Source organism: Paenibacillus lycopersici (genome assembly GCF_010119935.1).
GTDB classification, from domain to species: domain Bacteria; phylum Bacillota; class Bacilli; order Paenibacillales; family Paenibacillaceae; genus Paenibacillus_Z; species Paenibacillus_Z lycopersici.
The window spans coordinates 1,174,386-1,289,728 of record NZ_CP048209.1 but is presented as its reverse complement, the minus strand read 5'-3'; the positions used below and the strand labels follow the sequence as shown (position 1 = coordinate 1,289,728).

General features: G+C 60.7%; 88 protein-coding genes, 1 pseudogene and 1 riboswitch (1 of these 90 only partly in view). Of the genes and pseudogenes, 17 read left to right on the top strand and 72 right to left on the bottom strand.

The features are described 5' to 3' along the window. The 13 genes and pseudogenes from GXP70_RS05475 to GXP70_RS05415 form a co-directional block, all read right to left on the bottom strand. Positions 1 to 54, bottom strand: the 5' end (the start) of a protein-coding gene (locus GXP70_RS05475; RefSeq protein WP_162355537.1) for a cysteine hydrolase family protein. The gene continues 507 nt to the left of window position 1, outside the view; only the first 54 of its 561 coding nucleotides appear in the window; the start codon lies at positions 52 to 54; its stop codon lies beyond the left edge, outside the window. A 40-nt stretch (positions 55 to 94) separates the two neighbouring features. Continuing rightward, complete coding sequence (locus GXP70_RS05470) at positions 95 to 868, bottom strand: NUDIX hydrolase (protein ID WP_162355536.1); 774 nt, start codon at positions 866 to 868, stop codon at positions 95 to 97. A 362-nt stretch (positions 869 to 1,230) separates the two neighbouring features. Next, a pseudogene (locus GXP70_RS05465) lies at positions 1,231 to 1,371 on the bottom strand (DUF3934 family protein); the annotation flags it as partial. A 6-nt stretch (positions 1,372 to 1,377) separates the two neighbouring features. Beyond that, a complete protein-coding gene (locus tag GXP70_RS05460) occupies positions 1,378 to 1,821 on the bottom strand; it encodes a HEAT repeat domain-containing protein (RefSeq protein WP_404822314.1) in 444 nt (147 codons plus the stop codon). A gap of 144 nt (positions 1,822 to 1,965) precedes the next feature. Further along, positions 1,966 to 2,316, bottom strand: coding sequence for a hypothetical protein (locus GXP70_RS05455; protein ID WP_162355534.1), 351 nt, complete (start codon positions 2,314 to 2,316; stop codon positions 1,966 to 1,968). 431 nt (positions 2,317 to 2,747) lie between these two features. Next, a complete protein-coding gene (locus GXP70_RS05450; protein ID WP_162355533.1) occupies positions 2,748 to 3,455 on the bottom strand; it encodes a response regulator in 708 nt (235 codons plus the stop codon). Position 3,456: 1 nt separating this feature from the next. Then, positions 3,457 to 5,016, bottom strand: a complete 1,560-nt coding sequence (locus tag GXP70_RS05445; protein ID WP_225442672.1) for an ATP-binding protein — start codon at positions 5,014 to 5,016, stop codon at positions 3,457 to 3,459. Next, positions 4,991 to 7,336, bottom strand: a complete 2,346-nt coding sequence (locus GXP70_RS05440) for a histidine kinase (RefSeq protein WP_162355532.1) — start codon at positions 7,334 to 7,336, stop codon at positions 4,991 to 4,993. The genes GXP70_RS05445 and GXP70_RS05440 overlap by 26 nt, the downstream gene beginning before the upstream one ends. Positions 7,337 to 7,423: 87 nt before the next feature. Then, on the bottom strand, positions 7,424 to 7,990 hold the full coding sequence (gene kdpC / locus GXP70_RS05435) for a potassium-transporting ATPase subunit KdpC (protein ID WP_162355531.1): 567 nt from the start codon (positions 7,988 to 7,990) through the stop codon (positions 7,424 to 7,426). A 28-nt stretch (positions 7,991 to 8,018) separates the two neighbouring features. Continuing rightward, entirely contained in the window at positions 8,019 to 10,061 is a 2,043-nt protein-coding gene (kdpB, locus tag GXP70_RS05430) for a potassium-transporting ATPase subunit KdpB (RefSeq protein WP_162355530.1), read from the bottom strand. Positions 10,062 to 11,438: 1,377 nt separating this feature from the next. Next, positions 11,439 to 13,112 carry a potassium-transporting ATPase subunit KdpA gene (gene kdpA / locus GXP70_RS05425; RefSeq protein ID WP_162360307.1) on the bottom strand — a complete coding sequence of 558 codons (1,674 nt, stop codon included), beginning with the start codon at positions 13,110 to 13,112 and terminating at the stop codon, positions 11,439 to 11,441. 153 nt (positions 13,113 to 13,265) lie between these two features. After that, positions 13,266 to 13,343: a potassium-transporting ATPase subunit F gene (locus GXP70_RS30245; RefSeq protein ID WP_162360306.1), complete on the bottom strand. Its 78-nt coding sequence runs from the start codon at positions 13,341 to 13,343 to the stop codon at positions 13,266 to 13,268. Between the two features lie 213 nt (positions 13,344 to 13,556). After that, positions 13,557 to 13,985, bottom strand: coding sequence for a hypothetical protein (locus tag GXP70_RS05415; protein ID WP_225442671.1), 429 nt, complete (start codon positions 13,983 to 13,985; stop codon positions 13,557 to 13,559). A 729-nt stretch (positions 13,986 to 14,714) separates the two neighbouring features. Continuing rightward, positions 14,715 to 14,877: riboswitch (cyclic di-AMP (ydaO/yuaA leader) on the bottom strand. A 222-nt stretch (positions 14,878 to 15,099) separates the two neighbouring features. Here GXP70_RS05415 and GXP70_RS05410 point away from each other — a divergent pair. Continuing rightward, positions 15,100 to 16,212, top strand: coding sequence for an NADH:flavin oxidoreductase (locus GXP70_RS05410; RefSeq protein ID WP_162355529.1), 1,113 nt, complete (start codon positions 15,100 to 15,102; stop codon positions 16,210 to 16,212). 287 nt (positions 16,213 to 16,499) lie between these two features. Then, on the top strand, positions 16,500 to 17,324 hold the full coding sequence (locus tag GXP70_RS05405) for a sugar phosphate isomerase/epimerase family protein (RefSeq protein ID WP_162355528.1): 825 nt from the start codon (positions 16,500 to 16,502) through the stop codon (positions 17,322 to 17,324). Between the two features lie 128 nt (positions 17,325 to 17,452). Here GXP70_RS05405 and GXP70_RS05400 read toward each other — a convergent pair whose 3' ends face one another. Beyond that, on the bottom strand, positions 17,453 to 18,313 hold the full coding sequence (locus tag GXP70_RS05400) for a phytanoyl-CoA dioxygenase family protein (protein ID WP_162355527.1): 861 nt from the start codon (positions 18,311 to 18,313) through the stop codon (positions 17,453 to 17,455). Positions 18,314 to 18,434: 121 nt separating this feature from the next. On the opposite strand from GXP70_RS05400, the gene GXP70_RS05395 reads away from it, so the two are divergent. Together GXP70_RS05395 and GXP70_RS05390 are read left to right on the top strand one after the other, a co-directional pair. Beyond that, on the top strand, positions 18,435 to 19,187 hold the full coding sequence (locus tag GXP70_RS05395) for an AraC family transcriptional regulator (protein WP_162355526.1): 753 nt from the start codon (positions 18,435 to 18,437) through the stop codon (positions 19,185 to 19,187). 146 nt (positions 19,188 to 19,333) lie between these two features. Continuing rightward, positions 19,334 to 20,137: an SDR family oxidoreductase gene (locus GXP70_RS05390; RefSeq protein WP_162355525.1), complete on the top strand. Its 804-nt coding sequence runs from the start codon at positions 19,334 to 19,336 to the stop codon at positions 20,135 to 20,137. Positions 20,138 to 20,552: 415 nt separating this feature from the next. Here the strand turns inward: GXP70_RS05390 and GXP70_RS05385 are convergent, their stop codons facing one another. Then, on the bottom strand, positions 20,553 to 20,888 hold the full coding sequence (locus GXP70_RS05385; RefSeq protein ID WP_318652412.1) for a YflT domain-containing protein: 336 nt from the start codon (positions 20,886 to 20,888) through the stop codon (positions 20,553 to 20,555). A gap of 221 nt (positions 20,889 to 21,109) precedes the next feature. On the opposite strand from GXP70_RS05385, the gene GXP70_RS05380 reads away from it, so the two are divergent. Together GXP70_RS05380 and GXP70_RS05375 are read left to right on the top strand one after the other, a co-directional pair. Continuing rightward, the gene (locus GXP70_RS05380; RefSeq protein ID WP_162355524.1) at positions 21,110 to 22,855 is read left to right on the top strand and encodes an alpha-glycosidase; all 1,746 of its coding nucleotides are present in this window, start codon (positions 21,110 to 21,112) and stop codon (positions 22,853 to 22,855) included. 631 nt (positions 22,856 to 23,486) lie between these two features. Further along, entirely contained in the window at positions 23,487 to 24,716 is a 1,230-nt protein-coding gene (locus GXP70_RS05375; RefSeq protein ID WP_162355523.1) for a sugar phosphate nucleotidyltransferase, read from the top strand. Positions 24,717 to 24,801: 85 nt separating this feature from the next. Here the strand turns inward: GXP70_RS05375 and GXP70_RS05370 are convergent, their stop codons facing one another. From GXP70_RS05370 to GXP70_RS05350, 5 genes are all read right to left on the bottom strand, one after another. Next, positions 24,802 to 25,104 (bottom strand): hypothetical protein, encoded by a 303-nt coding sequence (locus tag GXP70_RS05370; RefSeq protein ID WP_162355522.1) that lies wholly within the window; start codon positions 25,102 to 25,104, stop codon positions 24,802 to 24,804. A gap of 752 nt (positions 25,105 to 25,856) precedes the next feature. Then, positions 25,857 to 26,909 carry a Gfo/Idh/MocA family protein gene (locus tag GXP70_RS05365; protein ID WP_162355521.1) on the bottom strand — a complete coding sequence of 351 codons (1,053 nt, stop codon included), beginning with the start codon at positions 26,907 to 26,909 and terminating at the stop codon, positions 25,857 to 25,859. A 625-nt stretch (positions 26,910 to 27,534) separates the two neighbouring features. Further along, positions 27,535 to 29,199: an ABC transporter substrate-binding protein gene (locus GXP70_RS05360; RefSeq protein ID WP_162355520.1), complete on the bottom strand. Its 1,665-nt coding sequence runs from the start codon at positions 29,197 to 29,199 to the stop codon at positions 27,535 to 27,537. A gap of 137 nt (positions 29,200 to 29,336) precedes the next feature. After that, the gene (locus tag GXP70_RS05355; protein WP_162355519.1) at positions 29,337 to 30,221 is read right to left on the bottom strand and encodes a carbohydrate ABC transporter permease; all 885 of its coding nucleotides are present in this window, start codon (positions 30,219 to 30,221) and stop codon (positions 29,337 to 29,339) included. 12 nt (positions 30,222 to 30,233) lie between these two features. Beyond that, entirely contained in the window at positions 30,234 to 31,184 is a 951-nt protein-coding gene (locus GXP70_RS05350) for an ABC transporter permease (protein ID WP_162360303.1), read from the bottom strand. Between the two features lie 235 nt (positions 31,185 to 31,419). On the opposite strand from GXP70_RS05350, the gene GXP70_RS05345 reads away from it, so the two are divergent. Further along, positions 31,420 to 31,968 (top strand): hypothetical protein, encoded by a 549-nt coding sequence (locus GXP70_RS05345; RefSeq protein ID WP_162355518.1) that lies wholly within the window; start codon positions 31,420 to 31,422, stop codon positions 31,966 to 31,968. A 52-nt stretch (positions 31,969 to 32,020) separates the two neighbouring features. Here the strand turns inward: GXP70_RS05345 and GXP70_RS05340 are convergent, their stop codons facing one another. The 4 genes from GXP70_RS05340 to GXP70_RS05325 all read right to left on the bottom strand — a co-directional run bounded on the left by GXP70_RS05340 (position 32,021) and on the right by GXP70_RS05325 (position 38,263). After that, positions 32,021 to 33,655, bottom strand: coding sequence for a helix-turn-helix domain-containing protein (locus tag GXP70_RS05340; RefSeq protein WP_162355517.1), 1,635 nt, complete (start codon positions 33,653 to 33,655; stop codon positions 32,021 to 32,023). Then, entirely contained in the window at positions 33,627 to 35,408 is a 1,782-nt protein-coding gene (locus tag GXP70_RS05335) for a sensor histidine kinase (protein ID WP_162355516.1), read from the bottom strand. The genes GXP70_RS05340 and GXP70_RS05335 overlap by 29 nt, the downstream gene beginning before the upstream one ends. Before the next feature lie 348 nt (positions 35,409 to 35,756). Beyond that, entirely contained in the window at positions 35,757 to 36,581 is an 825-nt protein-coding gene (locus tag GXP70_RS05330; RefSeq protein ID WP_162355515.1) for an AAC(3) family N-acetyltransferase, read from the bottom strand. A 71-nt stretch (positions 36,582 to 36,652) separates the two neighbouring features. Next, the gene (locus tag GXP70_RS05325; protein ID WP_162355514.1) at positions 36,653 to 38,263 is read right to left on the bottom strand and encodes a gamma-glutamyltransferase family protein; all 1,611 of its coding nucleotides are present in this window, start codon (positions 38,261 to 38,263) and stop codon (positions 36,653 to 36,655) included. 229 nt (positions 38,264 to 38,492) lie between these two features. On the opposite strand from GXP70_RS05325, the gene GXP70_RS05320 reads away from it, so the two are divergent. After that, positions 38,493 to 38,975, top strand: a complete 483-nt coding sequence (locus GXP70_RS05320) for a hypothetical protein (RefSeq protein ID WP_162355513.1) — start codon at positions 38,493 to 38,495, stop codon at positions 38,973 to 38,975. 193 nt (positions 38,976 to 39,168) lie between these two features. Here the strand turns inward: GXP70_RS05320 and GXP70_RS05315 are convergent, their stop codons facing one another. The 4 genes from GXP70_RS05315 to GXP70_RS05300 are packed head-to-tail and all read right to left on the bottom strand — an operon-like array spanning position 39,169 to position 42,595. Continuing rightward, the gene (locus GXP70_RS05315; RefSeq protein ID WP_225442670.1) at positions 39,169 to 39,483 is read right to left on the bottom strand and encodes a lipid-A-disaccharide synthase N-terminal domain-containing protein; all 315 of its coding nucleotides are present in this window, start codon (positions 39,481 to 39,483) and stop codon (positions 39,169 to 39,171) included. 16 nt (positions 39,484 to 39,499) lie between these two features. Then, positions 39,500 to 40,207, bottom strand: a complete 708-nt coding sequence (locus tag GXP70_RS05310) for a glycosyltransferase family 2 protein (protein ID WP_162355511.1) — start codon at positions 40,205 to 40,207, stop codon at positions 39,500 to 39,502. Further along, positions 40,173 to 41,234, bottom strand: a complete 1,062-nt coding sequence (locus tag GXP70_RS05305; protein ID WP_162355510.1) for a GDP-mannose 4,6-dehydratase — start codon at positions 41,232 to 41,234, stop codon at positions 40,173 to 40,175. The genes GXP70_RS05310 and GXP70_RS05305 overlap by 35 nt, the downstream gene beginning before the upstream one ends. After that, positions 41,231 to 42,595 carry a UDP-glucose dehydrogenase family protein gene (locus GXP70_RS05300; RefSeq protein WP_192043418.1) on the bottom strand — a complete coding sequence of 455 codons (1,365 nt, stop codon included), beginning with the start codon at positions 42,593 to 42,595 and terminating at the stop codon, positions 41,231 to 41,233. Before GXP70_RS05300 ends, GXP70_RS05305 begins: the two co-directional genes overlap by 4 nt. Before the next feature lie 232 nt (positions 42,596 to 42,827). On the opposite strand from GXP70_RS05300, the gene GXP70_RS05295 reads away from it, so the two are divergent. Both GXP70_RS05295 and GXP70_RS05290 read left to right on the top strand, forming a co-directional pair. Next, a complete protein-coding gene (locus GXP70_RS05295; protein ID WP_162355509.1) occupies positions 42,828 to 43,283 on the top strand; it encodes a MarR family winged helix-turn-helix transcriptional regulator in 456 nt (151 codons plus the stop codon). Positions 43,284 to 43,537: 254 nt separating this feature from the next. Continuing rightward, positions 43,538 to 44,518, top strand: a complete 981-nt coding sequence (locus GXP70_RS05290) for an aldo/keto reductase (protein ID WP_162355508.1) — start codon at positions 43,538 to 43,540, stop codon at positions 44,516 to 44,518. 498 nt (positions 44,519 to 45,016) lie between these two features. Here the strand turns inward: GXP70_RS05290 and ilvB are convergent, their stop codons facing one another. Further along, a complete protein-coding gene (gene ilvB / locus GXP70_RS05285; protein WP_162360301.1) occupies positions 45,017 to 46,747 on the bottom strand; it encodes a biosynthetic-type acetolactate synthase large subunit in 1,731 nt (576 codons plus the stop codon). A gap of 851 nt (positions 46,748 to 47,598) precedes the next feature. Continuing rightward, complete coding sequence (locus GXP70_RS05280) at positions 47,599 to 48,168, bottom strand: 5' nucleotidase, NT5C type (RefSeq protein WP_162355507.1); 570 nt, start codon at positions 48,166 to 48,168, stop codon at positions 47,599 to 47,601. Positions 48,169 to 48,259: 91 nt separating this feature from the next. Between GXP70_RS05280 and GXP70_RS05275 the strand changes: the two genes are divergently transcribed. Further along, on the top strand, positions 48,260 to 49,423 hold the full coding sequence (locus tag GXP70_RS05275; RefSeq protein WP_192043417.1) for an acyl-CoA dehydrogenase family protein: 1,164 nt from the start codon (positions 48,260 to 48,262) through the stop codon (positions 49,421 to 49,423). 705 nt (positions 49,424 to 50,128) lie between these two features. Here GXP70_RS05275 and GXP70_RS05270 read toward each other — a convergent pair. The 15 genes from GXP70_RS05270 to GXP70_RS05200 all read right to left on the bottom strand — a co-directional run bounded on the left by GXP70_RS05270 (position 50,129) and on the right by GXP70_RS05200 (position 67,905). Next, positions 50,129 to 50,872: a PIG-L family deacetylase gene (locus GXP70_RS05270; RefSeq protein WP_162355505.1), complete on the bottom strand. Its 744-nt coding sequence runs from the start codon at positions 50,870 to 50,872 to the stop codon at positions 50,129 to 50,131. Continuing rightward, a complete protein-coding gene (locus GXP70_RS05265; RefSeq protein WP_162355504.1) occupies positions 50,869 to 51,180 on the bottom strand; it encodes a DUF1806 family protein in 312 nt (103 codons plus the stop codon). Before GXP70_RS05265 ends, GXP70_RS05270 begins: the two co-directional genes overlap by 4 nt. Positions 51,181 to 51,328: 148 nt before the next feature. Next, positions 51,329 to 51,736, bottom strand: coding sequence for an iron chaperone (locus GXP70_RS05260; protein ID WP_162355503.1), 408 nt, complete (start codon positions 51,734 to 51,736; stop codon positions 51,329 to 51,331). A gap of 156 nt (positions 51,737 to 51,892) precedes the next feature. Then, entirely contained in the window at positions 51,893 to 52,786 is an 894-nt protein-coding gene (locus GXP70_RS05255; protein ID WP_162355502.1) for a diguanylate cyclase domain-containing protein, read from the bottom strand. Between the two features lie 157 nt (positions 52,787 to 52,943). Next, positions 52,944 to 54,290, bottom strand: a complete 1,347-nt coding sequence (melA, locus tag GXP70_RS05250; RefSeq protein WP_162355501.1) for an alpha-galactosidase — start codon at positions 54,288 to 54,290, stop codon at positions 52,944 to 52,946. Positions 54,291 to 54,418: 128 nt separating this feature from the next. Continuing rightward, entirely contained in the window at positions 54,419 to 56,638 is a 2,220-nt protein-coding gene (locus tag GXP70_RS05245) for a carbohydrate binding domain-containing protein (RefSeq protein WP_162355500.1), read from the bottom strand. A 201-nt stretch (positions 56,639 to 56,839) separates the two neighbouring features. Beyond that, positions 56,840 to 57,967 (bottom strand): cellulase family glycosylhydrolase, encoded by a 1,128-nt coding sequence (locus tag GXP70_RS05240; RefSeq protein WP_162355499.1) that lies wholly within the window; start codon positions 57,965 to 57,967, stop codon positions 56,840 to 56,842. A gap of 4 nt (positions 57,968 to 57,971) precedes the next feature. Beyond that, a complete protein-coding gene (locus GXP70_RS05235; protein ID WP_162355498.1) occupies positions 57,972 to 58,922 on the bottom strand; it encodes a nucleoside hydrolase in 951 nt (316 codons plus the stop codon). A 26-nt stretch (positions 58,923 to 58,948) separates the two neighbouring features. After that, positions 58,949 to 59,788: a carbohydrate ABC transporter permease gene (locus GXP70_RS05230; RefSeq protein WP_162355497.1), complete on the bottom strand. Its 840-nt coding sequence runs from the start codon at positions 59,786 to 59,788 to the stop codon at positions 58,949 to 58,951. 8 nt (positions 59,789 to 59,796) lie between these two features. Then, on the bottom strand, positions 59,797 to 60,723 hold the full coding sequence (locus tag GXP70_RS05225) for a carbohydrate ABC transporter permease (protein ID WP_162355496.1): 927 nt from the start codon (positions 60,721 to 60,723) through the stop codon (positions 59,797 to 59,799). Positions 60,724 to 60,790: 67 nt separating this feature from the next. Then, entirely contained in the window at positions 60,791 to 62,242 is a 1,452-nt protein-coding gene (locus GXP70_RS05220; protein ID WP_162355495.1) for an ABC transporter substrate-binding protein, read from the bottom strand. Positions 62,243 to 62,364: 122 nt separating this feature from the next. Next, positions 62,365 to 65,175: a sensor histidine kinase gene (locus tag GXP70_RS05215; protein ID WP_162355494.1), complete on the bottom strand. Its 2,811-nt coding sequence runs from the start codon at positions 65,173 to 65,175 to the stop codon at positions 62,365 to 62,367. Beyond that, positions 65,172 to 66,617 (bottom strand): response regulator transcription factor, encoded by a 1,446-nt coding sequence (locus tag GXP70_RS05210; RefSeq protein WP_162355493.1) that lies wholly within the window; start codon positions 66,615 to 66,617, stop codon positions 65,172 to 65,174. The genes GXP70_RS05215 and GXP70_RS05210 overlap by 4 nt, the downstream gene beginning before the upstream one ends. A gap of 263 nt (positions 66,618 to 66,880) precedes the next feature. After that, positions 66,881 to 67,537 carry a bacillithiol biosynthesis deacetylase BshB2 gene (gene bshB2, locus GXP70_RS05205; protein WP_162355492.1) on the bottom strand — a complete coding sequence of 219 codons (657 nt, stop codon included), beginning with the start codon at positions 67,535 to 67,537 and terminating at the stop codon, positions 66,881 to 66,883. Between the two features lie 23 nt (positions 67,538 to 67,560). Next, positions 67,561 to 67,905 carry a YojF family protein gene (locus GXP70_RS05200; RefSeq protein ID WP_162355491.1) on the bottom strand — a complete coding sequence of 115 codons (345 nt, stop codon included), beginning with the start codon at positions 67,903 to 67,905 and terminating at the stop codon, positions 67,561 to 67,563. Between the two features lie 680 nt (positions 67,906 to 68,585). Between GXP70_RS05200 and GXP70_RS05195 the strand changes: the two genes are divergently transcribed. Further along, on the top strand, positions 68,586 to 68,984 hold the full coding sequence (locus GXP70_RS05195; RefSeq protein ID WP_162355490.1) for a hypothetical protein: 399 nt from the start codon (positions 68,586 to 68,588) through the stop codon (positions 68,982 to 68,984). A 698-nt stretch (positions 68,985 to 69,682) separates the two neighbouring features. Here the strand turns inward: GXP70_RS05195 and GXP70_RS05190 are convergent. Further along, positions 69,683 to 70,168, bottom strand: coding sequence for a hypothetical protein (locus GXP70_RS05190; protein ID WP_162355489.1), 486 nt, complete (start codon positions 70,166 to 70,168; stop codon positions 69,683 to 69,685). A gap of 136 nt (positions 70,169 to 70,304) precedes the next feature. Further along, positions 70,305 to 71,534 carry a LysM peptidoglycan-binding domain-containing protein gene (locus tag GXP70_RS05185; protein WP_162355488.1) on the bottom strand — a complete coding sequence of 410 codons (1,230 nt, stop codon included), beginning with the start codon at positions 71,532 to 71,534 and terminating at the stop codon, positions 70,305 to 70,307. 617 nt (positions 71,535 to 72,151) lie between these two features. On the opposite strand from GXP70_RS05185, the gene GXP70_RS05180 reads away from it, so the two are divergent. Continuing rightward, positions 72,152 to 73,927, top strand: a complete 1,776-nt coding sequence (locus tag GXP70_RS05180) for an ABC transporter ATP-binding protein (protein ID WP_162355487.1) — start codon at positions 72,152 to 72,154, stop codon at positions 73,925 to 73,927. Continuing rightward, complete coding sequence (locus tag GXP70_RS05175; RefSeq protein ID WP_162355486.1) at positions 73,914 to 75,689, top strand: ABC transporter ATP-binding protein; 1,776 nt, start codon at positions 73,914 to 73,916, stop codon at positions 75,687 to 75,689. Before GXP70_RS05180 ends, GXP70_RS05175 begins: the two co-directional genes overlap by 14 nt. 118 nt (positions 75,690 to 75,807) lie before the next feature. Here GXP70_RS05175 and GXP70_RS29525 read toward each other — a convergent pair whose 3' ends face one another. The 15 genes from GXP70_RS29525 to GXP70_RS05100 form a co-directional block, all read right to left on the bottom strand. Beyond that, positions 75,808 to 76,515 (bottom strand): CD3324 family protein, encoded by a 708-nt coding sequence (locus GXP70_RS29525; RefSeq protein ID WP_192043416.1) that lies wholly within the window; start codon positions 76,513 to 76,515, stop codon positions 75,808 to 75,810. Between the two features lie 13 nt (positions 76,516 to 76,528). Next, on the bottom strand, positions 76,529 to 77,233 hold the full coding sequence (locus GXP70_RS05165; protein WP_162355485.1) for a phosphotransferase family protein: 705 nt from the start codon (positions 77,231 to 77,233) through the stop codon (positions 76,529 to 76,531). Positions 77,234 to 78,127: 894 nt separating this feature from the next. Next, on the bottom strand, positions 78,128 to 79,531 hold the full coding sequence (locus GXP70_RS05160) for an MDR family MFS transporter (protein ID WP_162355484.1): 1,404 nt from the start codon (positions 79,529 to 79,531) through the stop codon (positions 78,128 to 78,130). 228 nt (positions 79,532 to 79,759) lie between these two features. Further along, positions 79,760 to 80,449, bottom strand: a complete 690-nt coding sequence (locus tag GXP70_RS05155) for an ABC transporter ATP-binding protein (protein WP_162355483.1) — start codon at positions 80,447 to 80,449, stop codon at positions 79,760 to 79,762. After that, positions 80,446 to 81,558 (bottom strand): ABC transporter permease, encoded by a 1,113-nt coding sequence (locus GXP70_RS05150; protein WP_162355482.1) that lies wholly within the window; start codon positions 81,556 to 81,558, stop codon positions 80,446 to 80,448. The genes GXP70_RS05155 and GXP70_RS05150 overlap by 4 nt, the downstream gene beginning before the upstream one ends. A 65-nt stretch (positions 81,559 to 81,623) precedes the next feature. Then, positions 81,624 to 83,003, bottom strand: a complete 1,380-nt coding sequence (locus GXP70_RS05145) for a sensor histidine kinase (RefSeq protein ID WP_162355481.1) — start codon at positions 83,001 to 83,003, stop codon at positions 81,624 to 81,626. Then, positions 83,000 to 83,677 carry a response regulator transcription factor gene (locus GXP70_RS05140; RefSeq protein WP_318652410.1) on the bottom strand — a complete coding sequence of 226 codons (678 nt, stop codon included), beginning with the start codon at positions 83,675 to 83,677 and terminating at the stop codon, positions 83,000 to 83,002. The genes GXP70_RS05145 and GXP70_RS05140 overlap by 4 nt, the downstream gene beginning before the upstream one ends. Positions 83,678 to 84,007: 330 nt before the next feature. Continuing rightward, complete coding sequence (locus GXP70_RS05135; protein WP_162355479.1) at positions 84,008 to 85,108, bottom strand: Gfo/Idh/MocA family protein; 1,101 nt, start codon at positions 85,106 to 85,108, stop codon at positions 84,008 to 84,010. Between the two features lie 19 nt (positions 85,109 to 85,127). Beyond that, positions 85,128 to 86,165 carry a Gfo/Idh/MocA family protein gene (locus GXP70_RS05130; protein ID WP_162355478.1) on the bottom strand — a complete coding sequence of 346 codons (1,038 nt, stop codon included), beginning with the start codon at positions 86,163 to 86,165 and terminating at the stop codon, positions 85,128 to 85,130. 4 nt (positions 86,166 to 86,169) lie between these two features. After that, positions 86,170 to 87,048: a sugar phosphate isomerase/epimerase family protein gene (locus GXP70_RS05125; RefSeq protein ID WP_225442669.1), complete on the bottom strand. Its 879-nt coding sequence runs from the start codon at positions 87,046 to 87,048 to the stop codon at positions 86,170 to 86,172. A 636-nt stretch (positions 87,049 to 87,684) separates the two neighbouring features. Next, entirely contained in the window at positions 87,685 to 88,110 is a 426-nt protein-coding gene (locus tag GXP70_RS05120) for a hypothetical protein (protein WP_162355477.1), read from the bottom strand. Between the two features lie 28 nt (positions 88,111 to 88,138). After that, the gene (locus GXP70_RS05115; protein ID WP_162355476.1) at positions 88,139 to 89,446 is read right to left on the bottom strand and encodes an N-acetylglucosamine-6-phosphate deacetylase; all 1,308 of its coding nucleotides are present in this window, start codon (positions 89,444 to 89,446) and stop codon (positions 88,139 to 88,141) included. A 197-nt stretch (positions 89,447 to 89,643) separates the two neighbouring features. Beyond that, positions 89,644 to 90,387, bottom strand: a complete 744-nt coding sequence (locus GXP70_RS05110) for a glucosamine-6-phosphate deaminase (protein ID WP_162355475.1) — start codon at positions 90,385 to 90,387, stop codon at positions 89,644 to 89,646. Positions 90,388 to 90,404: 17 nt separating this feature from the next. After that, on the bottom strand, positions 90,405 to 91,625 hold the full coding sequence (locus GXP70_RS05105) for a Gfo/Idh/MocA family protein (protein ID WP_162355474.1): 1,221 nt from the start codon (positions 91,623 to 91,625) through the stop codon (positions 90,405 to 90,407). Positions 91,626 to 92,202: 577 nt separating this feature from the next. Continuing rightward, positions 92,203 to 93,498 (bottom strand): GNAT family N-acetyltransferase, encoded by a 1,296-nt coding sequence (locus tag GXP70_RS05100; RefSeq protein ID WP_162355473.1) that lies wholly within the window; start codon positions 93,496 to 93,498, stop codon positions 92,203 to 92,205. A gap of 224 nt (positions 93,499 to 93,722) precedes the next feature. Between GXP70_RS05100 and GXP70_RS05095 the strand changes: the two genes are divergently transcribed. Next, positions 93,723 to 95,978, top strand: coding sequence for a helix-turn-helix domain-containing protein (locus GXP70_RS05095; protein ID WP_162355472.1), 2,256 nt, complete (start codon positions 93,723 to 93,725; stop codon positions 95,976 to 95,978). Between the two features lie 404 nt (positions 95,979 to 96,382). Here the strand turns inward: GXP70_RS05095 and GXP70_RS05085 are convergent, their stop codons facing one another. The 6 genes from GXP70_RS05085 to GXP70_RS05060 form a co-directional block, all read right to left on the bottom strand. Beyond that, positions 96,383 to 97,345 (bottom strand): PLP-dependent cysteine synthase family protein, encoded by a 963-nt coding sequence (locus tag GXP70_RS05085; protein WP_162355471.1) that lies wholly within the window; start codon positions 97,343 to 97,345, stop codon positions 96,383 to 96,385. A 3-nt stretch (positions 97,346 to 97,348) separates the two neighbouring features. Further along, complete coding sequence (locus GXP70_RS05080; RefSeq protein WP_162355470.1) at positions 97,349 to 99,550, bottom strand: alpha/beta hydrolase family protein; 2,202 nt, start codon at positions 99,548 to 99,550, stop codon at positions 97,349 to 97,351. A gap of 145 nt (positions 99,551 to 99,695) precedes the next feature. Then, positions 99,696 to 101,423, bottom strand: a complete 1,728-nt coding sequence (locus GXP70_RS05075; protein WP_162355469.1) for an extracellular solute-binding protein — start codon at positions 101,421 to 101,423, stop codon at positions 99,696 to 99,698. 63 nt (positions 101,424 to 101,486) lie between these two features. Further along, on the bottom strand, positions 101,487 to 102,374 hold the full coding sequence (locus GXP70_RS05070; protein WP_162355468.1) for a carbohydrate ABC transporter permease: 888 nt from the start codon (positions 102,372 to 102,374) through the stop codon (positions 101,487 to 101,489). A 20-nt stretch (positions 102,375 to 102,394) separates the two neighbouring features. After that, on the bottom strand, positions 102,395 to 103,363 hold the full coding sequence (locus tag GXP70_RS05065; RefSeq protein WP_318652409.1) for an ABC transporter permease: 969 nt from the start codon (positions 103,361 to 103,363) through the stop codon (positions 102,395 to 102,397). Positions 103,364 to 103,579: 216 nt separating this feature from the next. Continuing rightward, the gene (locus GXP70_RS05060) at positions 103,580 to 104,383 is read right to left on the bottom strand and encodes a sugar phosphate isomerase/epimerase family protein (RefSeq protein WP_162355467.1); all 804 of its coding nucleotides are present in this window, start codon (positions 104,381 to 104,383) and stop codon (positions 103,580 to 103,582) included. A 258-nt stretch (positions 104,384 to 104,641) separates the two neighbouring features. On the opposite strand from GXP70_RS05060, the gene GXP70_RS05055 reads away from it, so the two are divergent. Continuing rightward, a complete protein-coding gene (locus tag GXP70_RS05055; protein WP_162355466.1) occupies positions 104,642 to 106,423 on the top strand; it encodes a DUF4091 domain-containing protein in 1,782 nt (593 codons plus the stop codon). 1,318 nt (positions 106,424 to 107,741) lie between these two features. Beyond that, positions 107,742 to 107,933, top strand: a complete 192-nt coding sequence (locus GXP70_RS05050; RefSeq protein ID WP_162355465.1) for a hypothetical protein — start codon at positions 107,742 to 107,744, stop codon at positions 107,931 to 107,933. Between the two features lie 1,528 nt (positions 107,934 to 109,461). Here GXP70_RS05050 and GXP70_RS05045 read toward each other — a convergent pair. The 4 genes from GXP70_RS05045 to GXP70_RS05030 all read right to left on the bottom strand — a co-directional run bounded on the left by GXP70_RS05045 (position 109,462) and on the right by GXP70_RS05030 (position 115,224). Further along, the gene (locus GXP70_RS05045) at positions 109,462 to 110,901 is read right to left on the bottom strand and encodes a sugar porter family MFS transporter (RefSeq protein ID WP_162355464.1); all 1,440 of its coding nucleotides are present in this window, start codon (positions 110,899 to 110,901) and stop codon (positions 109,462 to 109,464) included. A 282-nt stretch (positions 110,902 to 111,183) separates the two neighbouring features. Further along, positions 111,184 to 112,503, bottom strand: coding sequence for an AraC family transcriptional regulator (locus GXP70_RS05040; RefSeq protein WP_162355463.1), 1,320 nt, complete (start codon positions 112,501 to 112,503; stop codon positions 111,184 to 111,186). Next, positions 112,478 to 113,980, bottom strand: coding sequence for a sensor histidine kinase (locus tag GXP70_RS05035; protein WP_162355462.1), 1,503 nt, complete (start codon positions 113,978 to 113,980; stop codon positions 112,478 to 112,480). Before GXP70_RS05035 ends, GXP70_RS05040 begins: the two co-directional genes overlap by 26 nt. Further along, positions 113,977 to 115,224, bottom strand: a complete 1,248-nt coding sequence (locus GXP70_RS05030; RefSeq protein ID WP_162355461.1) for a substrate-binding domain-containing protein — start codon at positions 115,222 to 115,224, stop codon at positions 113,977 to 113,979. The genes GXP70_RS05035 and GXP70_RS05030 overlap by 4 nt, the downstream gene beginning before the upstream one ends. Between the last annotated feature and the right edge of the window lie 119 nt (positions 115,225 to 115,343).

Genomic DNA, 115,343 nt, shown 5'->3' with positions numbered 1-115,343 from the left:
CAGCTTGCCGACGACGAAGTCCACCGTGTAGTCGATGACGATCAGTGCTTTCATTGCGATTTCCCCCTTAGGTATCGGCTTATCGGTCGGTCAGCTAGCTATAAATGGAAAGCCGTGGCACATAGTCGGTAAACCTGTACAGCTGCGCCGCCCGTTGGGAATGGCGGTTGGACTGCTTGAGCTCGCCCTTGCGGTCGCGCGCTTCTTCGATAATGCCTTTGCGGCTCCGGGTGGACGTGATTTTGCGGATGAAATTCTTCTCCTCGAAATCCGGCACGACCGCTTCGATCACTTGGTACAGCTCGCCGATCGTGAATTCCTCCGGCAGGAACGACTTGGCGATCGTCGTCGTCAGCATCTTGATGCGGATATGCCGCAGCGCATCCTCCAGAATTTCGCGATGGTCGAACGCAAGCTCCATCGCCAGCGCTTCCTGCACCGGGAACAGCCGGACATCGGAGGCATCATCCGCCGCGCTCCGGTTCGCCAGCGCATGCTCGTGAACGAGCGCGAGGAACGCGTGCGAGATCATCCAGCCCCGCGGGTCGCGGCCGGGCTTGCTGTAGGCGCCGAAATATTCGATATGCACGTCGGCGACGCCCGTTTCTTCCTGCAGCTCGCGCAGCGCGCTGTCCAACAGCGTTTCGGTTTCCTTGGAGAAGCCGCCCGGGAGTGCCCAATGGCCCTGGAACGGCCAGCCTTTGCGCTGGATAAGCAGCACCTCCAGCTGCCGCAGCGGCAGCGACTTCTTCGCCGTGTTCCGCTCCGTCGAGGTGATAGTGAAGATGACGATATCCGCCGGCGCGCCGTCTGGCGTCCGGTACCGGCTTGCGGAATAGTTCGCGGCCTCGTCGATCGGATCGTTCATATGCGGGATCACCTGCTCTGCTTTCGATTTGTTATAATGTCATTTTGACATAATTAAAACGAAAGTCAATAGGCAAACAACGAAAACAAAAAAATCCCCTTTCGCTTAAACGCTTCTGTCTATCAGCGTTCGCGGAAAGAGGAAATTTATGCAGCCTGCTATTCTGCGGATGGGAATTCCGCTGCCGAGCTCTCCCGGCGCTCAGCAGCCCCGGAGGCTGCCGTTACGCTTACAGCGGCTGGCGCTTTCAATGTCGTACCGCCGCGTGCGCCCGCAGGTGCCGGAGCTTTCGCGGCCGGCCGCGGAGCGGTTCCCGAGCCGCTCCTGCCGCCCGAAGCGGATGGCGCATTCGCCGCCGCCGGACCGCCCTCGCCCTGCGTCTTCTTGGCGCCTTTGCTCTTATACGGCTTCGGCGCGTTCTTCAGCCGCTTCTCGGCCGCCTGCCAGCGGTTCCAGCCCTTCTTGTCCGTGCCGCGGCCCGTGCCGCCCTTGCCCTTGGCCATGCGGGGCTACCTGCCGGACAAGGAAGACCAGGTGCTCTCGAGCCATTCGTCGAAGCCTTCTCCCTTGTCGCCCTCGTAAATATCGTACACGTCCGACCGCATGTTTCTCAGCTTCTCTTTGAACGCTTCGTACGAATGTCCGGCAGGGAGGCTCTTCTTGATGCGAAGCAGGATTTTGTTCGTGCCTTTGATCAGCTCGGCCGTCTTCTTCACCGGGCGCTCGGCTTCGACGCCAAGCTCGGTCAACGCGCCGTGCGCGGCCAGCTGCACTTGATGGACGGCATCGTTCTGCGCGAGGCGCGTCAACAAATCGACGGCGGTCTCGCCGCCCAGCTCGCGCAGCGCTTCCACGGCCTTCAGCCGTTCTCTCCAATTCGCCGTCCGGCTAGCGGCTCTCTTCAGCGCTTCCAAGCTCGGTTCGGCCGTGATCTGTTCCTCTGTATGTTCCACTTGACTCATTCTCCCTCTATGTTAAATCTGCTCTTGATTCGTATGCCAGCCACTACCACGCTACCTTTTCGCGGCCGCAAAGTCAATGCCGCCCCGTCAACGGCGGCAGGCAAGCGATGCCGGCGCAATGATCAACATTGCGTTCTACAGCGGAATCCGGTACGAAGAATGCTCCTCGATAATATGCTCGCCTTGGTTGTATACCCATTTGAACGCAAACGCATGGCCCTCGTAACCCGTGCGGCTGCGCAGGTCGGGAAGGATGACCGTCTCGAAATTGTCCACCAGCTTCTGCTGGATATCATGAAGCCGCTCCTCGTTCTCCGCGCGTTGGCGGAGCGCTTCTTCCTGCGATGCCGCCGTCTGCAGGAAGTACGCGAGCGCCGCTTGATCCGGCGTCAGGTGGTCCGGCAGCGGATGGCCCGAGCCCCGGAAAATAACCTTGACCGTGTCCACCCAGTCGTCGTAAAGATGAATCGAAATCTCATAGTTCATTGCATGAAAGCTCCTTCGTCTGCTTGTTCGTTACCGTCCATTGTAGGTGGAAGCGGCGCGAGGCGCAAGTGAAGCCAACCAAGGAATACGAGGCTGCTGAGCTAGGGCGGCTATCGGGGAAGGCGCGGTATTGGCTTGGTCCACCGGATGAGAGGGCGCTAAACGGGTACGGGCATTTGCGAAGATGCGAAACTGGATAAGGCCAGGGATGCGAAGGCGCTAAAATTAAAAGGGCATCTGCAAGGTGCGAAACCGGCTTAGGCCCGAGGATGCGAGCGTGCAGACTCTTACCTGGCGCACATGCGGGTGCGGAGTGCCGGAGAAAGCTTCGGCATACGACTGGATGCCGAGGCGGAGTACGACTAAATGCCGAGACGGAGTACGACCGGATACGGCGTACGGGGAGAGCGAGGTATGAATCTGCGCCGCCCTTATTCCGCCGGTTCCTGCAGCAGGAACCGGTAGCCGATCCCCGGCTCCGTCTCGATGAACGTCGGCCGCGTCGGATCTTCCTCCAGCTTCTTGCGCAGATGGCCGATGTAGATGCGCAGGTAATGGCTGTCCGTCTCGTGATGGTGCCCGCCCCACACCTGCTGCAGCAGCTGCCGCTGGGTGAGGACCTTCCCTGCGTTGGACGCCAGCGCCTTCAGCAGCTCGTATTCCGTCGGCGTCAGCTTCACCCGGCTGCCGCCGAGCTCCACGAGCCGCTGCGCGAGATCGATGACGAGCCGGCCGAACCGGAGCACCGGCTCCTGCTGCGCGTTGCCCGCATGGCGAAGCGCGACGCGGATCCGGGCCACGAGCTCGCCCATGCCGAACGGCTTCGTCACGTAGTCGTCCGCCCCGCCGTCGAGCGCCTCGATCTTGTCCGCTTCCCGGTCCTTCGCCGTCAGCACGATAACGGGAATCCGCGACCATTCCCGAATCCGCCGGAGCACCGTCATGCCCGGCACGTCCGGCAAGCCGAGATCGAGCACGATCAGATCGGGATAGTTGACGCTCGCCTGATAGATGCCGTCCTCGCCCGTCTCCGCCTCCAGCACGTCGAATTGATGCGCCTTCAGCGTTACTTTCAGCAGCTTGCGAATTTGCGGCTCGTCGTCCACGACGAGAATGCGCGCGCCGTTGCCTGTCGTCATGTTATACCTCCTCCTCCTGCCGCTGCCAGCCCTCCGGCATCTCCGGATCGCCCGCCGGAAGCGCGACGGTCACGAGCGTGCCCCGCTCCGCGCGGGGAGCCGCCGTGATCGTGCCGCCGTGCGCTTCCACGATGCCTTTGCAAATCGCGAGCCCGAGCCCCGTGCCGGTCGTGCCGCTCGTACGGGACCCGCGGTAAAATTTATCGAATATCCGTTCCCGGTCGGCATCCGCGATGCCGGTGCCGTTGTCCGCCACCGAGATGCGCACCCAGGACCCGGACTGCCGGACGGCGATAACGATGTCGCTCCCGTCCGGCGAATACTTGATCGCATTGCTGACGATGTTGACGAGCACCTGCTCCAGCAGCACCTCGTCGCCCGGAAAATACGGCGCCGGCTCCTGAATCCGCACGTCGATGCGGCGGCGTCCCACGAAGCCCTTCACCTGCGCCAGCACGACGCCGATCATGTCCTCGGCGTCGACCCAGTCCCGGCGCAGCGCAAGCATGCCGCTCTCCAGCTTGACCATGCCGAGCAGGTTCGTGACGAGCCGGTTCATGCGCAGCGCGCCGTCGCGAATCGTGCCGAGCAGCTCAAGCCGATCCGCGGGCGAGAACACCTCGTCGCCTTCGATCAGCCCCGTCGCCGAGCCGATGATCGTCGCAAGCGGCGTGCGCAGCTCGTGCGAGACGGAATCGAGCAGCGCCGTCCGGATGCGCTCGGACTCCGCCGTGAGCTGAGCCAGCTTCGCCTCCTCGCTCAGCTTGACGCGGGCGATCGCCGTCGCCGCGAGCCCGCCGAACGCCTCGAGCAGGCGGCGGGTATCGGCGGACAACGTCTCGCCGTCCGCGCGGACGGCGATGACGCCGTAGGTCCGTTCCTCCGTCCGCAACGGCACGAACAGCCCCGGGAATTCGCCCAGCGTCCCCGTGCCTCTGCCGGCCATCCGGCCATGCTCGAGCACCCACTTGGCGATGACCATCGCGGATTCGCCCTGGCCGAAGGCGTGATCGCCCGGCGACCATGCCGTCCGCGCCAGCTCCGACCGGCCGCCCGGCAAATAAATCGCGATTTGCGCCCCCACGGTTTCGGACACCTGCCGCGCGATATTGTCCAGCAGCGCCTTGATTTCGCCGACCGCCGTCATCTGGCGGCTCAGCGCGTACAGGGCGGCCGTATGCGCCTCCCGCTCCTTGGACAGCTTCACCTGCTGCTTCAGCCGGGCCGCGAGCGTAGCGGTCAGCGCCGCCACCGCCAAATACACGGCGAACGAAAGCAAATACCGCAAATCCGCCACGCTGAAGCTGTGCAGCGGAGGCACGAAGAAATAGTCGAATGCCAGCATGCCCGCAGCCGCGGCATAGAAAGACGGGACAAGCCCCCAATAGACGGCGCTGAAGAGCACCGGGAACAAATAGACCAGCGCGATGTTCACCGTATCGAACGGCTGGCCCCATTCATGAAGAACGGCAGACAGCGCTGCGACACCCGCCGTTGTGCCTGCGTACTGCAGCAGCTTGCGTCCTCTTCTCTGTTCAACGGCCGTTTCGACGCTCCTCACCTTCCTTCGCGGCATAATCCGCGACAATCAGAATATCCCTGTGCCTGGACAGGCCGATCAAGTTCTTCACGACCGAGCCGTGCAGGAACAGCTCCCGCCAGGATACGCTGGATTGGCCGAGAACAAGCTGCGTCGCTTCCGCCTGGTCCGCTTTCGCGGACAGCACGTTCGCGATCTCCCGGTGCGATTCCGCGCGGTGGACGTCGAACTTGCCGCCCAGCCGGACGGTCAGCCGCTCCAGCGCCTCCAGGTTCCGGTCCGGCTCCCCGCCGCCTCTCGCCTGGCCGATGCGCACGTAATTGACGCTCCAAGGCGCCTTGAGCCGGTACGCCGTACGGAAACCTCGCCGGATCAGCCGCTGCGCGCGAGGCGTATCGTTGACGCAGACGAAGATCGATTCCCGCTTCCGGTAAGGGCCGCGCAGCGAGCTGTTCCGTTCCAGCGATTCCAGCCGCTCGTCGACGTCGTCGGCGATTTCGCGCAGCGCCAGCTCGCGCAAGGCGATCAGGTTGCCCGTCTTGAAGAAGTTCGACAGCGCCTGCTCTACTTTGCCCATCGCGTATATCTTGCCCTCGCGCATCCGATTGCGCAGCGCTTCGGGGGCAACGTCTATTAATTGTACTTCATCCGCCAGCCGCAGGATACTGTCCGGCACCGTTTCGCGGACGCGGATGCCCGTAATCTGCTCCACGGCGTCGTTCAAGCTCTCCAGATGCTGCACGTTGACCGTGGAAATGACCGAGATGCCGGCATCCAGAATGGCCAGCACGTCCTCGTACCGCTTCTTGTTCCGGCTTCCCGGCACGTTCGTATGCGCCAGCTCGTCGACGAGCACGACCTCGGGGCAGGCTTGGATGACCGCGTCCGTGTCCAGCTCCTCGAGCGAAACGCCCTGGTAGACGATGCGCTGTCTCGGAATGAGCGCCAGCCCGCCGATCTGGGCAATCGTCTCCGGCCTCTCGTGCGTCTCCAGCAGACCGATACGCACGTCGATTCCTTTGCGCAGCAGATCGTTGCCGTCGCGCAGCATCATATAGGTTTTGCCGACGCCGGGAGCGGAACCGATGTATACCTTGAACGTGCCTCGCCTGATTTCGCCGATCCGCTTGTCGACCTCCTTCTCGCTGAGCCGGCGATAGCGCTGCCGCTCCTCCGCAGAGGCGAATTTGGCCGGCAGCAGGCGTTCGCCCTCATGCTCCGCCCGGTCCGCGACGAGAAACACGTCCATGTTCCGCGCCAGCTTCAGCAGACGGTCGACGATGGAGCCCTGCCGCAGCTCCTGCCAGCGCGTATGTTTCGTGTGGCCCATGACGATGCGGGTGATGCCATGCTTCAGCGCATACTCCACGATCGTCCTCGGGATGAGCCGGCGGTTCCGGAACGGCAGCTCCTCGAAGCTTCCGCCCACCTTCTCCGCCAGCTTGACGATGCTCCGGCGGTACGCGGCCGCTTCCTTCGACAACGCCTGCTTCTTATTGCGGAACGTCACGACGATCAGCTCGCCGTTCAGCCGCTTGGCGATTTGCTGGCCGCGGCGGACATAAATCGATCCGTTCCAATGGTATTGCGCGGATACGAGAATCCGCTCTCCCGTGCCGGCCGGGCCGCTCAAGCCCAGCTCCTCCCGGTAGCTCCGCAGCGATTCGCCCACGTCCTCGGCCACGAGCCGCAGCGCAAGCTCCCGCAGCACGCCCAAATTGCCCCGCTTGAACGCCGGCAGGTCTGCGCTGCCCTGCAGATGTCCCTCCGCCAGCCGGTTCAGAATCGTCTCCGGCGTCACGTCGATCAGCCGTACCTCGTCGGCCAGTTCCAGCGTATCGGCAGGAACCGTGCATTTCGCTTCGATGCCCGTCAACTTGTGGGCAAGCTCCGTATAGCCGTCCAGCTCGTACACGTTCACCGTCGTAATGACGCTGATGCCCTTGTCCAGCAGAAACCGGATGTCCTCGAGCCGCGTCGGAAACCTGGCCCCCTCGCGGTTACGGTGCGCCAGCCCGTCCGCCAGCACGACCTCGGGATTGCGCTCCGCCAGCGCGTCCAGGTTGAGGTCCTTGTATTCCGTGCCGTCCCGGAACCAATGGATGCTCGGTACCCGCTCCAATTCCCCGACCTGCTCCACGGTCTCCGGCCGCCGCAGCGTCGAAACGGCGCATAGGACGACGTCCACGCCCTGCTGCCGAAGCGCCTGGCCCTCCCGCAGCATATGGTACGTTTTCCCCGAACCGCTGACCGGACCGATATAGATCTTGAGCGTTCCCCGGTGAAGCTTCGAGATCGACTGCAGCATTTCTTCCGGCGTCTTGCGTTTGAAGCCTTCCACCTTCGTCCCCCCTCTGCACGTAACCGGTGCGACAGACGGACAAAGCCACCCCCCGGCTGATGCGGGAGCGGCTGCGTCATTCGACCGTTAAGGCTTGATGTGCTTCAATAGCTCCTCGTTGAGCTCGTTCACGTTCACGCGCGGCTCGCCGAAAATGCCCAGTTGGCGGCTCTTCGTCGAATCGTCGATCAGTTTGTCCAACGCGGCCTCGCTCATCCCGGTCGCCCTGCTGATCCGCGCCGCCTGCGCTTTCGCCGCTTCCGGCGACAAATCCGGGTCGAAGCCGGAGCCCGAGGCTGTCACGAGGTCGGCGGGGATATCCGTCAGGTTCGGATTGTCCGCTTTCACCGCGGCGACCTTACCGCCGATCTCCTTCGCGTAGTCCGCCGTCGCCACCGCGCGATTGGAGCCGGCGGAAGCGGTCGGGTCGTAGTTGGCCATCGACGCCCGGGGATGGAACAGCTGCGGCGATTGCACATTCTGCGCGAGCAGCTCCGAGCCCGTTACCGCGCCGTCCTCGCCCGTCATCAGGCTGCCGTCCGCCTGCTTCGGAAAGAGCACTTGCGCGAAGCCGGTCGTCGCAAGCGGATAAATCAAGCCGCAGACCAACATCCATACAAGGGAGAAACGAACCGCAATCCATAATGATTTCATCTCTATTCAACGCTCCTCTGCTTCTAGTCTAGGCCAGCCGCAAACCGTGCAGGACAAGATCGATTATCTTGATCCCGGCGAACGGCACGATGACGCCGCCGATGCCGAACATCAGCACGTTGCGCATCAGCAGCCGATCCGCGCTCATCGCCCGGTATTTGACGCCTTTCATCGCGACCGGAATGAGCAGCGGAATGATGATCGCGTTGAAGATCAGCGCCGACAGGATCGCCGATTTCGGCGAAGCCAGGTTCATGATGTTCAGCGACTGCAGCTGCGGCATCGCCAGAATGAACAGGGCCGGGATGATCGCAAAATACTTCGCGATGTCGTTGGCGATCGAGAACGTCGTCAGCGCGCCGCGCGTAATGAGCAGCTGCTTGCCGATCGCGACGACGGACAGCAGCTTCGTCGGATCGGAATCGAGATCGATCATGTTAGCCGCTTCCTTCGCCGCCATCGTGCCGGAGTTCATCGCGAGCCCGACGTCGGCTTGCGCCAGCGCCGGCGCGTCGTTCGTGCCGTCGCCCGTCATCGCGACGAGCTTGCCTTCCTGCTGCTCTTTGCGGATGGCGGCGATTTTGTCTTCCGGCTTCGCTTCCGCGATGAAGTCGTCGACGCCGGCTTCGAGCGCGATCGTCGCCGCCGTCAGCGGATTGTCGCCCGTGCACATGATCGTCTTGATGCCCATGCCGCGCAGCTCCGCGAACCGCTCCTTGAGGCCGGGCTTCACCGTATCCTTCAAGTAAATGACGCCGAAAATCCTATCGCCGATCGCAACCGCGAGCGGCGTGCCGCCCGCCTTGGCGATCCGGTTCGCCGTCTCGTCCAGATTGCCCGGGATGACGCCTCCTTGCGCGGCGACATAGCGCTTCATGGCGTCGACCGCGCCTTTGCGAATCTTCGTGCCGTCCGCGAGATCGAGTCCGGACATGCGCGTCTCCGCCGTGAACGCGACCGGCTCCGCCGCCTCGTCGGCGGGATTGCCCGGCATGGCGCCCAGCTTGAGCGCCAGCTCCACGATCGAGCGTCCTTCCGGCGTTTCGTCCTTCATGGACGCCCGCAGCGACGCCTGCGTCACTTCCTGCAAGGATACGCCGGAGACCGGCATGAACTCGGACGCCATCCGGTTGCCGTACGTGATCGTGCCGGTCTTGTCGAGAATGAGCGTGTCGATATCGCCGGCGGCTTCGACCGCCTTCCCCGACATCGCAAGCACGTTATACTGCGTGACCCGATCCATGCCCGCGATGCCGATCGCGGAGAGCAAGCCGCCGATCGTCGTCGGAATCAAGCAGACGAGCAGCGCAATCAGCGTCGCGATGTCCAGCTTCACGTCCAGGTAGTCCGCCATCGGCACCAGCGTCATGATCACGACCAGGAAGATCATCGTCAACACGGCGAGCAGCGTCGTCAGCGCGATTTCGTTCGGCGTCTTCTGCCGCTTGGCGCCCTCGACGAGCGCGATCATCCGGTCCAGGAACGATTCGCCGGGATCCGTCATGACTTGCACGACGATGAAGTCCGACGCGACCCGCGTGCCGCCGGTAACGGACGAGAAGTCGCCGCCGGCTTCCTTGATGACCGGCGCGGATTCCCCGGTAATCGCCGACTCGTCGATGGACGCGAGGCCTTCGACGATTTCGCCGTCGGTCGGGATGATTTCGCCGGTATCGACGCGGATGATATCCCCTTTGCGCAGCTGCGTGGACGAGACTTGCTTCAACGAGCCGTCCTTATGGACCAGCTTCGCCGTCGTCTCCGACTTGGTCTTGCGCAGCGTGTCCGCCTGGGCCTTGCCCCGGCCCTCCGCCAGCGCCTCGGCGAAATTCGCGAACAGCACCGTGAAGAGCAGGATGACGAACACGGCGATATTATAGCCCCGTCCGGTGCCCGATCCGACGAAGAGATCCGGCTTGATCGCGAGCAAGAGGGTGATCAGCGTACCGACTTCGACGATGAACATGACCGGATTTCCGATCATGACCGCGGGGTTCAGCTTCTTGAACGCGTCAGCCGCGGCCTGGACGACGATACGCTTGGCATACGTTTTTTTGCTGGCAGCAGCCATAGTGATCCTCCTTAATGAAAACCTTGGGGAATGCGTGACCTGCGGTCGGAACGGGTCTCCAATCGCTGTTGTAGTTCTGATTTCTTTGATTGTAAAGTGAGTATGGCAGTAGCCTTGCAAAGAACCTTACACACCTGCCTCAGAATGACGAAAAGTCGAAAAGTTGCAATACGAACAACTTTTTTCGCGTCAGACCGGCAATAATGCCGGTAAAGTTGCTGTTCGGGCAACTTTCCCCGCCTCTGGCCGGTAAAAATGCCGGTAAAGTTGCTGTTCGAGCAACTTTTCTCGCCTCTGACCGGTAAAAATGCCGGTAAAGTTGCTATTCGAGCAACCTTTCCCGCCTCTGACCGGTAAAAATGTCGGTAAAGTTGCTATTCGAGCAACTTTCCCCGCCTCTGGCCGGTAAAAATGTCGGTAAAGTTGCTGTTCGAGCAACTTTTCCCGCCTCTGGCCGGTAAAATTGCCGGTAAAGTTGCTGTTCGAGCAACTTTTCTCGCCTCTGACCGGTAAAAATGCTGGTAAAGTTGCTATTCGAGCAACTTTTCCCGCCTCTGACCGGTAAAAATGTCGGTAAAGTTGCTATTCGAGCAACTTTTCCCGCCTCTGGCCGGTAAAAATGCCGGTAAAGTTGCTGTTCGAGCAACTTTTCCCGCCTCTGGCCAGTAAAAATGCCGGTAAAGTTGCTATTCGAGCAACTTTTCCCGCCTCTGGCCGGTAAAAATGCCGGTAAAGTTGCTGTTCGAGCAACTTTTCCCGCCTCTGGCCGGCAATAATGCCGGTAAAGTTGCTATACGGGCAACTTTACCCGCCTCTGGCCGGTAAAAATGCCGGTAAAGTTGCTATTCGAGCAACTTTTCCCGCCTCTGACCGGTAAAAATGCCGGTAAAGTTGCTGTTCGAGCAACTTTTCCCGTCTCTGGCCGGTAAAAATGCCGGTAAAGTTGCTATTCGAGCAACTTTTCCCGCCTCTGGCCGGCAATAATGCCGGTAAAGTTGCTGTTCGAGCAACTTTTCCCGCCTCTGGTCGGCAATAATGCCGGTAAAGTTGCTATACGGGCAACTTTACCCTCCTCGTACTACAGTAGCTTTGCAAAGAGCCTGTCATAGGGAATGGAAAACTTTACAATAAACGAGAGTTTTCTTAAGATGTGGTTGTGCGAACGCCGACGAAAGGATAGCTCCCCTCTTGGAAATCCAGTGTGTGAGGTGCAAGTCTGCCGTGAGTATGGGTTGAAATCAGACTACAAAGGCGAACGCTGACGCTTTTCCGACTCCATTCTGCCCTCCGGTCACTTTTTAACCCCGCTGTTTTATTACTTCGTTAACAGCAGAACAGGACTCGCAGCTATGGCATGCTCGTTAACCTGCACTTCCATCACTTCGCCATCGCCAGCTGCTCCGCGATCGGCCCGAGCGCAAGCGCCGGGAAGAACGTCAGCGCCCCGACGACGAGGATGACGACGAGCAGGATGCCCGAGAACAGCGCCGTATTCGTCCGCAGCGTTCCCGTCGTAGCGGGTACGATGCGCTTGACCGCGAACGAGCCGGCGATCGCGATCATCGCGATGATGGACACGTACCGGCCGAGCAGCATGACGATGCCGATGCCGATATTATAGAAATCCGTGTTCGCGCTCAGGCCGCCGAAGGCCGAGCCGTTATTGGCCGCGCCCGAGCTGAATGCGTAGAGCACCTCCGATATGCCGTGCATGCCGCCGTTCGCGATGGAAGACCGCGCGTTCGGACTGAGGAACGCGATAGCCGTCGGCGCCAGAATGATGAACGGGTGAATCAGCAGCGCGATACAGGCAAGCTTCACTTCCTTGCCTTCGATTTTCTTCCCGAGAAACTCCGGCGTCCGTCCGACCATCAGGCCGCAGATGAAGATTGCCAAGATCAAGTACAGCAAGCCGTTCAACAGGCCGACGCCTTTGCCGCCGAACACGTTGTTGAGCATCATCTCGGCCATGGGCACGAGTCCGCCGAGCGGCGTCAGCGATTCGTGCATGTTGTTGACGCTGCCTGTCGTGGCCGCCGTCGTCACCGCCGTGAACAAGGCGGATTCCGAGATGCCGAGCCGCACTTCCTTGCCTTCCATGTTGCCGTGAACGCCCATGGCATCCAGTGCGCCGACCCCTCTGTATTCCGACACGAACACCGTCGTCAGCATGATCAGGAAAATGGCGCTCATCGCTGCGAACACCGCCCAGCCCTGCTTCTTGTTGCGAATCATCAGGCCGAAGGCATAGATCAGCGCCGTGGGCAGCAGCATCATGCACAGGATGTGAACGAGGTTCGCAAGCGCCGTCGGGTTCTCGAACGGATGCGATGCGTTCGTGCCCATCCAGCCGCCTCCGTTCGTGCCCAAGTGCTTGATCGACTCCAGCGAGGCGACGAGGCCGCGCGTGATCGTCTGTTCGCCGCCGGCCGGCGTGGAGGCGTGAATGGCGCCGGCCAGCGTCTGCGGTACGCCTTGGAAGACGAGGAACAGCGCCGCGATGAAGCTCAGCGGCAGAAATACGCGCAGGATGGAACGCGTGATATCGACGTAGAAATTGCCCAAGTTGTCTTCCTTGCCAATCAAGCCGCGAATGAAGGCGATCGCAACCGCGAAGCCCGTCGCCGCCGACGTGAACATCGGGAACGTAATCGCGATCAGCTGCGAGAGGTACGACAACCCGTTCTCGCCGCTATACGACTGCCAGTTCGTGTTGGTCATGAACGATACCGCCGTATTGAATGCCTGGCCGGCCGGCATATTGCCGATCCCGTCCGGATTCAGCGGCAGATAGCTTTGCAGCCGCAGTACGAGATAACACAGGAGCAGCATGATAAAGTTGGACAAGAGCACGGCGCCCAGATAGGCGCGCCAGCCCATGGACGAATCCTCGCGCACGCCTATGATGCGGTAGAGCAGCCGCTCGATCGGGCCGAACACGCGGTCAAGCCCGGTTCTCTCTCTTGAAAACACGTTGGCCAGGTAGGTGCCTGCCGGTTTAACCAGAAGCATGATGATAATAAGCGTAATGGCGACTTGAACGAATCCCATTGCCATATCCGAATTTCCTCCCCATATATAGAAGCAGCCGTGCAAGGCATTGAACCGGCCGCCGCCATCCATCCGGCGGCGCGGCGCGCTTCATGCCGGAGAATGACAAGCACAAGGCAATCGGGAGCTTATGCTTGCATGTCATTCAAAGGCTTAAAATTTCTCCGGCTTCACCAAGACGAACCCGAGATAAATCAGCAGCGCGATGGCGATAATCCCTATTGCGATCATGGCGTTTCCTCCTCACGTGCGGCGCGGGCGGCGCCGCGGCCGTCTCCCCGTCAACCTGCGCCGGCTTTCGCGGCCTCCTTCAAGCACGCCCGCATAATTTCATGAATCCCCAGAACAGTCCGAACATCAGTGCCGCCAAGACGATCATCGTCCAATCGTTGACCAACCGCGCCCACTCCTCGCCGAATCGGATACGTTTGCTTCCTTCGAAAACTAAATAAGGTTATGCTCGTCTAACGGGAAGCCCTTGCGTCCCGTCGGAGCATGCAGGATTCGATCGGCGCCGAGGCTCCGGTAGATGAGCCGGCCGTTCGTCCTGCCCGTAATGACGTGCAGCGGCTGATCGGTCCATCGACGGATCATGGTGACGTATCTGCAGCACAGCGACAAGCTGCTTTCGAACAGGAACGCCTTGCCGACCGGGAAACCGGGCGCCTGCCAATCATTCGGTTCGATCGTATTGACCAAGAGAATGGACTCGACGCCGAGCTTCATTAACCATTTCCGCTCGACCGTGCTGTTCGTCACGGCCGCGAACGGCACGTCCCTTGCCAGCAGCTGCTTGATGAACTGCCCGCCCGCTTTCGTGAAAGCCGCAACGACGATCGTCGCCGGCCTATGATTCCCCTGTTGCTTGTTCACGCTATCTCTCCTCCCCGACCTCAAACTCGTTAACGCTAAAGCCATCTTAAACCCGATCCCCATAAAGGCGCGGTAAAGAGATTCCCCGCCAGCCGTAAAAAAAGTATAAAAATCGCCGTCTATCCACGCTTTCTGTCAGAGACAAGCCCATTCGAGCCGCATGGGGTCGGCCGTTCGCGCCTAATGAAGTTAACAAAGACAGCCTGTTGAGCATATCTCAACAGGCTGGGGGTACATGTAGATGATTCGAGCATAGCTGACTCAAGCAGGCACGCGACAACTCGAGCCCTGGATCACGAACAGCTTCAGCAGCTTCTTCGCCCGCCTAACCACTGCGACCCAGACGTGTTCATGGCGGCTAGGCAGAGGTACAGAGGTACGTCCGTCGAAGCGACAAAGCGGACAGGAGATTCGTTATCCGCTTCGTTATCGCGTATTTTCACGTGCCGGCGGACAGGAGATCCGTTATGGCGGCCGTTAACCCTATTTTCGATGTCATTCGGGGACAATAACGAATCCTGTGTCCGATCGCTCGCTCCAAAAGTTTGATTGCGCCCAAATAACGGAACCACTGTCCGCCAGACCCCGGAGGAGGGCGATCCTTTCAACCTTCGGCACCCACGGCGTCGAACTTGCTCCGCAGCCTGAACAACCGGGAAGAAGAGACGTTCTCCTTCTTGGCTTCATAGACGGCACCAGGAAACAAAGCGCGTGCATGCAAGGGGCCAATGGTTCGCTCTTCGCCCGCTTACGGGGTTGGCTGCCGGATGCTGACGAGCGCCACGCGCAGCAGGGCGAGCCTGCCGCGATTCCCCCGTGAAGGCGCCGGCGCCGCATTCGGCGCCTTCCGTCGGCTCCCCCGTTGCCGCGTGCGATTCAGCGATATATGGAATGGATACCCTTCGTTTGTTTGATACTAATCGTAGTCCCGTCCTCCCGATCGCTATCGATGGGCAAGCAGATTGCGTCGTCGCCTTCCGCCGCTATTGATAACTGTATCCAGAAAGAGTACAGTATAAGCAGCAGTCGGCAGTCCAAACTCCCATTCTCTCATCCCGTCGCCCGTCAAGCCATCGCGTCACCTCATTTCACGCAAGCCAGGAGGAATTCATTCATGCCATCCAATCCTGCCAAAAGCTTATTCGAGCCGTTCCGTTCGGCTACACTGTCGCTCGACAACCGCATCGTCATGGCGCCCATGACGCGGGGCTTCTCTCCCGGCGGCGTGCCCGGCGAGAACGTGGCCGCCTACTACAAGCGCCGTGCCGAGAACGGCGTCGGCCTGATCGTCACGGAAGGCACGCTGATCAACCATCCCGCGGCCGGCGCAAGCACGAAATGGCCGCATTTCTACGGCGCGAACGCGCTTGAAGGCTGGTCCGGCGTCGTTCGGGCGGTCCACGAGGCGGGCGGCAAAATCATGCCGCAGCTGTGGCACATCGGCTTGACGCGCAAGGCCGGCACCGGCACAAACCCGGATGCGCCGTCGGTCGGCCCTTCGGGGCTCAACCTGGCCGGCGAGCAGATGGGCGAGCCGCTGAGCGAAGCGGAAATCGCCGACCTGATCGCGGCTTACGCGCAGGCGGCCGCCGACGCCAAACGGCTCGGCTTCGACGGCATCGAGCTGCATGGCGCGCACGGCTACTTGATCGACCAGTTCTTCTGGGGCGTTACGAATGTCCGCACGGACAAATACGGCGGCGATCTCGTGAAGCGTACCCGGTTCGCGGTCGAAGTCGTCGAAGCGTGCAGACGCGCCGTCGGCCCCGGCTTCCCGATCATGATGCGTTTCTCGCAATGGAAGGACAATGCTTACGACGCGAAGCTTGCGGCAACGCCGGATGAGCTGAGCCTGTTCCTGCAGCCGCTCGTCGACGCCGGCGTCGACGTGTTCCACTGCTCGACGCGCCGCTTCTGGGAGCCGGCGTTCGCGGACGGCGCTGACTTGAACCTGGCGGGCTGGACGAAGAAGCTGACGGGCCTGCCGACGATCACGGTCGGCTCGGTCGGTCTCGACCTTGAGTTCACGCGCCTGTTCAAAGAGAAGAAAGGCGCCGGAACGACAGGCATCGACGGGCTGCTGGAACGGCTCGACCGGGGCGAATTCGACCTCGTCGCGATCGGCCGGGCGCTGCTGAACGATCCCGAATGGGCGAAGAAGATCAAGGAAGGCCGCCAGGACGAGCTGCTTCCGTTCTCGCCCGAGTCGACGCAGACGTTGTACTGACGCCAACAATGGCATAAGACACGGCATAACGGCCGTTCCCGCTTCGGTGCGGGAACGGCCGTTTGCCGCGTTCGGGCGTATTGCGCGTTCGGGGGCGTATTGCCGCGTTCGGGGGCGTATTGCCGCGTTCGGGCGTATTACGCGTTCGGGCGCATCGCTGCGTTCAGGCGTTTTGCAGCGTTCGGATGCATCGCGGGGCGTACAAACTTCACCCTGTACGAAGCTTCGTTTTTCTGGTTCAATCAAAGGGATAGGGATGATTGGACAATGAAACGGAGGATGAGGACATGAGGCTTGGCGGACCGATTATGGCGAAGACGGCCGACCCGCAGGAATGGGTCGCCGCCCATCGCAGCGAAGGCTATGCCGCGGCTTACTGCCCGGATTTGAAATTGGAGCAGGCCGTTGAAATCGCCGCTTACCGCAAGGCGGCCGAGGAAGCCGACCTGATCATTGCGGAAGTCGGCGCATGGAGCAACCCGATCAGCACGGACGACGAGACGCGCCGAAGCGCCATCCGCTATTGCCAGCAGCGGCTCGCGCTGGCCGACGAGATCGGCGCGCTCTGCTGCGTTAACATCGCGGGCTCGCGCGGCGAGAAATGGGACGGGCCGCATCCGTCCAACCTGTCGGAGGACACCTTCGCGCTCATCGTCGATACGGTGCGCGAAATCATCGACGCCGTACGGCCGAAGACCGCCTGCTATACGCTCGAGACGATGCCTTGGGTATTCCCGGACACCGCGGACAGCTATCTCCGGCTCGTCCGGGCCATCGGGCGGCCGGGCTTCGCGGTTCATCTCGACCCCGTCAATATGATCGCCAGCCCGCGGGACTATTACTACAACGGCGACCTCATCCGCGATTGCTTCGCGAAGCTCGGCCCGTACATCAAAGGCGTTCACGCCAAGGACATCGCATTGGCCGACGAGCTGACCGTTCACTTAAGCGAACGCCGTCCGGGCCTTGGCGGCCTGGACTACCGGACCTTGCTGACGGAGATGGGCAAGCTGGACAAGAACGTTCCGTTCATGCTGGAGCATCTGCATACGGCCGAAGATTATAAGCTTGCCGCGGCCTACGTGCGGTCGGTGCAAGCGGAGTTGAACTAGTCCCGATCCCGTTATGCCGCGAATGCGCAGCGCCCCGGTTCATCCTGCCTGATCAGGCGATGAACCGGGGCGTTTGCCGTTCATATGTGCAGGACCCGCATACGCATCCGCATCCGGACCCGCCTACGCTATTCCTGCGCCGCGTTCCGCTCCGCCGCGAAGCTCCCGACCTGGTTCCAAGCCGATCCGTACGGCATGCCGCCTCCGCGGTAGGGGAGCGTCACGGTGCCGACGTTGCAGCGGACAACGCCCTTGCGGCTGCCGCTGATGATTAAGCCCGTGTCGTCGAACAGCGTATCGGCCAGCTGGTGCGCATCGCCCGCCCGGTACGAGAAGACGATGCCTCGGCGCGGCTTGCCAGACGCGTTCGCGTCCGAACCGTGCAGCGTCAGCGTATGGTGGATGCTGATGCCGCCGGTCTTCGGCGTGATGTAGACGATATCGTCCGGATTCGCCGGCTGCTCCCAATACCGGCTCTCCTGGCATTCCGCCACGAACCGTCCGCCGACCTGATGATTCAGCGTACCCAGCTTGTGGCTGCCCTTCACCATCTGCATGCAGCCGTTCTCCGGCGTCGCATCGTCCAGCATGACCATGACCGACAGCATGTCGGTGTTCGTATGCGGGTAGAAGGCATAATCCTGATGCCAGGCGAAGATGCCTACGCCCTTCGTCGGCGGCTTCGTGGCCAGCTTGGAATGCTGCAGCTCGATATCCTCGCCGAGCAGCGGCTTCAGCTTGGCTACGATCGCCGGATGCTTCGCGAGCTTCAGAAACGCCGGATGAAGCGCCGTTATGCCAAGCGAATGCACCGTCTTCGTCTCGTAATCCTTCTGCGAGCGAAGCCCCGTAATCTGCGGCTGCTCGCAGGCGGCGCGAAGCTCCTCTACTTCCTCGGCGGTCAAAATATCGTCGAATACGAGGAAGCCGTCTTCCCAATATCGGTTCACTTCCTTCTCGGTCAAGCCTTGCTCAACACCGTTCGTCAACGTCGATCACTCCCGTGCGCAATGATTTATCCTACCCTTTCATCATAGAGGTGACAAGATCGCGCCGCTATAATAGACTGGTGATAAAATATCAGCATTCGGCGAAAGGGTGATAGCTGCCGTGAACGGAAAACTGGAATTCTTCTTATATAGATCCCATCAACCGGGCACCTACGTGGATTTTCACAAGCATACCTGTTACGAGCTCGTATACTACGTATCGGGGAGCGGCACGATGACTCTCGGCGGGCATACGCTCCGGTACGGACCCGGCACGATGACGATGACCCGGCCCAACTATATGCACGACGAGCGGCATGACGAAGAGACGGAGGTCGTGTTCTTCGGCTTCCGCTACGATGATTTTCCGGTGGCGCTGCAAAACGGCCTCGTCGCCGACACGGACGAGCGGACGATTCTGTCGCTAATCCTGACGATGAAGGAGGAGCTGCTCGCCCAGAAAGCCCATTACGCGGCACGGGCGAATTTGCTGCTGAACGAGATCGTCCTGCTGCTGGGACGACGGTCCGAGGCTGACGGCTCTGCGGACGACCATCGGCCGGAGCGGCTTTTCTACGCCAGGCGGTACCTGGACGAGAACTTCACGCAGCCCGTCGAGCTGCGCACGCTTGCGGAGCTGTCGGGGTACAGCGAGGATCATTTTCGCCATCTGTTCAAGGAGCAGACCGGCCTTCCTCCCGGCCAATACCTGCTGCGCAAACGGCTGGAGGCGGCCAAGGATCAACTGCTTCATACGGCACAGCCGGTCAGCGCGGTAGGCGTCGACTGCGGCTTCTCGACGACGTCGCAGTTCATCGAGCTGTTCAAGCGGGCTTTCGGAGTCACGCCGCTGCAATACCGCAAAACGCGCTGAAGCGCTTATTCGCGCAGCCGGCGGAACATCTCCCTCGCCAGGTATATTTGGTTATTTTCGGGAAAGAACGGGTAGAAGAGGATGAGCAACAGATCCCTGCCCGCATGGAACGAATAACCGGACATGCAATCGAAGGAGGCTTATACATGCGCGAAACGAATGGGAAAGGCATTGTCGGCGGCAAGGTCGCCGTCATCACCGGCGCAGGCTCCGGCATCGGCCGGGCCGCGGCGCTGCGGCTGGCGGAAGAAGGCGCGCGCGTCGCGCTCGTGGACTTGAAGGCCGACCGGGTCGAGGACCTCCGCAAGCGGATCGCCGATGCCGGCGGCGAAGCGATCGCCGTCGAAGCGGACATCGCGAAGCCGGCGGATATCGAAAGCGCGGTCAAGGAAGCCGCCGGCAAATGGGAACGGCTCGATATCGTCTTCGCCAATGCCGGCATCAACGGCGTGCTGGCGCCGATCGAAACGATGGCGCCCGAAGAATGGAGCACGACGCTCGATATTAACTTGAAGGGAACGTTCCTGACCGTGAAATACGCCGTCCCGTTCCTGAAGAAGAACGGCGGCAGCATCGTCATCACCAGCTCCATCAACGGCAACCGGGTGTTCTCGAATTTCGGGATGAGCGCTTACAGCACCTCGAAGGCGGGCCAGGTCGCGTTCATGCAGATGGCCGCCCTGGAGCTGGCCCAGTACGGCATTCGCGTGAACGCCGTCTGCCCCGGCGCCATCAAGACGCATATCGGGCAAAATACGCATCCGGCGCCGGAGCTGGAGGAGATCCAAATTCCGGTCGAGTACCCGGAAGGCGATCAGCCGCTGGAGAACGGCCCCGGCCGCGCCTCGCAAGTCGGCGATCTCGTCCTGTTTCTCGCCTCAGACGCGTCCAGCCATATTACCGGCACCCCGATCTTCATCGACGGGGCGGAATCGCTGCTGCACGGATAGCGGAAGAACAGCGGACAAGCCTGTATCATAGCCTTGCCTAAGAAAGTGCCGAGCAGCGGGGAGCCCCGGTGCCCGGCACTTTTTGGCTTGCGCGGGAATTATGCGGTTTGCGTGGGAACTTTTTGGCTTGCCCGGCACTTTTCGGCTTGCGCGGGAACTTTGCGGCTTGCGCGGCAGCGCTTCGCTCGGACTGCGTCTTCACGCGCGAACAGGCCGCCCGTCCCGGAGGACGGCGGCCTGTTCGCGGTAATTATTCTTGCCTGTGAAGGAACGCCGTTCTGCGCTTGCCTTCATTCGCTTCCATTCCAATACTTCTCGCTCAAATACATCCGTTCCATGCATTGCTTTCCGTTTCATTCCATTGCGTTCCATATGCATTGCTTTCCGTTCCATCCGCTCGTCCCGTTCGCTTCGCTTAATGGACGTTCGTGATTACGAGCACGCGGCCGCGATCCAGCTCTTCTTCGTAACGTTCCGCCTCCATATCGGACAAGCCGATGGAGGTCAGTTTGGAGCGGATTTCGTCGCCCCGCGATTTGAACACATTCGCCATGGCATTGAACATGCCCTCTTCCTTCATGCCGATTTCATTGGCGGCCGCCGATTCGGACAACGACTTCGTCTGCTTGCTGTCATGCGCCAGCACATAAATGTTCTCCTGCCTATAGCCGCGCCTGTTCAGCTCCTGAACGGCGTGCAGCGCATCCATTGCCGTCGGTACGATTTGAACGCTCGGTTTCATGCTTTGCATTGTAAATCCCTCCGTTTGTGTCAAATGGATTAGCCCCGGGCCAGGCGAGGCTAGTCTGGTTTTACCCGAGCGGCCGGGGGTTGAAACAAGCCCCGGCCGCGATTCACGGCGCCGAACGCGGGTGTATAGGGGAAATAGGCGACAGCCAGGCATGCGGAACAAGCCATGCCTTCCAAGCGTTATTCGCCAAATACGATCGACTCGCCAAGGAGATGAAGCCTATGTTTCAGGAATGCTTCCGCCATTCCACGCGCAGCGTCTGGGCGTATGCATACGACATGCAGACGATCCACCTGCGCGTGCGGACAAAAAGGGACGACGTGGAAGAGGTTACGGTCATCGCCGGCGACAAGTACGATTGGGACCGCTTCAACGAAGAGCGCCCCCTGACCAAAATCGCGGCGGACCGCTTCTTCGATTACTGGGAAGCCGCCGTGAAGCCCAAGTTCAGCCGGTATGCGTATATATTCCGCCTTCGGCAAGGAGAGGAAACGGTTTATTTGACAGAAGACGGCGTCAGCGTCGACCGGCCGCAGCCGGCGGCAGGGTATTTCGATTTCCCCTACATCCACGAAATCGATCTGTTCGCCGCGCCGGAATGGGCGAAATCGGCCGTTTTCTATCAAATCATGCCCGACCGCTTCGCGAGCGGCGACGCGGCTTTGAACCCGGAAGGCGCCTTGGAATGGGGCGAAGCGCCGACGGCGGACAGCTGCTTCGGCGGCGACTTGAAAGGCATTCTCGATCATTTGGATCATATCGCCGAACTCGGCGCGACGGCGATTTATTTGACCCCCGTCTTCCAGGCGCCGTCGAGCCATAAATACGACACGATCGACTATAGGCGCGTCGACGAGCATTTCGGCGACAAGAATGCGCTGAAGCAGCTCGTGGATGCCTGCCATGCCCGCGGCATCCGCGTCGTGCTGGACGCCGTGTTCAACCACACCAGCGAACGGTTCCTGCCTTTCCAGGACGTGCTGAAGCACGGCGAGCAGTCCAAGTACGCGAACTGGTTTCACGTGCGGTCGTTCCCGGCCGAGGTGAAGGACGGGATCGCCACCTACGATACGTTCGGCTTCAACGGCCAGATGCCGAAGCTGAACACCGCGAACCCCGAGACGAAGCAGTACCTGCTGGACGTCGCCGAATACTGGATTCGCGAGACGGATATCGACGGCTGGCGGCTCGACGTCGCGGACGAGATCGACCACCATTTCTGGCGCTCCTTCCGCCAAACCGTCAAGGCCGTCAAGCCGGACGCGTACATCGTCGGCGAAGTATGGAACGACGCGGGTCCCTGGCTGCTCGGCGACCAGTTCGATTCCGTCATGAACTACCCGTTCGCCGGCAAGACGCTCGCCTTCTTCACCGGCGAGGGCCAAGACGGGCGTGCTTTCGCCGAAGCGGTCAACGGCCTGCTGATGCGGTATGCGCAGCCGACGAACGAGGTCGTCTTCAATCTGCTGTCGAGCCACGATACGCCGAGGGTACTGACGATGGCCGGCGGCGACAAGCGGAAGCTGAAGCTGGCCGTCGTCTTCCTGCTGACGTATATCGGAACCCCGTGCATATTCTACGGCGACGAAATCGGGATGCAGGGCGGGAACGACCCCGAGTGCCGGGGCTGCATGGTTTGGGACGAGGAGCGGCAGGACCGCGAGCTGTTCGACTTCTACAAGCTGCTGATCGGCTTGCGCAAAGCGAGTCCTGCGCTGCGCAGCGGCCGCTTCCGCTTCCTCCGCGCGGAATCCGGCGATGCGCGCATCGTCTACGAGCGCCTGGGCGAGGCGGAGCATTTCACGGTCTGGATGAACCCGACCGGGGAACAGACGGTGCTGGAGCATCCGATGGAGACGAACGATTGGCGGGATGCCCTCACGGGCGAACCTGCGCCGGTCTCGGACGGGGTTCAGCGGGTGGAGCTGGAGCCGTACGGATACCGGATTTTGCGGCGGGAGCTGTAAGGCAAGCACCGGGCGGGAGCTGTAAGGCAAGCACCGGGCGGGAGGCTCAACGGCCGACTAGCGGAAGGCGGCGTGCGGCCGGGAAGAGGGCGGCGACGGCCGGGAGACATGCGCGGATCGGCATGGCGAACGTTCCTGACCGCGAGTTCAAAATAATGATACACCTCCTTCGGCTGTATCGGTATCCAAGTCCTCGCGGACGCCTTCCCGGCGGCTAGTCCCTCCGAATGCCGGGCATTGTCGAAAGCTTTTCGCCGATCGCGCCGTACAAATGATTAATAATACAGGGCCTTGCTCATATAATGACACTGGGCGCATTACTTATGCCGTTACCGCAGCAGGCGTGCTCCCGAGCTGTATCGGGTACGGAACGGCTTGGGCGCCGCGAGCAATGTAAGCGCATCCTTTTTCGCGCGGAAGGATCGCTTCGCTTTGCGTTTGCAGCTTCCCCGGACGGCCTTCCCGGTCATGCATCAACCGCGGCGAATGCGGGTATTTACCCGTCCGATTGACGCTTGAAGCATCGTTTGTCCCGCCGTTTGTTTCAGGGTGACGGCATTTTTTTTAGCCGTTTCATCCTATTTTGCCGCGTGTATATTCCTCATACAGACGGATTCGGGGAGGAAACGAAATGAATTCGAATACTTGTGTCGCAATGCTGCTGGCAGGCGGGGAAGGACGCCGGCTGGCGCCGCTGACGGCGTCCATGGCGAAACCGGCCGTGCCCTTCGGCGGCAGCTGCCGGATTATCGACTACACGCTCAGCAACTGCATCAACTCCGGGATCGAGAGGATCGGGGTGTTGACGCAATACATGGCGGATTCGCTTCACACACACATCGGGGACGGCTCTTCTTGGCAAATGAACGGGCAGTCGGCAGGCATTACGCTGCTGCCTTCACGCGGCAACGGACAACGCGGCTACCTGGGAACGGCCGATGCGATCATGCAAAATATCGGCTATATCGACCGGCTGGCGCCGAAGCATGTGCTCATTCTGTCGGGCGACCATATTTACCGCATGGATTACCGCCGATTGCTGCAGGATCATATCGCCGGGGGCGCGGCCGCAACGATCGCGGTCAAGCGCGTGCCGTGGCGCGATGCCAGCCGGTTCGGCATCATGCTAGCGGATGAGCGGCGGATGATTGTCGATTTCGAGGAAAAACCGGCGATGCCGAAGAGCAACCTGGCTTCCATGGGGATCTACATGTTCGATTGGTCCGCGCTGCGTGAGGCGTTGATCGAGGACTGCCGGAATCCGGCGTCCAGCCATGATTTCGGCAAGGACATCATTCCGGGCATGCTGAGGAACGGCGCATCCCTGTCCGCGCATCCTTTCGAGGGATATTGGCGGGATGTCGGCACGGTCGAGAGCTTGTGGGAGGCCCATATGGACTTGATCGACGGCGAGCTGGACGAAACGGCCGGCGGGAGCGGCGAAATATGGCCGATCCTTACTCGCGAGCGGGATGCTTCGGCACAAGCCGGCTCGCCTGCGGGGAAGGCCCTGTACAGCTCCCATGTGCATCCGAGCAGCTCCGTTCAAGGCGGCCTGGACCGAAGCGTCGTGTTCGCCGACGTTATCGTCGAGAAGGGCGCCGACATACGGGAGAGCATTCTTATGCCGGGGGTCCGCGTCGGCCGGAATGCCAGGCTGTCCCGCGTCATTGTCGGCGAAGGCGCCGTCATCGCCAAAGGCGCGGTCGTTGGCAGCTTGAACGGCGAGATCACCGTTATCGCGCCTGGCGAACGCGTCGCGGCGCATCCGCGCTTCAAAGTCAAGCCGGACCGGATGCCGCTGTCCATGCTCCATCGGGACGCGTCCGCCTCGGCAGGCATTGCGCTCGGGAAAGCTTGATCGCAGCCCGGCATCGCATAAGAATCGATCGAAGCTGCGGCCGCGGTGCATCTGCATCGCTTGGCCGCAGCTCTTTCCATTGCCCCTACAGCAGCTTAAAGCGCTCCAATTGTTCCCATAGCCCTTCGCGCATCAAGACCTCCTTCTGCTTCCCGCCGATCAGATCATAGTGCGGGAACGGCTGCCTGCGGTGGATGTGCTTCGGATCCAGTCCGTTCGCCGCGCACCAGCCGGCCAGCTTGTCCAGATCGTCGCAGCCCACCTTGGTCACGGTCTTCACGCCCTTGAACCTCGGCTCGTGCCAATAATGCGTCAGAAAGGCGATTTCGCCCCGCGCCGCGCGCGCCTTCCAGCGTTCCAATTCCTCGCGTTTCACTCCGAATGCCATAAGCGTTCCTCCTGCGAGCATACGATGATTCGACGTCATGCGATCATTCGGCGGCATTCCGCCTCATGCGCGATCGCGCGATTGATCGTATCCGCGATCGATCGTATCTATGATTATAACGCGGATTATAACGCGAAAGCTCTATGTTCTTGTATTTCCAGATCGGGTCCCGCTATCCCTTCCTGCCATGCATAAGAGCCCTTGCGGCCTAAGCTTGCAAGGGCTCTTGGCTGTCGAGAAATTACGGCGCCGAATAGGCCGCATCTCCGCATCTATTGAAAGGAAAGATCCCCCTCTCCAAGACTGCCGGACAGAGGTTCCGCTATTTTGACGAAATCAGGCTACTCGGGGTAGCAAATGGACACAGGATCCGTTAACGTCCCCGAATGACATCGAAAACAGGCTAATCAGCGGATATAGCGGATCTCTTGTCCGCCAGCACACGAAAAAACGCGATAAAGCAGCGACTAACGGATCTCCTGTCCGCTTCCTTGCATCAATGGACGCATCGTGAGCCAGCCGTCATGGAACCGCCTGGTTCGAAACGGTAACAGTCATCCCTGCCATGCCGGCGAAGCGCCAACAGGATCCGTTCGTGCTCCAGGACGCGGTTTGCCGCGAGCCTGCTCGAAGCCGCGTATAGTTCTGAACAATCTAAGCCCTTGCGGCCTAAGCTGCAAGGGCTCTTGGATCCTAATGACGCTGCGCGAGACGGCCGTTCCGGACGCTGGCCGCTTGCTCCGTTTCGTTCGTTACAGTTCTACCACGCTGCGCGTCTCGCTCGCCCGAATGACCGCTTCCATCACCGCTTGATTCCGATAACCGTCGATGATGCCGGGCAGTCCGTCCGTCGGCGCGCCGTCCAGCATAGCCAGGAAATCCTCGTACTGCGTCGCTTTGCAGCGATCCGGCACCTCGAGCAGCGAACGCGATATCCGGCCTTCCTCATCCTCGCGAACGAGCACCAGATGATCGGCGTCCAGCGTCGAGGCATGGATCGTGCCGATGTCGCCGTACACGGACATTTCGTGCTGGTTGCCCGAGCCTACCGCGTTGCGCGACGATTGGAACACGCCCATGACGCCGCCGGTCATGCGCGCCTGGAAGCTGACGAAATCGTCGACCTCTACGCGGACCGGCTCGCCGGTCCGCGGATCCGGACGCGCCGGAACGATCGTCCGCATCTGCGCGGACAGCTCCTCGAACTCCCCGAAGAGGAAGCGCGCCAAGTCGATCATATGGGAGCCCAGGTCGCCGAGCGCGCCGGTGCCCGTTACGGTCTTATCGAACCGCCAGACGAACGGCCCGTTGTAGAGGGCAGCCCCCCAGCCTTGCAAATATTGGCTGGCGAAGCTGCGCACCGCGCCGATCCGCCCGCTGCGCACCAGCTCGCGCGCGTAGCGGAACGCCGGCGTGTACCGGTAGGTGAAGCCGATCATCGCCGGGACAGGCCGCCGCTCGTAAAGCGCAAGCAGCGGCACCGCCTCCGCGAAGTCGCGGGTGAACGGCTTCTCCGCCATGAACGGCTTGCCCGCCTCCAGGCAGGCGCGCACGATCGCCGCGTGCACGTCGTTCGGCGTCGCCGAGACGACGGCATCGACGTCGGGGTCCGCGATCAGCTGCGCGAAGTCCGCGTACCGCTTCCCTTCCGCGATGCCGTGCTTCGCCCCGATGGCGGCCAGCGCCTGCGGATTGACGTCGCTGACGGCGACGAGCCGGAACCGCCCGCCGGCCTCCGCAAGCCACCTGATATGCGCCTGGGCCATGCCGCCCAGGCCGATCAATCCGATTCGGTATGTTGTCATGCTCCTATTCTCCTTTGAAATGAATTTCTACCTGCGGCAGCTTTTTCCGGCCAGAGGGCCGCTTTCGGTATGAATTCCTGCCTTTGGGAAGGAATTCGCCGCTTTGCTCCACATGAGGCTGCGAATTTCTGCCTCTGGGAAGGATTTCACGGCTTTTACGACCGTCTTCGGCGGGCAAAGTTGTCCGAATGACAACTTTATCGACACTTTTGCAGATCTTCGGCGGGCAAAGCTGTCCGAATAGCAACTTTATCGACACTTTTGCAGGTCTTCGGCGGGTAAAGTTGTCCGAATGACAACTTTATCGACACTTTTGCAGGTCTTCGGCGGGCAAAGTTGTCCGAATGACAACTTTATCGACACTTTGCCGGTCTGCGGCGAGTTAAGTTGCCCGAATGGCAGCTTTTCGACTTTTTTGCTATTCTGCAGCAGGTGTGTAAGGTTCTTTGCAAGTCTACTGCGCTTTCGGGCCGAATTCCTTCCCTGCGGCAGCTTTTCCGCCAACCCGGACCGCAGCCACTTGCAAAGAGCCTTCCAATCCTGCACAGCTTGGGATTGGAAGGCTCGTTGCGATTCTCCCTGTGCGCCGCTACCGTCTCACAGCGACGTCAGCGGCGCCTGCCGCTTATTTGCCGTTCGCGGCACGCCAAGCGTCAATCTGCTTCTGCGCTTCGGCGAGCACCTTGTCGAGTCCGGCCGCCTTCAGCTTGCCGATCATCTTCGGCAGATCGGTTTCCGGATCCAGCTGCCCGGATTGCAGCCCCGGATCGAACGTGCTCTGTACTTTCGAAACGGCGATCAGCTCGTTCTTCACCGGCTCGGAGTCGAAGACGAAGCCGATGAGCGGAGACGGCTGGCTCTTGACCATCTCGTTGAACTGTTCGTAATTCTGGTATTTGTTCGGATCCTCGCCGACGCGGGTGAAGTCCAGCATTTGATTGCCGAGCATCCACTGGTTGTCATGGTAGAAGCCGACGTTGTCCTTCGTCTTGCCCTGCGGCAGGTCGATCTGGCCGTTGTTCAGCGCGTAATGCGTGCCCTCGACCCCGTAGTTGAACAGCGTGAGCAGCTTCTGATCCTTATAGAATAGGTCGAGCAGCATCATGGCGCGCGCCGGATCCTTGGACGTCTGCGAGACGGCCTGCAGCGTCGCGGACAGCTTCGACGTATGCAGCCGGTCGATGTTCATCGGCACCTGGATGATATCCATGCCGAGCTGGGCGCTCTTGCCCGCCATCAGGGAAGGCTTGCCGATCGCCATGTCCTTCACGATCTCGAGATCCGTGCCGATCGCCGCGAACGCCGTCTTCGCCTGGAACTTCTTCCAAATGTCGACGCCCGGCGTCGTCGCATCCTTGTTGATGTAGCCCGCTTTGTACCAGTCGTGTGTCAGCTTCGCCAGCTCCATGTAGCGCGGCGTTTCGTACATATCGACGACCTTGTACGTGTCGTCCGGATTCGTGTCGCGCTGATCGAGGCCGACCGGCCCGATGATGCTCTCCATGCTGCCGGAGCCGAAGTAGGCGCCGAGCGGGAATGCGGGTCCGACGGCCGGCGTCACGCCCGGCTCGTTGTCCTTGATCGTCTTCAAGATCGGCTCCAAATCCTTGAACTCGCCCGATTGCAGCGGCGTCAGATCGATATGGTACTTGTCTACGAGGTCCTTCCGCAGCGCGATGCCTTGCGGGTTGCCGAGCTCCTGGTGAACGTGGATGCCGTACAGCTTGCCGTTGCGCTTGGCGCCGTCAAGCAGGTCGCCCTCCGCCGATTTGATGTCCGGGCCGTACTGATCGACCAGATCGTCGAGCGGCAGCAGCGCGCCCTTGTTGACCTGCGTCTCGAAGTTCATCCAGTTGGCCGTCCAGAGCAGGTCGAATTTCTCGCCCGAGGACATCATCAGATTGAGCTTATCCGCGTAGGCGCTCCAATCGATCGGGTTTAATTTGACCGTCATGTTCATGTCCGGGTACGTTTGCTTCAAATAATCGTTCATCGCGGACTGCACGGCGCCGAGATCGTTCTGCTTGCCGTCCGGATAGACCATGACGACTTCGTACGGATCCAGCGGTTTCGCTGCGGCATCGCCCGCTCCGGCATTGTTCGCCGCCGCGTCGTTCGCCCCGGCTTGAGCGTCGCCGTCCGCGTTCCCCTTCGTCTGCGCATTGCCGCCGGCCGATGCATTCGACGATCCGCCGTTATTGCCGCCGTTACCCCCGCAGCCCGCCGCCGTCAGCGAGAAGGAGAGCAGAAGCGCCGCGACCCATAATGACCCTCTCTTACCCTTGTTCATGTCTGTAGCCTCCCATTATGAATGTTGCTTGGTATACATCTATCGCTATCCGGCCGCGGCATAAGGATTCGGCTGTCGCCGTCGCAGGCAGCGCGGGTAGTTTCGTTGCGGAGCAAACCGGAAACGGCCGCGCAGCACTAGCCTTTTACCGCGCCGATCGTCAGGCCCTTGACGAAATACTTCTGCAGGAACGGGAACACCAGCGCCACCGGCACGACCGCGATGACGGCCATCGCCATTCGAAGCTCCTCGAGCGGCTGCACCTGCATGGACGAGACGTCGATATGCGCTTTGTCCGCAACCGACTGCAGGTACTGGGCGTTCATTAAGGTGTTGTACAAGAAATACTGCAGGTTGTACAGCTTGTCGCTGCTGATGAACACGAGGCTCGTAAACCAATCGTTCCAATAGTTGACGATGGTGAACAGCCCGATCGTGGCCAGCACCGGGAGCGACAGCGGAAGAATGACGTTGAAGTAGGTGCGGTACTCGCTCGCGCCGTCGATCTGCGCGGAATCGATCAGCGACGGCGGGATGCTGGTCGTGAAGTACGTCCGCATGATGAAGACGTTGAACGCGCCGAGCAGGCCGGGCACGATCAAGGCGAGCAGCGTATTCTGCACATGCAGAAACTTCGTGTAGACCAGGTACCAGGGCAGCAGCCCGCCGCCGAAGAGCATCGTTACGAGCACGAACAAGCTGACGGCGCCGCGGTACGGGAAGTCCTGCCGCGACAGCGAATACGCCAGCGCCGAAGTAATGAACAGGCTGAGCGCCGTGCCGATGACCGTGACGGCGATCGATACGCCGAAGGAGCGCAGAATCGGCTCCGCGTCGCGGGCGAGGAAACGGTACGCCACCAGATCGAACTGCCTCGGCCAGAAGCTGTAGCCGTACTTCGCCAGCGCGTTCTGTCCCGACAGCGAAACCATCAGGATGAGCCAGAACGGAATGAGACAGGCCAGGCTGCCCGCTATGAATACAATCGTGATGAACGGATGGGTCCGGTTATGTTCCGGCATAGCGCGCACCTCCTAGAATAAGCCTTTGTCGCTGCTGATTTGCTTGACGATCCAGTTGACGGACACGATCAGAACGAACCCGACGACGGATTGCAGCAGGCCGGCCGCCGAAGCGAGGTTCGTGTCGCCGGAGACGAGCAGCGCGTTGTAGACGTACGTGTCGATGACTTCCGTCGTGCTCTTGAGCATCCCCGAGTTCATCGTCACCTGATAGAACAAGCCGAAGTCGGCGCTGAAAATGCGGCCGATCGCGAGCAGCGTCAGGATAATGATGACCGGAATGAGGAACGGCAGCGTAATCTTCGTCATCTGCTTCCATTTGCCGGCCCCGTCGAGCATGGCGGCCTCGTAAAATTCCTTGTCGATGCCGACGATCGTCGCCAGGTAGATGATGGAGCCGAAGCCGACCGACTTCCAGACGTTCACGACGGTCAGAATAGACGGCCAATACTGCGGTTCCATGTACCACGAGACGCCTTCGCGCCCGAGCGGCTCCAGGATGGACTTGTTAATGAAGCCGAGATCCGGGTTCAGGAAGCCGAACACCAGGTACGCCACCACGACCATCGAGATAAAATGCGGCAGCAGCATCGTGCTCTGATAGAACTTGGACATCGCCCGGTTCTTAACCTCGTTCAGCAGCAGCGCGACGAGCACGGACAGCACCGTGTTGATGACCAGGAACGCCAGATTGTAACCGATCGTATGGCCGATCGTGTACCAAATATCGTTCGTGGTGAACATGAACTTGAAATTGTCGAGACCGTTCCAGGCGCTGCCCCAGATGCCCTTCGCGAAGTTCAAGTCCTTGAACGCCAGAAAGATGCCGAACATGGGCAAATAGTTGTTCACGAGCAGCAGCAGCATACCCGGAAGCGCGAGAATCCAGAGCGCCCTGTATTTCCACAGCTTCCGCAGCCGCTGCCGCCCGGCCTTGCTCCCCCGGTTCCTCTCCACTGCCATAACCGCTTGCTTGCCGATCGCCAAGGGGGGACACCTCCTGTTGCTTGATGACCTAATGATAACCGCTGCCGGGGGAGCGAACCGCCGTTTTTGTCACCTGCGGCTAGTCGTTTTGTGACTCGCTTGCCGCTCTCGACACCCCCCCCCCAATAATTGGTACGAGCCTCGGCCGAAACTATTGCCGTCGGCCCGGCGTCTATACAAGCTTGAATACAAGGATGGGAGTTTGATCGCATTGATGAAGATGACCCGCTTCAATCGGCTGCTGCTCGTTCTCTTGGCGGCCGCCGCCGGCTTCGCCGGCTGGCAGAGCTGGAAGCTGCATCAAGAGCGGGAGGCAAGGGCCGATCACCTGGCCCGCTCCTCGTCGATCGCGGCTTATTACTTGAACACCTCGGCGCAGACGATCGCGGATATCGGCAAGCACGGCAAGTGGGACGATCCGGATACGAAGCGAAGCTTGTCCATGTGGCTGGCCTTGACGCAGCAGGCGTTAACGGATGCCAACCGGACGCTGCAGGATTACCAGGGCATCCGCAATTCGCAGGACGCGGTGACGATGAACGATATTTTCTTCTGGTATCTCGATTGGCAGAACGGCTATGCCGACGCGCTGAGGAAATCGGCGCCGCTCACCGCCGGGGACAAGGCGAAGCTGCTGCAGTTGAACCGGATCGTCTCGCAGGTGAAGGATCTCTACACAGGGAATATCAAGGATCAAGCCGGCATCTTCGCCAAGTTCGACGCCCTGCATGGCGCGTGGCAGGCGGAGCTGGGCCAATAATCAAAGCAAGGAGCAGCGGCCGACGAAGGCCGCTGCTCCTTGTTCGTGATCGTTATTGCACCCGTCCGCTCCGGTGCTCCTGGGGATTGACGCCGTAATGCTTCCGGAATGTCTTCGTGAAATGCGAGAAGTTCGCGTAGCCTACCTGCTGCGCGATCATGCTGACCGTCATGCCCGTCGTGTCGAGCAGCTGCTTGGCCCGGTTCATTTTGATCTCGATGAGGTAGTCGATCAGGCTCTTGCCGGTCTCCTTCTTGAAGAGCCGCGACAAGTAGGCGGGATTCAGGCTCACGTGCGCGGCGACGTCCTCGCGGGAAATATCCTCCTCGACATGGGCTTTCATGAACGCGAGCGCCTGTTGAACGAAGCCGCCGGACTCGTTCTCCTCCCGTACGGCGTCCATCGCCGCGGATACGAGATTGACCGCCCAATGCTTGTATTGCGCCAGACTGCGGATCGGCATCGAAATCCATGCCTGCGCGTTCGGGATCTGATGGATGCTCAGCCCCTTCAACCCAAGGAAGTGATAGATCGCCTGCAGCAGGTCATGGTAGTACATGTCCAGCTGCTTCGGCTGCAGCACCGGAGCGCTCTCCAGCGCGACGCATGCCTGGTGAACGTACGAGACGGCCTTCTCTCTCATCCCGCCCAGCATATAGCCCGGCAGCTCCGACAGCCTCGCCGTCTCCGGCGCTTCCGCCGTATTCGCGCCGGTTATGGACTGCGTGCCCCGAGCGACGGCCGGCGGCTCGAACACATGCACGGCATGCGTGCTCGTCAAATTGCTCCGCTCCATATCCCGCAAGCGGTCGCAGCATTCCGGCGCATCGTGGATATCCGCCCAATAGCCGACATAGCAGGACGCCTCGCAGTAGAAGTAATCGCCGCACGCCGCGATGAACCGGCTTCCTGCAGCCGTCCAGGCGTCCGCGCCGAGCGCTTCCGGCTCCGTCTCCGCCGCGTACGCCATGACGAACGGCACGCCGCCCTTGTCCGTGACGACATGCCCGCGCCGTCCGGCCAGCAGCAGCTCCTCCGCGGCTTTCTTCACCGCATACTGCATCATGTCGAGCTCCCGCTCCGACAATTGACGCTTCCATGCCTCGACGCTGATCAATATCGGCAGCACCCGCTCTCCGGGCAGCAGTCCGACCTGCGCATCCTTGAGCGCCCGTTCCAGGAAATCGCCGAACGACAGCATCCGCCGCGACAGCAGGTCCTGCCAGAATCGTTCGGCAAGCATCGGCTGCTGCCTGCTCCACAGCTCGCGGTACTCCCCGTACAGCTTCGTAACGCGCGACTGCTCCTCGCGCTCTTGAATGGCGGCGACCATCTGCGCCACGACGCCCGCCAGCTCGTCGCTGTCCGCCGGCTTGAGCAAATAATCGAAGCTCTTCAGCTGGAAGGCTTCCTTCGCGTAGGCAAACTCGCTATGGCAGGTCAGGAAGACCGCCTCCGTATGGGCGGAGTGTTCCTTGACCCAGCGCACCAGCGACAGCCCGTCTTCGTCGGGCATTTCGATATCGCACACGAGAATATCGATGCGGCCATCCCGCAGCATCGCCCTTGCTTCGGCGGCGCTGCCCGCGATCCGCACCGACGCGATGCCGAGCGCCCCCCAGTCCTGGCCGTGCAGGATCCCTTCGGCGGCGAATTTCTCATCGTCCACGATCAGCATGTTCACCATGATGTTCCTTCCCTTCTTCCGCGGATGATGCCGGCAGCTGCAGCCGAACAACGGTTCCTCTCGGCGAATTGGCCTCGAACGCGAGCTTGGCTTTGTCTCCGTAATGCATCGCCATCCGCTGCATCACGTTCCAGATGCCGATGCTCCCGTCCTCCGACTCCGGCGTGTAATGGCTCGCGTTCAGCTCCTGCAGTTGCTCCGGCGTCAGGCCTTTGCCGTTGTCGCGCACTTCGATCCGAACTCCTTCTTCGGGCCCGCCTGCCGCGAACGCTTCGATTTCAAGCCGGAACGGCATGTTCTGCAGGCTCATCCCGTGTATCATCGCGTTCTCCACGAACGGCTGCACGAACAGCGACGGCAGCTGCAGCGATTTCAAGCGTTCGGGAATGTCGATGCTATAGAGGAACGACTCCTGATAGCGCATTTTCTGGATCTCCAGGTAGTTGCGGATATGCTCCATTTCCTGTTCCAACGTGATCGTGTCCCGCTTCAGCCCGATCATGAACCGGAAGTAGTTCACGAGATGGCGGATCGTCTTCTTCGCCAGCTCATGCCGCTTCAAATCGATCAGCTGAAACATGATGTTCATCGTGTTCAGGAAGAAATGCGGATTGATCTGCAGCTGCAGCTGCTTCATCTGCGCCTTCTGCGCGCGCAGGCGTTCCTCGTAGACGCCGATTTTGAGGTCCACGATTTCTTCGACCATGCCGTTGAACGTATGGTTGATGATATTGAATTCGACCGTGCCGGAAGCCGGGAGCCGCGTGCTCATGTTTCCTTCCTTGATCCGGCGGATCGCGCTGAGCAATTGACGGATCGGCGTGAAGATCAGGCTGCGGAAAATAAACCCGTAGACGATCAGAATCGCCAGCACGATAAGCGGCAGCAAATACGTGAACGTCTGGAAGGCGTTCAGTCCGCGCAGCAGCTCGGAATTCGGGATGACGACCGCGGTGTGGACGCCCACGTTGCGGGAACGGCTGCTGACGATGAGCAGCTTCGTCTTCCCGTTCGCGTAGGTGAAGGCGCGATTCTTGCTGAGCTTCTCCGCCGGCAGCTGCTTCAGCGCGTCCAGCGGCGGCGCGGGGTTGGACAGCACCGTCCCGTCGTCGCCCGTGAATACGATGCCGCCGCCTTCGCGCAGATCGAGATTGCCGAGCGGCGTCCTTAAGCTGTTGATATTGATGAGCGCTCCGATATACGCCCTGTTCGTGTCGTCGTCGCTGACGATGCGGTAGAGGAAGTACTGGTCCGCGATATGGACGACCGACCATTTGTACATCGCTTTCTTCAGGCGATCCGCATAGCTGAACGAATCCGTCAGCCATTGCCGGACCGTCTCGTAGTACGCTGCCGCCTCGCCGGTCAGGTTGGTCGACACGAGCTGATCGTTCGTCTTGGAATAGACGAAGAACATGTCGACCGTATGATAGTAGGATTGGTAGGTATCGTTGCGCTTGATGAGCTCCATCTGGGCGAAATACGCATCCGACCCCGACAGGCCGGGCTGCTCGAACAGCCGGAAATTATCGTCGTGATTGACGATGTCGACCATGTTCAGCGTGATGTCGTCCAAGCTCCGGTCGATCATGTTGAGGTTGGCGTTGACCAGGTTCTGGTACGAATTCGCCACCTGCGTCAAGACGACGCCCTTGGCGTAATTGCCGGCCAAATAGAGGATCAATAACAGCGGAACCGTAACGGCGGCGAACAGGATCACCAGCCGGGAACCGAGCGTTTTCGTTGTCGACATGCGGTTTCGTTGCCCCTGCGCGCGGGGATCCCCTCTCTTCTCGCGTTACGGCGGCGCGGAGTCGTGCGGAGTGTCTATGCGCTCCTATTTTATCAGCTTGGCTTCGGCATTGTCAGGCGGTAGGATTTCCCTGCGGCCTATGCGGCCGATCCTTATAGTATATGTGAACAAGAACGCTTTCAAAGCCGTTTTTGTGACTTCCGGCTGCTCCTTTTGTGACATCTCGGCAGAACGCGCTATCACCGTCCGACAACCCCGCGCCATAGAGAAAGCCGGCAGAGAACGATTCTCCGCCGGCTCCATCCAGACAAGTAGATTCGATTATTTTGCGGCGCTGCGCGCAGGCCGCTAGCCGAAGCTCCGGTTCGCCCGCAGCCACTCCCCCGCCGCGTCGACGCCGGCTTTCAAGCCGAACAGCCTGCAGTCCGCCTGGCCGACTTGGCCGCGCGCCGGCCGTTCGCCTTCGCCGCATTCGTCGAGCCGCGCGCCGATCCGGACGAAATCCTCGGAATCGTACGCGAAGTCCTCGAACCATTTCCATGTCCTTGCGCCTTCTTCGTACAGGGCCGCTCCCATCCGCTTCACGGGCATCCCGGGAATCAGCGCCTCGGCCAAGTGAAACGCGGTGCAGGAATCGTATAAGGCGCCGAGCAGCAGCACTTTCGTTCCCCCGATACCGTACAGCTTGCCGAGCGGCGAGGGCATGCCGAGCTGCGGCGTCAGCGCATGGTCCGCGACGATCGACGCCGCATGCTTTCCGTACGCGGAGAAGGACACTTGCGGGTGCCCCGAACGAAGCGCGCCCGGGAGCGTCCGGAACAGCTCGGCGATCCGGCCCATGCCCCGGGTCGGCGTCAGAAGCGGGTCGAACGCGGGCATCTCGCGGTAGATCGTCTCTAGCCACGCCTGCGGCACGGGCGGGTGGGCCCATTCGGCGGGATCGCTCCAATCGCCGCTATGCGCGGGCATGACGATCGTTCCTTCGCTCCCGACCGCTTCCAGCAGCGCCTGCACGACGGCCTGCGGGCCGCCGCATACCCAGCCCAGGCTGGACAAGGAGGAATGGACGAGCAGGCAGTCGCCTTCCCGGACGCCGAGCGCGTGCAGATCACGCACGATACTGCTGACGGTATTGGGCAGCTGCGATTGATCGATGGCCGCTTGTTCGGACATATGCATCCTTCCTTTCCTTCGTTTCCTTACTTTCGATGTGAATCGTTGTTTCTTTCCTTACCCGCGATAATCTACCAGGCCGCGATACAGCCGTCCGTCCGCGGCTCGGTGCCGCCGATCAGCACGCCGTTCGGCTCCCGCACGATGATTTGGCCGCAGCCGAACGAACGGCGTTCCATCGCGGGCTGGACAAGATGGCCCCGCTGCTCCAGCTGTCTGGCCAGCGCATCCGGGAAAGCGGTCTCCACCGCGACCTTGTTGCCCTCGAGCCACTGCCATCTCGGCGCGTCGAGCGCCGCTTGCGGGTTCAGGCCGAAATCGATCATATTGGCAATGACTTGCAGATGGCCCTGCGGCTGCATGAAAGCCCCCATGACGCCGAACGGCCCGACCGCTTCCCCGTCCTTCGTGATGAAGCCGGGAATGATCGTATGGTACGGCCGCTTGCCGGGCGCAACGACGTTGGCATGCGCCGGGTCGAGCGAGAAGGATGCGCCTCTGTTCTGCAGGCCGATGCCGGTTCCGGGCACGACGAGCCCCGAGCCGAAGCCGCGGTAGTTGCTCTGGATGAACGAAACCATGTTCCCTTCCCCGTCCGCCGCCGCCAAGTACACGGTCCCGCCGCCCGGCAGCCGGCCCGGCGCCGGCAAGACCGCCCGCTCGCCGATCAGCGCCCGGCGCGCCGCCGCATAATCGGCGGACAACAAATGCGCCACGCTTGCCCGCATCATGGCCGGATCCGTAATATGCTGCATGCCGTCGGCGAAAGCCAGCTTCAGCGCCTCGATCTGCGCATGGCACGTCTCGATCGTATCCCGATGGCTAAGCGGAATGCCGTTCAACAGGTTCAGCGCCATAAGCGCCACAAGCCCCTGGCCGTTCGGCGGCATTTCCCAAATCTCATAGCCGCGGTAATTCACGGCGATCGGATCGACCCATTCGGGCCGATGCGCCGCCAGGTCTTCCTTGCGGATCAAGCCGCCGGTATCGCGCGCGAACCGGTCGATGGCTTCGGCCAGCTCGCCTCGATAGAAAGCGTCGCCTTTCGTCGCCGCAATCTTCGCCAGCGTCCGCGCATGATCCGGCGAGCGCCATAGTTCGCCCGGCCGGGGCGCGCGGCCGTCCGGCGCGAACACGCGGAACCATTCCGCGAACAGCGGATCGCTTGCTTTCGCGCTCCAGCTCCCGTATGCCTTCGCCCATGCATGTCCCAACTCCGGCGATAAGGCGAAGCCTTCGCCGGCGTATTGGACGGCCGGTTCGAGCAGCGCCTCGAACGGCAGGCGGCCGAACCGGCCGGACAGCGCCGACCAGGCGGACGGCGCGCCCGGCACGGTCACGGGCAGCCAGCCGTCCGCCGGCATCGCGGATGCAGCGCCGCGCTTCCGCACGGCGTCCGGCGTCAGCGCCATCGGCGAACGGCCGCTGGCATTCAGGCCGTGCAGCTTCCCTTGATGCCAGACGATCGCGAATGCGTCGCCGCCGATCCCGTTCGCCGTCGGCTCGACGACCGTCAAGCAGGCGGCCGCCGCGATCGCGGCGTCGATCGCGTTGCCGCCTTGCTGCAGCACGCGAAGCCCGGCCTGCGAGGCGAGCGGCTGCGACGTCGCGACCATGCCTTTGCGCGCAACGGCCGCCGTTCTCCGCGACGGATACGGATAATGCGTTAAATCGAAGCCCATGTTCCAATTCCCCTTCCGCGTTCCATATGCGTTCCATTGCGTTCCATGATTGCGATTGCCGGCGGAGCCGGTTACATGCAACATGCGTAACCAAGATGCGTAACCTTTTCGCCGCCCGGCAGCGCGATTCCTTCATCGGGCGCTTACCTGCCCGTTCAAAAGATGCGCCCCCGACTAGTACCAATGCCGCGATTCTCCCATAAGCTACTAGAGTAGAGGAGGTGATTGTATGTCAAATCAGTTTCTGGATTCCCGCATTTCGATTCATAGCGACGATTTCGGCGGAACGACGCCGTTGTCCACGCTTCCGCTGCTTGTCGGCGATATCGGCCTTCAAGTGCTGGCCGCCAATCCGCTTAACACGTCGAACGTCCGCGTATCGCTTACCGGGACGGTCGTCGTCGACTTCGCGCCTGGAACGGAGCCAACGAACGAATTACCGCCGGAGCCGACCGTTATATCCGTCACGGTGGAACGCGGAGGCGACGGCACCGCCGGAACGGGCGTTATGATCCTGAACGAACAGTTCAATATTCGGCAATACGGCACGTTGTTCCCCATTAGCGTTACGGCAGCCGATTTCCCTCCTGCTGCCGACGTGCTGGCTCAACAAATCCGGTATACGATGTTTATCGCCAGGGACGGCTTCTTCGATTTTATTCTCATCGGACCTGCCGTATTCAACGGCATCGCTTCAGCCGGGACGACCTAAGCGCGTACAGCCCATGCAAAAAAGCCAAAGTGCGGGAGCGTCTGCTCCCGCACTTTGACTTTTTGTCTGCCGATAACGGCGAACGGCGAATGCTGTGTTCCCTCCCGGGAATCCAAACCAATCGCCTAGCTTATGCTTCCGATGCCGGCGAATGGCGTGTTCCCTGACCTTCGTCATGGAACACGCCATTCGCCTAAGAATCCATCGATTTATACTCTCCCGCCGCTGTTTTCAAGTTGTTTTTCCGCTCCAGCGAGATGTTGCGCAGATAGATGAAGACGCTCGGCAGCTGGCCGAGGATGAATACCGGATCTCTGCGGTAGATCGCGTAGATCGACAGCACGACGCTGCCCAGTATGCTGTAAATCCAGAAGGACAGCGGCACGACGGTCCGCTTCGCCTTCTCGCTTGCCAGCCACTGCGTGATGAATCGCATCGTGAACATGATCTGACCGATGAAGCCGAAGACGATCCATGCCACGTTGCCGGCCGACGCACTCCCTAACAACGAATGCCACCACATCTTACTGTCCTCGGATCTGGTAGCGAATAACCCGTTTGCGCAGCCAGCCGATGACGATCGCGTCCATCAAGCCGACGAATGCGCGATTGAACACCCCGTACTTGGACACGCCGTGCTGCCGCTCTTGATGGGATACGGCGATCTCGATCACTTTGAAGCCGTTGATCTTCGCCAGCGTCGGCAGGAAGCGGTGCATCCCCTCGTAGAGATAATAGCTGTCCGCCACTTCGCGCTTCATCAGCTTCATCGGGCAGCCCGTGTCGTAGATTTCGTCCCCTGTCAGCCAGTTGCGGACGCCGTTGCCGATCCGCGACGACACTTTCTTCACGAGCGTATCCTTCCGCCGGACCCGCTTGCCGTTGACGAAATCCATGTTCGGAATGTAAGGCATCAGCTTGAAAATATCCCGCGGATCCGTCTGCAAATCCGCGTCGATAAGCGCGACGAGCTCCCCCTTGGACTCTTTCATGCCCGCGTAGATGGCGGCGGTCTGTCCGCAGTTCCGGACGAAATGGATAACCCTCACCGCCGCGTCCCGCTCCGCCAGATCGTTCAGGATGCTGGCGCTGCGGTCTCTGCTGCCGTCGTTGACGAGCACGATTTCGTAGCTCTCTACTTTGTTCTTTACCGCGTTCGTAATCGCTTCGTGCAGCAGCAAAATATTCTCTTCTTCATTATAGATCGGCGCGATGACCGAGAGCTTGACCATGTGAACTCCCCCTATACCAATTGACGAACCTGTGCAATCCTTCGGCAAAATTGGACTGCGGGTCGTAGCCGAACAGCTCGTTCGCCCTGGATATGTCCGCATACGTCTGCTCCACGTCTCCCGGCTGGTTCGGCATCCAGCGAATCGACGCTTCCTTGCCGAGCTCCGCCTCGACGCTCCTGACAAGATCGAGCAGGGAGATCGTCCGATTCGTGCCGAGATTCACGATCTCGTAGACCGATTCGTTCGCCTCGACGTAAGCAAGCGCGCCGACGATGCCGTCGACGATATCCCCGACGTACGTGTAATCCCGCCTTGACGAACCGTCGCCGTAGATCGTCAGAGGTTCGCCCCGATCCAGCATGCCCACGAATTTATGGATGGCAAGGTCCGGCCGCTGCCGCTCGCCGTATACGGTGAAAAACCGCAGCAGCATCGTATCGATGCCGTGCAGATGATAATACGTATGGGCCAGCACCTCGCACGCTTTCTTCGTGGCGGCATAGGGCGAGATGCTCCGGTCGACGCGGTCCGTCTCGGAGAACGGCACTTTCGTCTGATTGCCGTAGACGGAAGAAGACGAAGCGCACAGCCATTTGCGAACGCCGTGCTTGCGCATCGCTTCGAGCACCGTCATCGTTCCTCTTACGTTGACGTCCTCGTATAGCAGCGGATCGGCGATGGAGGGACGCACGCCCGCCATCGCCGCCAGATGAATGACCGCGTCGATCCGCTCGCTTCCGAAGACGGCCGCCAACTCGTCCGCATGACGAATATCCGCGACGGCGAGCCTGTAATTGTCCCCGTTCACGGCCTGCTGCAGATGAAGCAGATCGGCTTCTTGGCCGTCGAATTGAAAAGTCGCGTCCTTTCCTGTACTATTCAGGATATTCGCAATCTTGATTTTGTAGTCGTACAAGCCGTTAAAATTATCGATGCAAACGACGCGATGGCCCAGCTTCAGCAGCCGCTCGCACAGATGGGAGCCGATAAAACCCGCTCCCCCCGTTACGCAATACGTGCTCATAGGGTTTCCTCCAGGGTATATGCCGGTTCGTTCGAACCGACCGCATAGTAATCGAACAGCCGGCGAACGCCGGCCTGTTCCGCGAACATATTGCGCAGGTCGAAGAGGAAGCCGCCGCGCATGCTCGCGGCGATTCGCTCCCAGCCGCATGCCCTGAACTGCTCCCACTCCGTCACGATGACGATCGCATCCGCGTTCCGGGCGCTGTCCGCCTCGCTCTCGCAGTAGTTGATCCCGCCGTTAATGTCCGTCCATAACCGCTTGGCCTGCTTCATGCCTTGCGGGCAGTACGCGTTCACGGCCGCCCCCTTGGCGAGCAGTCCGTCGATGATATCATAACTCGGCGCATTGCGGATATCATCGGTCTCGGGTTTGAAGGATAGCCCCCATACGGCGATTGTTTTGCCATGGAGCATCCCGCCCGGCGAAAGCGCGCCGCTGATTTTGGCCACCATCCTCGCCTTCTGCTTCTCGTTGGCGGCGATGGCCGCGCGTACGATGTACAGCTCCTCGCCGTGCTTTCGGCTGACATCGACGAGCGCCTGCGTGTCTTTCGGAAAGCAGCTTCCGCCGTAGCCGGGGCCGGCCTGCAGGAAATGCGGCGAGATCCGGTCGTCCAGCCCCATGCCGAACGCGATATCCTCGATGTTCGCGCCGACTTTCTCGGACAGAAGCGCGAGCTCGTTGACGAATGATATTTTGACGGCCAGAAACGCATTCGAGGCGTACTTGATCATCTCCGCGGTCTCCGGGTTCGTGTACAGGAACGGAACCTTCCGGCGAATATGCCCTTCGTAGATCGTCTGCAGCATGCGCTTCGCTTCGTCGCTCTCGGTACCGATCACCACGCGCAGCGGGAACAGCGAGTCGCTGACCGCCTTGCCTTGACGCAGAAACTCGGGGTTCGACGCCACGTCGATCCGGAAAGACGCATGCCGCGCTTCCAACGAGCGGTTCAACTCGCCGGCGATGCTGCGGCATGTCCCTACGGGCATCGTCGATTTGCACACGACCACTTTGTAGCCGTTCGCGTATAGGCCGATCTGGCGCGTGGCTTCGCGGACATAGGAGAGATCGGCGCTTCCGTCCTCCCGGGAAGGCGTGCCGACCGCAATGAATATCACGTCGCTCGATTGAATCGCTTCCTCGGCGCTCGTCGTAAAGGACAGCGTTCCCGCGTCGATGCCGCCGGTCAGCAGCTCATCCAGGCCCGGCTCGTAAAGCGGCGACCGCCCTTCCGATAGACGGCCGATCTTCTCGGCATCCACGTCCATGCACGTGACCGCGAAGCCGTAACTGGAGAGGACGGCGCCATGAACCAAGCCGACATAACCCGTACCTATGATTCCAATCTTCACCATTGCTCCACCTCGTATATATGCCGTAGTAGACTGCGCTCCGCTTGCATTGAAGCGTCGCGTTCATACAGACGTTAGCGGCAGGTTAACGAAAAATTAAAATTAGTTTACCAACTTAACTTTTATAATAATGAGTCATGTAGTATATTTCAAGTACAAGATAAAAAACGGCATGACGAAGGTACGAACGAGACATCCACGAATTTCAAACTTTGTCAAATGAACAGGAGCATATATGAAAGAAAATCATGAAACCATCCTGCGGCTGCAGGAAGCCCTTACCCGTTTCGCCAAAGCCGAATGGCGGCAAAAACCGCTCCACGGCCTGACACGCAGCGATATTCGCATCCTCTACTGCATCATGGAATGCGAGGCGACGGGAAGCCCCAAGCCGAGAATTTCGGATATCAGCAAGCGGCTGCTCGTCACGACGCCGACGGTCACGCAATTGATCAAGAAACTGATCGAGGAGGAGCTGATCGAGCGAACCGTCGATCCCGACGACCGCCGCTCCGTCGGCATCGCCTTGACCGAGAAGGGAAAAGCGGTCGCCAAGGAAGCCGACGCCCTCATCAAGCAGAAGCTCGGAGGTCTCGTCGACTTTCTCGGCGTGGAGGAGAGCGAGAAGCTGGCCGAATTGCTAACAAAGGCTTTTCACTATTATCATAATCCCGAACGAAGCGAAACATGACTTGCTTCGGGAATATGCCGATTAGCCGGACGGGCTTTCCACGGAAAGCGCCTGTCCGGCTGTTCGTTAATGCCAGATTTGCCTGCCCGCAGCCCGTCCGCCCGCTGTCTGACTGCCCGGCCGCCCTGCGGACGACGGCCCAATTGTGATCCTACCGAAAAAACGTTACGATAGAGGCAACAGCCAGCGCAGACAGCGAGATGAGCAGAATCCGTCCGCCCAAATCGACCGTGAAATCAGAGGAGGAATCGACAATGGACTACATCCGCCTAGGCCAGACCGGCCTGGAGGTGTCCAGACTATGTCTGGGCTGCATGAGCTACGGCATTCCCGCAAGGGGATCGCATACGTGGACGCTGGACGAGGAGCGGAGCCGGCCTTTCATTCGCAAGGCGCTCGAGCTCGGCATCAATTTCTTCGATACCGCCAACGTCTATTCGGACGGCACGAGCGAGGAGATCGTCGGCCGCGCGCTGAACGATTTTGCCCGCCGCGAGGACGTCGTCATCGCGACCAAGGTACACGGCCGCATGCGGCCGGGCCCGAACGGGGCCGGCCTGTCGCGCAAAGCGATCATGAGCGAAGTGGACGACAGCCTGCGAAGACTCGGCACGGACTACATCGATCTCTATCAAATTCACCGCTGGGACCCGCATACGCCAATCGAAGAAACGATGGAGGCGCTGCACGACGTCGTCAAGTCGGGCAAAGCCCGCTATATCGGCGCTTCGTCCATGTACGCCTGGCAATTCCTGAGGGCGCAGTACACGGCGGAGAAGCATGGTTGGACGAAGTTCGTCAGCATGCAGAATCATTTGAACCTGCTGTACCGCGAGGAAGAGCGGGAGATGCTCCCGTTATGCCGGGAGCTCGGCGTCGGCGTCATCCCGTGGAGCCCGCTGGCCCGCGGCCGGTTGACGCGCGGCTGGGACGAGGCCAGCGAACGGTCGGAGACCGACGCGTTCGGCAAGACGCTGTATACGTCCGCCATCGAGTCGGACCGCGCGATCGTCGAACGCACGGGGCGCATCGCGGCCGAGCGCGGCGTCCCGCAAGCCCAGGTCGCGCTGGCCTGGCTGCTGACCAAATCCGGCGTCACGTCGCCGATCATCGGCGCGACGAAGCCCGGCCATCTGGACGACGCGGCCGCGGCGCTGTCGCTTGCGCTGACCGCAGACGAGATCCGCGAGCTGGAGGAGCTGTACGTGCCGCATCCTGTGCTTGGGTTTCAGTAAACCCGGGCGCTGACCGGGACGCCGCTTAGCCGCTTAGGGATGAAGGGCGGTTACGGACCTGGATGCTTGGGAATGCAGGCCGGTTATGGACCTGGTGCTCGGAAATGCAGACCGGTTATGAACCGGGGCTCGCTGTGCGCGGACTTCTCGGGAACCGGGATGCTTCCGCGAAGCGGGAACCAGTATCTCGTAAGCGTTAAAGCAAGATACACCAAGAGGCGGCCTCCGCGTTGATCGGAGGCCGTTTTCCGTGTTCGGACGATAATTCTACATGTTGCGTGCACTTCTCGCCCCGATGCAGCCTGTTTCTCCGCATGTATTGTACGTGGTACAACTCTTTGCTCCTAATCTGCGGATTACCGACGAAATAGGGCACCCGGAATCATCCGGTACACGACTTCGGCCGATTGCAGCCGGTTTCTCCCCCAGTAATGTGCAGTTTCTCGCCGGGAACCGGTGGCCGTCTCGCTTGCGCCGGCCTTTCGACCGGCAATCTGCCTATTCCCCCACATCGCCCAGTAGCATCTGATCGAGCGTCGTGCCGCCGAGCACCATCGGGTATACGTTCTCGTCTGTCGGAACCGTGAACTCGACGAGCACGGGCGCGGGCGTATTCAGCGCTTCCTCCCAGATCCGCCGGGCTTCGGCCTTGGTGGAGGCCCGCAGCCCTTTGATCCCGTATGCCTCGGCCAGCTTGACGAAATCCGGACTCCCGGCAAGGTCGATCTGGCTGTAGCGCCGCTCGTACATCAGCTCCTGCTGCTGCTTGACCATGCCGAGCACGCGATTGTTGATGACGACGATTTTGACCGGAATGTTATGAATGGCGCAAATCGCCATTTCCTGGGCGCACATCTGCATGCCGCCGTCGCCGTTGATCGAGACGACGAGGCGGTCCGGATTGCCGAGCTGCGCGCCGATCGCCGACGGGAACCCGAAGCCCATCGTCCCCATTCCGCCCGACGTAATGAGCGAGCGCGGATGGTTGAACTTGTAGAACTGCGCGGTCCACATCTGGTGCTGGCCGACATCCGTGGTGACGATCGCTTCCCCCGCCGTCGTCTCATGGATCATCTCGATGACGAACTGCGGCTTCAGCTCCGTCTCGGAGTCTTGATAGCGGAACGGATGCGCGCTCCTAAACCGCTGTAGTTCCGCAAGCCACGCTGCTGTACGCGGTAACGACGGCTTCGCCGGCTGAAGGGCAAGCTTCAGCACCGCCTTAATATCGCCGACGCATGCGATGTCCGCCCGGACATTCTTGCCGATCTCGGCCGGATCGATGTCGATATGGGCGATCCGCCGCGCCTTCGGGGCGAAGCCGTCCAGCTTCATCGTGACCCGGTCGTCGAAGCGCGAGCCGATCGAAATAAGCAGGTCGGCGTTCTGGATCGCCATGTTGGCGGCGTAGGCGCCGTGATGGCCGGGCATGCCAAGCCACAGCTCGTGGCTGCTGGCGAACCCGCCCAAGCCGAGCAGCGTCGTAGCCACGGGAACGCGGTGCCGTTCCGCGAACGCCATCAGCTCTGGGGCGGCATCGGCGTACACCGCGCCGCCTCCGGCAATGATGACCGGCCGTTCGGATTCCGCAACGGCTTCGAGCAGCTCGTCGACGGCCGCCGGATCGCATGCCGGCGCAGCGTCGTAGCCGCGCAGCCGGATTTCCCCTTCCACGGGACGGTAAAGCAGCCGGTCGTTCGAGACATCCTTCGGAATATCGATCAGCACCGGACCTTTCCTGCCGCTGCCCGCGACGAGGAAGGCTTCGCGGACGATCCGCGGCAGGTCGCGCACATCGCGCACGAAGTAGCTATGCTTCGTGATCGGCATCGTGATGCTCACGATATCCGCCTCTTGAAACGCATCCGTGCCCATGACCGTCGTCGGCACATTGGCGGTAATGACGACCATCGGCACGGAATCCATGTACGCCGTCGCGATGCCCGTAACCAGGTTGGTCGCTCCCGGCCCGGAAGTCGCGATACAGACGCCGGTCTTCCCTGTCGACCTCGCATAACCGTCCGCCGCATGGACGGCCCCCTGCTCATGCCGCGTCAGCAAATGCTTGAACGCCGGATTGCCGGTCATCGCGTCGTAAATATACAGCGCGTTACCGCCAGGATAACCGAAAACGCAGTCGACGCCCTCCGCAAGCAGGCAGCGCAGCAGCGCCTCCGCGCCCGTCATCCATTCCTCTCCTTCCGGCGACGGCCGGGTTTGCGAATGCATCGCATGCGAAGTATGCGATGCATCGTCAATGCTTGCTTGCTTATGCTCCATTTTCGATTCCATCTGTGGTTCCTCCCCGAATATAAAATAACCCCTCTCTTCCTGGAGCGCAGACTAACAGCCGTTGTCTGGCTCAGGGACGAAAGGGGTTTATGCTTCGCGGTACCACCCTGGTTCGCCGGCATCTTGCGATGACGGCCTCACGAGGCAGGGACCGGGCCCTGCCTGCCGCACGATAACGTGTGCCACTCCGTTCGAGCCTACCGGCCGCGCGTTCGTATGGCGAGACGCTTCATCGCGCCAGCCTTCGGGTTCGGCCTTCGGTCATCCGCTCCGAGACGACATCATGCAGCGGCTTATGGCGGGCGTTTCAGCTTTCCCCCCGCTCTCTGGGCATAAGGACCGGTTGCATTTTATTCTCTTCATCGCGTTTCATTATCGATTACGTTTCATACGGGACGATGTATAGCTCAAAAACCCCTTTCGTCCCCAGGCGCAGACAGCAGCTGTCTGGCCAAGGGACGAAAGGGGTTAATCTCCGCGGTACCACCCTGATTTGCCGTCATCTCGCGATGCCGGCCTCATGAGGCAAGGTCAAGCCCTGCCTGCCGCACGATAACGTGTGCCACTCCGTTTGAACCTACCGGCCGCGCGATTCGTCCGGCAGGGAGCTTCATTGCGCCAGCCTCCGGGCTCGGCTTTCGATCATCCGCTCCGAGACGACATCATGCAGCGGCTTAAGGCGGGAGTTTCAGCTTTCCTTCCGCTCTCTGGACATAAGGACCGGTTGCATTTTATTCTCTTCATCGCGTTTTGAATTTGGTTCATCTTAGCACACTGTCCGCGGCATTTCAATCGGCAGTTTGCAGACGGCGCTCCAGATCGGTCAGATGCTGCCTGACCTCCTGCCAATCGCGGGCGCGGTAGATGTGCTCGCGTTCGATGCCGCCATTATAGGGCTGGTCGATGAGAATGACCGGCCTGCGGGCGCGCGCGAACGCCTCCGCGTAATGCGGGCCGTCGTCGATGAGCACGTCCACCTCCGCTTCCGTGCACGTACCGAGCTTGTCTTCGACGAAGTAAATCTCGTGATACGGCACCTCGTAGCGTTCCAGCCAATTCACGGATACGTCCTTATACTGAAGCGGCCTCGCCGTGATCACGGAAATCCGGTGTTTGCCGTATAGCTCCCTGATATTCTCCGCCGCCAGCGGATACGGGATCGAATTCCAATGAATGTCATGCCCGTATCGCGCGACTACCGCTTCGCGCTCCGCCTTGTTCCATCCGTACATGCGATAGAGATAGAAATCATTCACGTCCGCCGGCGTAAACGCGCGCCCCGACGCAAGGTTGTAAAAATGCAAATGCGCTGCCGTCGCATCCAGGATCGTATTGTCCAGATCGATGCCGATATGCAAGCGATCTCCCCCTTTTTCCGATATGTTCCCGCTATCGCTCGCGCGACCCTCGCTTCGGTTGCTATAATACGAGAAGAAGGAGTGAGCCATGATGAAACGATTCATTGACAGCCCTATCCGCAACGATGAAGAACGCAAGCGCGCCGCGCTCGTCGAGCAGCTGGCAGCCCGATTCGCGGAGCGAGCGCCCCTGCACGATCGGGAGGGCTCGTTTCCGTTCGATAATTTCGCCGACCTGAAGGAAGCCGGTTATTTGAAGCTGACCGTCCCCCGCGCGTTCGGCGGCGACGAGATCCCGTTGTACGAGATGGTTCTGCTGCAGGAACGTCTCGCTTACGGAGACGGCTCGACCGCCCTAGCCGTCGGCTGGCATATCGGCCAGATCCTGCATTTGCGCACGACCGGGAAGTGGCCGGCGGAGACGTTCGAGACGCTGTGCCGCTCCATCGTGAAGGACGGCACGATGATCAACACGTTCGCCAGCGAAGCGGCATCCGGAAGCCCGAGCCGCGGCGGCCGCCCGGAGACGACCGCCGTCGCCGCGGACGGCGGATGGCGGATTACGGGGCGCAAAACGTTCAGCACGCTGTCCCCGATTCTCGATCGTTTCGTCGTGTCCGCTTATCTCCCGGAAGAAGATTGCACGGCCGATTTTCTCGTTCATCGGTCGGACCGGGTGTCGATCGTGGAGACGTGGGACACGATCGGGATGCGCGCGACGGGCAGCCACGACGTCGTGCTGGACGGCGCTTTCGCTGCGGCGGACGGCCGGCTGACCGGCAAAGGCATCGATGACGGCGGCGGCTGGCTGCTGCATATCCCCGCTTGCTATATGGGGATTGCCCTTGCCGCGCGCGACTATACCTTGGCATTCGCCCGCTCCTATCGGCCCAACTCCCTGGATAAGCCGATTGCCGCCCTTCCGTCGGTGCAGCAGACGATCGGGGAAATGGAGATCGCGCTCCGCACCGCCCGCACCTTGCTCTATTCGGCGGCCGAACGGTGGGACAACGAGCCGTCGGAACGGACCGCGATGAAGTCGGAGCTCGGCCTCGCGAAATACTCGGTCACGAACAACGCGATCCGGATCGTCGACCTGGCGATGCGCATCGTCGGCGGCATCAGCCTGTCGCGTTCGAACCCGCTGGAGCGCTACTACCGCGACGTTCGTGCCGGCTTGCACAACCCGCCGATGGACAGCTCGGTCATCCAGACGCTGGCCGCGGCCGCGCTCGGCGAGGTCGCTCCGTCTTAAGGACAGCCGCAGCAACGGAGTTCGGCCCGGTTGGCAGACCTCCACCTAGGGGGGCGGTCTGCCGCCGGGGCTTTAGACTGCCCCCCGGAAGCGCAGAACGCTGCTAGGCGCGCGGATTGCCGCCGAGGCCTCGGCCTGCCACCCGAGAGAGCGCCCGCTGCTTGGCGCGCGGACTGCTGCCGAGGCCTCGGCCTGCCACTCGAGAGCGCGGCCCGCTACTTGGCTCGCGTTCCCGGGTGCGGACGCCGCCGGGGCCGACTTCACATGCTAGCCGACCCGCAATCGCACGAGGCTTCGGACACACGATCCGCTATTTCGCGATTTTCATCCTTAGCGCACGGTGAAACGGACACACGATCCGTTATGTATATCCAAAGCTCTTGTTGCCGCGCGCTTTCGAGACCAATAAAGGATCTCCTGTCCGCAGCATCCCCTAAATTCGCCATATTGCGAATATTAACGGATCTCCTGTCCGCCGATCCTCCGCAAGCAAACCGCCTGCCGCTTAGGCCGCTGTCTGCACCTAGTCTCCCGCCAACACCTGCGCACCTGGGGAGGCGGCTTCCACCCCAGCGCTGCCCCAAGTCCAATAATCGGCCGCCGGACGAAAGCCAAGAAGCCGCTATCATCGAATAGCGGCTTCTTGGCTTGGGACGCGCGTCGTCGCGCTGCTCACAGGAGCTGCGGCCCAACGCCCCGCCGCCCTCAGAACAAATCGTCGTTCGTCCGCTGCGGAGCGTCGACGTCCCCCTTCAGGAAATATTCATGCCTGCCGAACCGGGACAGCGCCGACTTGTCGGACTGCCATACCCACTCGTCGATCTCGGTCTGGCAGCGGTGGGCGCGGAACGCGGCCAGCTTGGCGGCATTGTGGGCCTGCACGTCGACCCGGACGACATCCTTCCGCGTGTACCCGTAGTGCTCCGGACGCTCCATCGCGTCGCCGAACGTTATGAAGTACAGCGCGCTTGCAGCCCCCTTAGCCCCCTTGCGCCCTCCAGCCTCCCCTCCGGCCGAACGCCGGAACGCGGCCGTCGTCGCCTTGCCGATCGCGCAGTGGTCCGGATGACCGCCGTACCGTTCATGGAACGTCAGCACGACGTCCGGCTCCACTTCGCGGATAAGCGCCTCGATGCGCCCGACCAGCGATTCCTCGTCTTCGAACTCCACGGTCTTGTCGCGGATGCCGAAGAAGATCAGCCTGCCGATGCCCAGGCATTCGCATGCTTCCCGCAGCTCCTGCTCGCGGGCGGCGGCCATCGTTTCGCGGTTGAGATACGGCGGGTTGCCCATCCGGCGTCCCATATCGCCCTTCGTTGCGCTCACCAGCGTGATTTCGACGCCTTCGGCGGCGTATTTGGCCAGCGTGCCCCCGCAAATAAACGTTTCGTCGTCGGGATGGGCGAATACCGCCAGCAGCTTGCGTTTCGGCGCTTGTTCATGGTTCATTCCGGAAACGGCTCCCTTCCAAGATGCAGCGCGACACTCATGCGCCCTCTGTCGTCATAGCCCGCCAGCAGCAGGCGGCCTTGCCCGTCAACCTCGTAATGCGTAAGCGCCTCCATGCGCAGCCAGCCGTGGCCGTCGAATCGGAGCGCGGCGCGGTACGAGCCTTCCCCTGCGATAAAAGCGTGCGTTACCCGTACCTTGAAATTGCGGACGAACACGAACGATGTCGCCTCGCTGTGCATATAAGCCTCGGCCCCGACGAATTTCCGGAGCTCGGCTTCCGTTTCCGTGCGTTGAATAGGGATCATGGCGCAAATCTCTTTTCTATATGGATTTTGACTTCCAGCTTATTGTAGCACGTAAAGAACGGAACAAGCAGTGAAATCCGGCAAAATCGCCGGTCCTCCGGCGTCGCTGGCCGCTGGTCCGGGCGCCCTTCCGTGAGCGATTGCCGCGCTAGCTCTTCTTCGCTCGGTTACGGCTCGCCTTCCGGTCGGCCTTCGCGATATTCTCCGCGACGCGAAATTCCACGATGCGGCGAATGAGCGCATAGGGGAGCGGCTGGCCGAGCGGGAATTGGACGGCCCCTTTCGAGCCTTTGTATATCGACAGCTCTTCCTTGAAACCGGCAATGCCGCTCGCGGTCGGATAGAAGCCGATATGGTTCTTATAGGCGGCATAATAGACGAGGCTGCCGCGCAGCGCGAACGCGGGCATCTGATAGGCGATCTTCTCCTGCGCGCCCGGCGCGGCTTCACGAATGACCTGCCTCAGCTTCTGCAGCTCCGCCTGCACCTCGGGCGGGAACATCGCAATATAGTCGTCGACCGACGAGGCGGACGGCGTGTTCTCTTTCTCTACCATGGCTGCTCCTTTCGCTCGTCCGCGGTATAGGCGGTGACGGACGGGCCATGCTTTCATTGTATCAAAAAGTAAAGCGGCGGCAGCCCTGGACCATAAAAATAGTCCTCGGCCGCCGCCGCTCTTGAGAGCAGCAAGCCGTATCCGTCACACAGTCCTTTATCGATCGCCGCAGAGTTCAATCAGATAGGAATTAGGCCCGTTACGCCTTGCGCGTTCCAATACATCGATCGAGTCCTCGATGATCCTTCGAATCGTCTTCCCGGTCGTGAACGTTCCTGCCATTCCGCCGATATAGCAGCCCATTTGCTTCGGGCAGCCGATCGCGGCGAAATCGAACCGCTTCATATCGTCGATGATGCTTCTAGCCGTCTGCATGGCCGCATCGCGGTCCGCCAGGGCAAACACGATAAATTCATCGCCGGCCGCGCGGCCGACCGTGGCCTTATGCAGATAGGTCTTGACGTTGGATTCGATCATGCGATAGCAGGCGAGAATGACGCTGTCCCCCGCTTCGAAGCCATAGTCGTCGTTCACCTGCTTGAAGTGGCTGATATCGAATCGAAATACCGCGTGGCTCTCGCCGTCCGAACGGAGCGACGCTATACTGGCCGCCGTTTCCAGAAACATCTCCATATTCGGAATGTTCTTCTTGATTTCTTGCACGCCGGCCGGGCCGATATGCTGCAAATCGATGTTCATGTTCATTTCGAATCCCTCCTTCTCGATGATGGCGATTAGCCGATCGATAGCCAATTTCTTCTGGATCTGCTCGTTCAGCGCCGAGGCAATCTCGATTCGTTTGCGATACAATTGGCGTACGATGCTCTGCCGCTCAATCGGACCGCTCAGCAGCGCCTTGATTTCACTGAGCGCGAAATCGAGATTTTTAAGAATCAGGATCCAATTCAATCGATGGGATTGCTCTGTCGCATAGGATCGATAGCCTGTCCCGGAATCGATTCCCGCAGGCTTGAGCAGGCCGATTTCATCGTAGTGCCGAAGCATTTTGGCCGTAACCTGGTTCAATTCCGCAAATTCGCCGATTTTCAACCGTTGACACCCTTTCGCAAGTTATTCCGGCCGGAACTCCTTGTATGTACCATAAACCTTCCCCCGGCAGGAAAGTCAACCCCTTGGCGACGGCGTAATCAAAATAAAGGCCATCCGTCAAAGGATGGCCTTCAAAGAATAGCCCTGCAGCTTGCCGTTAACGCTGCGCGTTCACCGTCGCATCGCCTTCGAACGCCGGCAGCCAGCCGCGGTTCGCTTCGAATAATTCGTCGACCATGTCCTGAATTTCCTGCAGGCTGAGCACGGCCGACGTGAGCGGATCGAACGCGACCGCCTGGAAAATCTTCCGCTTGTCGCCCGTCAGCGCGCCTTCGACGGCCAGCTCCTCGCATCGCGAGCTCGTATTGACGAGAATCGCCAGATGGTCGGGCAGCTTGCCGACGTGGATCGGCGCCAAGCCGTTTCGCGATGCGAGCACCGGCACTTCGACGCACGCGCCTTCCGGCAGGTTGTCGATCAGGCCGAAGTTGCGGACATTGCCGTTGAACTTGAACAGCGTCCCGTCGCCGAACACCGCGTTGAAGATATACGAGGCGTACTCTTCGCCGCGCGCAAGGTCGATCGGCTTGTCGCGCCATTCTTCCATCTGCTGCTCCCAGTTGTTCTTCATCCGCTCGCCGTATTTGACGACGACGCCGTACTCGCCCGGGTTCCAGCCCGTGCCGTGCGTGCAGTAGCGCTCGATCAGGTCCGGACGCTTGCGGAACCACGCGTTGTATTCGGAGTTGTGGCCGCTCGACTCCGTGACGTAATAGTCCAGATGCAGGAACATTTCGTTCCGCACGATTTCTTCGCCGTAGACGGCCGGGTTCTGCTTGACGGCATCCCGAATGAGCGGATAGGCGTCCTTCCCGTTCCAATTGAAGTCCAGGTAGAACGCCTGATGGTTGATGCCCGCGCACGTATACGTGATTTCCTCCGCCGGCGCGCCGATCCAGCCGGCAAGCATCGCTGCCGTACCCTGCACGCTGTGGCAGAGGCCGGTCGCCCGGACGCTCGTTTCGCTCTGAATCGCCCTGCACAGCATGGCCATCGGATTCGAATAGTTCAGGAAGATGGCATCCGGACAAATGCGCTCCACGTCGCGGGCAATGTCCAGCATCCCCGGAAGCGTTCTCAGGAAGCGGAATATGCCGGCCGGACCGCGCGTATCCCCGATATTGATATCCACGCCGTATTTCTTCGGAATTTCCACGTCATGCCGATAGACGTCCAGATCGCCGACCATAATGGTGCACACGACGCCATTGGCGCCTCGCAGCGCTTCTTCGCGGTTCGTCGTCGCCTCGAGCTTCGCCGCGCGGTATTCGCCCGCGTTCAGGATGTTCTCCACCGCGGACTTGGCAAACGCCAGCCGGCCGGGGTCGATGTCCATCAGCGAGATCGTGCAATCCCGGAAAGCGGGAAACGTGAGCAGGTCGCGCACCAAATTTTTCGTAAAAACTAAACTGCCGGCCCCGATAAAAGCGATTTTCACCGTCATGTCCGTTCCTCCTCAACGTTCGGATTGGTTCATCCCGTTCATGCAAGCCGTCCTCTTCATAGCCCTATTAAGGACCGGCAAATTATATGCCGGTCCCGAGACATTCCATTATTAAGGCATGATCTTGATCAAGGCCCGATCTTGGCGAGGAAAGCGGCGTAGGCCGGCTTCGCCGTCCATGTCGCATCGCTGTGCAGCAGGCCGAACGTGTTCTCCCGGTTGGCGTTATCGTAAGAGGCGTTGTCGATCAACTCGTACCACATCATCGGACCGGCATACGGAAGCCCGAACCACGTGTCGAACGCTCCCGCCGTGAAGGTCGCCTGGTCGGCCTCGCTCACTTCCCCTTCGCCCGTGCCGGTCGCCCAGCCGACTTCCGTCGCCCATACCTTCTTGTTCGTATCGCCTTGGGCCGCCATCAGATCGACGATCGACTGCAGCTCCGTGAACGTCCAGTGGCTCGTCGCCGAGGGCGACACGTACGTGTACGGATGGTAAGCGATCGTATCGAAGTAGCCCTTGCCGCCATTGTCATAGATCGCCTGCATGAAGTCGAGCGGCGCCACGCTGTTCGGCACGTAAGCCGGCTCCACCGGCGAGAAGCCGCCGACCATGATCGTCGGCGCCGCGACGCCAAGCTCGGATGCCGCTTGGCGGATGCCGTTCGCGCCCGGCTTCAGCATATTGTTCGTATACTTGGCCGGATCGACGCTCGGCATGTTGAAGAACTGCATGTTCTCCTCGTTACCGATTTCGAACGCGATCGTGACGCCCCGGTTCAGATACCGTTTGGCGATCTGGTAGCAGATGTTGCCGTACGCCGTGCCGTTCGTCGGCGCGTAGTTATGGTCCGGCGTGCTCGATACGCCCGCGGCCCACGCCGGGGCGGAGCGAATGACGATGTTATACTTCAAGCCCTTGGCCTGGATGGCGTTAAAAATCAGATCGGCCTGCGTCCAGTTGATCGTCCCCTGGGTGGGCTCCATCAGATCCCAGAACAACGTGCCTCTGACCCATTTCGTCCCCGTACTGACGATTTTGTCGTACATCTGGTTCAGGCTTGCGCTCGTCGCGAAATACGGGTCCTGCGTATTGAAGCCGATATTCTGGCCGCTGTACGTCTGAGACGTTACGGTCGCGAGCGTAAAATCATCCGCATAGGTCGCGCCGGTGCCCGCGCTCTTCCAGACGAATATATTCGCCGTCGTATTCGCGCTGCCCGTCGTGAACGTCACGCTCAGCTTCGTGTACGAGGCGGAGGTTGTCGTCGTGTTGACTTCCGAGCCGCCGTAATTCTTCACGCCGATGTAGACGACGTCCCCGGCCGCCGCGTTCTTCACCCAGCCCGACAGCGTATACGTCGTGCTCGGCGCCAGCCCCGTCAGAAACTGCTCGACCCCGGTATTGGACGTGCCGATATTCACCGCTTTGGTTCCCGAATGCGCATTCGTCGTCGTGATCGCCGCGCTGCCCGAATTCGTCCACGGCGACAGGACGCCGGTCTCGAAGTCCGGATTCTGCAGCGGTACCGCGGCAAGCGTAAAGTCGTCCGCGTACGTCGCGGCCGTCCCTGCGTTCTTCCAGACGAATGCCGTCGCCGTCGTATTGGCGCTGCCGGTCGTAAACGTCACGCTCAGCTTCGTATACGCGGCGGATGTCGTCGTCGTGTTGACCTCCGAGCCGCCGTAATTCTTCACGCCGATGTAGACGACGTCCCCGGCCGCCGCGTTCTTCACCCAGCCCGTCAGCGTATACGTCGTGTTCGGAGCCAATCCCGCGAGCGCCTGCTCAATTCCAGTGTAAGCGTTGCCAATATTCACCGCTTTGCTGCCCGCATGCGCGTTGCCCGAGACGACGGCGGCGCTGCCCGAGTTCGTCCACGGCGACAGGATGCCGGTCTCGAAGCTTGGATTCTGCAGCAGCGGCGCGGATATCGTAAAGTCGTCGGCGTACGTCGCGGCCGTTCCCGCGTTCTTCCACACGTAAATCGAGGCCGACGTGTTGGCGCTGCCCATCGTGAACGTAATGGTCAGCTGGGTGTAAGCCGCCGACGTCGATGTCGCGACGATATCGGGCGAACCGAAATTTTTGACGCCCAGATAGACGAGATCGCCCGCCGACGCGTTCTTCACCCATGCCGAGACGGTATAGGTTGCGCCCGGCGTAAGCCCGGTCAGCGCTTGCTCGACGCCGGTATACGAGACGCCGAGATTGAGCGCTTTGCTTCCGGAGTGAACGTTGTTCGCCACCACGGAAGCGCTGTTCGAATTCGTCCATGGGGTGAGCGTGCCGGTCTCGAAGCCCGGATTGGAAATGACGGCATCCGCCGAAGCCGTCCTTGCAAGCATGGCAAACGGTGCGCTGCATAGGGTAAGGAATAGAAAAGCCGCTGCACATAATCGGATGATTCTGCGTGACGCTTTCATACTATACCTCCTCGAATGGGATCATGCCTTGATGCGCTCGTATAATGCGTTCCTTGCTCTTCCGTAACAAATCCGCTCGAATGCCTGTCAATTCACCCCCCTTCCTAATCAATTCGTTTCATGCTAGCCCTTCTCCTTCACCGCGAGCTCGGCGGCCTTGGCCGCGAAGACATCGAACGCCGGCTTCTTCGTCATAGGCTCGCCGCTGTACATCAGGCCGAACGTGTTCTCCCTCTCGTTGTCGTCGTGGGAGGCATTGTCGACCAGTTCGTACCACAGCATCGGTCCCGCGTAAGGCAGGCTGTACCACAGATCGAATTCCTGCGCGGTGAACGCCGCCTGATCGTCTTCGCTCACTTCGCCTCCCCCGGCCCCGGTCGCCCAGCCGACCTCGGTCGCCCATATGCGCCGGCCGGTATCGCCTTTGCCGTCCATCAGATCGACGATGCGCTGCAGCTCGGCGAACGTCCAGTGGCTGCCGGACGGTTCGGACACGTACGTGTACGGATGGTACGCGATCGAGTCGAAATACCCTTGGCCCCCGTTGTCGTAGATCGCCTGCATGAAATCAAGCGGGCTTACGCTGTCCGGCACGTAGTACGGCTCGACGGGCGCGAAGCCGCCGACAAGAATGAGCGGCGACGGCACGCCGAGCTGATCGGCCGCTTGGCGGATGCCCTTCGAGCCCGGAATGAGCATGTTGCGGGTGTATTTCACCGGGTCGACTTCCGGCATGTTGAAGAACTTCATGTTCTGCTCGTTGCCAAGCTCGAAGACGATCGGCACGCCCCGGTTCAAATACCGTTTGGCAATCATGTAGCAGATGTTCCCGTACGACTGATCGTCGGACGGGGCATAGTTGTGCACCGACGTATCCGCGCCGTCCGCCGCCCACGAAGGCGCGGAGCGGATGACGAGGTTCATTTTCAACCCCTTCGCCTTCACCGTATCGAATATCATATCGGCCCGCTCCCAGTCGAGCTGACCTTTCACCGGTTCCATCAGATCCCAGAACAGCGTCACCCGGACCCATTTCGCGCCGGCGCTCGCCGCCTGATCGTACAACGCGTTCAGCCGGTCCCGGTCCGTAAAATACGGATCCTGCGTATTGAACCCGACTTCGTACGGATCGATGTCGCTCCATGCATCGACGCGCTCCGTTTCCTTCGATCCCATCGCGATCGCCCCCATCAACACCGCCACTGCGAGGAACAAGATGCCCCCGATTATGAATGTCGCGTTTCGCATCATACTATCAAGCCTCGGCTCCTTTCAGCAGACGGTCCAGGAACAGCGCGATGAACGCTTCGCTGTCGACGTCCGCGGCCGCCATGACCGCGGAACCTTCGGCTGCCCGGACGGCCGCCTGCACCAATTGCTCCTCCCGGTCGCGGTCCGTTAAATTGAACGTCATGCCCCGGGTGTGCTTTCCGGCCATTTCGACCGCGACGGCTTCCCGCTCGAACCGCAGATGCGTTTCCCCGAACACGCCGTACGCCGCCAGCGCGTCATGCAGGATGGGATACGTTCTGCCCGTGTCCCGCTGCCATTGCCGGATCAGCCGCCACAGCAGCCGCGCGAGCGGCGTTTCCGCCCGCTCCAGCCGCGCCAGCTGCTCCGCGTTCATCAAGCACCGCTTCGTAACGTCCAGCCCGACGGCCGTCATCGGAATGCCGGATCGGAACACGATGTTCGCCGCTTCCGGATCGCAATGGATATTCCACTCGATGAAATGAAAATAATACGCCCCGCCCATGATGACGATACGGTTCAGCTTCTGCCGCAGCCGCGGCTCCTTAAGCAGCGCCGCCGCCAAGTTCGTCAGCGGCCCGATCGCCAGCACCGTCACCGGCTCCTCGGCGCCCATGACGGTCTCGATCAAGTAATCGACCGCATGCTTCCCGGGGATCTCGATGCGATCCATGGCATCGGCGATATATTGGCAAGGCGCCCCGCACGGATGGACCGGCCCGTTGATCGGCTGCATGCAGCCGGCGTAGACGGGGATCCCCGTCCGTCCCGCGGTGCGAAGCAGGCTTGCCGCGATTCTCGCTCTGGCCCCGGTGTCGCCGAAGACGGTCGTCAGGCCGACGACTTCGACTTCGGGACTGTTCAGGGCAAACGCGATCGCGAGCGCATCGTCAATGTCGTCGCCGATGTCGGTATCGATGATGATTTTCTCGCGGATATCCGCATGATTTTCCATGATTATGGCTCCTTTCCGCCTTGCGGCTATGACTTAATGGCGCCGGATATCATGCCGCTGATCAAGTACCGCTGCCCGAAGAGGAACACGAGAACGATCGGCAGTATGAACAACACGGTCGCGCCTTCTTGGACTTGATCCAGCTGGACCGACGGCTTCTCCGGCAAATAATAGCCGATCGACATCAGAATCGTCGCAAGCGGGTACTGCTTCTCCTGCAGGAACATGAAGGGCATGAAGAAATCCTGTCCCCAGCTGAAGTTGAACGACATGATCGCCGCCGTCGCGATGATCGGCACCGAGATCGGCAGGTAGATGCGGAAGATGATGCCGTACGTGGAGCAGCCGTCGATGCGCGCCGCTTCGTCCAGCTCCCGCGGGATATTCATGAAGAACTGGCGGTAGAGGAAGATCAGGAACGGCGCGCCGCCGAGCCCGGACAGGATCCACGGCCAGTACGTGCCCAGAAACCCGAACTGCTTGAACAGAATGTATTGCGGAATTTGCGTCACCGTCGCCGGCAGCATCATGGTCGACAGGATGAGCATGAACAGCATGCCTTTGCCCTTCGCCCGCAGCCGCGCGAACGCGAATCCCGACAGGAAGCTCGATATCAGCGGCAGCGTGACCGAAATCGCCGCCAGAATAAGCGAGTTCTTGAAGTACATGAAGTACGGGCGCAGCGTGAACACCAGCTTGTACGGATGGAACGAAAGTTTCGCCGGAACGACGACCGAGCCCGTAAACAGCGGCTGGAGCGAGTTAATCAGCAGCCAATACAGCGGAAAAGCGAAAATGACGGCCAACAGCAGCAGCAGCGCGTATAATGCGGCTTTCTTGGACCAGCGCGTCTCTAATTGTTCCATGTTGCGCCCTACCTTTCCGAATTGCTCTCATAATGAACCCAGTACCTGCTCGTGCCGAACACGGCCAGCGTAAGCACGATCGTCAGCAGGAACAGCACCCATAGCATCGCCAGGCCGTACCCGTAGCGCTGGAAAGCGAAGATCTGCTGGAACGCGTGGATCAGGTACAAGTAGTTCGGCCGGAGCGGGATACTGAGCAGGCCGCCGGAGGAAGCCGTCGGGCTGAGCATCTGCGCCTGCGCGAAAATCTGCAGCGAGCCGATGATCGCAAAGACGAAGTTGAAGAAAATAACCGGCGTCATGAGCGGCACGGTCACTTTGCGGAACCGCTGCAGCGGGCCGGCCCCGTCGATCGCGGCCGCTTCGTACAGGTCGTTCGGAATCCCTTTCAAGCCGGCGAGATAAATAATGATGCCCCCGCCGCAGCCCCAAGCCAGCAGGATGAACAGCGACGTCGTCGCGTAATCGTAGCCGAGCCAGTTGACGGCATGAATGCCGAAGAGCTCCAGGAAGCTGTTCAATAAGCCCCCGTTGGTCGAGAATATATATTTCCACATTAAGCCGATCCCCGTGATCGGCAGGATGGACGGCAGGTAATAGAGCGCCCGGAAGAAGCCGACGCCCTTGAACTTCTGGTTCAGCAGCACGGCGATGAAGAAGCTGACGACCGTGCTGACGACGACGTTGATCGAGCCGACGTAGAACGAGCGGCCGAGCGAGTACATCGCGTCGCTGTCCGTGAAGACGTGACGGTAATTGCGCATGCCGATCCATTTCAAGTGATCGATGTTGAAGCCCATGTAATTCGTGAAGCTCAGGTACAAGCCGTACAGCAAGGGATAGAGCCCCAAAAAAATAAAGACGATCAGCCAGGGAAAGATCAAAATATAAAAGTCTCTCGCTTCTTTCCGCTCCATTCTCCCCATGCGCGCCATGATGTCACCCTTTCTTTATGAAGATGGTGGAAGCGGCCGGCCGCTTCCACCATGAGCATTGAATCGCTTAATTGCCGGTCAGATCCTTGTTGTCCTGCATCAGGTCGGCGATGTTCTTCGAGATCTTCCCGATCGCATCGTCGATCGTCGACTTATCGAAGTAGACCGGCGTGAACTGCTGGTCGAACGTGGAAGTGATGGCCTGCGAAGCGACGAACGGGCTGTAGCCGAGCACCTGAATGTAGTCCAGGTCGTCCTTCACGACACCGTACGCCTGCTTATCGAAGGCCGTCTCCTGCGGGAGCAGCGCCATCTTCGATTGGAAGACGGGAAGTCCCCAGCCGCTCTTCGCGCGCTCGTCGGCCATCTGGCCGCTGTAGAACCATTCGAACACCGTCCACGCTTCCTTCGGATGCTTCGTCTTGCTGTAGATAATGCTGCCGGACGCGCCGCGGGCCGCTTCGACGCGCTTGCCGCCGTCCATCATCGGCGAAGGCAGGAGCATGTAGTCGTCCAGGTTGTTCTTCGTCGAATCCGTCGTGCGCAGCAGACCGCTGAACCAGTAGCCGCACAGCATCATGGCCGACTTGTTCTGCGTGAAGAGATCGATGAAGCTCTTCGTTTCCGTATTCAGCGGGCTTGGGCCTACCGGCGCCTTCACCGCGTCGACCCAGTATTGCAGCGCCTTCTTCGCGTCGGGCGTGTCGAGCTCGATGCCCTTGTCCGAATAGAGCTGCTCGCCGAGCGAAGCCAGCTGATGCAGCAGCAAGTCCTGATTCGCGATGACGCCGTTCGTGAACATATCGACCAGACCGTACTGCGTGATCTTGCCGTTCTGCTTCTTCGTCAGCTTCTTGGCCAGATCCAGCATCTCGTCGTACGTCATCGGCTCCTTGTCGCTAGGGAGCGGAATGCCCGCTTCGGTGAACATCTTCTTGTTGACCCACAAGTCATAATCCGGCGACCAGTCTTTCGGGAATCCGTAGATCGGGCCCTGTCCCTGCATCGTGCCGTCGAAGCGGTACACGTTGGCGATGTCGAGGATATCGTCTTTCGGGAACGCGGCGCTGTTCTCGAAGTACGGATCCAGGTTCAGCGCCAGACCGCGGCTGACGTAGAACGGAATTTCGCTCGAGCCCTGAACGCGGATCAAATCCGGCGTATCCGGCGAATTCGCGGCGACCTGCGCCATCAGCTTGTTGTAGTCGGAATCGACCCGGACCAGCTTGATGTTCGGATGCTCCTTGTTGAACGCGTCGATTTGCTCCTTCGTGACTTCTCCGTCGCCCATATTGAAGCGGATGGTGACCGGAGCGCCGCCCGAAGCATCGCCGGAAGCCGCGGCTCCGTTCGCCGCCGCGTCTCCCCCGGCATTCGCCGTGCCGGCGTTGTTCGTTCCGCCCGCATTCGCCGCGCTGCCGCCCGAATTCGAGTTGGTCGCGCTTCCGCAGCCGGTCAGCGCGAACGCGGTTGCCAGCGTAAGAACGGATAGGCGCGACGCCCATTTCTTGGTTTGCACGTGTGGATCCCCCTTAAGTATGTTCGGTCATTTCGTTCGCGTCGTTCGATCGCAAGTTTAACTATAAGGGATGCCCCTCCGGGCAACAACGAGAGAGAATTCAGCATCTGGTTCGGTTTTTTTCACATCCCGAAGCGGGGAATTTCAATCGTGATCCGCGTTCCTTCAAACGGCTCGCTGACGATCGCCATGCGCGCCTTGCCCTTATAGGCGAGATGCAGGCGGAAGTAGACGTTGCTCAAGCCGACGCCGCCTTGCTTGCCGGCCGCGTCCGGCCGATAGGAGACGCCTTCCTCCCATTCCCGCCGCATGCGTTCCAGCCGCTCCCGCTCGATGCCGAGTCCGTTGTCTTCGACGGTCAGCGCGAGCATGCCGTCCTTGAGCGCCGCCGCGATCCGTATCCTGCCTTTGCGGGCGGACTCCAGGAAGCCGTGCGAGATGGCGTTCTCGACAAGCGGCTGCAAAATAAACGTGATGACCCGGCAGGAACGGGCCTCGTCCGCGACATGCCACTCGACCTCGAACTTGCCCTTGAAACGAAAATCCTGAATGGCGACGTAGCTCTGCGTATGGCGGATCTCATCGTCGAGCAGGGCGGTGCTGCCCTTATGGCTGATGCTGTACCGGAACAGATCCGCGAGCGCGTAGATCATGAAGCCGACTTCTTCGTCGCCGGTGCGCTGGGCGTTCATCCCGATGCTCTGCAGCGTGTTGTACAGAAAATGCGGGTTGATCTGCTGCTGCAGCATGTTCAACTCCGCCTGCGTCTTCAGGGCGAGCAGCTCCCGCTGCTTCAATTCGTTCCGGCCGTTCTCCTCGGCGAACCGGATATTGGTGTCCATCAGCTGATTGATCTGGTCCATCATGCTGTTGAAGCTGCCGACCAGCTCGCCGATCTCGTCCTCCTTCGCGTAGGAGACCGCGGCGGTCTGCCTTCCCGTCTCCGCCTGCTCCATGACCGCCTTCAGCCGCTCCAGCGGCCGGACGAGCCAGTGCGTCAGGAAGACCGACGTGAACAGGGCGACCACGAGCGCCGCCGCCATCACGATCAGGTAGTTGTCGAACATCTCCCGGTTGCCGGCGAGAATGGAGTCGATCGACAGGATCAGCACCGAGTCGAGACGGCTCCCCTCCACCGGATTCGAAATGGCGATGCCGTGAATGCCGTTGGTCTTCACGTACTGTTCCCGGTTCGGCGTCGCGGACAGGCGCGCCGAAATCGCCTTGATGCTGTCCAGCATCGGGATGGACGGATCGTTATGAAAATAAATGTCGCCGCGCTTGTCCAGCGTGACGATGGACACCGTGCTGTCGATGTGCATGGACTGCAGCGCCGATGCGTTCAGAATGACCTGGATGTAACCGATCGGCTGCGGAGCCGACGTATTCTCGTCGTAGGCGTAGAACGGCTTGGCCAGCGCGGCGGTCGGCTGGTTGAACACGTCCGTCACGTTCGCCGACCAGACGATGCCGCCCTGCGAGTCGAGCGTCCGCTGCGTCTCGCCGTCGAGAATCGCCGTATCGTTCGTCATTTGGGACGCGTACCGGCGGACGCCCGTCGGGTTGTACAGCACGAAGTACGAGACGTCTCCGATGCCGGGATATTGCAGAATCGATACGTCGGGCATCTCGGAAGACGCGAAGCCGTCGGAGAAGAACAGATGGTTGAACGTCGGATTGAGCGAGAGCTTGTTCAGCAGATCGTCGTACAGCGCCATCTGCAGCCGCAGGTTCCGGTTCACCTGATCGGACAGCTGCAGGGCGTACGGCCGCTGCTGCTCCACCGTATATTGATTGATGAGCCGGTAGTAGCCGAAGCCCGACGACACGGCCGGTATGCACACGGACAGCAGGAAGAGAATGAACAGATGCGTCCGCAGCGAGAACGACGGGAACCAGCGTTCTCCCGTCCAATCGCGGGAAAGCCGGCGCAGCGGAAATTTCAGCAGCTGCTTGCGCATGAAGGAGGACATTTTACGGAACGGAAGCAGGATGTAATACGAATAAACGACCGTGATCGCGAGCGTAGCCAAGACGATGAGGGAGAAGAAAACCGCGTACTTGGCATAGAGCGCATGCTCCGCGACGCGGATATTGGCGTCCATCGCGGAATCCATCGTCAGCGTAAAGCCGAACATGTTGATGTTATGCGACAGCCGCGTCATGCCCGGGCGGAATTCGGGACCGCTCCGGTCCAGCACGGTGCCGTTCTGATCGCTCAGCTCGAACGCGTTCGGCGATGCGGCGCCGCCGCTGACGAGGTCGGCGAGGAAGCCCTTCTTCAGCACGATCAGGACGAGCGTCGAGTTATGCTGGCCGGAATCCTGAACGCCGCCGCTCAAGACGACATGGCCTTCCAGGATGCCGGCGAACGACTTGGAGTGCGCGATCTGCTCCTCCTTGCCGGTCTTGACCTGGCTCGTCAACGAGCCTGGCGCATAGTACGTCGGCAAGTGCTGGTTATATTCCAGCGGATACAGCAGCCCGGTCTCGCTCATATCGTAGATCGTCGGCACGACGTCGTCGGACAGGTCGAGACGGCCCGCGTGCTTGACGAGGTTCTTCTGCGTGTCGTATTGCCCGATGACGTACAGGGAGTCGATCAGATTCTCGTCGAAATCGATTTGGTTCAGTTTGAAATCGACCTCGCCGCGCTTCTGCCGGTAGTCCGCCTCGTGCCGAAGCGCGAGGAAGGAGCTGGCATATTCGATCAGATCGGAATTCTGCACGTACCGGAGCATGGAATAGGCGTGATTGAAGAAGGAGCTGACGTTGTATTCGGCCGCCGACAGCAGCTTGCTCTGCGTCTGCCGCTCGATGTCCCCGCCGATGCTCTGCGCGTTCCGGATGCCCGTCCATAGGAAGACAAGCTGCGCGCAGATCGTCAGCATAACGGCGCTGATGACGATTCGCCTGCGATGAGTCGGTTTCACGTTAACCCCGCCCCTTCGCGGCTCCGCGCGCTCCGGTACTCATGCGGCGTACAGCCGCATTGCTTGCGGAACAGCTCCGTAAAATAAGCCGTATTGGAATAGCCCACCATCTCGCAAATCTCGTACACTTTAAAGTCGGTGCTCCTCAGCAGCTGCATCGCCCGCTGCATGCGGCGCTCCGTCAAATAGTGAATGTAATTCTGTCCCGTCGACTTGCGGAACAGGGTGCTGAGGTAGTTCGGGTTCACATGGATATGGGCGGCCAAATCCTGCAGCGTCACGGACTTCTCGAAATTCAGATCGATGTACCGCTTCGCTTCGTCGACGATCGTCTGATTGGCGCCGTCCCTGGGGCGCTCTTCCGGCACCGGCCGGCTGTCCGCGCCTGCGGCCGTTCCGGCCGCCGGGTTCGCCAGAGGCTCCCGCAGGGATTGCTCGCGTCCCGGCCGGCCGCCGAGGGCTTGCGCCGCCGTAAGCGCGGACAGGCTGATGTCCGCCGCCGCCCCGACGATCGGCCCGATGACGGTCGACACGGTCGACAGGTGCAGCCCGCGCAGCCGCTTGACCGCCTCCGTGACGGCGGCGAGGGATGCCTCGAGCCGTGCCGCCATGGCATCGGCGATTAATCCGGCTTCGCTGGCCATGCCTGCGTCGGCCCAGGCGATTAATCCGGCTTCGCTGGCCATGCCTGCGTCGGCCCCGTGGTCACTGCCGCTGCCGCCGAATACCTGCAGCAGGAAGCATTCCCCGGTCTCCGGGCGGATCCAGTGGTAGCCGCCGGTCCGCTCGTCCCAGAACTCCGTGAGCAAGTTATGCAGCGCAAACAGAATGAGCCTCCACTCCTTGGCCGAGTAATAATCGCTCTGCTCCAGCTTGCGGTCCAGACGAAGGAGGAGCACGGCGAATCCGCGGCCGTTCAACAGCATTTCGCTCTCCGCGGCGCCTTCCTCCAGCTCTTCCGGCTGCAAGGCCCGGAACAGCAGCTTCTCCATGAACCGCTGGCGCAGCGCGTCGGCGCCGAGCTTCGCTTTGCGCTCCAGCGTCTCGCTGCGGAGCTGCTGCTGCCGGTTGCGGTCCAGCTCCCGGACAATGCCGCCGAACGTCTCGTAGATGTCGGCTTTCTTCGCCGGCTTCAGCAAATAATCGGCGATGCCGAGGCGAATGCCCTGCTGCGCGTAATTGAAATCGTTGTACCCCGTCAGAATGACGGTCTTCAGGTACGGAAACGGTTTGGCCGCCTGCTTGATCAGCTCGAAGCCGTCCATGAACGGCATCCGCACATCCGTCAGCAGAATATCGACCGGCTCCGCCATCATGAACTGGAACGCCTCCAGTCCGTGCTCGCAGGAACCGGCAAGCCGGATGCCCAGCTGCTCCCAGTCGGCGCTCTCCAGCCCCTTGCGTATTTCATATTCGTCATCCACAATCAGTAACCGATACATGGTTCCCCGCCCCGTCGTTCATTTGATTGGCCGCCCTTAAGCGCTTACATTCCAGTCTGATTGTAGATTGTACGGCGCGGCGTTCCATCCGTCAATGCATCCGCGCAAGCAAACCGTATAATCCCCCGGGAGGATCATCGCCGGGAGAGGATGCCGCAATCTCGCGGATAACGACGAAGAGCCCGCCTCTGGAGGCAAGCTCTTCGTTTCCGTCCTATTGCGCAAAATGCGCCAGCCTATACGTCACGCAGCCGATCCGGCTCTCACTCGAACCGGTACGTCCAGAAGCGTTCCGTTCCGAACCGGTCCTGCAGTTCCTTGTTCGACAGCGCCTGATTGCCCATCAGTTCCACCGCCTGGAATTGGGAACGGTGCGCTTGAATGGAGGCGATCTTATGCTTCAAGAAATCACGGACATCGTTAGTGACATCGGGGCGCCCGATCGCCTGCTCATGGTCCCTGGAGAAAGCCATGCAGTGTACGGGCGGGCGTTCCGCCTCGGGCAGCTTGCCGACGGCGCGAACGACGGCGGCTCCGCAGGCATCGTGGTCGGGATGCACGGCGTAGCCCGGATAGAACGTGACGACGAGCGTCGGCTTCACTTCGTCCAGCAGCGCGCCGATCCGGTCGTCCAGCAGCGCCTGATCCTCGAACTCGATCGTTTTGTCATGAAACCCGAGCAAGCGCAAATCCTGGATGCCGATCGCGCGGCAAGAGATTTCGAGCTCGTTCTTGCGGATTTCGGGCAGCGTGACCCGGTTGGCGAACGGCGGGATGCCCATGTTGCGGCCCATTTCGCCAAGCGTCAGACAGGCATACGTGACCTGCGCCCCTTGGGAAATATACTTCGCCAGCGTGCCCGACAATCCGAATGCCTCGTCGTCCGGATGCGGCAGCACGACAAGAATGCGGCTTTCCATAGCGTCTCTCATCTCCTCTTCCATCAGAAAGGCTCCCGGCTCAGCTGCAGCGCGACGACGAGCTTGCCCTGGCCGTCATGTCCCGCCAGAATCAGCCGCTCCGTCTCGCGCTCCTCGTAATGCGTAAGGCCTTCGGAATATACCCAGCCATGCGCCATTTTCAGGCCGACGCGGTACGGTCCGCCGCCGGAAATCGACCCGTGCGAATACCGCACGATCGTATTCGTCACGAACGTGGCCGCCGGATGCTTCGAGCTGTCCAGATGCGACGCGTAAGCGCCTGTCGTCATTTCCAAATGAAGATATAATTCCTGATCCTGAAGCCGGTCGATCCGGCGCTGGATCTCCGTGCGATCAATAAGCTTCATGCCGCGGCCTCCTTCTAGAACTTATGATGCTGCTCTTGAAAGAATTATAGCCGATAATCGCCCTACTTTCCAAAAGTATGTGAACCGCAGGCGCAGCCTACGCTTGGCGGGAAGGCGCGCTGGAGACAAAAGAAGTCTGGGAGCCTGCGCGGCAACGGCCCTAGACGACCAATGGCGCCGCAAGGATAAGACCTTGCGGCGCCATTCAGATTGAAAGGAAGGCCATGTTAAGGACATTGAATGGCTCGTACAACTTCAACGGCGGACCTCGGGCAGTACCGGCGGCCGCATCCCCGCTATCCAGCTTGGGCTTCCGAACCCGTTCGGATTACATCGCTCAAGGAGGAACAGGCAGCTGCACTGTCTTCGCAAAGCGTTGAATTCGGACAGGAGATTCGCTCGTTTTCGCTGCTTGTTATTCAGTAGGCCTGCAAAGAACCTCACGCCTGCCGCAGAAGAGACAAAAAAAATCGAAAAGTTGCTACTCCAGCAACTTTTCCCGCCTCAGACGGTCACATATACCGGAAAAGTTGCTATTCTGACAACTTTCACCTGACGCAAGCTGGAAAAATGCCGATAAAGTTGCTGCTCCGGCAACTTTACCCGCCTCAGACGGGCAAAAATACCGGAAAAGTTGCTATTCTGACAGCTTTACCTCCCACTTAGAAAGTTCACCGTGGATGCAACGTTGGTTGGGACTGTCCTCCATCCGCGCCTCCAGTTTGCATCGCAAACTCGAACGACTGCCGACGGAATCGTTGCAGGAGCTTTGTCATCAAGCCGCCAAAAAGCTTGCTACGATGTACTGCGATGCGAGCCTTCAATCACTTGGACGACTAGCCGCTGTCGATTCTTCCATGGTTACCCTCGGTAGCAAACGTGCCGAATGGCCCTATGTTTCAAAGGATTTTCACGCCATCAAGCTCCGCCTGAGCTTAGGATTGGTCAATGAGACAACGTCCTATCCCTTGCGGACGGTGCTGTCGACGGCCGTCGTCTCTGACAACGACGACGAAGTGCTAGCTGCGCTGGTGGAGCCTTCGGATGTCACCTGTGATTTCGATCGCGGCGCTAAGTGAATTACGGTCGGTACATCGCTTGGAGCGAGAACGACATTCGCTTCGTCGCGCGCATCTATGCCTGGCACTGGAAAATCGAAATTTTCTTCCGAGCGCTGAAAGCCCAGTTAAACCTCTGTCACGGCGATTTGTTCAAGCCTTGTTTCCGGAACGTCAACGAACGAGCCGAGGCCGCCGCAAACGCGGAGGACGACCGAGCATTCACCCGAAGAAATTAAGGCCGGTATGCATTCTGGTCTACTAAAGCATGACAAATCCATTTAAAAAAAAACGGTGTTACGTACAGGGTAGCAGGGGATTTGCTTTGTTATTTTGACCGCTTCCGCTGCAAAGCCCCTCTCGAGCTTAAGATGCGAAAACGCCGGAATATACGACTCATTTCATTCAAGGGCAAGAAGGGCCATTTCCCTTGTTGCAGCCACACGCGTTAGGTAGTTTGCAAAGCTACTGGCTTGTCACGTGCTTGCGGACATAAGATCCTTTATTTCGTCAGACAGGCAGACTTTCGATGCTCTTCGGAGACAATAACGAATCCCGTGTCCGCTGCCCATGAAGACGATCCAGTCGGCGTATGCAATGTCGATACATCGAGTACTTTCCCGACAGCCTGAATGGCGCCGCAAGGATGAAACCTTGCGGCGCCATATTCGCAGATCGGGATGCCGGACGATACCGACGGCATCCCGCTTTGCTCCCGCTTAATTCACTTGATTGACGGTTTGGCCGGGCGTGCTGTCGTCCGCATCCTCGTAGGCGCTCGTCCTTGAATAGGCCTGCTCCAGCAGCGATGCCAGATCCGCTCCGCTCGCCTGGCCTCCAAGCGAGCGCAGCAGCAGGGCAAAGGGGTCGTTGCTATCGCTCGAGCTCGAGGAGGACAACAGGCTCGTCAAGCCGCTTGTCTCGTCGTTCGAGCCGAGGAGGGACCCGTCGTCGGATTCGCTGCCGGAGTCATCGCCGTTCATGAAATTAACGAGCGACAGGCTGGACATTTGCAATTGGCGGAGAAGCGCCTGCGCGTCCTGTTGTTTGGATGCGCCCGAAGCGTTCGTGCCTTCTACGGGCTGCTCCTCATCCGAATCGGCAGCTTCCATGGGCGTGTACGCATTCGAATTTGCTTGCGATTGATACAGACTTAACAAGCTTTGATACAGACTGCCGCTATTACCGATTCCGCTGATGCTCATAAAGGATATTCCTCCCAATCGTTTGCTAAGAGGATCATACGCAATCGATGTGAAGCTGCCATGAAGTCAGGCGGACAAACAGACAATGCTCCGGGGGCGAACAGTCCCCGTTCCGCTATCCGGCACAGCCTGTCCGTCAGGCATGTACCGTCACTTTCGTCCCCGTCGTCACCGTATCGAACAGCCACTCGACATCCTCGTTATGCATCCGGATGCACCCGGCGCTCGCATTCGTGCCGATGGACGCGGGCGCGTTCGTGCCGTGAATGCCGTAGGTCATGCCCCCGGTGTTCGGCACGTTCAGCCCCAGCCAGCGGCTGCCGAGCGGATTGGACGGATCGCCGCCGGGAATGCCCTTGGCCGAATACCAAGGGTTCTTGATCTTCGTCACGATCTCGAAGCTTCCGGCCGGCGTAAGTCCCGGCCGCTTGCCGCTGGCGATGTCGAAGCTCTTCTCCAGCGCGCCGCCGTAACGGACGTACAGCTTGTTATGCGTAATGTCGATCTCGATCGTGCGGACCTTGACGGGCGCCGCGGCAGGCTTGGCTGCGGACGCGCCGTTCCCGGCCGTGCCGGCAGCGGTCGCTGCAGGGGAGGCGCCTGCAGGGGACGTGCTTAGGGACGTGTTTACGGTCGTGTTTACGGTCGTGTTTACGGTCGTGTTTACGGTCGCGCTTGCGGTCGCGCTTGCGGTCGCGCCCGCCTTCGTGCTGCCGGCTGCCCTGCCGTCGGCGCCGCCTGCATGGCCGCCATTCGCAGCATTGCCGACGGCCTCGCCGCTAATGATCCCGCCGCTGCCCATGTAGAACGGATTCGGGATGCGCAGCACCTGCCCCGCTTTGATTGCGGCCGCGGCGGTCCCGATTCCGTTCGCCTCGGCAACCGCCAGCTGATAGTCCTGCTGCTTGAAATAGCGGGCGGACAACCCGTACAGCGTGTCGCCTTTCAGCACGGTATACTTGGCTTCGCCCGCGGGCAGCGGGATGCGAAGGGCCGTCCCGATTTTCAGCCCCGTATTCGGATCCGTGATCCGGTTGTACGCCATCAGCGTTTCCATATACTGATTGCGGTTGAAATACCGGTTCGTAATCGCGAACAGCGTATCGCCCGATTGGACCGTGTAATATCCGAGGATCAGCGGGTTGGACAGCTTCACCGTCGTTCCCGCCTTCAAGCCCGCCTTCGGGTTCCAGCCGTTCGTCTGCGCAACCTGCGCGTAATCGCCGGTCAAATAAAACTTTTTGGAGATGCCGTATAATGTTTCCCCCGGATTAACGGTGTACGGGACGCTTAGATACGTTTCTTCGTTTGTCTGCGCGCTCGTACGAATTGTAAAGCTCGATGCTGCAATCAGACCTATCACCATACAAAAGACCCACTTCGATAACCTGCTCAACGATGATCACACCTTCTGCCGGAATAAATTGCGGCTCACACGATTCGCCGTCATTCGGCAAAACTCCTTCTTCTCCAGACGGCCGCGGCGCATAATTAAGCCGAATGTAGGACAAGCAAACAAAAGACCCCGTATCGCAGGTCCTTAGGAATCATATAGCGTCCTAACATGCTCGTGCTTCGAGCCGCAAAGTCCCGGGATATTATCATGCATCGGCTGCCGCGCAGATGTACATCGAACTAGTGCTTTATTCGCAGCGCGACCGAAGGATGGCCGCGGGCCCGCGGGCGGCGATCGAAGCTCGGCCTTGAAAAGCCCGAATCGCGCTTCATGAACGGCGCGGATAACGGACGCTCTGGATCAAGACGAAAACGCATCCATTCCGGCCTTTTTCGCTCCTGTTCCGAGAGCATGTCCAACATTGCGACAAACAAGTGATTTTATTTTTATTTGTGTTATACTTTCCATTAGTTTTTTGCCCTTGGAACTGCCCGTTCCGGCGAGCGGACCGCGTCTCCGCGACAGAATCGCGGTTCACCCGCACGATGGCAAAGCCTCAGAAACTTACGAAAAAGTCGGTGATCAACGTGTTTCAACTCAAGTGGCTATGGCAAAACCTGAAAGGCGACCGGACGCGGTATATTCTCGCGTTATGCCTCTCGGTCGTGGGCTCCTCGCTCACCATCATCAACCCGTATATCGGGCAGCGCATCGTCGATCAATTCATCGCTGGCAGCGATGCCGTTTATAATCTGGCGCATAAGCGCGGCCTGCTGGTCGGCCTTGGACTCGGCATGATCGGCTTCTCGCTGCTGCGGACGGGCTTGTCTTATTTTACGACGCTGCAGTACGAACGCTCTTCGCAGAACATGCTGTTCCGCGTCCGGATTAACCTGTATAACAAAATTCAAGGCCAAGACATGAAGTATTACGACCGCAACCGCACCGGCGACCTGATGACCCGGATGACCGGCGACATCGACATGGTGCGGCACTCCCTGGCGTGGATCATCAAGACGATCATCGAATCGTTCGTCGTGTTCGCGGCGGCCGTCGTCTACTTCTTCTTCATCGACGCCGAGCTGACGCTATGGCTGCTGCTGCTGTCGCCGCCGATCTTCATCGTCGCGTTCATCTTCGCGAGACGCGTGCGTCCGATGTACGTCGAGCTTCGGGAGCGCCTGTCGCAGCTGAACACCGTGACGCAGGAGAATATCGCGGGCAACCGCGTCGTCAAGGCGTTCGCCCGCGAGCCTTACGAAATCGAGAAATTCCACGAGAAGAACGTCCATTACTCCCAAGCCAACAAGGCGGCGGCGATGGTCTGGCTCGATTACTTCCCGTACCTCGAGATTCTGTCCCAAGGGTTCAACGTCGTCCTGATGCTGGTCGGCGGCCTGTTCGTCATGAACGGGCGCATCACCTTCGGCGAATTCGCGGCGTTCAGCGCGCTCATCTGGGGGCTGTCCAACCCGATGCGCAGCATCGGCATCATCATCAACGATATCCAGCGCTTCTTCGCAAGCGTATCCAAAATCATGGACGTGTACTATTCCCAGCCGGAAATCGCGAACCATCATAACGTCGAGGTGAAACGGCGCTATCAGGGCAGCATCCAGTTCGAGCATGTCACGTTCAAGTACGACAACGTCACGGTATTGCACGACATCAACTTCACTGTCGCGCCGGGCGAGACGGTTGCCATCATGGGCGCGACGGGCTCGGGCAAGACGTCGCTCATCAACCTCATCCCGCGCTTCTACGACGTGGCGAAAGGGCGCGTCCTCGTGGACGGCACCGACGTGCGCAAGCTGGAGCTCGACGAGCTGCGCGGCAATATCGGCGTGGCGACGCAGGACGTGCTGCTGTTCTCCGACACGATCGACGGCAACATCGCCTACGGCAATCCCGACATGCCGGAAGCGGAAGTCGAGAAATTCGCCGCGCTCGCCGCCGCCCACGACTTCATCGGCAAGATGCCGGAGGGCTATAATACGATCGTCGGCGAGCGCGGCGTCGGCTTGTCCGGCGGGCAGAAGCAGCGGATCGCGCTTGCCCGCGCCATGGCCGTGCAGCCGCCGATTCTGATTCTGGACGATACGACGTCCGCCGTCGACCTGGAGACGGAGGAGCATATCCAGAAGAGCTTGCGGGAGCTGGATTTCCCGTGCACGAAGATCATCATCGCCCAGCGCGTATCCACGACGGCGGAAGCGGACCGCATCCTCATCCTGGATAACGGACGCATCATCGAGGAAGGCACGCACGCCGAGCTGCTGGCGAAGCGCGGCTACTACTACGACGTGTTCATGCTGCAGAACGAAGGCATCGGAAGGGAGGCGTCGGCATATGGCCAGAAATAAATTCGACATCGACGAGACGCTGGATACGCCCTTTAACATCAAGCATTTCCGGCGCGCGCTCGTCTACATCAAGAAGCAGAAGAAGCCGATGATCGTCGCGTTCGCGCTGAGCGCCCTGTCGGCCGGCATCGCGCTCTCCGCGCCGCTCATCATGCAGCATGTCGTAGACGTGACGATTCCGAACAAGGACAAGATGCCGCTTCTCGGCTGGTCGCTGCTCATGCTGGCGACCATCGTCGTCAGCGTTATCCTGGCCACGATCCGCTCGCGGATGATGACCCGCGTCGGCCAGGATATTATTTTCGATATTCGGATGGATCTGTTCAAGCACCTGCAGCAGCTGCCGTTTCAATACTACGACGACCGGCCGCAAGGCAAGATTCTGATCCGGGTCGTCAACTACGTCAACTCCATCTCGGATGTCTTGTCCAACGGGATCATCAACTTCATTCTCGAAATTCTGAACCTGCTGTTCATCGCGATCTTCATGTTCGCGGTCGACGCGAAGCTGTCGCTCGTCATTCTGGCGGGACTGCCCGTCTTCCTGTGCGTCATCCTGATGATCAAGACGAGACAGCGCAGGGCATGGCAGGCGGTGTCCAACAAGAGCTCCAACATGAACGCGTACACGCAGGAAAGCATCAGCGGGATTCGCGTCACGCAAATCTTCACCCGCGAGAAGTATAACGAAGGCACCTTCACCCGCCTGGCGAACAGCTACCGCGAGACGTGGATGCGGACGATGTACTTGAACTTCCTTATTCCGTTCACGGTCGACAACCTGTCGACGATCGTCACCACGTCGATCTATTTCGTCGGCTTGCTGGCGCTCAGTCCGGGCGAGGCCACCTTCGGCGTCATCCTCGCGATGAGCAGCTACGCGGCGCGCTTCTGGCAGCCGATCCTGAACATATCGAACCTGTACAACAGCTTCGTCAACGCCGTCGCCTACCTGGAACGGATCTTCGAGACGCTCGACGAGCCGGTGACGGTCGGCGACGCGCCGGACGCGAAGGAGCTGCCGCCGATCCAAGGCCGCGTGACCTTCGACGACGTAACCTTCGCTTATGAGCCGGGCCGCAACATTCTCGAGCATCTGAGCTTCGATATCCGGCCCGGAGAGAGCGTCGCGCTCGTCGGCCCGACGGGCGCGGGCAAGACGACGGTCGTCAATCTGATCTCGCGCTTCTACAACATCACGGGCGGCAAGCTGCTGATCGACGGCCACGATATCGCGGACGTGAAGCTCAAGTCGCTGCGCAGCCAGATGGGGATCATGCTGCAGGACAGCTTCATCTTCTCCGGCACGATCATGGACAACATCCGCTACGGCAAGCTCGACGCCACCGAGGAAGAGATCGTCGCCGCCGCCAAAACCGTGTGCGCCGACGATTTCATCCGCGAATTCGAGAAGGGCTATATGACCGAGGTCAACGAGCGCGGCTCGAAGCTCTCGCAAGGTCAGCGCCAGCTTATCTCGTTCGCGCGGACGCTGCTCGCCGACCCGCGCATTCTCATTCTGGACGAGGCGACATCGTCCATCGACGCCCAGACGGAGCGCCTGCTGCAGCGAGGGCTCAACGAATTGCTGAAGGGCCGGACGTCGTTCATCATCGCGCACCGTCTCTCTACGGTGAAGAACTGCGACCGGATCATGTACGTCGCCGACAAGAGCATCGCCGAATCCGGCTCGCACGACGAGCTGATGGCGAAGCGCGGCCGGTACTACAAGCTGCACTCGGCGCAGAAGATGGAGGCGTAAGCTCAGCTCTTACCTCCCGTGAACCGCACGGCATACGAAACAGGCAGCCGCCGATTTGACGAATCAAATCGGCGGCTGCCTTCTTTTATCCTGCTCCGCTTAATCCGCTCTTCGTCGCTCAGCCTTCGTTGACGTAGATGAAGATGCTGCCGAAATGCGCGTTGAACCTCCGGTAATCGGCATTCCCTCTCAGCGCGATAATGGACGGGTAGGCATTCACTCTGCGCTGCTTCAACGAAGCGAGCAGCTCTTGCTGTACGGTGCAGTAGAACTTCCCCGCCGAATAGTGAATCAGCAGCGGCGGCCGATCGGGGACGGGATCTTCTTGGCTACAGTTAGCTGCCAGATTTGCGCCGTCCCCGTTCCCTGCGCGCTGAATGAGCCGCAGCGGGAACATGACGACCCCGAAGAACAGCGTCTCTTCCTTCAAGAAATCATGGAAGCCGGAATCGGCTTGACGGGTTAACAGCAGATAGCACTGAATCCATTCCTCGAACAGCCCGGCACTCGCATAGCGAACGGCCGATGCGACGGTCGGCGAGTAAGGCAAGTCGCTGCTTGCGATTCTTCTCGAGTAGAGAATCCGCTTGATGGAATCCAGCGACAGGAAGTATTCGTCCGCGAGCTCCGATACGGTAATGCCGTGGGCATATTTGTTGCGGATCATGCGATTGCGCTTCATCAGCTGCTCCCGGTAACCGGAGGCTTCGCCCCAAGCTCGCTTGTCGTCTCCGGAAGGGATGTAGAGCAGCTTTCCTGCGGCGTATTTCTGAATTTCGAGCAGCAGCTCCCCGGGAAGCACGTCTCTCGCGTTCTCGTATTTCATCCGATCACCCTTGTTACAACGCGTAAATGCGCGCCTGTAATTCGCTTATCGATTGCATAATGGAGACGCATGACTCCTCATCGTCGATCGAAGCATGCCAACGCAAAACGGACAGCCCCTTCAAATAGCCCATGCACAGGAATCGTTCTTTGAAATCCGGCACGACGATATCCCGGTTGTCCAAGTATTGCACGAGCAGCTCCGGAATTTTCATATAAGGCTTATGCAGGTCCATAATCGCGAAATCGATCAGGAAATCGCCGATGCTCGCGAAGCTCCAATCCGGGAACCCGACCGTCGTCCTGCCGTCCGTCATCATATTGCTGAAGAACATGAAGTCGTTGACCAAGTAGCGCCGCCCCTCGCAATAAGGAATGCGGGCCTCCATCTCCTTATAGTAGCGCTCGAAGAATGCCCGATCAAGGAGCGTCGTATCGAACATTTCCCGCCAATTGTACCAGTAGCCCTCCTTGTCCTCGGCGAACGTATCGACGATATATTCCCTGCACGTTGCATACGGTGTCGCGCACCGCTCGTCTAAGTTGCCGTAGCCCTTCACGTCCGAGATGTCCGACGCATGAATATCGAGAATACGATCAAAAAACAATTCGCGGCAGGCCCAAAACTGCTCCGGCGTCAATTGATCCGCGGCAAAACCATCCGGCGTCATGTCGACCTTCCCGGATAGCATCGATCTAAGTATACGGTCTCGGCTCATCCTGATTGCTCCTTCGCTGGTCTACTCTTCGTACCTTCAGACACGCATCCGGTCTTCAAGCGCGCATCCGATCTAAGAGTAGAATAGCTTTTCCGTTGTTCGGAGGATAGGCTAAGTATCGTTTAAATCGATTTTGCATCATGCGGCGGGGGTCTTTATAAAGCGTAATGCATGCTGGCCAGGTAGCGAAGCCCTCGACCGGGGCGTTCCGTCGGTCGCGCGGGACCTGTTCGGCGACGGGGATTTCGCTGTCGTGCACGGCTACGACGATGAGAAGCAGCTGTTCCATGTCAAAGCCAAAGCTCGCGGGCACGCCTTGACTAGCCGGACAGAGGCTCCGTTATTTGGGCGAAATCGGGCTTTTGGGGCAGCGCACGGACACAGGATCCGTTAAGGTCCCCGAATGACATCGAAAACAGGCTAATCAGTCAATATAACGGCTCTCCTGTCCGCGAGCGCACGGAAAAACGTGAAATAGAAGCGAATAAAGGATCTCTTGTCCGCTCCCTTGCATCGACGGATGCACCGTGAACCTGCCTTCATGAAGCCGGTTGGTTCGAAACGGTACCGGCAGTCCGTGTCATTCCGCGCAGCGGCAACAGGATCTGTTCGTGCTCCGGGGCATGGTTTGCCGTGAGTCTGCTCGAAGCATCCATTATTCACCAACACTCTGGCTGACATCGAATGCTATCAGCTTTTTTGTGATGAAAACGAACTGCCGTCGTTAAGATCGTTTTGCCTCGGAGAAAGAGCGCTCCTTGTTGTATCGGAGAAAAAGCAGGACCGTCTCTACAATCTGAGAGGCCATCCGTCACCGGATGGCCTCTCCAATCCAAGCCTATACAATTTCCGCAGCGAACGCGGTGCAGCGCCAACGTTGAAACCGTGCTCTACTTACCTCGCCACGCTGGACTGCGGCTTCCCCGGCTCCTTGCGCTGCGACGGCAGCAGGCCGACCGCCAGCACGACGGCGACCGCGATGACGAAGATCGCGATAAAGACGACATGCATCCCATGAGCGATCTGTTTCGTCTCGAGGCCGGCCGCCGCGTTATTGAACAGCGTGCCGAACATCGCCACGCCGACGGTCTGCCCGAGCGCGTTCATCAGCGAGTTCGTCGAGGTCGCTACCCCGCGCTGGCTCCAATCGACGGCGTTCTGGATCAAGACCAGGATCGGCGTCGCCAATAGGCCCATGCCGAAGCCGATGACGATCAGGATGCCGACCAAGTACGAGTACGGCGAATCCGCGTCGATCAGCATGAGCCACAAGCTGCCCGCCGCGACGATGACTGCGCCGGAAACGATGAAGAGGCGCGGCCCGTACTTGAACATCAGCCTTCCCGTCATCGTAGCCGCGAACGGCCAAGCCAGGCACATCGGCATGAGCGTGAAGCCGGAGTTCGTCGCGCTGTGCCCGAGGACGACCTGGATCCATTGCGGCGCGTACACCATGACGCCGGCCGTAACGGCGAAGCCCAGGAAGCTCAGCATGTAAATCACGCGAATCTCTCTCGTCTTGAACAGCCCCAGCGGGATCATCGGCTCCTTCACCCGCATCTCCGTGAACAGGAACAGCGCGATGAAGATCGCCGCGACGATGAACAGTCCGATGATCAGCGCGGAATCCCATGCATACTTCTCGCCGCCGTTAAGCAGCGCGTACAGCATCGCCGACAGCCCGATCGTGAATACGATCGCGCCGATGTAATCGATGTTCTTCGCTTTCTTCTCGAACTTCTCGTGCAGGAAGAAGAAGACGAGAACGAAGGCGGCCACGAACACCGGCACGTTCATGTAGAAGATCCAGCGCCAGGAGATGTAGTCGACGAACGTTCCTCCGACAAGCGGACCGAGCAATCCCGCCACCGACCATACGGAGGCGAAGATCCCCTGCACCTTCGCCCGCTGCTCGCCCGGGTACAAATCGCCGACGATCGTGAACGTCACCGGCGTCAGCGCCCCGGCGCCAAACCCTTGAATGGCGCGGAACCAGATCAGGGCGCTCATGCTCGTCGCCGCTCCGCACAAGATCGAGCCGATCGCGAAGACGAGCAGGCCGGCGGTGAACACCGATTTTCTTCCGTACAAATCCGCCAGCTTGCCGAAGATCGGCGTCGCGACGCACATCGTCAGCGTATAAATCGAGAATACCCAGCTAATCAAGTTGAACCCGCTTAACTCCTTCGTAATATGCGGCATCGCCGTACTGACGACCGTCGCGTCCAACGCGCCGATGAACAGTGCGGCCAAGAGGCCGACGGTTACGACTTTGCGATTCGTTATCTGCTGTACCAACTCTGAATGCGCCTCCCGGATTGAGCTTGAATGCTGAGCTATCCTCAATTCTATTCGCCCTGGCCGAAACAATTCCTTCTAGCCGCCTCGCAGTGCCGGCGATGCGGCCAATGCGGTCACGCAGCGCCTGCGGCGCCGATTGATGTGGCTCGATTGATAGGACTACATTGATATTACTTAATTGATAGGCCTCGCTTATATCGCGCACATCGCGGCCGGGGCCGGGCGCTATCTTGCTTGCGGACGCTCGGACAATTGTCCGTCCGCCAAATACAGCACGCGGTCGCAGAACGGCAGAACGCGCTCGTCGTGCGTCACCATCACGGCGCTCTTGTTCCGTTCCTTCGTCTCGTTCGCGAGTATCCGTACGACTTCCATGCCTCGCTCGGCATCCAGGCTCGACGTCGGTTCGTCGGCCAGCAGCACCGCGGGATCGTTCATCAGCGCCCTGGCGATCGCCGCGCGCTGACGCTCGCCGCCCGACATTTTCTCGGGGTACGCGCTACGGCGATGCTCCAAGCCTAGCTTGCTTAGCAGTCCCGACGCGCGTTCGGCCGCCAGGGATCGTCCCGTTCCGCCCAGCTTGGCGACCAGCATGAGCTGCTCCTCCACCTTCAGGTACGGAATCAAATTCGCGCTTTGAAACACGAAGCCGAGCTTGCGAAGGCGCAAATCGGACAGTTCTTGACGGCTCTTGCCGAGAATCGATTCCCCGTCAAGCCGGACGTCACCGCCGGACGGCTTCAGAAGCGCGCCGGCGATGGAGAGGAACGTGCTTTTCCCGGAACCGGAAGGCCCCATAACCGCGACCAGCTCGCCTTCCGAAACGCGCAATCCGAGCTTGTTCAGAATGATCCGTTCCGTTCCGCCATCCGAGAATGCACGTGTAATGTCGTCTAAAACCAGCCGATGTTTCATGCCGCGCTCCCTCCGATCGCTTCCAAGGCGTCAATACGGGTGACCTTCCAGACGGATAGCAGGGATCCGGCGAGCGCCATGCCGGCGAAGGCTCCGCACGTCAACGCCAATACGGAAGGCTCAAGCCGGAACGGCATGCCTCCGGGAAGGAGCGCTTCGACCGCCCGGATGAGAATCACGCCGGTCAGCAAAGTGCCCGCGCACAATAGGGCCACCTGCAGGGCGATGCCCCGCGCCAAATAAGCCGTGCTTGTTCCGATGGCCTTCAGGATGCCGAACTGGCTGCGCTTCTGAATCGTCACGACATAGAAGAACACGGCCAAGACGAGCGCGGAAATCGCGTACAAGAACGCCGTCATCATCATGAGGGAGCCCTGTTCTTCCTTGTAGCCCGGAATTGCGGCAACCGCCGCCGATTTCGCGACGATCTCGGCATTCGGCAAGGCGGCGGCCAGCCGGCCGGCCGTCTTCTTGTCCGTCTTCACGGCAATCGCGCTGTAAACGGTACTGCCGTCCGTCCCGTCCGCGGCATGCTGCATCCGGAGCCGCCAGTCGCGCTCGCTCAGATATACGGCCGGCGCATGGCTGTACGATTCATTGGCGACGAACCCGCCGACCGTCCACTTCATGCCCGTCGCCTGATCGACAATCGCCGTGCCGAGCCGTACTCCCGCGTCTTTCAGCTTGTCGTCCGCGAGCACAAGGCCTTCGCTCTGCGTCCCGATCGCCTTCCCTTCGGTTACCTCCGGCATCAGCCAGCCTTGCGGGCTAACGGCAAGCAGCGTCACGTCGAGCTTCCGCGATGTCCCTTCGGCCGCCACGGTCGTCATGCCGACGCCGAGCGGCTGCACGTTCTCCCGTCCGGCGATCGAGCCCGACTGCGCCAGCGTTTGTTCTCCGACCCGCGAACGGGCGAAGCGATGGTCGGAATCTTGCTCCATGATGAAGTAATCGGCGTCCATATTCTGAATCGAAGCCGCATTGTCATAGGCGAGCCCGCGCGCCAGTCCGCTGACGAACAGCACCAGGAAAGAAACCAGCAGCATGATAACGGCGATCAGCGAATAGCGCATTTTGGCGAATCTCATTTCTCGAATAGCAAGATACATCGCGCTTCCCTCCTTCGGATGACACCAGTGTAGGAGGCGAAAATAAACGGCGCGTAAATAATCGATTACAACTGGGGAAGCGTCACGGTAAACCGGGTTCCTTCACCCGGTACGCTGCTGGCTTCGATGCTCCCGCCGTGCAGCAGCACGATCTTCTTGACGATCGCAAGCCCTAGTCCGGCCCTTCCGGACGAGCGCTCGCGGGCGCGGTCGACGCGGTAGAAGCGGTCGAATAGAAACGGCAGATGCTCCGGCGCGATTCCGTCTCCCGTATCCGCAATAACGATGACGGAGCGGGAATCCCGCTGTTCGGCGCGGATCTCGATGCTTCGGCCGGCCTGAATATGCTGGATCGCGTTTCCCAGCACGTTCATCCACACTTGCGTGAGCAAGACCTCGTCGCCATAGATCGTGACCGACTCCGGAACGGACAGCTTGAGCAGCAGCTCCTTCTCCTCCAGCTGCCACTGCAGCACATAGATGACTTGCTTGATGTGATCGCGGAACGAGAACGGCCGCTTGTTCAGCGGCTCCTCCCCCTGCTCGAGCGCGGATAGCAGGAGCAGCTGCTTGCTCAACATCGCCAAATGGCGGCTTTCCGCCTCGATGATGGCGGCATAATGGCCGCGTTCGTCCTTCGTCAATTCCTCCTGCGCCAGCACGTGCGCAAAGCCTTGAATCGAGGTGAGCGGCGACTGGATCTCGTGCGAGACATTGGAGACGAACTGCTGACGCGCCTGATCGACCCGCTCCAGCTCTTTGCTCATGGCCATGAAATGCTCGGCAAGCCGCCCGATTTCGTCGCGTCTTCCCGCCGGCAGGCGAAGATTGTAGTTCCCTTGCGCGATGCGCTTCGTCGCGTCGGTCAGCCTCGTGATCGGCTTGACCAAATAACGCGTGCTGAATATGAAGAACAGGATGCTGACGATGACGGTCAACAGGCCGATCAGCGCGAAGAACACGCGAAGCTCGCCGAATTGCAGCAGCACGTCCGGACGCACGTACATGGCATAGGTTTTCGCGCCCCCTTGCACGGGAAGGCCGATCGTGTTGCTCAGCCGGTTATCGAAGAAGCCGGAAATGAACAGCTTGTTCGGAAATCGCTTCACGCCGTGATACGTGCCGCCGTGCAGCACTAGCTCGATCTCCGGCTTCTTCAAATCCAGCTCCCTGAAGCTCCGCCCGTAGAAATGCGCGTCTCCCAGGCCGTCGGTCACGTAAATCTGATACCCCAGGGCGGCCGCATTGCGAAGATACCGATCCATGCCGCCGGGATCCGCTTCGATAAAACGTTTCATCTGTTCGCCGATGCCGACCAGCTTCTCGTCGTTGTACGGTTTCAGCTTCGCATGATAATACGCGTTCGAGATGAGAAAGCCGATGACGCTGCTCGCGAGAATGACCGCCATCGTCATCAGGAACACCCGGAAGTAGAGCGACCTCATCTGCCGCTCACTTCCAGTTTATAGCCGATTCCGCGCACGGTATGAATGGTGAAGTCGTCGGCATAATCCGCGAATCGCTGGCGCAGCCGGTTGATGTGCACGGCCACGGTTTTGTCGTCGCCTTCGTAATCGGAGCCCCATACGAGACGGATCAATTCCTCGCGCGCGAACAGCCGTCCCGGGTATTGGGCAAGCTGGGCGAGCAGCTCGAATTCTTTCATGGGAAGCAGCAGCGTCGATTGACCGTCGGACACCTCGATATTTTTGCGATCGATGGTCACGCGGTTCAGCCGGATCAAATCGCTCGAAACCCGGTTATACCGGCGGAACAGCGCCCTGACCCGGAAGAGCAGTTCCTCCGGCTCGAAAGGCTTGGTCATGTAATCGTCCGTCCCCATCCGATAGCCTTGCGCTTTATCGGTCAATTGATCTTTTGCGGTCAGCATAATGATCGGAATATCGTATAGCTCCCGAATTTGCCCGCACAGCTCGAGCCCGTCCATCCGCGGCATCATAATGTCGACGATCGCCAGATCGATCGGCGTCCGCGCCATCACCTGGAGCGCTTCGGCTCCGTCCTTCGCTTCGTGAACGCGATAGCCCTCCCGGGTCATGACGAAACGGACCAGCGCCCGGATATTCGGGTCGTCGTCCGCCAAGAGCAGCTTGTTCAACGCGATTCCTCCTTGCCTTGCTTTCATCAAAAGCTAGCATAGCATATTAATGCCGGGGCACGTAAACAGGCCTGTCTCTCTCTTGCCGAATCGGCGTGCATGAGCAGGGCGGCATATGCAAGGCGGCATATGCAAGGCGGCATATGCAAGGCGGCATATGCAAGGCGGCATATGCAAGGCGGCATATGCAAGGCGGCATATGCAAGGCGGCATATGCAAGGCGGCATATGCAAGGCGGCATATGCAAGGCGGCATATGCAAGGCGGCATATGCAAGGGTCCGGCAGTTTCTGCCGGACCCTTGCTTTACTGCTATAGACCAATTCCATCCCTAGCCTCGCACCGGCTCCGAGCTTTGATTGTAAATTCGCGGATTCTGCCTCCGGCATTCCTCGATGACGGCAAGCTGCTGCCGTACCTGCTGCGGCGTGATTTCGAGCTTGTCGCCGTCGACGATTGCCCGGTGCAGCATAAAATACAGCTGCTCGGCCATGTAACGGTACTCGTCTTTGCCTTCCGGCAGCGCGAGCTCCCATTTGCCCTCGTGCCAGACAAGCGTTTCGCGGCAGTAGGCGGGCAGGCCGTTCTGATCGACAAGCGGCTCTGTCGTGAGCTGCTGAGCCGGTGCCTCTTCGGGCTTAAAGTACTTCCACTCCAGCCGTTCGCCGTTGCCTCGCAAACCGCCGTTCGTTCCTTGTATGACGAACTGCTCGCCCGGGAACATGCTGCAGGAGGACACCTCCATATCGACGCTCGGCCGTCCTTCGCCGCTCAGCAGCAGCTTCACGTAATCCTCCGCGTCGCCGAACGTATTGGCCCGGTCCATGATGCACGTCACTTCGGGCATCGCGTCGTTGCCGAACAATTGAAGCGCCTGATCGAGCACATGCGAGCCCAGGTTGAGCAGGCTGCCGCCGTTGTTGCGCTGCAGCGTCTGCCAGTCCCATCTGCGCGTGAACCGGCTGCTCGTGAAGTCCAGCTGAATGATGCGGCCAAGCACGCCGCTCTCGATCACTTCGCGGATACGAACATAGGCCGGCATGAAGCGGGACTGCTGGAACACCGCGAGGATATTGCCGGTCCGCTCCGATGCCTCGATCAACTGGTCGACCTCCGCCGACGTGCGGGCGAGCGGCTTCTCGCAGAGGACATGAACGCCCCGATCCAGCAGCTCCAGCGAAATCGGCACATGCTCGTGGCTTGGGGATGCATTGACGACCAGGTCGAGCTCCTCGGCGGCCACCATCTCCTGCCATGTCGCATATGCGCGGCAGCCGAACTCCTGCTCCGCCCGTTCGCGGCGTTCCGGCAGCGAATCGGCCACCGCCGCGATTTGATAATGTTCCGGCAGCTTTGACAGCGTCGCTCCATGGATATCGCGACCGCTTCTGCCTTGCCCGATAATGCCGACCTTCACAATGGATGGATTCATTTTCTCATGCTCCCTCTCGTTATAAAATCGTTTGCGGTAGAATGGCAATTTCCCTGCCGGCCGCCGAGCTTTCGTATACCGCTTCGATAAGCTGAACGGCCCGGAAGCCGTCTTCGCCCGAGACGAGCGGCTTGCTGCCGGAAGCAACCGCTTCCAGTACGTTTTGCAGCTGCAGCTGGTGATAGAGATGGCTGATGCTGCGCGGATCGGATACGCCCCCGTAGGCCGGCGACGATTCGAATGCCGGCGGCGTCCCATAGCCGGGCACCGTCCAGTGCGCGATGCCGGAGCCTTCCAGCTTGATGGTACCTTCCGATCCGTACAGGCGGATGGCCGCAGGAAAGCCCGGCGCGATGCTCGTCGACGCCATGATGGTACCGAGCGCACCGTTCTTGAACTGCACGATGGCGAGGCCCAGATCCTCCGCTTCCATCGCATGGGTCTGCGTCGCCGTACGGCCGCATAAGGCCCGGGCTTCGCCGGCGAACCAGAGCAGCAGATCGATGGCGTGAATGCCTTGATTCATCAGCGCCCCGCCGTCCTCGGCAATCGTTCCGCGCCACGGCGCGCTGTCGTAATAGTCCTGCGTCCGAAAAAAAGGCACTTCCGCCTCGGCGAGCAGCAATTTGCCGAGGCGCCCCTCCTCCAGGATGCGCTTCACCTCGCGGTGAATCGGCTCGAACCGGCGCTGCGAGACGACGGACAGCGTCAGTCCGCGATCCGCCGCAAGCCGGCACAGCTCCGCCGCTTCAGCGGCGCGCATCGCCACAGGCTTCTCGATGACGACATGCTTGCCCGCCGCAAGCGCCTCGCAGCCGATGCGGTAATGGCTGCCGCTCGAGGTCGTCACGCATACGATATCGACGTCATCCCGCTGCAGCAGCGCCTTGTAGTCCGTTGTCCAGGCGCAGCCTTCCCGCTCCGCGACGGCTTGTGCCTTGGGGCCGTTCCGGCTGGACACGGCAGCGAGCCTAGCGCCGTTCAAGCCGCGGATCGCTTCGATATGAAAGTCCGCGATCGTGCCGCAGCCGATGATTCCGAATCGCCGCACGCTCATTCGATCACCTCGTTTCGGATGATAACCGCTCCAGCAGCGCCGTTAGTCCGTCCAGCGCCATCGCCGTCCCTTCCATCGCGGTTCCGCCTTCCGGGACATAATGCGTCTCGAGCGTGAATAAGCCGGGATACCCGTCCGCCAGCAGCGCTTGAAAATGCGCCTCGTACGGCACGATGCCCGAGCCGATCGGCATGGCTCTGGGCTTGCCGGCCCCGTCGATCGCGACGTCTTTGAGATGCACATGGGCGAGCAGGCCGCGAACCGCCGCATACCCGTCGGGGAAGCTCGGCCGGTTGCCGTACTGCTCGTTGCCCGGGTCCCACAGTACGCGCAGCGCGGGGGAATCCACGGCAGCCGTCAGGCGGGCGACCTCGGCAGCGAAGCCCCCGTTGCAGGAAGGCTCGTTCTCCAGCAGCAGCAGTATGCCGCGGGATTCGGCCAGCTCGGCTGCGCGCGCCAGGTAGCGGACGATCTCGGCCTCGAACCGCTCGATCGGTTCGCTCTCCCGCCAGAACGAGAAGATGCGGATGCGGTTCGTTCCGAGCCGCTCCGCCAGCTCCATGGCGCGTTCCAGCATGGCAAAATGCTCGGCGGGCGTCCGTTCCTCCTGGTTGAAGCGGTCGCCTTCGGCAACCGGTCTCGACGCATCGAGCGCGCACTTGAATACCGGCGAGGCGACGCAGGAGACGAAGAGGCCGCGGCGCTCCGCCTCCGCGTGTATCCGGTCCGCCTCCTCGTCGCTCAGCGCGAGCACGTTGCGGCTGTCGATGCTGCGGAGCTCGACATGCTTCAGCCCTCTCGCCGCGGCAAAATCGAGCGCCGTGAGGATATCGGACGAAACCTCGTCCGTGATAACGCCTAATCGATCGCGTATGCGATCCATTAGCAGCAGCTCCTTTCGTTATGGGGGTTCAGGGACAATGAACGTTTGAGACGAGCAATACGGTCGGGCGCTGGCACCGGTTAGCGGTTGCGTTGGCGAACTGGAGCCGAGTCGGTTTCGGGCTCGGCGGCGCTTTCGGGGCCGGATTCCTGCTGCTGCGGCAGCTTTTTAGGGCTCGGCAGCGCCCTCGGAGCCGAATTTCTGCTGCTGCGGCAGCTTTTCCGGGCTCGGCGGCGCTTTCGGGGCCGATTTCCTGCTGCTGCGGCAGCTTTTCCGGGCTCGGCGGCGCTTTCGGGGCCGGATTCCTGCTGCTGCGGCAGCTTTTTAGGGCTCGGCAGCGCTTTCGAGGCCGAATTTCTGCTGCTGCGGCAGCTTTTCCAGGCTCGGCAGCGCTTTCGAGGCCGAATTCCTGCTGCTGCGGCAGCTTTTTAGGGCTCGGCGGCGCTTTCGGGGCCGGATTCCTGCTGCTGCGGCAGCTTTTTAGGGCTCGGCAGCGCCCTCGGAGCCGAATTTCTGCTGCTGCGGCAGCTTTTCCGGGCTCGGCGGCGCTTTCGGGGCCGATTTCCTGCTGCTGCGGCAGCTTTTCCGGGCTCGGCGGCGCTTTCGGGGCCGGATTCCTGCTGCTGCGGCAGCTTTTTAGGGCTCGGCAGCGCTTTCGAGGCCGAATTTCTGCTGCTGCGGCAGCTTTTCCAGGCTCGGCAGCGCTTTCGAGGCCGAATTCCTGCTGCTGCGGCAGCTTTTTAGGGCTCGGCGGCGCTTTCGGGGCCGGATTCCTGCTGCTGCGGCAGCTTTTCCGGGCTCGGCGGCGCTTTCGGGGCCGGATTCCTGCTGCTGCGGCAGCTTTTTAGGGCTCGGCAGCGCCCTCGGAGCCGAATTTCTGCTGCTGCGGCAGCTTTTCCGGGCTCGGCAGCGCCCTCGGAGCCGAATTTCTGCTGCTGCGGCAGTTTTTTCGAGCTCCAGGCCGCTTCCTTGCTCGAATTCCTTCCCTGCCGCAGCTTTTTCGAGCTCCAGGCCACTTCTGAGCTCAAATTCCTTCCCTACGGCAGCTTTTTCCGAGCTCACTGCACCCGGTGCCCCCGGTACGCTCTTATCAGCCCAATGCCGCTCCATCGCGCCAGACCATCTGCCCGCCGACAACCGTCTGCCGCAGCCGGATCCTGCCGCGGGTGTCCATGCGAAACAGGGTCAAATTCGCCCGAGCCCCAACGCGCAGCCTTCCGAGCCCGGGCCAGCCCATCGCTTCCGCGGGACGGACCGTCGCCGCGTCGATGGCTTCCCGCAGACTAAGGCCGGCGAGCTTCATAGCATTTTCGATGCCGTTGACGAGCGGCTGCGCGGAACCGGCCAAGATGCGGGGATCGGCCGCCGTCTGCAGCCGTCCGTTGGTCAGCAGCTCGACCTCCTGCCCGATCTCGCTGGCATAGCGCCCCGGCGGCATGCCGCCGAATTTGACGCTGTCGCTGACGAGGATGAAACGGCCCTGCTTCGCCCGCATCATCGATTTGAGCGCGGCAGCGCCCAAGTGATGGCCGTCCGCGATGAACATCGCGGTCAGCGCATCCTCCGCGAGCTGCTCCCAGATGTAGTTCGGGTGCCGCGGCAGCACCGGGTGCGCGCCGTTGCCGAGATGCGTGGACAGCGCCGCGCCGGCGGATACCGCCTCCCGCAGCTGCTCGGGTGAAGCCATCGTATGGCCGATGCTGACCTTGACGCCGGTTTCGCAGAGATAGCGGACGAACGACGCCGCGCCCTCCTTCTCCGGCGCGATCGTGCACAGGACGATCCGTCCTCCCGCCGCCTGCTGCCATTCCGCGAATTCGGCGGCATCCGGGTCGCGGATATGGGCTCGGTCATGCGCGCCGCGCGGCCCGTCTTCGGCCGACAGGTACGGCCCTTCCAGATGAATGCCCGGTATCGCTTCGCCGAGCAGCCGATCATGCTCGCAAGCGGCCCGGATCGCGTGCATCGCTTGACGGATTCGCGCCGCACCGCCCGTAATGACGGTCGGGCAGAAGCTTGTCACGCCGAGCGCGAACAACGCTTGCGCCGCGCCGGCAACATCCTGCTCCGTCGTCTCCTCGCCGTTCAGATCGAATCCGGCAAAGCCGTTCACTTGCAGATCGATCCACCCCGGAGAGATCCAAAGCTCGCCAGCCGTATCGTCGCCGCTGACTGCGCCACCGATTCCCTCGCTCCCCGCGACGGCCCTGGCCTGCAATCCCGATCCGTTTTCGCCGGTCTCACCGCTTGCTGTAACATCAATATCCTCGGTAACCCAAGATCCTCCTGCAGCGCCAATCTCGGATGCCGGTACGATGGACACGATCACGCCGTCCTCTACCTCGATATGTACCTGCTCGCCGGTATCATAGCGCCGCCCTGTCCACCGCTTTCGCATTCCGAACGCCTCCTTCGCGATTCAAACTGCTATCCGCTTTCTGTTACTCGCTCACCACATGTCCGGCGAGCACAGCCGACGCGCTGTTCCCCTCAAGTCCGGCTACACTCGGCTCTTCCGCAGCACAGCGCGTCCCCGCACATCGCTTTCGCATGCCGAACGCCTCTTTCGCCATTCAAACCGCTGTCCGCTTTCTGTTACTCGCTCACCTCAAGCCCGGCGAGCGCGGCCGACGCGCGATCCAGATAGAGCGTCCAGTTCGGATGCGTGCGCAGCATCGTCGCCGGGGTATCCGGAGAGATCTCGCGCTCAAGCGTATTCCTCACCGCTTCCGCCTTCACCGCGTGCGGAACGCAGGATAGAATGACGCGGCTCTTCAGGATTTGCCGGACGCTCATCGTAATCGCATGGGTCGGCACGTCCGCAAGTCCCGCGAACCAGCCTTCCCCGACCTGCTGCCTTTTGCAGGCTTCGTCCAGCTCCACGACGATGTACGGCTCCTCCGTATCGAAATCCGCCGGCGGATCGTTGAACGCGATATGCGCGTTCTCCCCGATGCCGATCATCGCCAGATCGACCGGCGCTTCGCTGATCGCCTCATTCAGGCCGGCAATCGTCGCGCCGATATCGCCGGTGCCGTCGACGAGATGGTACTTGCCAAGCTGCACCTGTCCGATGAATCGCTCCAGCAAATACGCCTGGAAGCTCGCGGGATGATCCGCCTTGATGCCGGCGTATTCGTCGAGGTGGAACATCTCGACCTTGCGCCAGTCCACCGGCTGTGCGACGAACGCCCTGAAGAACTCGAACTGGGACGAGCCCGTCGACAGCAGCAGCCTCGCCTTCCCTTGGCGGCCGATTGCCTCCTGCAGCACCGATGCCGCATGAACGGCAGCGCGTTCGCCCAACTGCCGCGCGTTGTCCAATACGTGAATGTCCATGCCGATCCCCATCCTTCTCAAAATGTGATCAAATCCGCGATGCGGACCGCCTTGCCTTCCCGAATCGACCGGTTGGCGGCGAAGCCGATCGCGCAGGACAGCGCCCCGTCGCGGCTCGTCGCCTGCCGGCCGTCGGCTTCGCCCGTCAGCAGCGCGCGAAGCAGCCGTTCGTCGCCGCCTCCGTGGCCGCCGCTCTCTTCCGCCAGCGGAAGGTCGATCACCGCGTTGTGACGGTCGAACAACCGGATCGATTGCAGCGTCTGTCCGGCGTAAGGGCCAGCCGCGCCTTCCGCGTACGATGCTTCCAGCCGGCCTTTCGTTCCGGTCAGGACGATGCGAAAGCCTTCATACGGCGCATAGGCCGTCAACGAGTAGCTCATCATCGCGCCGCCGGCGTACCGGGCCGTCAGACTGACCGTATCCTCGATATCGATTTCGTCCGCGAAGACGCAAGCGTCCCGATAATACAGATCGACGTCCTCGCAATCCGCATAGAGCTGCTTATGGCCTCCCTCGCGAATATCGATATGGAACTCGCAGCTGCCCGCATAGCTGCAGCCGCTGCAGCGCACGCCCCGTTCTGTACGGGTCGGCCCATAAAATCGCGTCGCGCCGAAAGCCTGCACCTCCGCCGGCTCGTCTTGCAGCACCCAATTCACGATATCGAAATGATGCGTCGACTTATGAACGAGCAGCCCGCCGGAATTCGCCTTCCGGCGATGCCACCTGCGAAAATAATCGGCGCCGTGCCGAGTGTCCAGAAACCATTCGAAATGCACATGCGTGATCGTACCGGGCGTATCCCCGCCGGCCAGCTCCTTCAGTCGTCCCATGAACGGCATATAGCGCAGGTTGAAGGTGACCGTGACTTTTTTGCCGGTGCGCCGTTCCGTATCGAGGATGAGCGCGCACTTGTCTTCGTCGATCGTCAGCGGCTTCTCCGAAATAACGTCGCAGCCGGCGAGCAGCGCCTGCACGATATACGTATGATGCGTGCTGTCAATCGACGTGACGATAACGACATCGGGCTTCGCTTCGTCCAGCATCGCCGCGAAATCGTCATATACCGGCGCTTGCCCGCCGATACGCGATTGCAGCAAGTCTGCCCGCTTGGCATTCGTATCGAACACGCCGACGATCACCGCGATATCCGCGTAATCCCTGGCGATTGGAATCGCATACATGTACGTGCAGCGATTACCCGCGCCGACGATCGCATACCTTCTCTTCTTCTGCATCTCACCCGCCTCCTCCTCCCGGACAACGCAGGACGGTTTCACCGACTCACCGGTTTACTGGTCCCATCAGCTTCCCCGGTTCCATCTGCTCCCCGGTTTCGCCAGCTTCACCCACTCCCCGGGTTCCACTGGCTGCACCTGCTCTCCTTGTTCCACCCGCTCCCCCGGTTTCGCCAGCTTCACCTGCTCCCCGGTTCCACCTGCTCCACCTGCTCTCCCGGTTTCGCTAGCTTCACCTGCTCCCCCGGTTTCGCCAGCTTCATCTGCTCCCCGGTTCCACCGGTTCCACCCGCTCCCCCGGTTTCGCCAGCTTCACCTGCTCCCCGGTTCCACCTGCTCCACCTGCTCTCCCGGTTTCGCTAGCTTCACCTGCTCCCCCGGTTTCACCAGCTTCACCTGCTCCCCCGGTTTCGCCAGCTTCATCTGCTCCCCGGTTCCACCGGTTCCACCTGCTCTCCCAGTTTCGCCAGCTCACCTGCCCCCCGGTTCCACTGGCTCCACTTGCTCCCCCCGGCTTTACGATTCACCTGTTTCACCTGCTCCACCGCCGCCCCCCGCTCCGTCACTACCCGCCACGCTAGAAAAAATCCATCATATGCGGCAGCCGCCGCGGGATCGCCCGCTCCCAAGCATCCACCGCCTCCGGCGGGCCTTCCAGGCGGCCCAGATCCGCCAGCTGCGCCGGCCGCATGCAGCCGATCATCATCGCCGAGAATGTCTGGATCGTGCAGTCGATCGCTTCCGCGCCAGCATTCCCATCGCCTGCCGCTTGCCCGCTCTCCCTCCGATTGCCCCCCGCTTCCGCGCTCGCCCGCCATTCGCTATCCGCTTCCCGATCCGCGATCCCATCGCCTGCCGCATCCTCGGCAGCCTGCCCGGCAGAAGCAACCCGCGAGGCGACCGCGGACCCGTCCGCGCTCACGGCGATTTGCCATAGCCCACGATTCCAAGGGGCGTGCTCGTCTTCGAGCCGGACGCGCAGCCGCGCAGCCCCGCCGGCGAACCGGTACCGGTTCAGGAATGCCGGGGCATCCACGACGCGGAACATGAAGTTCGCATGCAGTTCCTGCTGAAGCTTGGGCTCGGCCATTGCGAACAGGAGCGAATCGTCGGCCGGCGCGGTCAGGCGCAGCCGCGAGACGACCGAGTCGTGATTGGCGATGAACTGCCATAAGCCGTTCCGGCTCTCCCGGTCGAGATAGACAAGCTCGTGTATCGTCATCGTCCGGTCCCCGATGTCGTACAGCATATAACCGGTCGGCTGCCCACCGTCCCCCCCGACGTACACGGACAAATACCCGAGCTTCCGCTTAAACACATGCTGCAGCCACCAGTTCTCGTCCCGCAGCAGCATCCCGTTGTACCGTCTGGCATACCGGTCATAGACCGCCCCCGCCTGCGCCCAATCCGACGCCTGCAGCCGCCGCACGGCGCCAGGCGCGGCCGGATACTTGGGCGCGGCGCTCAAGTCGAGCGTGCATGCGCGCTGCACCGAGTAATACTCCCAGCCGTACTTGCGATAGAAGCCGTACGCGAACGGATTCAGCATGGAGACGGCTTGCCCGCGCTCGCGCATCGCCGCAAGGCTATGGACAAGCAGCTTGCCGACCATGCCCTGCCTGCGCATTTCCGGATAGGAAGCCACGTGGGCGATGCCGCCCATCGCCATCTCCTCGCCCTGCACATAGACGCCGAGCGGCAGAACCGCCAGCTGCGCGGCGAGCCTCCCGTCGGCATAATAGCCGAGATACTGCTCCATGTTCATGCGGGCGGCCCGTTCCTCGATGCCGCTCTCCGTGAACTTCACTGCGAAGGCCGCCTGCGTCAGCTCGAGCGATTGCCGGGCCTCCTCCTGCCTAATCGTTCTGATCATGCTATTCCCCCTCATGCCGGCGATGCCGTCGTCCGCTTCCTGCCCCCACTATAGCGAAACGCCGCACGGTCCGAAACAGGCAGTATTTGATATCGTTCATTTTATTTGCGCAACCCAAAAATACGACGAGTTTATAAAAATAATACCATTGTTCATTTGCGCCCGATTCTTTAAACTTAACGTAAACAAGCTTGAAAACAGACCACGACGAAAGGGTTGTTTTCATGAATCGAATCGTGTCTCTGCTCGTCGTCCCTTACGCCCGCCTCAAGTCGCCTCCCCTATTCTTCTGGCTTCTGCTCAGCTATATGACCATCGTCGTGCTGCTCGTATCCTTCATCCTGTACTCGGTCTTCTTCTATCGCGGCCACGTCCGAGAAGAAGTCATCACCTACAACAATCTCAACCTGAAGGACACCAGCGACAATTACGAAGCCAAAATCAAGCAGATCGAAAATTCCGTCCTATCCTTCTCCATGAACGACCGCGTCGCCGCGCTCGATACCCCGGTTTTCAATTACGCCGCCGGCGGCAAGCTGATCGACGAGCTGCAGGTCTTCCTCACCAATCAATCGCTCTATCTCGACAACATGATCATCTACTACCAGGACAGCAACGTCGCCATCGAGAAATCGCGCGGCGCCGACGCCGATGTCATGTTCAAGCGCTACTACGGCAGCAGCGACTATTCCTACGATTACTGGAAATCGCAGTTCGACAGTCCGTACGTCATCCGCATTTTGCCGGCGTCCTCATTCTATGAATACGATGATCCCAACAAGCTGGCCAGCTCCAGCCAGCTGATCCCGATCATTATCCGGAACCAGACCAACCCGTCGATTCTCTTCATCGCCTTCGCGGACGCGCAGAAAATGTACCGGGATTTTCACCAGTCGATCACCAACGATTTCTACATCCTGGATAGCAGCCGGCGGTCTTATTTTGCCAGCGGCGGCGAGAAGGCGGAAGCGATTCCGGCGTTCGACGGGCAATCCAGCTTCGTGAAGCAGGGCGACAATTATTATTTCTATAAGAAAGGCGCATCGAGCGGGCTGACGTACGTGAATATCATTCCGAACGACAACATCTCGCAGATGAAATGGAACATCACCTTCGTCCTGCTGCTCGCGCTTGCCATCCTGCTCAGCCTGCTGGCATCGTTCCTGTTCAGTCTGCGGCTGCGCCGTCCGGTCAAGCAGCTCGTGAAGGCGATTCAGCTCTTGACGACAGGCTCACCGTGGCGGAAGCAAAGCGCCATCAAGGAATTCGCGATCATCCAGGAGAAGGTGCGCCATCTGCTCGACTCCAATATGGACATCAATCAGGATTTGGAGCACCGCAACTCGCTGCTTCGCCATTACGCGTACATCAACCAGCTGAAGAACATCCGCAGCAGCGCCGGCTACTTGAAGGATCTCATCAAGAGCAATCAGCCGTACCGGGTCGTGCTGTTCAAGCTGACGTTCCGGCCGCGGCTGCTCGAAGAGATCGGCGACGAGGAACGCGCGACCAATTTCATTCGGGATTACATCAACAACGTGCTGACCGAGAACTATCCGGAATCGCTCACGCTCCAATTGGAAAGCGACCAGCTGCTCGCCGTGATCTACGCCGACGATGCCGGGCCCGATTTGGATGAGACGCTCGAAGGGATCAAGAACGTGCTGGAGCTGGATCTCGCCTATTGCTTCTCCACGATGGCGATCAGCGGGCATTACGAGCACCCGGATGAGTTCAAGCTGTCGTTCGAGCAGGCCAAATCGATGCTGCACTTGCGGAAATTCAACGGCACGAATCAGATCTTGCGGGTAATCAGCGGCGCGAAGCCGGCTAATTATTATTTGATGCCTGCCCAGGAGGAAGAGCTCAACGCCAGCCTGACCAACGGCAACGAACCGCAAATCATGCAGTTCGTGAAACGCGAGCTTGCGGCGCTCCGCAAGAAAGAGGCGACCGATCATGAAGTGAAAGGCTTCGCGAATTATCTCGCCGACCGGGCCAAACGGGCGCTCGTCGTCAACCAGCTCGATTGCGAACTGATTCAGACGATGCAGACGGAGCTGCAGCACTGCCACGCGTTCGAGGAACTGGAGCGGCTGTTCGAGGAATGGCTGCCGCGGCTGATGAATCTCGTCCGAAGCAAGAAAGAGAAGAAGGATCATATTACGAGCTTCGTCTTCGACTATCTGGAGCAGCACTACGCCCATGACATTACGCTCGATATGATGGCCGACAAGCTGAACATCACGCGCAGCTACTTGTCCACGTATTTCAAAGAAAAGACGGGCACGTACTTCGTCGATTACGTCAATCTGATCCGGGTAAGCCGGGCGAAGGAGCTGCTCTCCTGCTCGGACGTCAAAATCCAGGACGCCGCCGCCCGCGTCGGCTACCAGAACATTAACTCGTTCAACCGGATGTTCAAGAAGTTCACCGGCGTGACGCCAAGCGAGTTCCGCAAGGTCGAGCAACGGGCCTAGAGGCGAGTGCGCAGCGGGCCTAGGGCAGGGGCGGGCAATGCGCCTAGGCGCAAGATCGGGCAACGCGCCTAGAGCAGGGGCGGGCAATGCGCCTAGGAGCAAGATCGGGCAACGCGCCTAGGGCAGAGACGGGCAATGCGCCTAAGGCAGGGGCGGCAACGCGCCTAGGGCAGGGGCGGGCAACGCGCCTAGGGCAGGGGCGGGCAACGCGCCTAGGGCAGGGGCGGGCAACGCGCCTAGGGCAGGGGCGGGCAACGCGCCTAGAGGCAAGGGCGCACGGGGAGCGCCGGGAAAGGCCGGCTCGGGGCTAGCTTACTTCCCTTGCCCCGACCCATGTGCCAGCTTCGTACGCAGTACCATCCGGCCTCGTCCGCTGCCGTACCGAGTATGAATGCTCCCGGCAGCTACTCGAACAAGTCCGTGCTCAGATACTTGAGCCCCGAGTCATTGATCGTAAGCGCGATCCGGGCGCCGCGCTCCCGCTCGCGGAGCAGCCGCAGCGCCGCGGCGACGTTCGCGCCCGAGGAGAAGCCGGCGAAGACGCCCTCCCTGCGGGCCAGCTCCCTTGCCGCCGCAACCGCCTCCTCGTCCGACACCGTCAAGTAATCGGTGACGTCTTCCGCATCGAGCAACGGCAGCCGCATGCCGTATCCGCCGCCCTGGATGCGGTGGTTCGGGTCCGTCACTTGCCGGCCCGCGAGATACGGAGCCGTCTCGGGCTCGACGACATAGCACCGGATGGCCGGATTGCAGCGCCGAAGCGCCTTGGCGCAGCCTGCGAACGTGCCGCCGCTTCCGGCGAAATCGACGAACACGTCGATTTCGCCGTTCGTCTGCTCCCACATCTCCATCGCCGTGAAGTACTCATGCGCATGTACGTTGCCGAGCCGCTCGAACTGATCGGCGCGGAAAGCGCCTTGCTCGCGAACGTGCCGCCGCGCTTCCGCTTCCGCCAGCGCGAGGCTCTCGCCCGACACTTGGCCGGGAGCCGAGCCCGGAGCCTGGTCCACAAGCACGACCTCCGCGCCGAGCGCCTTCATCATGCGAGCGCGCTCATACGAATTTCCTTTGGACATGACGGCAATGAACGGATAGCCCTTCACCGCGCAGACGATGGCGAGGCCGGTGCCCGTATTGCCGCTCGTCAGCTCGACGACCGTCTGTCCCGGCTGCAGGCTGCCGTCCCGTTCGGCTTCTTCGATGATTTGCAAAGCGATCCGGTCCTTCTTGCTGAAGCCGGGATTCAAATACTCCAGCTTGGCGCAGATCGCCCCTTCCAGTCCTGCGGTCAGCCGCGATAGATGAACCATCGGCGTATTGCCGATCGCTTCATGGACGCCGCTTAACAGCCGCGGTTGTCTGGTCATGTTCTATTCTCCTCCATGCCGTGGACATGCAGGCCGTTTCATAGGGTCGATCCGGCTCCCGACGACGGCGCTCCCCGGCGGCAAGGCATCCAGCAGCTCGGGAATGTCGAAGGCAAGCAGAAGTCCGGGAACGATTATGCCTGCCGAATAGCAGTGTTCCTCCGCTTCCGCGAAGTCGCGGAAGCTTGTGAGCAAGCCTGCCGCATGCAGGCGAACCGTGCCGCTCAGCACGGCCGCGTACAGCGCGGTCAGGGCATGCTCCTCCTGTCCGAAGAGCGTTACTTCCGCATGCTCCCAGCCAGGCGTTCGCCGCATGCCGCGCACGGCGGCGAGCGCGTCCGTCACCCGCATTCCCTGCAGCGACCGGCCCAGCATGCGGACGTTGTAGCCGCTCGCCGTCTCCGGATCGAACATGCCGAAGGTGCAGTCCGGCGCAAGCGCCGCCGGGCCGGTGCCTCGCGGATGGATTGCTAGCACGGCGTCGAAGCCGCGCTCCCGAAACCGCTCGAGTTCCGCATTCTCCATGCCGCCGATGGCCACGCAGATGCGCTTCGCCTCCTTGCGATCCGTAAACCAGCGGCAGGTTCCAATTATGACCATGCCTTCTTCGGCCTCGTACGTAACGCTGCCGTCGTCAGCCGTCATCAGCGGCGAGGGCGGCAGCTCCTCGTCCGGCCCCATCTGCAGCAAGGCGCGCAGTCGCTCGCGAACGCCCGCTTGTTCGCGCTCCCGCTCTTGCTCGTGTTCTTGACCTCTCCCCCGCTCTTGCCATAGCTCGTGCACTTGACCTTGCCCTTGCTCATGATCTTGCCCATGCTCCCGCTCTTCCCGTTGCTCCAGCCCTCGCCCTGCCGACATCACCCGCAGCCGCTCCCGGATCAAGTCCGTCAGCGAGCCGCCGACGGCGCAGGAACCGGCCGTTCCGTCGCTCATGCCTGCCCCGGCCGCCGAACCGCATAGCAGCTCCGTCTCCGAAGGCAGACGCTCGTAATCGATCCCCTTCTCCGCGACGAATTCGACCCCGAAGGCGCGGCAGAAGAAGCGGAGCGCCTGCTCCCGCATCTCCTGCCAGAAGCCGTGCCCCTTCATGACCGCATGGAGCTCCAGGTGCTCCTCCGCGCCCAGCAGCCGGTACAGCTTCTTCGCTTCGATGAACGCGTCGCGCACGCCGTCGATCGGGAAGAAATCGAACATGGCGCAGCCGATATGGTACGGTTTCGGCGCGGCCGCCGTCACGAGATCGCCGTGATCGAGCCCGCGCTGCATGAAACCGGGCAAGCACTGCTCCGCGTCCTGCGCCATGATGCGGTACAGCAGCGAGCGCAGCTCCGTAATATAGCAGCACGGAGCGACCGCCTTCACCCGGTCGTCGTACGCCCCCATATACGCCGACAGCGTGCCGCCGCCGGAATTGCCGGTGACGCCGACGCGCGCGCCGTCCACCTCCGGCCGGCCGATCAAATACGTCAGCGCGGCGATGCTGTCGCGCATCATGTAAGCGCCGAGATGCTCGCCGAGCAGACTAAGCTTCTGATCCAGGAAGCAATGCGCGTCGACCGGATCCAGCCACTCCCCCGAACCCGAACCCGAACCCGAACCTGAACCTGAATCCGAACCCGAGCCTGTGCCTGCGCCCGGGTCAATATCGGAATCGGAGCCGGCGGCGCCTTGGCCCGCCCGCGGCAGCCGCCGCTCGCCCTGCCCGATCGGATCGAACGTAAGCACGCAGAAGCCGTTCATGACCGCTTCGACGCAGAACGAGACGTACGCGGGATACGCCTTGCCTTCATTCGAATGGCCGCACAGCAGCAGGAGCCCCGGCAGCGGGCCGCCGCTCTGCTTCGGATAATAGTAATTCCCGGTCGCGAACAGCCCCGGCGTCGTCTCGATCCGCACCTTATCGATCAAGTAGCTACCCCGGTCCACCGTTCCCGTCACATGCGCGCCCCCGCCGGCGTCCTCCGGCAGCGATCCGACGGAAGCCCGAAACGCCTCCCGCACCTGCTCCCGGTAAGCCCGCGCCGCGGCAATGCCGTTCACTTGGCGCAGCGCCGTCTTCCGCTCGACCAAATAATCGGCGTTCAGCCTATCGAGATACCGGCGGAACGGATCCCGGTGATACCGCTCGATATCGGGATAGTCGTCGATATAGGTCAACTCCCGCCTACGGTTCGCCTGCTCTTCCTGGATGGAGATTGTGCGCATAGCCATACTCCTTTCGCTTTGCCTTCTTGTTCTGTATTCGTTGCTTGCCCGATCCGCCTTCTCGCTTCGCCCTCCGCTGCCGCTCCGGCGCAAAAGAAAGAGGGAGATCGTCGCCTCTCTCCCTCTCCCTCTCCCGGCTAGCAGCTTATTTCCATTCGCCGACGATCCCGTTCTCGTCCAGCAGCTGGTTGACCTGGTCGATGATCGCCTGGCCGCCCTTGCTCAAATATTCCTTGACCATCTTATCCCAGTCGGAGATCGGCTCCTGGCCCACGATCATCCGGGTCTGATGGTCGGCGATCCCCTGATCCAGCTCCGAGATGTTCGCGAACATCAGGTCCGAATGGATGCGGTTGACCGGATCGAGGTACGTCTTCGTGTTCTTCAGCAGATCGACCGCCGATTGAACGAAGCTTTTGGTGAACGGATCCTGCAGCACCGTCGCCGGCTGCGTGTCCTCGTCCGTCGGCGCCCAGTAGCGGACGCCGAAATACGTCGTCGGCATTTCGCTGCTTGCGCCGTCGATGCCGATAGCTACGCCGTTCTGCATGGTGTAGCCTTTGCCGACGCCGCCGTTCTGCCAGTCGTAGTCCGCGTTCTGATCGTTGCGCTGATCGGTCGGGATGAACGTCATGAAGTAGTTGATGATGGACAGAATACGGTCGATTTTGTCCGGGTCGTTCTTCAGCTTCGCGTTCAGGCTGTGCAGCTCGTAATAGCCCGGCAGGCCGGTGAAGCCCTGCTGGCCGTCGTCCTGCACGAACGGCGGAATGACCGCGAGCTCGGCCGTCGGATTCGCTTCCTTCAGCTGCTTGAAGCGGGTCTCCGAGATATCGTACGGCTGCTCGTAGAAGATGCCGATCTTGCCTGCGAAGAAGTCTTTGCGGACGTCCGTCGACTTGGTGACGGCCCAGTCCTTGCTGATCGCCCCGGCCTTATACAGATCGTGGAGCACCGTGACCTGCTGCTTGAAGCCGTCGGAGATATTGCCCGGAATAAGCTGGCCTTTGTCGTTCTTGTTATACCAGCCGCTGTCCCAGCCCGCGCCCATCCATGCGCCGTAGACGATCGACTTGGCGAGGCCTAAGCCGAGCGTATCCTTCTTGCCGTTCTTATCCGGATCGTCGTTCGTGAAGGCGATCGCCACTTTCTCCAGCTCGTCGTAGGTCGTCGGCATCGACAGGCCGAGATTGTCGAGCCAGTCTTTGCGGATGATCGGCTTCTTGCCGTATTTGGACGGGAAATAGTTCGGAATGCCATAGATCTTGCCGTCGACGGTCACGGCGTCCCAGACGTTCTTCGGAATGCTCTTGATGGCCTCGTACTTGTCGATGTAGTCGTTCAGCGGAAGGAACGCGCCCTGCTTCGCCCATTTGACGAAGTTGGCGTCGACGCCTTCCATCCCGATCATGTCCGGCAGATCGCCGGCCGCCATGACGACCGGCAGCTTGTTGCCGTATTCGTCGTACGGCACGAATTGCGACTTGAGGTCGATGTTGAACTTCTCGTCGATCATCTTGGCGCCGTTCCCGTTCGGGTCCGGAAGCGGACTGGCCCATGTGCCCTGGATGGTGGAAATTTCGAGCTTCTTGTTCGCAGCGGCGGCAGGTTGATTATCCGCCTTGGCATCGCCCTGGTTGTCCGTCGTTGCCGGAGCCTGCGCATTGCCGCTGTTGGTGTTGCCGGAATCGGTCGTTGGCGTCGAATTCGCCGTGTCGTTCTTGCTGCCGTTCGAACCGCCGCATCCGGCCAGTCCGGCGACGAGACATACGGCCGCGATCAGCGTTGTGAACCGCTTCGTTCTCGACGCAGTCGGCGTTGCGAATCTCTTCGTTCCCGACGCAGTCAGCGTCGCGATTTTCTTCGTGCTCATGCTTAACCCCTCCCAATCGTCTTTAAGGTTTGCCGAAACTGCACGCGAAAGCCGACTTGCCGCTTACCCTTTTACCGAACCCAGCATCACCCCCTTGGCAAAATGCTTTTGCAGAAACGGATACACGATCAGAATCGGCACCGTCGCTAAAATAATGGCGGCCATGCCGATCGTCTCCGGCGGCGGCAGATGTGCGGACTGCGCGGCGTCGCGGGCGGCGGAGGCGAGCGTGTTGGTGGCGTCGTCGAGAATGACGATTTGCCGCAGGATGACCTGCACCGTCCATTTGGCCGGATCGTTCAAGTACAGGATCGCGTTGAAGTACGTGTTCCATTGGCCGACGGCATAGAACAAGCCGAAGGCGGCCAGAGCCGGCTTGGAGAGGGGAAGAATGATGCGGGCGAAAATTTGCAAATCGTTCGCGCCGTCGATGACGGCCGCTTCGTTCAGCTCCTCCGGGATGCTCAGGAAGAACTGCCGCATGACGATCAGGTTGAAGGAGCTGATGGCATCCGGGATGATGAGCGACCAATAGGAGTCGATGAGACCGGTCGCCTTGACGATCAGATACGTCGGAATCATGCCCGCGCCGAAGATGAAGGTAAACAGGACCAGGAATAAGTAGAACCGCTGCCCCCACAGCCTGCGGGTCATGGCGAACGCCATCGTGGCGGTAAGGAACAGGCTTACGACGGAGCCGACGATCGTAATGTAGACGGTCACGCCGATGGAGCGGATGAACTCTTTGGAATCGAAGATGAACCGGTACGCGTCCAGCACCCAATGCTTCGGGAACAACAGCAGCTCGGTCTGCACGAACTCCTCGTAGGAAGAGAACGATACCGCGGTAATGTAATAGAACGGAAACACCATTACGAACGCCAGCAGCAGCAGCAGGATCACGTTGATGATATCGGCCGCGCGTTCCGACAACGTGCGTTTGATCGGCATTGCTTCCTCGCTCCCCCCATTTAGAATACGCCATCCTCGCCGAACTTCTTGGCCACCCGGTTCGCGCCGACGATGAGGACGAGTCCGACGACGCCTTTAAACAAGCCGACAGCCGTGCCGAAGCTGAAATCCGACTGCTGGATGCCTTTGAAATATACGAAGGTGTCGAGCACGTTCCCGACTTTCATCGTGAACGGATTGAGCATGAGGAAAATTTGCGTAAACCCGGAGTCGAGCACGCTGCCCAGCCGCAGAATCAGCAGGATGACGATCGTGCCGCGAATGGCCGGAAGCGTAATATGCCAGATCTGGCGCCATCTGCTCGCTCCGTCCACGATGGCCGCTTCGTAGAGCGTCGGATTGACGCCGGACAACGACGCGAGGAAGATGATCGTGCCCCAGCCCGCTTCCTTCCAGATGACCTCCAGCACGATAAGCGGCATGAACCATCCCGGCTGCTGCAGGAACGGAATCGCTTCCGTGCCGAAGCCGAGGTGCAGCAGCTTGTTGACGATCCCCTCCGTCTTCAGGAAGATCGTCACGATGCCGGCCACGACGACCCACGAGAGGAAGTGCGGCAAATAGACGACCGACTGAATGACGCGCTTCACCTTCTGGTTCCGCACTTCGTTCAGCATGAGGGCGAGAATGATCGGCACCGGGAAGGCGAACACGATCTGAAGGAATGACAGCCAGAGCGTGTTCCAGATGACCCGGATTACTTCCGCATCCTCGAAGATGCGCTTGAAATGCTTCAGGCCGACCCAATCGCTGTGAACAAAGCCGATGAACGGGCTGTAATCCTCGAATGCGATAATGTTGCCGAGCATCGGGACATAGCGGAACCAGATGAAATACACCAGGCCCGGCAGCAGCAGCAGAAACCCGTAGCGCTCCCGGAACAGCCGGGTCGCGAGCGATTTTCTCGGCGTCGCCGTTCGGGCGATTGCCGCCTCTTGGCCGGATTCCGCTGGAGATGTCATTGCCATACAGCTTCGCCTCCTTGGGTTCTTGTCGGATGAAGAACGATCGATTGCCCGTTAATCAATAGCTTGATGGATCCATAGCCTGGTAGAACCATGGCCTGATAGATCCATAGCCGATAGATCAAAGACCTGATAGATCCATGGCCTGATAGATCAAGGGGCTGATAGATCAAAGGCCCGATAGATCAAAGGCCGACAGATTCAAGGCCCGATAACGATCTATGGCCTGATATAGCGAATGAAATGCGGCAGCGCCACTTCCGGCTCTGGAATCTCCGGCACCCACCGTTTCTCCCATTCGAAGGACAGCCAGCCTTCATAGCCGTTCGCTTCCAGCAGCCGGATGCAGGCCTGGATCGGCACGTCGCCTTCGCCGCACAGCGCGATCGGCGCATGCATGTCCGCGCCTTTCGTATCCTTGATATGCGTATGCTTGATGTAGCGTCCCAGCCGTTCATAAGTCGATTCCGGCGATTCGCCGCCGCCGTACTTGAACGGATTGTTAATGTCCCAGAGGACGCCGAGCGCTTCGGAGCCTACCCGTTCGATGACGGCCAGCAGGCTGCGCGAATCCGAGAAATCGCCGTGCGTCTCGACGAGCACGCTGACGCCCGTCCCTTCCGCATGACGGCATACGTCCCGCAGCCCCCGCGCGACTTGCCCGATCGTCTCCCCGCGGTCCCGTCCGTCCGGGATCGCATCTCCGAACACCCGGATATAAGGAACGCCGAGCTTCACCGCCAGATCGACGGCCGCCTTCCCTTCCTCGATGGCGGCCTCCAGCTTGGCCGGATCGTGGAAGACGCAGGACGTGTCCAGGCAGATGATCGTTAGGCCGCGTTCCTTCAGCTGCCGCATCGACCGGTCGATATGCTCGGGCAGAAAAGGCGTACAGCGGTGAAGCGTCATTTCATGCTCGATGCCGCGGATCTCGATCCCGTCGTATCCGAGCGCGGATGCTTCCCGCAGGATTCGCTCCCAGCTCCAGGCCGGGCATGCCAGTGTGGAAAAAGCCAATTTCATGGGCTCGCCTCCGTCTTTGCTCGTGCTTCGCTCGTTCTTGCTGATTCCACTGTACAGGATGCCGCATAGGAAAAGAAATTGGAGTATTTTTCACTCATTCATTTTTTTATCGCTGGCTATAAAATTCGTGAAGGATTGAAAAAAGCGACCATCCGGCGACGTTAATATCATGAACCATGCGAAATTGCTACAATTTCGCTTCGCTGCGGGAAGGTACACAATGGATGTAGCGGTAATTTTGAAAGGAGAGGATTCTTCTTGGAGAATGCGGAGTATGCGGTATGGGCCGTCAACGACGGCGAGAAAGTATTGAAGGACGATTTGGCGAATCCGAACAAAGACGGCAACAGCGTCTGGGACGGGCAAACGATCCGGCTGTTCGGCGCGCGCAACGAGACGATCGCGTTCCAGGTGATCGTGGAGACCGGCGACGCGGAAGCGGCCGGTATCTACGTCGAGCTGTCCGGGCTTGTCCACGCGGAGCACGGCGAATGCCGGATCGAGAACGCGGCTGCCCTTGACGCGGACCCGACGAACTACGTCGGACGGCGAATCGAAGTGTTCACGCAGCATTACTTGTACGTCGCCCCGGATCTGAGCACGGCGCCTCAATGGTTCTACGCGGAATCCGCGCCGCCGCTGCACCGTTCCGGCTGGATTCCGGACGCGCTCATCCCCGCGGACGCCCGCCCGCGGCTGGGCGGCCAGCCCGTCCGCGTGCCGGCGCGGTCGAACCAGGGGTTCTGGATCGACATCTATATCCCGCGCGAAGAAGCGATGAAGCCGGGTATCTACCGGGGCGCCGTCACCGTGCGAAGCGAGGCGGCGGTCATCCGGACGCTGCCGGTCGAGCTGCGGCTCTACGACTTCGCGCTGCCCGACGAGAATCACTCGCTTACGTTCGTCTATGCCAACGACGTGTCCGAGTATTACCCCGAGACGCCGGATATTCAGGACCGGTTCCGCCGCATGGCGCATCGCCACCGGTTCGACCTCGTCGGCGCCGAGCCCCATGGCAAGCCGTTCGATGCCGAGCTGCTGGCGCGGTACGCCCCGTACTTGGACGGGTCGTTCTTCACGAAGGCGAACGGGTACGAAGGGCCGGGCGAGCAGATCGGGGAAGGCGTGTTTCCGATCGGCATGTACGGCTCCAAGGTGCTCGGCACCGAGCCGGAGGCGATGCGGGAGGAGGCCGATAAGTGGGTGGCGTACTTCGAGGAGCTGAAGTGGCCGGGCACCTACTTCTGCTATCTGATCGACGAGCCGCTGCCGGCCAAGTACGATTGGATTCGCGAGCAGGCGGCCATCGTCCGCGGCTCCGCGGGCGCCGGCAAGCGGCTGCCGTTCTTCACGACGCGGCGCTATACGCCGGAGCTCGAAGGCGCGATCGATATCTGGTGCGCGCATTCGGTCGATGCGGAATCCGTCCGGCACGGCAGGGAATCCGGCGATAAGCTGTGGTTCTACAACGGCTACCGGCCGTACCACGGCTCCCTGATCCTGGAGGCGGAAGCCGTCGATATGCGGGTCAACTCCTGGCTGCGCTTCCGCTACGGCATCGATGGCTACTTCGTCTGGCACGGCACGCATTGGCGGCACAACCATCAAGGCCCGCGGGGGCGGTGGAACCAGAACGTCTACGGCTACGCGGTGACGTTCATGTACGTCGCGAAGGACGAGTCGGCCTACTACGGCGAGGACGGCGTACACTTCGGCAACGGGGACGGCCTCTTGTTCTACCCCGGCCGCGAGCCGTTCTTCCGCGAGCAGGACCGCGGCGTCGACGGACCGATCAGCTCGATCCGGATGAAGAATTTGCGGCGCGGCATCCAGGATTACGAGTATCTATGGCTGGCGGCGCAGCGCGGGCGGCGCGCGGAGGCGGACGCCATCGCGCGCGAAGCGGTCCCGGCCGGCATGCACGAGACGGACCCGAACGGCCGCGCCTCCTGGTCCTCCGTCGGCAGCCGCTGGGATGAATATCGCAGGCAGGCGGCGGAGCTGATCGCATCCGCTTCGGTAGAGCAGGCGAAAGCGTAATACATTCGGGCGGCATGCGTTTGGACCGCTGCAGCAGCAAATGGCGCCGCAAGGTTTTATCCTTGCGGCGCCATTTGCTTGTAGAGAAGCCGGGGGCCGGGGCGGCGGCAGGTTCGCCGGGCGGCGGCGGGTTCGCCGGGCGGCGGCGGGTTCGCCGGGCGGCGGCGGGTTCGCCGGCGGCGGCGGCGGGTTCGCCGGAGCGGCGGTGGTTTCGCCGGAGCGGCGGTGGTTTCGCCGGGCGGCGGCGGGTTCGCCGGGCGGCGGCGGCTTCGCCGGGCGGCGGCGGGTTCGCACGGCGGCGGCGGTGACTTTGCCGAGCGGCCGCGGCTTCGCCAGAGCGGCGGCCCCCTCACCAGGGCGGTCACGGCTTCGCTAAGGCGACGGTGGTTTCACATGGCGGCGGCTTTGCCGGGCGGCGGTGGTTTCGCCGTTGCGGCGGTGGTTTCGCCGTTGCGGCGGTGGTTTCGCCGTTGCGGCGGTGGTTTCGCATGGCTGCGATGGCTTTGCCGGGACGGCGACGGCTTTGCCGGGCGGTGGCGGTTTCGCCGGAGCGGCGGTGACTTTGTCATACGGCCGTGGCTTTGCCGGGCGGCTGTGGTATCGCCGAGGCGGCCGTGGATCCACCGGTTCGGCGGTGGTTTCGCCGGAGCGGCCGTGGATCCACCGGTTCAGCGGTGGTTTCGCCGTTGCGGCCGAGGATCCACCGGTTCAGCGGTGGTTTCGCCGGAGCGGCGGTGGTTTCGCCGGAGCGGCGGTGGTTTCGCATGGCTGCGATGGCTTTGCCGGGACGGCGACGGCTTTGCCGGGCGGTGGCGGTTTCGCCGGAGCGGCGGTGACTTTGCCATACGGCCGCGGCTTTGCCGGGAGGCCGTGGTATCGCCGAGGCGGCCGTGGATCCACCGGTTCGGCGGTGGTTTCGCTAGGCTGCGGTGGTTTCGCCGGGCGGCGAGCCTCTTCGCCGACTCGGACTGCCGCAAGAAGGAAATTACAGGCAAGCCAGACGGCGCGACCGTCGCAACCAGGACGCGGACAGGAGATCCGCTATTGGCCGAAGTTCATCGCTTTTATAGTGCTGCCCGGACAGGAGATCAGCTATTTCACTCAAAAGGCGCATTTTCGGTGCCTGCCGAGGCCAATAACGGATCCTGGGTCCGATTGATTATGAAATAGCATCGTTTTGGCGGTAATAACGAAATCCTGGGTCCGCGGCATGGGTGGCATGCGCGACATAGGAAGCATGGGCAGCACGCGCCGCATGAGAAGCATGCGCGGCTGACGCGGCATGTACGGCACGCGCTGCATAGGTGGCATGCACGGCATGGGCAGCATGCACGGCATGGGCGGCATGCACGGCATGGGCAGCATGCTCGGCATGGGCAGCACGCGCCGCATAGGCAGCATGCGCCGCATGGGCGGCACGCACGGCATACGCGGCACGCACGGCATACGCGACATAAGCAGCATGCGCCGCATGCACGGCATGCGCGGCACACGTGGCACGCGCGGCTAGCGCTGCATACGCGGCATCTGCAACATGCATGCTGCTCTGCCGCTATCTTTCTGCACATGCATGCTGCTCGAGCCGCCACATTCGGCTTCGATCGGCCAAAAGCCCGCGCAGGCCTCGGACGGGATACGCGAAAAGGCTGTACGCCCGGTCCGTGCAGACCGGGCGTACAGCCTTCTATAAAAACGATGAATGCCGATGCCAACGACGCTGAAGTTCGTTTCACCACAGAAGTAATGCAGGGGTAGCGAATAGCGCTGCCTCGATTCATTAGCACCGATCTCGCAGGCGTAGAATCGAGGACCTAGGCTTCGCCGCTCGGCAGCCCCCGGTTCCCGATCGCGGGGCATCGCCCGTTGCGTATGCGCCGTATGCGCCGTATGCGCCGCCTTGGGAGTGCCGCGCTGCTCGTTCTTACGAATCGTACGTGCCTTAAACGGGGCATTTGAACACCTGCAGCGCGCTTACGAATCGGAGACGCCTTATCTCGGTGAAAATGGCTTGTAGGCAGCTCGAAACGGTCAATTAACGACGCTGAAGTTCGTTTCACCACAGAAGTAAGGCATTGGGAGCGAAATAGCGCTGCCTCGATTCATTAGCACCGATATCGCAGGCGTAGAATCGAGGACCTAGGCTTCGCCGCTCGGCAGCCCCCGGTTCCCGATCGCGGGGCAACGCCCGTTGCGTATGCGCCGTATGCGCCCGCGCTGCTCGTTCTTACGAATCGTACGTGCCTTAAACGGGGCATTTGAACACCTGCAGCGCGCTTACGAATCGGAGACGCCTTATCTCGATGAAAATGGCTTGTAGGCAGCTCGAAACGGTCAATTAACGACGCTGAAGTTCGTTTCACCACAGAAGTAAGGCATTGGGAGCGAAATAGCGCTGCCTCGATTCATTAGCGCCGATCTCGCAGGCGTAGAATCGAGGACCGAGGCTTCGCCGCTCGGCAGCCCCCGGTCCCGACCGCGGGGGGCTTTGTCCGCGCCGTATGCGCCGTATGCGCCGTATGCGCCGCCTTGGGAGTGCCGCGCTGCTCGTTCTTACGAATCGTACGTGCCTTAAACGGGGCATTTGAACACCTGCAGCTCGCTTACGAATCGGAGACGCCTTATCTCGGTGAAAATGGCTTGTAGGCAGCTCGAAACGGTCAAATAACGACACTGAAGTTCGTTTCGCCACAGAAGTAAGGCATTGGGAGCGAAATAGCGCTGCCTCGATTCATTAGCGGCGATCTCGCAGGCGTAGAATCGAGGACCGAGGCTTCGCCGCTCGGCAGCCCACGGTCCCCGGTCGGAGGCCACTGAAGAACTAACTCAACCTATGAATTCACTCTGTTAGCTTCAAGATTCGTTTCAGATTAACGGCGAATATCGCCATAGCACCTTGGGGCTGGAACATGATCTTCATCCTTCCGACGCAATGCTAGAATTATACAAGAAAAAAGGTACAGCCTCTTCAAAACAATGAAGGTCTGTACCTTTCGTGTTAACGGACTTTTTCAGTGGCCTCGCCGATGCCGACAGAGCTTTTATACCCTTGCCGGCTTCGTGCGCGCCTGCGCATCGCGGTCGCCGCGGTTCCACAGGTTCTCCATCTGCTCCAGCGTGCGGCCCTTCGTCTCCGGCACGAACACGATCGTGAAGAAGACCGTGACGACCGACATGGCGCCGAAGATCCAATAGGTCGCCGCCGAGCCCGCCCAGCTGAGCAGCGGCGGGAACGATTGCGAGACGGCGTAGTCCGCGGCCCAGAGGAACATCGACGCGACCGACGTAGCCAATCCGCGCACCCGGTTCGGGAAAATCTCGGAAAGCATGACCCAGACGACCGGGCCGAGCGAGATCGAGAATGCCGCCGTGTACACCAGAATAAGCACGAGCACGAAGTAGCCGGAGCTGTGGCCGGTGTGGAACAGCAGGCCGATCAAGCCGAGGCATACCGTCATGATCGCCGTGCCGGTCAACAGCAGCGCTTTGCGCCCCGCCTTGTCGATGAGCCAGATCGATACGAGCGTGAACACCATGTTGGTGAAGCCGACCATGATCGTCTGAATGAGCGCCGCATTCGTTCCCGCTCCGGTCTGTTTCAGGATTTCCGGCGCATAGTACAGAATCGCGTTGATCCCCGTTACTTGCTGCAGAATCGCCAAGCCGATGCCGACGAACATGGCCAGGCGCAGACCGGGCTTGAACAGCTCGCGGAACGAAGAGCTCTGCTGCTTGAACGATTCCTTGATTTCGAGCACTTCCTGCTTCGCCGCTTCTTCGCCGTGGATACGCAGCAGAATGCCGAGCGCCTTCTCCGGCTTGCCCTGCTTGATGAGCCAGCGCGGGCTTTCCGGAACGAGGAACAGCAGCCCCATGAAGATCAAGCCCGGAATCGCGCCGACGCCGAACATCCAGCGCCATCCGTTCGCGATGTCCCAAGCATCCGAGCCGTAGCTGGCGATGCCGGAATTGGCGAAGTACGTCAGGAAAATGCCGGTGACGATCGCTAATTGGTTGAGCGCCACGAGTCTGCCCCGGTAACGGGCAGGCGCGATTTCCGCGTTGTAGAGCGGACAGAGCGTCGAGGTAATGCCGATTCCGAGGCCGCTCACCATACGCGCGACGACGTAGCCCGTGAACGTATCCGGAAGCGCCGTGCCGATCGAGCCGACGACGAACAGCGCGGCCGCGACGATGAGCACTTTTTTCCGCCCGAAGCGGTCGCTAAGCCATCCTGTCGAGATCGCGCCGACGATGCAGCCGATGATCAGGCACGATACCGCCCAGCCCGCGCCGAAGTCGCCCAAGCCGAAGCGGTCTTGCAAGAAGCCGACCGCGCCGGATACGACGGCCGTATCGAATCCGAACAGCAAGCCGCCGACCGCGCCGATGATCGCGATAAGCGTGACGTATTTCATGTTCAGCTGCGCGTTGTCTTGGCTTTCGGCTGGCGATGATGTCGTTGGAGCCATAGATGCCATATCTGAATCTTTCCCTTCCTTAACCAGGATGATATACGTGAATGCCGCCTTGTTATTAATAAGAGGATTCCCAAGGACAGCTCCCAGTATAGCATCGGCCAAGCGAAAGGAGGCGCAAGATCTTCTTCACTAATTTGCGCAGTTGTTGCACTATTATTTTACCGCGGCCACAGCGGGAGTCCATTCGCGGACAACCCGGACTTTTATGCGGCGAATCTTAAAATAATCCATGCTTCCCGGCGTCGGCCGCGCCCATCGAGCGCATTCCGAAGGCGGCATCGTCTATTTGCGCCGCGAACGGTATTCCGAAGGCGCGGCGCCGGTGACCTTCTTGAATACGCGGCTGAAATAATTGGGATCCTTGTAGCCGACCTGGTAGCTGACTTCCTTCAGGCTCAGGACGTCCTCTTCGATCAATTGCTTGGCCCGTTCGATCCGCAATCCGGTCAAGTAGTCGATGAACGTCTCGCCGACATGCTGCTTGAATACTTTGCTGAAGTAGAACTGATTCAAGTGCACGGATTCCGCCACCTCCTCCAAGGAAAGCTCCCTTGCGAAATGCTGCCGGATATACTGTTTGGCCCGATCGACGATCGTCAGCGTCTGCTCCTCCCGCATGTCCCGAATCCGCTGCAGCGCGGACATGACATAGCTTTGCCAGCCTTCCCGGTCGGCGCCGTCCCGGCCTGGAGCCGGCGAGAGCCCGCTCCGCTGCAATCCGTCGAAGACGCAGACGGCATCCGGGCAGGTCGAGGCGAATACGGCTTCGAAATACGATTGCCGCATGCCGTCCGCGCCGCTCCGAAGCGAGCCGATGCCGATGGATACGTCTTTCTTAATGACGGACCGGGCGGCATCGGCTAGCTTGCGTGCGAGACGGACCGGCTCCTCCTTCCACTCGTCGGCCGTCTGCAAAGGCTTCCGCAGGAACACGGCGAGATGGTGTTCCACGATGGAGCTGACGAGGCAGGGACCGAACGATTTTGCCGTATGGCGGATCGACTCGTACAGCGATCTGCGTTCGTCCGCGGATTCGGAGCCGGGGAACGCCGCTACGAGGCAGCGGCAGTCCTCGAGCGGAAAGTCGAGCCATTCCGCAAGCTGCTCGGGACTGCTGTCCATCGCCTGGTCCATCATGAGGATGAGCGCCAGCTCGTTCTCCACGAGCGGCTGGAGCGTGGACACTTTGCTTCTCAAGGTCAGCTGCTCGGCCCTGCTCGCCTTCTCTTGGTCGAGTTCCTGCGCCAGGCGGCGCAGCAGCGAGGCGACCTGCTCGCGGCCCGCCGGCTTCACGATATATTCCTTGACGCCGAGCGCGAGCGCCGCCTGCGCGTAATGGAACGAATCGTATGCCGTCACGAGCACGAACTTCGCGTCCGGGAGCAGCTTCCGGATTTCCCGGAGCGCTTCGAGCCCTTGAATGCCGGGCATTTGCACGTCCATCAGCACGATTTGCGGCCGCCGCTCCTCCGCCAGCTCGATCGCCCGCCTGCCGTTCTCGGCCTGCACGATCTCGAACGTATCCGGCAGCATCCGCTGCACGATCCATTCCAATCCTTCCCGCTCCAGCGCTTCGTCATCCGCGATCATCAAACGGTACATGGGCTTGCTCCTCCTTCGGTTTCATCGGAATGCGAATCGTGAACGTCGTGCCTTCACCGGGGGCGCTGCGGATCGCGACCGCGTCGCTTCGTCCGGTGAACAGCTGCAACCGCCGGAACACGTTGCTTGTGCCGATGCCTGCCGACATCGATGCGGGCTCCGGCCGCTTCGGCGCATCATTGTCCGCCACTGCAGCCGGATCATAATCGAGCCGCAGCAGGGACCGGCGGGTCGCTTCGTCCATGCCGACGCCGTTATCCGAAATTCCGATCACGGCATCGGCTCCATCGACGGCGACGGCAAGCCGAATCGCGGCCCCCGCCTCGATGCTCTCGATGCCGTGAACGAACGCGTTCTCCACGAGCGGCTGGACGGTCAGCGCTGGCAGCATGGCGGATAGGGCGTTCTCGTCGACATCGGTCTCGAACCGGATCCGGCTGCCGAACCGCGCCTGCTGGAGCGCCGCATATTCCGTCACATGGCCAAGCTCTTCGCGGAGCGATACGGGCTCGTCCAGCTTGCGCAGCCGGTATCGAATCAACCTCGACATGGAAACGATAAGGTCGGATGTCCTCTCCGCCCCTTCGAGCAGGGAGAGCTTGGACAGGACGTTGAGCGCATTGAACAGAAAATGCGGCTGGATCTGGCTCTGCAGCGCGCGAAGCTCCAGTTCCTTGACGAAGCGCTCCCGCTCGAGCCGCTCCTTGTCCCGGCCCGCGGCCTCATGCAGCGAGGCGAGCATCTGCAGGAACGCCTGCGTCAGCATGCCGAGCTCGTCCTTCGCTTGGGCCTGCGCCTCGGTGCGCGCGTCGGGCAGCTCGGCTTGCGGCCGGCCTTCGGACACTTGGCGGGCCATTCGGACAAGCCGTCCGACGGGCTCCGTGACGCTGCGCGACACCCATACGGCAAGGCAGACGCTGAGCAGCGTCTGGACGGCGATAACGGCGACGCCCAATTGGCGCATCCGCTTGTTCTCCTGCTGGATGTGCCGGAAGACCGGCTGATCGATCCCGAGATCGAGATCGACCAGCCGCTGGCCTTCCTCGCGGATGAACTCCGCCGTCTTCTCTGCGGACTCGTACCTCGCGAGCGCTTCCTTCGGCGTCGCGGCCGCTTCGGCGGCATGCCGCTCCTGATCGGCAAGCGTGCCGATCAAATTCAAGTAACCGGTCACTTGCGGAGCGAGCGCGGGCAGCAGGCCGACAGCCTCGATCATTGCCCCGCTCGCCCGGAGCGATTCGTTCGTTCGCGTCATCTCGGCCCGGAGTCCGGGACCCGGATCGAGCAAGTAGTCGTACAAAGACTGCAGCGATTGATCGGACGCTTGCACGGCCTGCTTGTAGGCGAGAATCCGGTTCAGCATATGGTCGTAGCCGTCCTGCACGAGCGTCGAGCTTCGGAAGAGAAAGAAAATCATCGTATTCGCCGCCAGGACCAGCAGCGGAATGACGATGAGCAGCTTCGCGCGAATCGTCATCGGCAGCCCTCCGCGGCGGCGGCGCCTTCGGTCGGTTCGGCGTCTTCAGTGACGGCGTTTCCTGCTGCCGTGGCGCCTTCGCCAGGTACGGTACCTTTTCCGGCATTCGTGGCGCTTTCAGCGACGGCGTTTCCGGCATTCGTAACGCCTTGGCCCAGTACGGTACCTTTTCCGGCATTCATGGCGCCTTCAGCTGCAACGTTCCCGGCCGATTCGCCGCCTTCAGCGATGGCGTTTCCGGCGGACGCGGCGCCTGCGTCTTCGGCGGCGAGAGAGGCGCGGTCCAGCACGGTCGTTCCGGTGAAATGCAGCTCCTCCGGCTTCCGGCCGCGAAGATGATCATGGATCAGCGTGACGGCCTCTTCCCCCATGCGGCTCGGCTGCTGGACGAGCGCCGCCGTAATCTGGCAGCCGCGGATCTCGTCCCGCGTGCTGCCGGGGTCGTCGAAGCCGAAAACGAGCACGTTGCCGGCTGCCATCCGTTTCGCGGCTTCCGCGATGCCCAGTCCGTCCAAGGCGCTGAACCCGACGATCGCCTTCAAATCCGGATGCCGGCGCAGCATGTCCTCGGCCTGCTCTTCCGCCTGCAGCCGGGAGGTATTGGACGATCGCACGTCCTCGACCGTTAAGCCCGGATGGCGCTTGACCACGTCACGGAATCCTGCCAGGCGGAGCTGTTGATTGCTCGCCTGGCTGCCGATCAGCACGCCGATCTTCCCCGTCTCGCCGACGGCGCGGAGGACGAGCTCTCCCATTCGCCGGCCGGCGGTGCGATTGTCCGTCCCTACGTACGCGAGCCGCTCGCTGCCGGGCTCGTCCGCGTCGACGGCGATGACGGGAATGCCGTTAGCCGCGGCTTGATCGATCAGCCGCGCGTAGGACGGATCGTTCTGTCCTTGCACGAGGAGCGCGTCGAACCGCTCGGCGATCGCCTTCTCCAGCAGCCGCTTCTGCTCGGCGGGATCGACCCGGAACGGCCCCATGTATTCCAGCTCCATGCCGAAACGCTTGGACGCGGACGCGGCTCCTTCCTCGACCGAGCGCCAGAACGGATTGTTCTGCACCTGCGCGATCAGCGCGACGCGCGGCGGCCGCTTGCCGTCCTCGCCGGGAGCCGTCGAGGCCGGCTTCAGCTGCAGCGTCCAATCGCGGGTATGCGCGACGGCAGTCGCGAAGCACGCGAACAAGCCCGCGAACAGCAGCGCGAGCAGAATGAGTCCTCCGTTCCAAATCCGATTCTTCATGCGGGTTCTCCTTATGCGGCGTTCTGGGTGAGCGATGATTTTGGATTAACAATCCATAACTTATAGAATAACCAATTATCAGGAAGCGCCGCCGCCCGAACAACGGCCATGCCGCCGCT

What these genes read in the sequence shown, in the direction of transcription:
- GXP70_RS05470 (WP_162355536.1), bottom strand. Translation starts at nt 868, where the DNA reads ATGAACGATCCGATCGACGAGGCCGCGAACTATTCCGCAAGCCGGTAC.
- GXP70_RS05455 (WP_162355534.1), bottom strand. Translation starts at nt 2,316, where the DNA reads ATGAACTATGAGATTTCGATTCATCTTTACGACGACTGGGTGGACACG.
- GXP70_RS05450 (WP_162355533.1), bottom strand. Translation starts at nt 3,455, where the DNA reads ATGACGACAGGCAACGGCGCGCGCATTCTCGTCGTGGACGACGAGCCG.
- kdpC (WP_162355531.1), bottom strand. Translation starts at nt 7,990, where the DNA reads ATGAAATCATTATGGATTGCGGTTCGTTTCTCCCTTGTATGGATGTTG.
- kdpB (WP_162355530.1), bottom strand. Translation starts at nt 10,061, where the DNA reads ATGGCTGCTGCCAGCAAAAAAACGTATGCCAAGCGTATCGTCGTCCAG.
- kdpA (WP_162360307.1), bottom strand. Translation starts at nt 13,112, where the DNA reads ATGGGATTCGTTCAAGTCGCCATTACGCTTATTATCATCATGCTTCTG.
- GXP70_RS30245 (WP_162360306.1), bottom strand. Translation starts at nt 13,343, where the DNA reads ATGATCGCAATAGGGATTATCGCCATCGCGCTGCTGATTTATCTCGGG.
- GXP70_RS05410 (WP_162355529.1), top strand. Translation starts at nt 15,100, where the DNA reads ATGCCATCCAATCCTGCCAAAAGCTTATTCGAGCCGTTCCGTTCGGCT.
- GXP70_RS05405 (WP_162355528.1), top strand. Translation starts at nt 16,500, where the DNA reads ATGAGGCTTGGCGGACCGATTATGGCGAAGACGGCCGACCCGCAGGAA.
- GXP70_RS05390 (WP_162355525.1), top strand. Translation starts at nt 19,334, where the DNA reads ATGCGCGAAACGAATGGGAAAGGCATTGTCGGCGGCAAGGTCGCCGTC.
- GXP70_RS05385 (WP_318652412.1), bottom strand. Translation starts at nt 20,888, where the DNA reads ATGCAAAGCATGAAACCGAGCGTTCAAATCGTACCGACGGCAATGGAT.
- GXP70_RS05380 (WP_162355524.1), top strand. Translation starts at nt 21,110, where the DNA reads ATGTTTCAGGAATGCTTCCGCCATTCCACGCGCAGCGTCTGGGCGTAT.
- GXP70_RS05375 (WP_162355523.1), top strand. Translation starts at nt 23,487, where the DNA reads ATGAATTCGAATACTTGTGTCGCAATGCTGCTGGCAGGCGGGGAAGGA.
- GXP70_RS05370 (WP_162355522.1), bottom strand. Translation starts at nt 25,104, where the DNA reads ATGGCATTCGGAGTGAAACGCGAGGAATTGGAACGCTGGAAGGCGCGC.
- GXP70_RS05365 (WP_162355521.1), bottom strand. Translation starts at nt 26,909, where the DNA reads ATGACAACATACCGAATCGGATTGATCGGCCTGGGCGGCATGGCCCAG.
- GXP70_RS05360 (WP_162355520.1), bottom strand. Translation starts at nt 29,199, where the DNA reads ATGAACAAGGGTAAGAGAGGGTCATTATGGGTCGCGGCGCTTCTGCTC.
- GXP70_RS05355 (WP_162355519.1), bottom strand. Translation starts at nt 30,221, where the DNA reads ATGCCGGAACATAACCGGACCCATCCGTTCATCACGATTGTATTCATA.
- GXP70_RS05350 (WP_162360303.1), bottom strand. Translation starts at nt 31,184, where the DNA reads ATGGCAGTGGAGAGGAACCGGGGGAGCAAGGCCGGGCGGCAGCGGCTG.
- GXP70_RS05340 (WP_162355517.1), bottom strand. Translation starts at nt 33,655, where the DNA reads ATGGTGAACATGCTGATCGTGGACGATGAGAAATTCGCCGCCGAAGGG.
- GXP70_RS05335 (WP_162355516.1), bottom strand. Translation starts at nt 35,408, where the DNA reads ATGTCGACAACGAAAACGCTCGGTTCCCGGCTGGTGATCCTGTTCGCC.
- GXP70_RS05330 (WP_162355515.1), bottom strand. Translation starts at nt 36,581, where the DNA reads ATGTCCGAACAAGCGGCCATCGATCAATCGCAGCTGCCCAATACCGTC.
- GXP70_RS05325 (WP_162355514.1), bottom strand. Translation starts at nt 38,263, where the DNA reads ATGGGCTTCGATTTAACGCATTATCCGTATCCGTCGCGGAGAACGGCG.
- GXP70_RS05320 (WP_162355513.1), top strand. Translation starts at nt 38,493, where the DNA reads ATGTCAAATCAGTTTCTGGATTCCCGCATTTCGATTCATAGCGACGAT.
- GXP70_RS05310 (WP_162355511.1), bottom strand. Translation starts at nt 40,207, where the DNA reads ATGGTCAAGCTCTCGGTCATCGCGCCGATCTATAATGAAGAAGAGAAT.
- GXP70_RS05305 (WP_162355510.1), bottom strand. Translation starts at nt 41,234, where the DNA reads ATGAGCACGTATTGCGTAACGGGGGGAGCGGGTTTTATCGGCTCCCAT.
- GXP70_RS05300 (WP_192043418.1), bottom strand. Translation starts at nt 42,595, where the DNA reads ATGGTGAAGATTGGAATCATAGGTACGGGTTATGTCGGCTTGGTTCAT.
- GXP70_RS05295 (WP_162355509.1), top strand. Translation starts at nt 42,828, where the DNA reads ATGAAAGAAAATCATGAAACCATCCTGCGGCTGCAGGAAGCCCTTACC.
- GXP70_RS05290 (WP_162355508.1), top strand. Translation starts at nt 43,538, where the DNA reads ATGGACTACATCCGCCTAGGCCAGACCGGCCTGGAGGTGTCCAGACTA.
- ilvB (WP_162360301.1), bottom strand. Translation starts at nt 46,747, where the DNA reads ATGCATTCGCAAACCCGGCCGTCGCCGGAAGGAGAGGAATGGATGACG.
- GXP70_RS05275 (WP_192043417.1), top strand. Translation starts at nt 48,260, where the DNA reads ATGAAACGATTCATTGACAGCCCTATCCGCAACGATGAAGAACGCAAG.
- GXP70_RS05270 (WP_162355505.1), bottom strand. Translation starts at nt 50,872, where the DNA reads ATGAACCATGAACAAGCGCCGAAACGCAAGCTGCTGGCGGTATTCGCC.
- GXP70_RS05265 (WP_162355504.1), bottom strand. Translation starts at nt 51,180, where the DNA reads ATGATCCCTATTCAACGCACGGAAACGGAAGCCGAGCTCCGGAAATTC.
- GXP70_RS05260 (WP_162355503.1), bottom strand. Translation starts at nt 51,736, where the DNA reads ATGGTAGAGAAAGAGAACACGCCGTCCGCCTCGTCGGTCGACGACTAT.
- melA (WP_162355501.1), bottom strand. Translation starts at nt 54,290, where the DNA reads ATGACGGTGAAAATCGCTTTTATCGGGGCCGGCAGTTTAGTTTTTACG.
- GXP70_RS05245 (WP_162355500.1), bottom strand. Translation starts at nt 56,638, where the DNA reads ATGCTTGCAAGGACGGCTTCGGCGGATGCCGTCATTTCCAATCCGGGC.
- GXP70_RS05240 (WP_162355499.1), bottom strand. Translation starts at nt 57,967, where the DNA reads ATGATGCGAAACGCGACATTCATAATCGGGGGCATCTTGTTCCTCGCA.
- GXP70_RS05235 (WP_162355498.1), bottom strand. Translation starts at nt 58,922, where the DNA reads ATGGAAAATCATGCGGATATCCGCGAGAAAATCATCATCGATACCGAC.
- GXP70_RS05230 (WP_162355497.1), bottom strand. Translation starts at nt 59,788, where the DNA reads ATGGAACAATTAGAGACGCGCTGGTCCAAGAAAGCCGCATTATACGCG.
- GXP70_RS05225 (WP_162355496.1), bottom strand. Translation starts at nt 60,723, where the DNA reads ATGGCGCGCATGGGGAGAATGGAGCGGAAAGAAGCGAGAGACTTTTAT.
- GXP70_RS05210 (WP_162355493.1), bottom strand. Translation starts at nt 66,617, where the DNA reads ATGTATCGGTTACTGATTGTGGATGACGAATATGAAATACGCAAGGGG.
- bshB2 (WP_162355492.1), bottom strand. Translation starts at nt 67,537, where the DNA reads ATGGAAAGCCGCATTCTTGTCGTGCTGCCGCATCCGGACGACGAGGCA.
- GXP70_RS05200 (WP_162355491.1), bottom strand. Translation starts at nt 67,905, where the DNA reads ATGAAGCTTATTGATCGCACGGAGATCCAGCGCCGGATCGACCGGCTT.
- GXP70_RS05195 (WP_162355490.1), top strand. Translation starts at nt 68,586, where the DNA reads ATGCAACGTTGGTTGGGACTGTCCTCCATCCGCGCCTCCAGTTTGCAT.
- GXP70_RS05190 (WP_162355489.1), bottom strand. Translation starts at nt 70,168, where the DNA reads ATGAGCATCAGCGGAATCGGTAATAGCGGCAGTCTGTATCAAAGCTTG.
- GXP70_RS05185 (WP_162355488.1), bottom strand. Translation starts at nt 71,534, where the DNA reads ATGGTGATAGGTCTGATTGCAGCATCGAGCTTTACAATTCGTACGAGC.
- GXP70_RS05175 (WP_162355486.1), top strand. Translation starts at nt 73,914, where the DNA reads ATGGCCAGAAATAAATTCGACATCGACGAGACGCTGGATACGCCCTTT.
- GXP70_RS29525 (WP_192043416.1), bottom strand. Translation starts at nt 76,515, where the DNA reads ATGAAATACGAGAACGCGAGAGACGTGCTTCCCGGGGAGCTGCTGCTC.
- GXP70_RS05165 (WP_162355485.1), bottom strand. Translation starts at nt 77,233, where the DNA reads ATGAGCCGAGACCGTATACTTAGATCGATGCTATCCGGGAAGGTCGAC.
- GXP70_RS05155 (WP_162355483.1), bottom strand. Translation starts at nt 80,449, where the DNA reads ATGAAACATCGGCTGGTTTTAGACGACATTACACGTGCATTCTCGGAT.
- GXP70_RS05150 (WP_162355482.1), bottom strand. Translation starts at nt 81,558, where the DNA reads ATGTATCTTGCTATTCGAGAAATGAGATTCGCCAAAATGCGCTATTCG.
- GXP70_RS05145 (WP_162355481.1), bottom strand. Translation starts at nt 83,003, where the DNA reads ATGAGGTCGCTCTACTTCCGGGTGTTCCTGATGACGATGGCGGTCATT.
- GXP70_RS05135 (WP_162355479.1), bottom strand. Translation starts at nt 85,108, where the DNA reads ATGAATCCATCCATTGTGAAGGTCGGCATTATCGGGCAAGGCAGAAGC.
- GXP70_RS05130 (WP_162355478.1), bottom strand. Translation starts at nt 86,165, where the DNA reads ATGAGCGTGCGGCGATTCGGAATCATCGGCTGCGGCACGATCGCGGAC.
- GXP70_RS05125 (WP_225442669.1), bottom strand. Translation starts at nt 87,048, where the DNA reads ATGGATCGCATACGCGATCGATTAGGCGTTATCACGGACGAGGTTTCG.
- GXP70_RS05115 (WP_162355476.1), bottom strand. Translation starts at nt 89,446, where the DNA reads ATGCGAAAGCGGTGGACAGGGCGGCGCTATGATACCGGCGAGCAGGTA.
- GXP70_RS05110 (WP_162355475.1), bottom strand. Translation starts at nt 90,387, where the DNA reads ATGGACATTCACGTATTGGACAACGCGCGGCAGTTGGGCGAACGCGCT.
- GXP70_RS05105 (WP_162355474.1), bottom strand. Translation starts at nt 91,625, where the DNA reads ATGCAGAAGAAGAGAAGGTATGCGATCGTCGGCGCGGGTAATCGCTGC.
- GXP70_RS05100 (WP_162355473.1), bottom strand. Translation starts at nt 93,498, where the DNA reads ATGATCAGAACGATTAGGCAGGAGGAGGCCCGGCAATCGCTCGAGCTG.
- GXP70_RS05095 (WP_162355472.1), top strand. Translation starts at nt 93,723, where the DNA reads ATGAATCGAATCGTGTCTCTGCTCGTCGTCCCTTACGCCCGCCTCAAG.
- GXP70_RS05085 (WP_162355471.1), bottom strand. Translation starts at nt 97,345, where the DNA reads ATGACCAGACAACCGCGGCTGTTAAGCGGCGTCCATGAAGCGATCGGC.
- GXP70_RS05080 (WP_162355470.1), bottom strand. Translation starts at nt 99,550, where the DNA reads ATGCGCACAATCTCCATCCAGGAAGAGCAGGCGAACCGTAGGCGGGAG.
- GXP70_RS05075 (WP_162355469.1), bottom strand. Translation starts at nt 101,423, where the DNA reads ATGAGCACGAAGAAAATCGCGACGCTGACTGCGTCGGGAACGAAGAGA.
- GXP70_RS05070 (WP_162355468.1), bottom strand. Translation starts at nt 102,374, where the DNA reads ATGCCGATCAAACGCACGTTGTCGGAACGCGCGGCCGATATCATCAAC.
- GXP70_RS05065 (WP_318652409.1), bottom strand. Translation starts at nt 103,363, where the DNA reads ATGGCAATGACATCTCCAGCGGAATCCGGCCAAGAGGCGGCAATCGCC.
- GXP70_RS05060 (WP_162355467.1), bottom strand. Translation starts at nt 104,383, where the DNA reads ATGAAATTGGCTTTTTCCACACTGGCATGCCCGGCCTGGAGCTGGGAG.
- GXP70_RS05050 (WP_162355465.1), top strand. Translation starts at nt 107,742, where the DNA reads ATGGGCAGCATGCACGGCATGGGCGGCATGCACGGCATGGGCAGCATG.
- GXP70_RS05045 (WP_162355464.1), bottom strand. Translation starts at nt 110,901, where the DNA reads ATGGCATCTATGGCTCCAACGACATCATCGCCAGCCGAAAGCCAAGAC.
- GXP70_RS05040 (WP_162355463.1), bottom strand. Translation starts at nt 112,503, where the DNA reads ATGTACCGTTTGATGATCGCGGATGACGAAGCGCTGGAGCGGGAAGGA.
- GXP70_RS05035 (WP_162355462.1), bottom strand. Translation starts at nt 113,980, where the DNA reads ATGACGATTCGCGCGAAGCTGCTCATCGTCATTCCGCTGCTGGTCCTG.
- GXP70_RS05030 (WP_162355461.1), bottom strand. Translation starts at nt 115,224, where the DNA reads ATGAAGAATCGGATTTGGAACGGAGGACTCATTCTGCTCGCGCTGCTG.